The organism is Streptomyces sp. NPDC034043, assembly GCF_055575675.1.
Map to the genome: position 1 here is coordinate 56,499 of NZ_JBVISF010000004.1, position 112,176 is coordinate 168,674.

Consider the following 112,176-nt stretch of genomic DNA (forward strand, 5'->3'; position numbering starts at 1 on the left):
AAGCGGTTCCGTCCGCGTGCCCAGGGCCGTGCCTACCGGATCCGCAAGCGGACCAGCCACATCACCGTGGTCGTCAGCAGCAAGGAAGGTTCCCGGTAATGGGCCAGAAGGTAAACCCGCACGGGTTCCGACTCGGCATCACCACGGACTTCAAGTCGCGTTGGTACGCCGACAAGCTGTACAAGGACTACGTCAAGGAAGACGTCGCCATCCGTCGGATGATGACGTCCGGCATGGAGCGCGCCGGCATCTCGAAGGTTGAGATCGAGCGCACCCGTGACCGCGTGCGTGTGGACATCCACACCGCCCGTCCCGGCATCGTCATCGGCCGCCGTGGCGCCGAGGCCGACCGCATCCGCGGTGACCTCGAGAAGCTCACGGGCAAGCAGGTCCAGCTGAACATCCTCGAGGTCAAGAACCCCGAGCTCGACGCTCAGCTGGTTGCCCAGGCCGTTGCCGAGCAGCTCTCCTCCCGCGTCTCCTTCCGTCGTGCCATGCGCAAGAGCATGCAGGGCACCATGAAGGCCGGCGCCAAGGGCATCAAGATCCAGTGCGGTGGCCGTCTCGGCGGCGCCGAGATGTCCCGCTCCGAGTTCTACCGCGAGGGTCGTGTGCCGCTGCACACGCTGCGCGCGAACGTGGACTACGGCTTCTTCGAGGCCAAGACCACCTTCGGCCGTATCGGCGTGAAGGTCTGGATCTACAAGGGCGACGTCAAGAACATCGCCGAGGTTCGCGCCGAGAACGCTGCGGCCCGTGCGGGTAACCGCCCGGCCCGTGGCGCCGGCGCTGGCGACCGTCCCGCCGGCCGTGGTGGCCGTGGTGGCGAGCGCGGCGGCCGTGGTGGCCGCAAGCCGCAGCAGGCTGCTGGTGCCGAGGCCCCCAAGGCCGACGCTCCCGCCGCCGCTCCGGCCGAGAGCACCGGAACGGAGGCCTGACCGACATGCTGATCCCTCGTAGGGTCAAGCACCGCAAGCAGCACCACCCGAAGCGCAGCGGTATGGCCAAGGGCGGTACTGAGGTCTCGTTCGGCGAGTACGGCATCCAGGCGCTCACCCCCGCCTACGTGACGAACCGCCAGATCGAGGCGGCTCGTATCGCGATGACCCGCCACATCAAGCGTGGCGGCAAGGTCTGGATCAACATCTACCCGGACCGCCCGCTGACGAAGAAGCCTGCCGAGACCCGCATGGGTTCCGGTAAGGGTTCCCCCGAGTGGTGGATCGCGAACGTGCACCCGGGCCGGGTCATGTTCGAGCTGTCCTACCCGAACGAAAAGATTGCGCGTGAGGCTCTGACTCGTGCGGCCCACAAGCTGCCGATGAAGTGCCGGATCGTCAAGCGCGAGGCAGGTGAGTCGTGATGGCGACGGGAACCAAGGCGTCCGAGCTCCGCGAGCTCGGCAACGAGGAGCTCGTTGCCAAGCTGCGCGAGGCCAAGGAGGAGCTGTTCAAGCTCCGTTTCCAGGCGGCCACCGGCCAGCTGGAGAACAACGGCCGGCTCAAGTCCGTCCGTAAGGACATCGCTCGCATCTACACCCTGATGCACGAGCGTGAGCTCGGTATCGAGACGGTGGAGAACGCATGAGCGAGAACAACGTGACTGAGAAGACCGAGCGCGGTTTCCGCAAGACCCGTGAGGGTCTGGTCGTCAGCGACAAGATGGACAAGACCGTCGTCGTCGCCGTCGAGGACCGTGTCAAGCACGCGCTGTACGGCAAGGTCATCCGCCGTACGAACAAGCTCAAGGCGCACGACGAGCAGAACGCTGCCGGCGTCGGCGACCGCGTCCTCATCATGGAGACGCGTCCGCTGTCGGCGACCAAGCGCTGGCGCATCGTCGAGATCCTCGAGAAGGCCAAGTAATTGCTTGAAGGGGTAACCCTTCAGGTTCGTTCCGCCAGGCTCGGCCGGGGCTTCGATGAAGCCCCGGCCGGGAACCGGCAGACAAACAGGAGATAGACGTGATCCAGCAGGAGTCGCGACTGCGTGTCGCCGACAACACTGGTGCCAAGGAGATCCTTTGCATCCGTGTTCTCGGTGGCTCCGGTCGCCGCTACGCGGGCATCGGTGACGTCATCGTCGCCACCGTCAAGGATGCGATCCCCGGTGGCAACGTGAAGAAGGGTGACGTCGTCAAGGCGGTCATCGTTCGCACCGTCAAGGAGCGCCGCCGCCAGGACGGCTCGTACATCCGCTTCGACGAGAACGCCGCCGTCATTCTGAAGAACGACGGCGACCCTCGCGGCACCCGTATCTTCGGCCCCGTCGGCCGTGAGCTGCGCGAGAAGAAGTTCATGAAGATCATCTCGCTCGCGCCGGAGGTGCTGTAAGCATGAAGATCAAGAAGGGCGACCTGGTCCAGGTCATCACCGGTAAGGACAAGGGCAAGCAGGGCAAGGTCATCGCGGCCATGCCCAGCGAGAACCGCGTCCTGGTCGAGGGTGTCAACCGGGTCAAGAAGCACACCAAGGCCGGCCAGAACCAGGCCGGTGGCATCGTGATCACCGAGGCCCCGGTCCACGTCAGCAACGTTCAGCTGGTTGTGGAGAAGGACGGCAAGAAGGTCGTCACCCGCGTCGGTTTCCGCTTCGACGACGAGGGCAACAAGATCCGCGTTGCCAAGCGCACGGGCGAGGACATCTGATGGCTACCACTCCGCGTCTGAAGACGAAGTACCGCGAGGACATCGCGGGCAAGCTGCGTGAGGAGTTCTCCTACGAGAACGTCATGCAGATTCCCGGCCTCGTCAAGATCGTCGTGAACATGGGTGTCGGTGACGCCGCCCGTGACTCGAAGCTGATCGACGGTGCCATCCGCGACCTGACGACGATCACCGGTCAGAAGCCGGCCGTCACGAAGGCCCGCAAGTCCATCGCGCAGTTCAAGCTGCGTGAGGGTCAGCCGATCGGCTGCCACGTCACCCTCCGTGGTGACCGCATGTGGGAGTTCCTGGACCGTACGCTGTCGCTCGCGCTGCCGCGTATCCGTGACTTCCGTGGTCTGTCGCCGAAGCAGTTCGACGGCCGTGGCAACTACACCTTCGGTCTCACGGAGCAGGTCATGTTCCACGAGATCGACCAGGACAAGATCGACCGTACCCGGGGTATGGACATCACCGTGGTCACCACGGCGACCAACGACGACGAGGGCCGCGCCCTCCTTCGTCACCTCGGCTTCCCCTTCAAGGAGGCGTAAGCGAGATGGCGAAGAAGGCTCTCATCGCGAAGGCTGCCCGCAAGCCCAAGTTCGGTGTGCGTGCGTACACCCGCTGCCAGCGCTGCGGTCGCCCCCACTCCGTGTACCGCAAGTTCGGCCTGTGCCGCGTCTGCCTTCGTGAGATGGCTCACCGTGGCGAGCTGCCGGGCGTGACCAAGAGCTCCTGGTAATTCCCTTCCGTCCGTAAGGACTTGGGAAGTTCCAGAGACTCTCGGTAAGCATCTGGTCGGCGGATGCCCGGCCGCGCATGCCTTAGGCTTGTGTGGTTGGGCGTCCGCCGCCCATAACGACTTACTACGCCGTAGGTCCCCGCACCGCACCCGTCCCGCCTCTGAGCGGGGAGAGGGATGGCGCATACAGGAAACCCCGGCGAGAGAGGCCGAAGGCCACTTCATGACCATGACTGACCCGATCGCAGACATGCTCACGCGTCTGCGTAACGCTAACTCGGCGTACCACGACACCGTCGTGATGCCGCACAGCAAGATCAAGTCGCACATCGCGGAGATCCTCAAGCAGGAGGGTTTCATCACCGGCTGGAAGGTCGAGGACGCCGAGGTCGGCAAGAACCTCGTCCTCGAGCTGAAGTTCGGGCCGAACCGTGAGCGCTCCATCGCGGGCATCAAGCGGATCTCGAAGCCCGGTCTGCGCGTGTACGCGAAGTCCACCAACCTGCCGAAGGTCCTGGGCGGCCTGGGCGTGGCGATCATCTCCACGTCGCACGGTCTCCTGACCGGCCAGCAGGCAGGCAAGAAGGGCGTAGGTGGGGAAGTCCTCGCCTACGTCTGGTAGTCGGGAACGGAGGAAAAGCAATGTCGCGAATCGGCAAGCTCCCCATCCAGGTTCCCGCCGGTGTGGACGTCACCATCGATGGCCGCACGGTTGCGGTGAAGGGCCCCAAGGGTCTGCTCACGCACACCGTCGCCGCGCCGATCGAGATCGTCAAGGGTGAGGACGGCGTTCTGAACGTCACCCGTCCGAACGACGAGCGTCAGAACAAGGCCCTGCACGGCCTGTCCCGCACGCTGGTGGCGAACATGATCACCGGTGTGACCCAGGGTTACGTCAAGGCTCTCGAGATCAGCGGTGTCGGTTACCGCGTTGCCGCGAAGGGCTCCGACCTGGAGTTCCAGCTCGGCTACAGCCACCCGATCCTGGTCGAGGCGCCCGCGGGCATCTCGTTCAAGGTCGAGTCGCCGACCAAGTTCTCGGTCGAGGGCATCGACAAGCAGAAGGTCGGCGAGGTCGCCGCCAACATCCGCAAGCTGCGGAAGCCCGACCCGTACAAGGCCAAGGGTGTCAAGTACGCCGGCGAAGTCATCCGCCGCAAGGTCGGAAAGGCTGGTAAGTAGCCATGGCATACGGTGTGAAGATCGCCAAGGGCGACGCGTACAAGCGCGCTGCCAAGGCTCGCCGCCACATCCGCATCCGCAAGAACGTCTCGGGTACGGCGGAGCGTCCGCGCCTCGTCGTGACGCGTTCGAACCGCAACATCGTTGCCCAGGTCATCGACGACCTCAAGGGTCACACCCTTGCGTCGGCGTCGACCCTGGACGCTTCGATCCGCGGTGGCGAAGGCGACAAGAGCGCCCAGGCCCAGGCTGTCGGCGCGCTCGTCGCCGAGCGTGCCAAGGCCGCGGGTGTCGAGACCGTCGTGTTCGACCGCGGTGGCAACCGATACGCCGGGCGCATTGCCGCTCTGGCTGACGCCGCCCGCGAAGCCGGGCTGAAGTTCTAAGCCCCGGTTCCGGGACTCACGGACGTAACAGAGAGAGGTAATCCAATGGCTGGACCCCAGCGCCGCGGTAGCGGTGCCGGTGGCGGCGAGCGGCGGGACCGGAAGGGTCGCGACGGTGGCGCTGCCGCCGAGAAGACCGCTTACGTTGAGCGCGTTGTCGCGATCAACCGCGTCGCCAAGGTTGTCAAGGGTGGTCGCCGCTTCAGCTTCACCGCGCTGGTCGTGGTGGGCGACGGTGACGGCACCGTAGGTGTCGGTTACGGCAAGGCCAAGGAAGTTCCCGCGGCCATCGCCAAGGGCGTCGAGGAAGCCAAGAAGAACTTCTTCAAGGTTCCCCGTATCCAGGGCACCATCCCTCACCCGATCCAGGGCGAGAAGGCTGCGGGCGTCGTCATGCTCAAGCCGGCTTCCCCGGGTACCGGCGTTATCGCCGGTGGTCCGGTGCGTGCCGTGCTGGAGTGCGCGGGCGTCCACGACATCCTGTCGAAGTCGCTCGGCTCTTCGAACGCGATCAACATCGTGCACGCGACCGTGGAGGCCCTGAAGGGCCTGCAGCGTCCCGAGGAGATCGCGGCTCGCCGTGGTCTGCCGCTCGAGGACGTCGCTCCCGCGGCTCTGCTCCGTGCGCGTGCTGGGGCGGGTGTCTGATGGCCCGCCTCAAGATCACGCAGACGAAGTCGTACATCGGCAGCAAGCAGAACCACCGCGACACGCTGCGTTCGCTCGGGCTCAAGCGCCTGAACGACGTCGTCGTCAAGGAGGACCGCCCCGAGTTCCGCGGCATGGTGCACACCGTCCGCCACCTCGTGACGGTAGAGGAGGTTGACTAATGGCTGAGACCAACCCGCTGAAGGCCCACAACCTCCGTCCCGCCCCCGGTGCCAAGACCGCGAAGACCCGTGTCGGTCGTGGTGAGGCGTCGAAGGGTAAGACGGCCGGTCGTGGTACCAAGGGCACGAAGGCCCGCTACCAGGTTCCGCAGCGCTTCGAGGGTGGGCAGATGCCCCTCCACATGCGCCTGCCGAAGCTGAAGGGCTTCAAGAACCCGTTCCGCACCGAGTTCCAGGTCGTCAACCTGGACAAGCTCGGTGCCCTCTACCCCGAGGGTGGAGAGGTCACGGTGGCCGACCTGGTCGCCAAGGGCGCGGTTCGCAAGAACAGCCTCGTCAAGGTCCTGGGCCAGGGCGAGATCTCCGTGGCGCTGACGGTTTCGGTTGACGCCGTCTCCGCCTCCGCCAAGGAGAAGATTGCCGCCGCCGGCGGCTCCGTCACCGAGCTCGTCTAAGACGAACTCTGTGACAAATAGCTAGAAACCCGACCGGGGATGCCTCACATATGGGGCATCCCCGGTCGGTCGTTCCACGGGGGGCGCAGTCGCCGGTAAGGTGGCCTGCACCTTTGCTCGTACGTATTCGTCGATCCCTCAGACCGTCACCTCTGACGCAGTAGCGCGGGGGTCGCAGGAGGCACCGTGCTCACCGCGTTCGCCCGGGCGTTCAAGACGCCCGACCTGCGCAAGAAGCTGCTCTTCACGCTCGGCATCATCGTGCTGTACAGGCTCGGGTCCCACATCCCGGTACCCGGCGTGAGCTACAAGAACGTCCAGATCTGTGTGGACCAGATGGGGAGCAGCAACAGCCTCTTCGGTCTGGTCAACATGTTCAGCGGCGGTGCGCTGCTGCAGATCACGATCTTCGCGCTCGGCATCATGCCCTACATCACGGCGAGCATCATCCTGCAGCTGCTGACCGTGGTCATCCCGAAGCTGGAGAACCTCAAAAAAGAGGGTCAGTCCGGCACGGCGAAGATCACTCAGTACACGCGCTATCTGACGGTCGCACTCGCGATCCTCCAGGGCACCGGCCTGGTCGCCACCGCGCGGACGGGTGCCCTCTTCGGCACCTGCCCGGTGGCTCGTGAGATCGTCCCCAACCACTCGATCTTCACCACGATCGTCATGGTGGTCACCATGACCGCCGGCACCTGTGTCGTCATGTGGCTCGGTGAGCTCATCACCGACCGCGGCATCGGCAACGGCATGTCCATCCTGATGTTCATCTCCATCGCGGCCGGCTTCGTCGGCTCCCTCTGGACGATCAAGCTCCAGGGCAAGATCGCTGATGGCTGGGTGGAGTTCGCCGTCGTCATCCTGGTGGGCCTCGCGATGGTGGCCCTGGTGGTCTTCGTCGAGCAGGCGCAGCGCCGGATCCCGGTCCAGTACGCGAAGCGCATGATCGGCCGCCGTGCCTACGGCGGTACGTCCACCTACATCCCGCTCAAGGTGAACCAGGCCGGTGTCATCCCGGTCATCTTCGCCTCGTCGCTGCTGTACATCCCGGCCCTGATCGTCCAGTTCAGCGGCTCGACGGCCGGCTGGGCCACCTGGATCCAGAAGCACTTCGTCAAGGGCGACCACCCGTACTACATCGCCGTCTACTTCCTCCTGATCGTCTTCTTCGCGTTCTTCTACGTGGCGATCTCGTTCAACCCCGAGGAAGTTGCCGACAACATGAAGAAGTATGGTGGGTTCATCCCGGGCATCCGCGCCGGCCGGCCTACCGCCGAGTACCTGAGCTACGTACTCAACCGGATCACCTGGCCGGGGTCGCTGTACCTGGGTCTGATCGCTCTTGTGCCGACAATGGCGTTGGCCGGCTTCGGAGCGAACCAGAACTTCCCGTTCGGCGGGACGAGCATCCTCATCATCGTGGGTGTGGGTCTGGAAACCGTGAAGCAGATCGAGAGCCAGCTCCAGCAGCGCAACTACGAAGGGTTCCTCCGCTGATGCGAATCGTCCTCGTCGGACCCCCCGGGGCGGGCAAGGGAACGCAGGCCGCGTTCCTCGCCAAGAACCTGTCGATCCCGCACATCTCCACGGGCGACCTGTTCCGCGCCAACATCAGCCAGAACACCGAGCTGGGCCGGCGTGCCAAGGCGTTCATGGACAAGGGCGACCTCGTCCCCGACGAGATCACCGTCGGCATGGCGAAGGACCGTATGCAGCAGCCGGACGCCGCGGGCGGTTTCCTGCTCGACGGCTTCCCGCGGAACGTCTCGCAGGCCGAGGCGCTCGACGCGATGCTCCGCGAGGCCGGCATGAAGCTCGACGCCGTGCTGGACCTGGAGGTCGAGGAGGACGAGGTCGTCAAGCGGATCGCCGGCCGGCGGATCTGCCGCGAGGACTCCGCGCACGTCTTCCACGTGATCTACGCGGCTCCGAAGGCCGAGGGCGTCTGCGACCACTGCGGCGGCGAGCTGTACCAGCGCGCCGACGACTCCGAGGCCACGGTCCGCAACCGGCTGGAGGTCTACCACACGCAGACCGAGCCGATCATCGACTACTACAAGGCCCAGGGCCTGCTGGTGACCATCTCCGCCCTCGGCGAGGTGCACGAGATCACCAAGCGGGCGATGGACGCCCTGAAGAAGTAGTCACTTCCGTTCGTGACCGTCAGTACGGCCGCGGTGTCCCTCGGGCATCGCGGCCGTACTGTTGAGAAGACCCGTTTTTTCGAAGGTGGAAGGTCCCCGTTCATGGTTCAGCTGAAGACCCCCGAGCAGATCGCGAAGATGCGGGAGGCAGGGCTGGTCGTCGCCGCGATCCACGCGGCGACCCGTGAGGCGGCCGTGCCGGGCTCCACGACGCGGGACCTGGACATGGTGGCCCGCAAGGTGATCGCCGACGCCGGGGCCAAGTCGAACTTCCTCGGGTACGGGGGCTTCCCCGCGACCATCTGCACCTCGGTGAACGAGGTCGTCGTCCACGGCATCCCGGACGACAAGACGGTCCTCAAGGACGGCGACATCATCTCCATCGACGCGGGCGCGATCGTGGACGGCTGGCACGGCGACGCGGCCTACACGGCCTTCGTGGGCACCGGTCACGCGCCGGAGCTGGTCGAGCTGTCCCGGGTGACCGAGGAGTCGATGTGGGCCGGCATCGCGGCCATGAAGTCCGGCAACCGCCTGGTGGACATCTCGAAGGCGATCGAGGGCTACATCAAGCGCCAGCCGCGGCCCGCGACCGGTGAGCACAGCCTGGGCAAGTTCGGGATCATCGAGGACTACGGCGGCCACGGCATCGGCTCCGAGATGCACATGGACCCGCACCTGCTGAACTACGTCTCGCGCAAGCGCGGCAAGGGCATCAAGCTCGTCCCGGGCCTGTGCCTGGCGATCGAGCCGATGGTCTCGCTCGGCACGGCCCAGACGGAGGTCCTGGCGGACGACTGGACGGTCATCACCACGGACGGCACCTGGTCCTCGCACTGGGAGCACTCGGTCGCCCTGACGGAGGCCGGGCCGATCGTCCTGACCAGCCCGGACTGCGGCAAGGCGAAGCTGGCGGAGTACGGGGTCACCACGGCCCCCGATCCGCTGGGCTGAGCCGCCCGGCGGCCCCGGCCCCCTCGGGCCGGCCCCGGTTAATGATCTAGACTCATGGGCAAACTTTCCGGATTCGTCTTTCTGGGTGCCCTGACGTAGACTGACTCGTCGGCTCGCGTGCATTTCCATGCCTGTGAGCCGATCAAGGTAGCCGATTCGAAAGGCGAAGCGTGGCCAAGAAGCAAGGTGCCATCGAGATCGAGGGCACCGTGATCGAGTCCCTCCCGAACGCGATGTTCAAGGTGGAACTCCAGAACGGTCACAAAGTCCTCGCGCACATCAGCGGCAAGATGCGTATGCACTACATCCGCATCCTTCCCGATGACCGGGTCGTTGTGGAGCTGTCTCCGTACGACCTGACGCGTGGCCGGATCGTCTACCGATACAAGTAGATCTTGTCCTCACTCCTGCCTGGGCGTCCGTCCCGGTGCGGGTGGTGGCACTGACCCGGAGAACCTCACCAACATGAAGGTCAAGCCGAGCGTCAAGAAGATCTGCGACAAGTGCAAGGTGATCCGCCGCCACGGTCGGGTCATGGTCATCTGCGACAACCTGCGCCACAAGCAGCGCCAGGGCTGACGCACGCCGACCGACCTGCCTTCCGCAGTTCTTCGCGCGACGTAAGAAAACGTACATACGCAGAACCCGCCCAGCCCGGTCCAGGGCCGGCGGTACCTCCGGCGGGGGCCGGGGACCCGGACGTACCACTGCCCAGCAGGGTGGTCGGCGGTCGGGAGTGGTTCTGCGGAAGACCCCCGAACACACAGGAGCCATTGAATGGCACGCGTTTCCGGTGTTGACATCCCGCGCGAAAAGCGTGTGGAGATCGCACTCACCTACGTCTTCGGTATCGGGCGCACCCGGTCCAAGGAGATCCTCGCCTCCACCGGCGTGAACCCGAACACCCGCGTTCGTGACCTGGCCGAAGAGGACCTCGTCAAGATCCGCGAGTACGTGGACGCCAACCTCCGTACCGAGGGTGACCTCCGCCGCGAGATCCAGGGCGACATTCGCCGCAAGATCGAGATCCAGTGCTACCAGGGCATCCGCCACCGTCGTGGCCTGCCGGTGCACGGTCAGCGCACCAGCACGAACGCGCGTACCCGCAAGGGCCCGCGTCGCGCGATCGCCGGTAAGAAGAAGCCGGGCAAGAAGTAGTCCTGTTCAGCGGTCTTGCGCTGTAGGACCGACCACCTCCCGTAGGAGATTTAGATGCCCCCCAAGGGTCGTCAGGGCGCTGCCAAGAAGGTGCGCCGCAAGGAAAAGAAGAACGTCGCTCACGGGCACGCCCACATCAAGAGCACGTTCAACAACACCATCGTTTCGATCACCGACCCCTCGGGCAACGTGATCTCCTGGGCCTCCGCCGGCCACGTCGGCTTCAAGGGCTCGCGCAAGTCCACCCCCTTCGCCGCGCAGATGGCCGCCGAGTCGGCCGCCCGCCGCGCGCAGGAGCACGGCATGCGCAAGGTTGACGTCTTCGTCAAGGGTCCGGGCTCCGGCCGCGAGACCGCGATCCGCTCCCTCCAGGCCACCGGCCTCGAGGTCGGCTCGATCCAGGACGTCACCCCCACCCCGCACAACGGCTGCCGCCCGCCGAAGCGCCGCCGCGTCTGACGCAGCGGACGCACCTGTGCGTTCTTGAGTGTCCGGGCGGTACGGCCCCTTCGGGGGACGTACCGCCCGTACCCTTGCAGTAGCCGTACCTCCGGTACGGCATCCGTCGGGCGTCAAATAGTGGGCGTCCACGAATGAAGGAAAAGACATGCTTATCGCTCAGCGTCCTTCGCTGACCGAAGAGGTCGTCGACGAGTACCGCTCGCGGTTCGTGATCGAGCCGCTGGAGCCGGGCTTCGGTTACACCCTCGGCAACTCCCTGCGCCGTACCCTCCTGTCCTCCATCCCGGGTGCCGCTGTCACCAGCATCCGCGTGGACGGCGTCCTGCACGAGTTCACCACCGTGCCGGGCGTCAAGGAAGACGTCACGGACATCATCCTCAACATCAAGCAGCTGGTCGTCTCCTCGGAGCACGACGAGCCGGTCGTGATGTACCTGCGCAAGCAGGGCCCCGGCCTGGTCACCGCTGCCGACATCGCGCCCCCGGCCGGTGTCGAGGTGCACAACCCGGACCTCGTCCTCGCCACGCTCAACGGCAAGGGCAAGCTGGAGATGGAGCTGACCGTCGAGCGCGGTCGCGGCTACGTCTCCGCCGTCCAGAACAAGCAGCTGGGCCAGGAGATCGGCCGCATCCCGGTCGACTCCATCTACAGCCCGGTCCTCAAGGTCACCTACAAGGTCGAGGCGACCCGAGTCGAGCAGCGCACCGACTTCGACAAGCTGATCGTCGACGTCGAGACCAAGCAGGCCATGCGCCCGCGCGACGCCATGGCGTCCGCCGGCAAGACCCTGGTCGAGCTGTTCGGTCTGGCGCGCGAGCTCAACATCGACGCCGAGGGCATCGACATGGGCCCGTCCCCGACGGACGCCGCTCTGGCCGCCGACCTGGCGCTGCCGATCGAGGAGCTCGAGCTCACGGTCCGCTCGTACAACTGCCTCAAGCGCGAGGGCATCCACTCCGTGGGTGAGCTCGTCGCCCGCTCCGAGGCCGACCTGCTCGACATCCGCAACTTCGGTGCGAAGTCGATCGACGAGGTCAAGGCGAAGCTGGCCGGCATGGGCCTGGCCCTCAAGGACAGCCCGCCCGGATTCGACCCGACCGCCGCCGCCGACGCCTTCGGCGCCGACGACGACGCGGACGCCGGCTTCGTCGAGACCGAGCAGTACTAGAAGAAGCTTGTGGGGGGCGCGAGCCCCCCACACCCCCCTCTCGCGACCGCTTGAGGGAACTGACTCCGGTACCTGACACGGCCGGTGCAGATTTGAAGGAGTAACAATGCCGCGTCCCGCAAAGGGTGCCCGCCTGGGCGGCTCCGCCGCGCACGAGAAGCACCTCCTCGCGAACCTCGCGAAGGCGCTCTTCGAGCACGGCCGCATCACCACCACCGAGGCCAAGGCCCGTCGCCTGCGTCCCTACGCCGAGCGTCTGGTCACCAAGGCCAAGAAGGGCGACATCCACAACCGTCGCCTGGTGCTGCAGACGATCACGGACAAGAGCATCGTGCACACGCTGTTCACCGAGATCGCCCCGCGCTACGAGAACCGCCCCGGTGGTTACACGCGCATCACCAAGATCGGCAACCGTCGTGGCGACAACGCCCCGATGGCCGTGATCGAGCTGGTCGAGGCCCTGACCGTGGCCCAGCAGGCCACCGGTGAGGCCGAGGCCGCCACCAAGCGTGCGGTGAAGGAGGCCGAGGCTGCCGAGGCTCCCGCGGCCGAGGAGACCAAGGAGGCCTGATCCCTCCCGGGATCGAGCCCGCTTGATCGGCTCTGAACGGGCCCGCCCCCTTCCGGGGCGGGCCCGTTCTGCATTTCCGCACGTCTGAGAGGATCTGTCACGTGAGTGACGAGGTGGAGCCCGGGCACGTCCGGGTACGGCTGGACCTGTCGTACGACGGCAAGGACTTCTCCGGCTGGGCGAAGCAGCGCACGCTGCGGACCGTGCAGGGGGAGCTGGAGAGCGCCCTGCAGACCGTGATGCGGCTCAAGGAGCCGGTCGAGCTGACCGTGGCCGGGCGTACCGACGCCGGGGTGCACGCACGCGGGCAGGTGGCCCAGTTCGACCTGGCCGAGGAGGTGTGGGCCGAGCACCACGACAAGCTGCTGCGCCGCCTCGCGGGCCGGCTGCCGCACGACGTACGGGTGTGGAAGGCCGCCGAGGCCCCCGAGGGCTTCAACGCCCGCTTCTCGGCCGTCTGGCGCCGCTACGCCTACCGCGTCGGCGACCACCCGGCCGGTGTGGACCCGCTGCGCCGCGGGCACGTGCTGTGGCACCAGTGGCCGCTGGACGTGGACGCCATGAACGCGGCCGCCGCCGCGCTGGTGGGCGAGCACGACTTCGCCGCGTACTGCAAGAAGCGCGAGGGCGCCACGACCATCCGTACCCTCCAGGAGCTCAGCTGGGAGCGGGCCGAGGACGGGATCGTCACGGCCACCGTCCGGGCGGACGCGTTCTGCCACAACATGGTCCGGTCGCTGGTCGGGGCGCTCCTGCACGTGGGCGACGGTCACCGGCCGGTCGAGTGGCCCGGGCAGGTGCTGGCCGCCGCCGTACGGGATTCCTCGGTGCACGTGGTCAAGCCGCACGGCCTGACCTTGGAGGAGGTCGGCTACCCGGCCGACGAGCTGCTGGCCGCCCGCAGCAAGGAGGCGCGGAACCTGCGCACGCTTCCCGGCAAGGGCTGCTGCTGACCAGCCGTTAATCGGTTTGGGCGGATCGCCGCCGGGCCGGGACAATGCCCGGCATGGGACATCTCGAAGCCAGCCACCTGGAGTACTACCTTCCCGACGGGCGGGTCCTGCTCCCCGACGTCTCCTTCCGCGTGGGGGAGGGGTCGGTGGTGGCCCTGGTGGGGGCGAACGGCGCCGGCAAGACCACCCTGCTGAAGCTGATCTCCGGCGAGCTCCAGCCGCACGGCGGCGGGGTGAGCATCAGCGGCGGCCTGGGGGTGATGTCGCAGTTCGTGGGCTCCGTCCGGGACGAGACGACCGTACGGGACCTGCTGGTCTCGGTGGCGCAGCCGCGGATCCGGGACGCCGCGAAGGCCGTGGACCACGCCGAGCACCTGATCCTGACGGTGGACGACGAGGCCGCGCAGATGGCGTACGCGCAGGCGCTCAGCGACTGGGCCGACGTGCGGGGCTACGAGGCGGAGACGCTGTGGGACGTCTGCACCACGGCCGCGCTGGACATCCCGTTCGACCGGGCCCAGTACCGCGAGGTGCGCACGCTGTCGGGCGGTGAGCAGAAGCGGCTGGTCCTGGAGGCGCTGCTGCGCGGGCCGGACGAGGTGCTGCTGCTCGACGAGCCGGACAACTACCTCGACGTCCCCGGGAAGCGGTGGCTGGAGGAGCAGCTGAAGGCCACCCGCAAGACGGTGCTCTTCGTGTCGCACGACCGGGAGCTGCTGTCGCGGGCCGCCGAGAAGATCATCAGCCTGGAGCCGAGCCCGACGGGTACGGACGTCTGGGTGCACGGCGCGGGTTTCGACACCTACCACCAGGCCCGCAAGGAGCGCTTCGCCCGCTTCGAGGAGCTCAAGCGCCGCTGGGACGAGGAGCACGCCCGGCTGAAGGCCCTGGTGCTGCGGCTGCGCAACCAGGCCGCGAGCAGCCCGGACATGGCCTCGCGGTACCGGGCGATGCAGACCCGCTTCCAGAAGTTCGAGGAGGCCGGTCCGCCGCCGGAGCCGCCGCGCGAGCAGGAGATCCGGATGCGGCTCAAGGGCGGCCGGACGGGGGTGCGCGCGCTGACCGTGGAGAACCTGGAGCTGACCGGCCTGATGAAGCCGTTCTCGCTGGAGGTGTTCTACGGGGAGCGGGTGGCGGTGCTCGGCTCGAACGGCTCCGGGAAGTCGCACTTCCTGCGGCTGCTGGCCGGCGAGGACGTCAAGCACACGGGTACCTGGAAGCTGGGCGCACGGGTGCTTCCCGGCCATTTCGCGCAGACGCACGCCCATCCGGAGCTGTTCGGGCGCACGCTCGTCGACATCCTGTGGACGGAGGCCGCCAAGCCGCTCGGGGCCGCCATGGCCGTCCTGCGCCGCTACGAGCTGGAGCGTCAGGGCGAGCAGAAGTTCGAGAAGCTTTCCGGCGGCCAGCAGGCGCGTTTCCAGATCCTGCTGCTGGAGCTGGCCGGGACCACGGCGCTGCTGCTGGACGAGCCGACGGACAACCTCGACCTGGAGTCGGCGGAGGCCCTGCAGGACGGCCTGGAGTCGTACGAGGGGACCGTGCTGTGCGTGACGCACGACCGGTGGTTCGCCCGGACGTTCGACCGCTATCTGGTCTTCGGTTCCGACGGTGTGGTGCGCGAGACTCAGGAGCCGGTGTGGGACGAACGTAGGGTCGAGCGCAAACGCTGAGGGCGAGGCCCTCTCGGCGGGGCGAGGAGGACTGCTGTGGGGCTGCGGCCTGGCATCTGGCTCATGCGAGGGGACCGGCCGTCCGCGGCGGGCCGGGTGACCGCCTGGCTGCTCGGGCCGGCCCCGCTGCCGTGGCGGGTGGTCTCCGCCGGGATCCTGCTGGTGGTCGCGGTGTCTGCGGGGCTGCACCCGAAGTGGGGCTCGGACAACGCCTTCGTGGTCAAGGCGGCCGACGCGCTGCTGGCGGGGGCCTCGCCCTACGAGGACAAGCGGTTCCTGTACCTGCCGAGCGCCGTGATCATGGCGGTGCCGGAGGCGATGGTGCCGCGCGCGGTGCTGCGGTGGCTGTTGCCGGCCGCGATGACGGGGCTGCTGGCCGCCGGGTGGTGGGCCTCGCTGCGGCTGCTCTCGGTGCCGCTGCGCTCGCGGATGGCGGTGGGCGGCCTCGCGCTGCTGGCGCTGGTCTACAAGCCGTACGCGAACCTCGTGATGCTCGGGAACTGGACGGCGATCTCGGCGGCCGCCCTGCCGCTGGCCCTGCTGCTGGCGCACCGGCGGCGGTGGGCCGCGGCGGGGCTGGCGGTCGGGCTGGCGATCGCCTGCAAGCCGATGCTGGTGCCGCTCGGGCTGCTCTTCGTCCTGGCCCGGCAGTGGCGGGGGCTGGCCGTGGCGGTGCTGGTGCCGCTGGGGATGTCGCTGGCGGGGGCCCTGCTGATGCCGAGCCCGACGCTGTTCTTCACCAAGACCCTGCCCTTCCTGTTCCAGGGGCAGGACTCGTACGCCCTGCCGTGGGACGCCTCGCCGGTCGCGGTGCTGCCGCGGCTGGGGGTGCCCGGGCCGGTGGCGGTGACGCTGGCGGGCGCGGCGGCGCTGGCGGGGCTGTGGGCGGCGCGGACGCGGTGGCGGCGGCCGGACGCGGAGGGCGAGGGGGACGGGCCGAGGCTCGCGGAGACGGCGTGCATGGTGATGCTCGCCGCATTCCTGGTGTCCCGGCCGTCCTTCGACCACTACCTCCTGGTGGTGCTCCCGCTGCTGCTGGCGACGGGTGCGCGGGAGGGCTCCATGCCGCGTTCGCCGTGGTTCTGGCTGGCGCTGACCCCGCAGATGGTCCTGGTGCCGTGGCCCCCGGAGCTGGCCCACAAGAGGCGCGCGTTCAAGGACTGCGCCACCCTGTGCGGGCTCGCGATTCTGCTGGCGCGTCGTGCGCGGCGCTCCAGTCGGGTTACTCTGGAACCCGTAACAACTGCGGGGTCCCCACCCAGGACCGAACCGGAGTGCGCCGCGACGCCAGCAGCATCGGCATCGCGGACCGCGTTTTGACCCGTACGGGTCCTCTTGGGTACTCTGCTGGTTTGTTATGCGTATTGGCTTGCTCATTCTCACGTGAGGGCCTTACGCCGGTCCACCGGGCCGATGACCAGCGGTTCACACGGGTTGCGTCCCTGATGTGAACGAGGGCTGTCGTGATCGTCCGTGGTGACCCTGTCAGGACCCTTCCCGCAGGGCTTGCGCCCTATGGGATGACCCACCACTGAAGAAGCGAAGGCATACGCGTGCGTACGTTCAGCCCCAAGCCCGGCGACATCTCGCGCCAGTGGCTCGTCATTGACGCCCAGGACGTCGTCCTCGGCCGTCTGGCGACCCAGGCCGCTGCCCTCCTCAAGGGCAAGCACAAGCCGACTTACGCCCCCCACATGGACATGGGCGACTTCGTCATCATCATCAACGCCGACAAGGTTCACCTGTCCGGCAACAAGGCCTCGCAGAAGATGGCGTACCGCCACTCCGGTTTCCCGGGCGGTCTGCGTGCGGTGCGTTACGACGACCTCCTGGCGAACAACCCGGAGAAGGCCGTCGAGAAGGCCGTCAAGGGCATGCTCCCCAAGAACACCCTGGGCCGTCAGATGCTCTCGAAGCTGAAGGTCTACTCGGGCGACCAGCACCCGCACGCTGCCCAGCAGCCGGTGCCGTTCGAGATCACCCAGGTCGCGCAGTAGTTCCGGCCACCCCCTAAGACGTAGAGAATTCTGAGGAGCATCGTGGCCGAGACCACCGCCGAGACCCCCGTCGACGAGTTCGAGGGCGTCGAGGAGTACACCACCGAGTCGGACGTCGTCGTCGAGGGCGACTACACCTCCGAGTCCCTTGCCGGTCGCTTCGGTGACCCCCAGCCGGCCGCTGGCCTGGGCCGTCGCAAGAACGCCATCGCCCGCGTCCGGATCGTTCCGGGCACCGGCAAGTGGAAGATCAACGGTCGCACCCTTGAGGACTACTTCCCCAACAAGGTGCACCAGCAGGAAGTCAACGAGCCCTTCAAGCTCCTCGAGCTTGACGGCCGCTACGACGTCATCGCCCGCATCGCGGGTGGCGGCGTCTCCGGTCAGGCCGGCGCCCTGCGCCTCGGTGTGGCCCGCGCGCTGAACGAGGCGGACGTGGACAACAACCGCCCGGCGCTGAAGAAGGCCGGCTTCCTCTCCCGCGACGACCGTGCGGTCGAGCGCAAGAAGGCCGGTCTGAAGAAGGCCCGTAAGGCTCCGCAGTACAGCAAGCGTTAATCTTCGCCTGCTGTTCTGCAACGAAACCGCCCCGGCAGCACTCTCCGTGCTGCCGGGGCGGTTCGTTTACCGCCATAAGCGGCAAATACCTGTCACTAGCGGTCACAAGCGAAGCGTGAACTCGGGAGGACAACAGTGGGACGACTCTTCGGGACGGACGGTGTACGAGGCGTCGCCAACGCGGATCTGACGGCTGAGCTCGCGCTCGGCCTCTCCGTGGCGGCCGCGCACGTACTGGCCGAGGCCGGAACCTTCGAGGGGCACCGGCCCACGGCGGTGGTCGGCCGCGACCCCCGCGCGTCGGGCGAGTTCCTGGAGGCCGCGGTCGTCGCGGGCCTCGCCAGCGCCGGCGTGGACGTCCTGCGCGTCGGTGTGCTGCCCACCCCGGCGGTGGCGTATCTCACCGGTGCGCTGGGCGCCGACCTCGGCGTGATGCTCTCCGCGAGCCACAACGCCATGCCCGACAACGGCATCAAGTTCTTCGCGCGCGGCGGCCACAAGCTCGCCGACGAGCTCGAGGACCGCATCGAGTCCGTGTACGAGGAGCACCGCACGGGCGCGCCCTGGCAGCGCCCCACCGGCTCCGGCGTCGGCCGCGTCTCCGACTACGACGAGGGCTTCGACAAGTACGTCGCCCACCTCATCGCGGTCCTCCCCAACCGCCTCGACGGCCTCAAGGTCGTCCTGGACGAGGCCCACGGCGCGGCCGCGTACGTCTCGCCCGAGGCCTTCACCCGGGCCGGCGCGGAGGTCGTCACGATCGGTGCCGAGCCCGACGGCCTGAACATCAACGACGGCTGCGGCTCCACGCACCTGGACCTGCTGAAGCAGGCCGTGGTCGAGCACGGCGCCGACCTCGGCATCGCGCACGACGGCGACGCGGACCGCTGCCTCGCGGTCGACGGTACGGGCGCCGAGGTCGACGGCGACCAGATCCTCGCGGTGCTGGCGCTGGCCCTGCGCGAGGCCGGCCAGCTGCGCGGGAACACCGTGGTCGGCACCGTCATGTCCAACCTGGGCTTCAAGCTCGCCATGGAGGCCGAGGGCATCCAGGTCGTGCAGACCGGCGTCGGTGACCGGTACGTGCTGGAGTCCATGAAGGAGCACGGCTACGCGCTGGGCGGCGAGCAGTCCGGCCACGTGATCATCCTCGACCACGCGACGACCGGCGACGGCACGCTGACCGGCCTGATGCTGGCCGCGCGCGTCGCGGCCACCGGGCGCACGCTGGCCGACCTGGCCGGGGTCATGCGGCGGCTGCCGCAGATCCTGATCAACGTCCCGGACGTGGACAAGTCCCGGGTCGCCACCTCCGGCGAGCTGGCCGCGGCGGTCGCCGACGCCGAGCGCGAGCTGGGCTCCACCGGCCGGGTGCTGCTGCGCCCCTCCGGGACGGAGCCGCTCGTACGGGTGATGGTGGAGGCAGCCGACATCGAGCAGGCCCGCACGGTCGCCGGGCGCCTCGCCGACGCGGTGAAGTCGGCGCTCGGCTAAGCCCTCGCGCCGCCCCGTGGCGCACCCGGCCGGCGGAGCATCCGCGCGTGCTGGGTGCGCCGCTGCAGTTTCCAGCCGATCAGGGTCAGTGAGCCGGCGACGATGATGCCGAGCAGGTTCAGCAGCAGCTGTTCCGCCGAGCCCCACATCTGGGCGAACTCCCCGTAGCCGAGTGCCACGGCCGCGTTCGCGGCGGCCGGAACCGTGGTCACCGAGATGGCCACCCCCACCAGCGCCCCCGATTTCGCCGACGTCAGCGACAGCATCCCGGCCACACCGGCGAGCACCGCCACGACGAAGGAGAACGGGTCGGGCTGCCAGATGAAGCTGGTGTTGGGCCGCGGCCTGTCGAGTATCCCCGGGTGGAACAGTCCGAGCGCGTTCATGGCCAGGCTGAACAGGGTCGTCGCCACGATCGCGAAGGCGAAGCCGACCAGCAGTGCGACCAGCGAGCGGGCCGCGGCCTTGGGGTCGCGCCGTACCAGGCCCGTGCAGATCCCGGCGAGCGGCCCGAACTCGGGGCCGACGGCCATCGCGCCGACGATCAGGATCGCGTTGTCCAGGACCACACCGCAGGCGGCGATCATCGTGGCGAGGATCAGGAAGGCGCTGTAGGTGATCGTGAGGGTCGATTCCTCATGGGTGGACTCGGAGAGCTGCTCCCAGATCACCGCGTCCGCGCCCTCGCCCGGAGCCTCCTCCTCCGCCTCGTCGGCGCGCCGGGACAGGGAGAGGTCGATGTTCTCGACGGCGATGGACCCGGTCCGGTCGACGCCGAGGGAGCGCATTTCCCGGAGCAGCTCGTCGGCCGACTCGCGCGCCACGTCGCACAGCACCAGGTCGCCCTCGGGATCGCGGGCGGCGCCCTTCAGCACGACCAGATGGGTGGTCCCGACCGTCTGCTCGACCAGTTTCACCACCTGCTCGGTCAGGTGGTGCGGGGTGATCATCCTCAGATGCAGCATGGCCGCACCCTAGTGCTACAGCTTGCGCAGGCTCAGTTTCTGCACCTTGTGGTCGGGGCCCTTGCGCACGACGAGGGTGGCGCGGCCGCGGGTGGGGGCAACGTTCTCCAGCAGGTTGGGCTTGTTGATGGTCCGCCACATCGTCTGCGCGTACTCCAGGGCCTCCTCCTCGGAGACCTGGGTGTACTTGCGGAAGTAGGAGAACGGGTTCTGGAACGCCGTCTCGCGCAGCTTGCGGAACCGGTTGAGGTACCAGCGCTCGATGTCCTCGGGGCGCGCGTCCACGTACACGCTGAAGTCGAAGTAGTCGGCGAGGCCGACGCGGGTGCGGCCGTCCTTGCCGGGCAGGGCGGGCTGCAGGACGTTGAGCCCCTCGACGATGAGGATGTCCGGGCGGCGCACGACGAGCTGCTCGCCCGGCACGATGTCGTAGATCAGGTGCGAGTAGACCGGCGCCCTGACCTCGTCCTTGCCCGCCTTGATGTCGGCGACGAAGCGGGTCAGCGCCCGGCGGTCGTAGGACTCGGGGAAGCCCTTGCGGGAGGTCAGGCCGCGGCGCTGGAGTTCCTTCATCGGGTACAGGAAGCCGTCCGTGGTGACCAGCTCCACGCGGGGGTGCTCGGGCCAGCGGGCCAGGAGCGCCTGGAGCAGGCGCGCCACGGTGGACTTGCCGACGGCGACGGAGCCGGCGACGCCTATGACGAAGGGGGTGCCCTGCTGGGCGCCGTGGCCGTTGCCGGCGTCGCCGAGGAAGGTGTTCAGGGTGCCGCGGAGGTTGCTGGTGGCGCCGACGTACAGGTTGAGCAGGCGGGAGAGCGGCAGGTACACGTCCCGCACCTCGTCGAGGTCGATGACGTCGCCCAGGCCCCGCAGCCGTTCCACCTCCTCCGCGGTCAGCGGCAGCGGCGTCCGCTCGCGCAGGGCGCTCCACTCGGCCCGCGTGAGGTCGACGTACGGAGAGGCGTCCTGGGCCCGGCGGGGACCGGGGCGCTCCGTTGCGCGGTCCGGCGTACAACGCGTCGGCGAGGTGATCACACCGCCATTGTCGGGGCTCGGGGGCGCTCGTGGGTGGTGGGGTCGGTCACGTGGCGGATGGCCGGCGGGGGAACCCCGGGTGACCGGGGTGCGGCGGCGGCGGGGCGGGCTCGCGGCGGTGCGAACACGAGTACGTCTCGATAGGGGGCCCGCCCGGTCTCGTGCGGATCACGATTCCGCCCGTGATCCGAAAACCCGTTCGTGTGATCGATGGCGAGCCGTACATTGTTCGTCGCCGCGGCGCCGACCTGCGCCCTGACGGCTTCTGTTCCATGGGGGAGATCGTTCGTGCGTACCACTGTCGTCCGTCGTGCCGTCCTGACCGCTTCGGCACTGTCCCTCGGCCTGCTGGCCACGGCCTGCGGCTCCGGTGACTCCGGTACGAAGGCCGGTGGCGGGGCGGAACCGCAGCGGTCCGCGTCCGCCCCGGCGGCGGACAAGGGGAAGTCGGCCGCCGAGCTGGCCCCGCTGCTCGTCACCCAGGCCGACCTGCCCGCGTACGCGGTCGAGGCGGACGCGGCCGCGAAGGCGGGGGGCGGGCAGAGCGCCGTCCCCGACAAGGCCGAGTGCAAGCCGCTGGTCCAGCTCCAGTCCTTCGTGCCGCTGGGCAAGCCCGCCGGCACGGCGACCGTCGCCGCCCGGGAGAAGGCGAAGAAGCCGGGCGAGGGCGCGTCGGTGGAGGACAAGCTGGACGCGCTGAAGGACGGCCTGAGCGTGACCCGTACCTCGGTCGGCCTCGCCTCCTACGACGGCAAGGGCGCCGAGGAGGCCTTCGGCACGCTGAAGGCCGCGACCACGGCCTGCGCGGGCGGCTACACGGTCCAGGACGGCGCCGAGTCCACCAGGATCGAGAAGGTCGGGTCCTCCCCGGCGGTCACCGCCGGCGACGAGTCCCTCGCCTACAGCACCGTGATGGACCTGAAGGACGGCGACAAGGCCACGATGCAGTTCGTGGTCGTGCGCAAGGGCAACACCCTGGCCACCTTCTACGCACTGAACCTGACCGGTGAGGCCGCCCAGCCGAAGGCGGTCGTGGAGGCGCAGGCCAAGAAGCTCGGATGAGAGCGGCCCGCGCGCGGCGCGCGGCCGCACTGGGCGCCTCGGCCCTCTCCGGGCTGACGCTGGCCTTACTGGCCACGGGATGCGGGACCGCCCGGCCCGCCATGGTGGTGGAGATCGTGCCGGCGGCGGACGAGTCGCCCTCCGGGGCGGCCGACCACGCCGCGAAGGGCAGGGCGCAGCAGCTGCCGGCCCGGCTGATCGTGGCGCAGGGGGACCTGGCGGACCACAGGGTCAGCCCCGAGGGCGCGGACAGCGCCCTGGTGAGCGTGGACCGGCCCGAGTGCCGGGAGCTGGCGTACGCGGCCACCGGTTTCCTGCCGACCGGGCGGACCGGCTGGGCCCGGGCGTCGGTGGTGGCCGTGCCGGCGCCGCTGCCGCGGGAAGCCACGGAGCGGCAGAAGCGGGCGGCCGCCCAGGACGCGGCCAGCTCGACCGTGACGGTGGTGACCCTCGGTTCGTACGCGGGGAACACCGCCGACGGGCACTTCGGCGAGGTGCGCGCCGCGGGCGAGGCGTGCCGTGCGGGCTACTCCGCGACGGCGAACGGGGAGACCGTCAAGGTGACCCGGGTCGTCCCGCACGCCGCGCACGGCGGTGACGAGGCGGTCGCGTACACGGTGGAGGCCGAGCGGGACGGCGAGCACTACGTCACCGAGCTGATGGTGGTGCGCAAGGGCGGCACGCTCGTGAACCTGGCGGCCGGACGGTCCTCGGGGGCGGCCGAACTCGCGGCTCCGGTGGTCGAGGCGCAGCTGCGCAAGCTCGGCTGAGGGCGGCGGCCGTCGGTCCGTCGAACGGGCGCTTCGAAAACGTCGTCAACCCCGCTCCGGTGGATTCGCCGGGGCGGGGTTTTCGTCCTGTTCGGGTACGGGGCGGACGGGTGGCCACGGCGTACGCTGCCGCCTATGTGCGGAATTGTGGGTTACGTAGGGGCGCAGTCTGCGCTCGATGTGGTCATCGCCGGACTGAAGCGGCTCGAGTACCGCGGCTACGACTCGGCCGGGGTCGCCGTGCTCGCCGACGGGGTGCTCGCCAACGTCAAGAAGGCCGGAAAACTGGTCAACCTGGAGAAGGAACTGGTGAGTCGGCCGCTGCCGGCCGGCTCCACCGGCCTGGGGCACACCCGGTGGGCGACCCACGGCGGGCCCACCGACGTCAACGCCCACCCCCACCTGGACAACTCCGGCCGGGTGGCGGTCGTGCACAACGGCATCATCGAGAACTTCGCCGCGCTGCGCGCCGAACTCGCCGGGCGCGGGCACCGGCTGGAGTCCGAGACGGACACCGAGGTGGTGGCGCACCTGCTGGCCGAGTCCTTCGAGGCGGCCGGCGGTGCCGGCGGTGCCGGCGGCGGCCTCGCGGAGGCGATGCGGAGGGTGTGCCGGCGGCTGGAGGGCGCGTTCACCCTCGTCGCGGTGCACGCCGACGAGCCGGACGTGGTGGTCGGCGCGCGCCGGAACTCCCCTCTGGTGGTGGGCGTTGGAGAGGGTGAGAACTTCCTCGCCTCGGACGTGGCCGCGTTCATCGCCCACACGCGCGCCGCGATCGAGCTGGGGCAGGACCAGGTCGTCGAACTCCGCCGCGACGGGGTCACGGTGACCGGCTTCGACGGTGCGCCCGCGACCGTGCGGGCGTACCACGTGGACTGGGACGCCTCGGCGGCCGAGAAGGGGGGCTACGACTACTTCATGCTCAAGGAGATCGCCGAGCAGCCGAAGGCCGTCGCCGACACCCTCCTGGGCAGGATCGACGCGAGCGGCCTGCTGACCCTGGACGAGGTGCGCATCCCCGCCTCGGTGCTCCGGGAGGTCGACAAGGTCGTCATCGTGGCCTGCGGTACGGCGTACCACGCGGGCATGATCGCGAAGCTGGCCATCGAGCACTGGACCCGCATCCCGTGCGAGACGGAGCTCGCCAGCGAGTTCCGCTACCGCGACCCGATCCTGGACCAGCGGACGCTGGTGATCGCGATCTCGCAGTCCGGCGAGACCATGGACACCCTGATGGCGCTGCGCCACGCGCGCGAGCAGGGCGCCAAGGTGCTGGCCGTCTGCAATACGAACGGCTCGACCATCCCCCGGGAGTCGGACGCCGTGCTGTACACGCACGCCGGTCCGGAGGTGGCCGTCGCCTCCACGAAGGCGTTCCTGACGCAGCTGGTCGCCTGCTACCTCGTCGCGCTCTACCTCGGGCAGGTACGGGGCACGAAGTGGGGCGACGAGATCCGGGCGGTGATCCGGGAGCTGTCGGACATCGCCGCGGCGGTGGACACCGTACTGGAGACCATGGAACCGGTACGGGCCCTGGCGCGCTCCCTCGCCGACAAGAACACCGTGCTCTTCCTGGGCCGGCACGTCGGTTACCCCGTGGCGCTGGAGGGCGCGCTCAAGCTGAAGGAGCTGGCGTACATGCACGCCGAGGGCTTCGCGGCGGGCGAGCTCAAGCACGGGCCGATCGCGCTGATCGAGAAGGACCTGCCGGTCGTGGTCGTCGTGCCGTCGCCGCGCGGGCGCTCGGTCCTGCACGACAAGATCGTCTCGAACATCCAGGAGATCCGGGCGCGCGGGGCGCGGACCATCGTGATCGCGGAGGAGGGTGACGAGGCCGTGGTCCCGTACGCCGACCACCTGATCCGCGTCCCCGCGACCCCGACGCTGCTCCAGCCGCTGGTGGCGGCGGTGCCGCTCCAGGTGTTCGCGTGCGAGCTGGCGACGGCGCGCGGGAACGAGGTGGACCAGCCGCGTAACCTCGCAAAGTCCGTGACGGTGGAGTGAGCGAAGAGTGGGCGGGTTGTTCCTGTGATTGTCGGTGTGGGGATTGACGTTGCCGAGATCGAGCGGTTCGGCGCGGCACTGGAGCGGACGCCGCAGATGGCCCAGCGTCTCTTCCTCGACTCCGAATTGACGCTGCCGAGCGGCGAGCGGCGCGGAATCGCCTCGCTCGCCGCCCGGTTCGCGGCCAAGGAAGCCCTGGCCAAGGCCCTGGGGGCGCCCGCCGGGCTGCTGTGGACCGACGCCGAGGTGTACGTGGAGGACACCGGGCAGCCCCGGCTGCGGGTGTCCGGCACGGTCGAGGCGCGGGCGCGGGCGCTCGGCGTCACGTCCTGGCACATCTCGCTGAGCCACGACGCCGGCATCGCGTCGGCCGTGGTGATCGCCGAGGGCTGACGCGGGCGGTGACCGCCGGGGGTCCGCGCCCGCCGTGCGGCAGGCTGGGGGCATGCGTACTGCTTACAGCGTGGAGACCGTACGGGCCGCCGAGCGCGAGCTGATGGCACGGCTGCCGGAGGGCGCCCTGATGTCCCGGGCGGCGGCCGGACTGGCCGCCGTGTGCGCGGAGTTGCTGGCGCGGCGCCGCGGCCGGGTCTACGGGGCCCGCGTGGTGCTGCTGGCCGGCCCCGGGGACAACGGCGGCGACGCGCTGTACGCGGGCGCCCGGCTGGCCCGTCGCGGCGCCGGGGTGACGGCGGTGCCGATGGACCCGGCGCGGATCCACCCGGGCGGGCTGGCCGCGCTGCGGGCCGCCGGGGGGCGCGTCGCGGAGTCGGTGCCCGCGCGGGCGGACCTCGTACTGGACGGGCTCGTCGGCATCGGCGGCCGGGGCGGGCTGCGGCCGGCGGCGGCCGCGCTGGTGGAGCGGATCCCGGCGGGGGCGCTCGTGGTCGCCGTGGACCTGCCGAGCGGCGTGGACGCCGACACCGGGGAGGTCGCGGGCCCGGCGGTGTCGGCCGACGTGACGGTGACCTTCGGCGCGTACAAGCCGGGGCTGCTGATCGACCCCGGGGCCTCGCGGGCGGGCGCGGTGCGGCTCGTCCCCATCGGGCTGGACCTGCCGGCCCCGGCGCAGCTGGAGGCGCTCCAGCACGCCGACGTGGCCCGGCTGCTCCCGGTGCCGACGGCGTCGAGCGACAAGTACCGGCGGGGCGTGGTCGGGGTCGTCGCCGGGTCGCAGGAGTACCCGGGCGCGGCCGTGCTCGCCGTGGCCGGGGCGCTGCGGGGCGGTGCGGGCGCGGTGCGGTACGTCGGGCCGGCCGCGGACGCCGTGCTGGCGCGCTACCCGGAGGTGCTGGTGGGGCGGGGGCGGGTGCAGGCCTGGGTGGTCGGCCCCGGGCTCGGGTCCGGGCGGGCCGCCGAGGTCGAACGGGCGCTGGCGGACCGGGACGTGCCCGTACTGGTCGACGCGGACGGGCTGCGCGGGCTGGATCCGGCGGTGGTGCGCGCCCGCCGGGCGGCGACCCTGCTGACCCCGCACGCGGGGGAGGCGGCGGCGCTGCTGGGGGTGGCGCGGGACGCGGTGGAGGCGGGGCGGCTGGCCGCCGTGCGGGAGCTGGCCGGGCGGTACGGGGCGACGGTCCTGCTGAAGGGGTCGACGACGCTGGTGGCCTCCGGCGGTGCGGTACGGGCCAACCCGACGGGCACGCCCTGGCTGGCGACCGCCGGCAGCGGGGACGTCCTGTCCGGGCTGGCGGGGTCGCTGCTGGCCGGGGGCCTGGACGGGACGGACGCCGGCTCGGTGGCGGTGTACCTGCACGGCCTCGCGGGCCGGACCGCGGCCGCGGGCGCACCGGTCCCGGCCCACGAACTGGCCGAAGCCCTGCCGACGGCGTGGCGGTCGGTCGGGTCCTGACGCCGGGCCGCACGGTCCGGCCGTGGTGGCGGCCGTGGCGGCGCGTGACGGGCAGAGCGGAGGCTCGGGGAGGGTTCTGAGAGACTGTGGGCGATGAACGAGACACCGATGCGCGTGTACGCCGAGATCGATCTTGACGCAGTACGGGAGAACGTACGCGCCCTGCGCGCGCGGGCACCCCGGGCCGAGCTGATGGCCGTCGTCAAGGCGAACGCCTACGGGCACGGTGCCGTCCAGTGCGCCCGTGCGGCCCAGGAGGCCGGTGCCGCGTGGCTCGGCACCGCCACCCCCGAGGAGGCGCTCGCCCTGCGCGCCGCCGGCATCGAGGGCCGCGTCATGTGCTGGCTCTGGACCCCCGGCGGGCCCTGGCGGGAGGCCGTCGAGGCCGGTATCGACGTGTCCGTCAGCGGGATGTGGGCCCTGGACGAGGTCCGGGCCGCCGCCCGCGCGGCCGGCCGTACAGCCCGCGTCCAGCTCAAGGCCGATACCGGCCTCGGCCGCAACGGCTGCCAGCCCGCCGACTGGGCCGAGCTGGTGGGCGCGGCCGTCGCCGCCCAGGCCGAGGGCACCGTCCGGGTCACCGGCGTCTGGTCCCACTTCGCCTGCGCCGACGAGCCCGGCCACCCCTCCATCGGGCTCCAGCTCGACGCGTTCCGCGACATGCTGGCCTACGCGGAGAAGGAGGGCGTCGACCCCGAGGTCCGGCACATCGCCAACTCGCCCGCGACGCTCACCCTCCCCGAGAGCCACTTCGACCTCGTGCGCACCGGGCTCGCCGTCTACGGCGTGTCCCCGTCGCCCGAGCTCGGCACCCCCGCCCAGCTCGGGCTGCGCCCCGCCATGACCCTCAAGGCCTCCCTCGCGCTGGTCAAGGCCGTCCCCGCCGGGCACGGCGTCAGCTACGGCCACCACTACGTCACCGGGACCGAGACGCACCTCGCGCTCGTTCCCGCCGGCTACGCGGACGGCCTGCCGCGGAGCGCCTCCGGCCGCGGGCCGGTGCTCGTGGGCGGCAAGGTCCGGCGGGCCGCCGGACGGATCGCCATGGACCAGTTCGTCGTGGACCTCGGCGAGGACCTCGCCCGGGCCGGCGACGAGGTCGTCCTCCTCGGGGACGCCGGGCGCGGCGAACCGACCGCCGAGGACTGGGCTCAAGCGGCACACACGATCGCGTATGAGATCGTCACCCGTATCGGAAGCCGGGTTCCCCGGGTGTACCTCGGCGGCTGACACGGCCGTCACGGGCCGAGTGCCGGGTGCGAGTGCTGAGTGAGGACGGCGACGTCGTGAGCGAGAACTGGCGCAGGGCCGGCTGGGCCGGCGCCGCCATCGGTGTGCTGGCGGCCGGTGCCGCGGCCGGTGTCGCGGTCGAACGCATCACCGTGGGGCGCGGCATCCGCATGAAGGCGCGCCTCGCCCTCGACGCCGCCGGCGACTTCGGCTCCCTGCGCGGGACCGAGGGCGCGTGCCGCGCCGAGGACGGCACCGAGCTCTACTACGAGACCGACGAGCTGCCCGAGGACGGTACGAAACGCCGGCTGCGGCCCAAGGACCCGGCGGCCGGCACCACCGTCGTCTTCTGCCACGGCTACTGCCTCTCCCAGGACTCCTGGCACTTCCAGCGCGCCGCCCTGCGCGGGGTCGTCCGTTCCGTCTACTGGGACCAGCGCAGCCACGGCCGCAGCGCCCGGGGCCTGGCCCAGGCCGACGGCGAACCGGTGACCATCGACCAGCTCGGCCGCGACCTGAAGGCCGTCATCGACGCCGCCGCGCCCGAGGGCCCGCTCGTCCTCGTCGGCCACTCCATGGGCGGCATGACCGTCATGGCCCTCGCCGACCAGTTCCCCGAGCTGGTGCGCGACCGCGTCCGCGGGGTGGCCCTGATCGGTACCTCCAGCGGCCGGCTCGACGAGGTGACGTACGGGCTGCCCTCGGTCGGACTGGGCGCGGTGCGCCGCATCCTGCCCGGGGTGCTGAAGGCGCTCGGCTCCCAGGTCGAGCTGGTGGAGAAGGGGCGCCGGGCCACCGCCGACCTCTTCGCCGGCATGATCAAGATGTACTCGTTCGGCTCCCGGGACGTGGACCCCGGTGTGGCGCGCTTCGCCGAGCGGCTGATCGAGGCCACCCCGATCGACGTGGTCGCGGAGTTCTACCCGGCATTCCAGACCCACGACAAGAGCGCCGCCCTCCAGCGGTTCGCGGACATCCCGGTCACCGTCGTCGCCGGGGACCGGGACATGATCACCCCGGCCGGGCACAGCGTGGCCGTCAAGGAGGTGCTGCCGGCCGCCGAGCTGGTGGTGCTGGAGGACACCGGGCACCTGATGATGCTGGAGCGCCCCGACCTCGTGACCGGGCTGCTGACCGGCCTGCTGGCGCGCACCGGAGCCGTCCCCGCAACGGCTAACGTTGGGGGACATGGAAGAAGTACCGCGGGAAGCGCCGCGCAGCCCGGCCGCTGAGGCACTGGCCGAGGCCGCCGCAGAAACCCTGATCACCGTCGACTCGCCCGCCTCCATGCAGGAGCTGGGCCGCAGGATCGCCGGCCTGCTGCGCCCCGGCGACCTGGTCCTGCTGACCGGCGAGCTCGGCGCGGGCAAGACCACCCTGACCCGGGGGCTGGGGGAGGGGCTGGGGGTGCGCGGGGCCGTGACCTCGCCGACCTTCGTGATCGCCCGCGTCCACCCGTCCCTGGGCCAGGGGCCGGCGCTGGTGCACGTGGACGCGTACCGCCTCGGCGGCGGGCTCGACGAGATGGAGGACCTGGACCTGGACGTCTCGCTGCCCGAGTCCGTGGTCGTCGTGGAGTGGGGCGACGGCAAGGTCGAGGAGCTCTCCGACGACCGGCTGCACGTGGTGATCGGGCGGGCGGTCGGCCACGAGGAGGTCCTGGACGACGTGCGCGAGGTCGCGCTGCGCGGCGTCGGCGCGCGGTGGGCCGGCACGGAGCTGGCGACCCTCTCGGAGCGGTAGCCGGCGTCCCGCGCGACTCCGCGGAACCCGGCGGAGCCGGGTGGAACCCGGTGGAACGGGGGCCGGACCGCCCGGCCCGGCCGGGATCCGGCGGACCGCCGGTATCCGCCGACGGCCGTACCGCCGTGGTTCCGGCCTGCGCGGCGGACGACGTACCGACAAGTCGTCGGGAAGATATTGCGTTGGCGTGGGCTCGCGTGATGACATGGTACCCAGCGCTGGTTAGGTCTACCTAAGTACGCGTCCCGGGTCTCAGGAGGCAGCCATGTCGGCAGCAGGAGCAGAGCGAGCGCCCGTCGTGTCCATGCGGGCCCTGCTCGCGGCGGGCGCGGCCGCCACGGCGGTGTCCACGCCGCCCGCGCGCGGCGCGGCGGAACCGGAAGAGGGGCCCGCGCCCGAAGCGGAACGGGAACAGGCCGCCCCCGAGTCGGAAGCGGCCTGATACGCACCTTCGGGTGAATCACGCTGCGTGGGCGCCTCACGCGGCGCGAGGGGCCCCGCACCGGGGAACGCCGTGGGAAGCGCCACGAGCCCCGGGAGAGGGCCGCCGGGGCGGCCGTCAGGCGACGACGACGACCTTCGCGCCGATCGTCGCGAAGGCCCAGACCGCGTCACCGTCAGCCCGTGCCATGCGGATGCCGCCGGTCTTCTTCGTGGTGTCCGGCTCCGGCATCGCACCGTCCACCCGGGCGCTGAAGCCGATCGCGATGCCGTCCGCGCTGGCGAACCGTACGACGTGCTCGATCGGCACCCCGTCCGTGCCGGTCACCGCGCCCGCGCGCGAGCCGACGACGTAACTGCCCGGCGCCGGGTGCACCGTGCTCGGCACCACCGCGAACGTCCTCGGCTCCTTGCCGTCCTCCGTGACCAGCCAGACCCGCTTCTGGGAGACCGAGTACACGACCCGCGGCCCCGTCCCGGAGTCCGCCGGCACCGCCGCGGGCTTGGCCGGGTCCTGCTTCGCGGGGGCCTGTCCCTGCGGCGCGGCAGGGGCCTGCGGGCCCGTGCGGGCGGGGTGCGCGGGCGCGGTCGCGGAGGCCTGGTAGCCCAGGAAGCCGATCGCGGCGAGCGCCGCCGCGGTGAGCCCGGCCACGATTCCCGAGCTGCTGCGTGCCACCTTGCTCCACCTCTCCGCGCCATGGGTCGTCGAACTCCCGGCCGACCCGGGTGTGTCCCCGGTCGAAAGGTAGCAGCCGGCCCCCGCCCCGACCGGCCGCAAGGCCCTGGGGCCGGGGAGTCGTAGGCTGTTCGCGTGCTCTTGCTCGCCGTAGATACCGCCACGCCCGCCGTCACCGTCGCCCTGCACGACGGGGAATCCGTCCTCGCCGAGTCGAACCAGGTCGACGCCCGCCGCCACGGGGAGCTCCTGCTGCCCGCCGTGGACGAGGTCCTCGCCGAAGCCGGGGTGAAGCTCGAAGCCGTCACCGGCGTCGTCGTCGGCGTCGGCCCCGGCCCCTACACCGGGCTCCGCGTCGGCCTCGTCACCGCCTCCACCTTCGCCGCCGTCCTCGGCGTCCCGGTGCACGGCCTCTGCACCCTCGACGGGCTCGCGTACGCCGCCGGGGCCGCCGGGATCGAGGGCCCCTTCACCGTCGCCACCGACGCGCGGCGCAAGGAGGTCTACTGGGCGCGCTACGAGGACCCGCGCACCCGCGTCGGCCAGCCCGCCGTCGACCGCCCGGCCGACATCGCCGACCGCGTCGCCGGCCTCCCGGCCGTCGGCCAGGGCGCCCTGCTGTACCCGGAGGTCTTCACGGACGCCCGCGCCCCCGAGCACCAGTCGGCCGCCGCGCTGGCCGCCCTGGCCGCCGAGCGCCTCGCGGCCGGGGCGGAGTTCCTCCCCCCGACCCCCCTCTACCTGCGCCGCCCCGACGCGCAGGTGCCCAAGAACTACAAGGTGGTCACCCCGCAGTGACCGCCCCGACCGCAGTGCTCCGCGAGATGCGCTGGTGGGACATCGAACCGGTGCTGGAGCTGGAACACGAGCTGTTCCCCGACGACGCCTGGTCGGCCGGGATGTTCTGGTCCGAACTCGCCCACGCGCGCGGCCCGCACGCCACCCGCCGCTACGTCGTCGCCGAGGAACCCGGGACCGGCCGCCTCGTCGGCTACGCCGGACTGGCCGCCGCGGGCGACCTGGGCGACGTACAGACCATCGCCGCGGCCAAGGACCAGTGGGGCACGGGCCTCGGCGCCCGGCTGCTCACCGAGCTGCTGCGCGCCGCGACCGCCTTCGAATGCGCCGAGGTGCTGCTGGAGGTACGGGTGGACAACACCCGTGCCCAGCGGCTCTACGAGCGGTTCGGCTTCGAGCCGATCGGCTTCCGGCGCGGCTACTACCAGCCCGGCAACGTCGACGCGCTCGTGATGCGCCTGACCGACCCGGCACAGACCAGAACCGAAAACCCTGAGAGCAGTGAGAGCAATGGCTGACGAACCGCTCGTCCTCGGCATCGAGACCTCCTGCGACGAGACCGGCGTCGGCGTCGTCCGCGGCACCACCCTGCTGGCCGACGCGATCGCGTCGAGCGTCGACGAGCACGCCCGCTTCGGCGGGGTCGTGCCCGAAGTGGCCTCCCGCGCGCACCTGGAGGCGATGGTCCCCACCATCGAGCGCGCCCTGAAGGAGGCCGGGGTCAGCGCCCGGGACCTCGACGGCATCGCCGTCACGGCCGGCCCGGGCCTCGCGGGGGCGCTGCTGGTGGGCGTCTCGGCGGCGAAGGCGTACGCGTACGCGCTCGGCAAGCCGCTGTACGGCGTCAACCACCTCGCCTCCCACATCTGCGTCGACCAGCTGGAGCACGGGCCGCTGCCCGAGCCGACGATGGCGCTGCTGGTGTCCGGCGGGCACTCCTCGCTGCTGCTGGCCCCCGACATCACCAGCGACGTACGGCCGCTGGGCGCGACCATCGACGACGCCGCGGGCGAGGCCTTCGACAAGATCGCTCGCGTGCTCCAGCTCGGCTTCCCGGGCGGCCCGGTCATCGACCGGCTGGCGAAGGAGGGCGACCCGAAGGCGATCAACTTCCCGCGCGGTCTGACGGGGCCCCGCGACGCGGCGTACGACTTCTCCTTCTCGGGCCTGAAGACAGCGGTGGCCCGCTGGATCGAGGCCAAGCGCAACGCGGGCGAGGAGGTGCCGGTGCGCGACGTGGCGGCGTCCTTCCAGGAGGCCGTGGTGGACGTGCTGACGCGCAAGGCGATCCGCGCCTGCAAGGACGAGGGCGTGGACCACCTGATGATCGGCGGCGGCGTGGCGGCCAACTCCCGGCTGCGCTCGCTCGCGCAGGAGCGCTGCGACGCCGCGGGGATCGTGCTGCGCGTGCCGAGGCCGAAGCTGTGCACCGACAACGGCGCCATGGTGGCTGCGCTGGGCGCGGAGATGGTCAGGCGCAACCGGCCGGCCTCCGACTGGGACCTGTCGGCGGACTCCTCGCTTCCGGTGACGGACCCGCACGTGCCGGGCACGTCCTCCCAGGAGCACGAGCACGAGCACGGGGACGGTCACGGCCATGCCCATGGTCACGGCCACGCGCACGATCACGACCACGTGCACGAGCTCAGCAAGGACAACCTCTACTCATGAGCACCGTCGCCCTGATGTGGGAGGCCCGGGCCGTCGACGGCCGGGGCAACGAGCTCCTGGAGTGGGCCCGGGCGCAGGTCCTGGCCCGGGAGCCGGTGCGCCGCGAAGTGCTGCGCGCCCCGCAGGAACGGGTGCTCGTGATCACCTGGTGGGAGGTCCCCGAGGGCCTGGCGGCGGAGCTCCCCGAGCTGCCCGAGCCGGCCGCGGACCTGATCACCCGGGCGGTGCACCGCTGGCGGTTCGAGTCGGTGGAGACGACCGGTACGGGCTGAGGTGCCCGCCGCGGCGCGCTGCGGCCCTGGTCGGAGCGGCGGTCGAGGAGCTCTGCGGCGAAGCTCGAAGGGCCGCCGCTAGGGTCGTGCGCATGCCTAGCCGTGACCTCCCGCCCCCGCCGCCGCCCGCGCACCTGCGCGAGTGGCTGGACGAGGGCGTCGTACGGGCCGACCGCGCGCGTTTCCTCGCGGACCTGAGCCGGCGCAGTCTCGGACTCGGCCGGCTGCTGTCGCTCTGGGGCGTCGCGGCGGCCTTCGCGCTGGGCTGGACCTTCGCAGGGCTGGCCGTGACGGCCTTCGCGGCGGGCGGCCCGGCCGGCTGCCTCGCCGGGGCCGTCTGCTCCGCGGCCGGGACCGCCGTACTGCTGCGCGCCGGGCTGTGCTGCGCGCGCGGCGCCCGGCGGGAGCGGCAGGTGCGGCAACTGCTGTGCGCGTGGGTCCTGGCGGGCAGGGACCCCGGGGCCGATACCCGCCTGCGGGCCCCGGCGCGGAGCGCGGTGTGGCTGGCGGCCTCCCTGGCGCTGGGCGGGTTCGGCCTCTGGCTGGCCTTCGCGTCGGCGGCCGGGGCGCGGCCGGGCACGGACACGTACGGGGAGGTGGCGTACTTCACGGGCCTCGGCATGATCCTGTGGACCACCGCCCTGCTGGGGCTGGCCAAGGCCGCGGCGTACTCCCGCTGGACCCGCACCCCGGCCCCGGCGGCGGGCGACCGGCCCCGGCTCCGCGTGCCGGAATCCCGCCTCGCGGGGGTGTGAGGGGCCGGTCTAGGGAGCCGGGTGGCCGATCAGCATCGACGGCGCCCCCGCCACCCGCGTCAGGAAGACCGTCGCCGAGTTCGGGCCCTGCGGCTTGACCTTCCTGCGCAGCTCCTCCGGCTCGATCGCGGACCCCCGCTTCTTCACGGTCAGGATCCCGACCTCCCGCTCGCGCAGCAGCGCCTTGAGCTTCTTCAGCCCGAACGGCAGTACGTCGGTGATCTCGTACGCGGTCGCGTACGGCGTCCGGCGCAGCTCGTCGGCGGTGATGTAGGCGATGGTCGGGTCGATGAGCCGCCCGCCCAGCTGCCCGGCCACCTCCGCGACGAGGTGGGCGCGGATCACGGCCCCGTCGGGCTCGTACAGCCAGCGCCCGACCGGCCCCGCCTCCGGGTCCGGCAGCGGTTCGGCGGTCTCCAGCGCGCGCGGCCCCGGCAGCAGGGTGGCCCGTACCGTGCCCGGCGCGGTGCCGAACCACAGGACGGCCTCCTTCACGTCCCCGTGGTCGGAGATCCACTCGGCCTCGGCCTCCGCCGGAACCGCCTCGTGCGGGATGCCGGGCGCGATCTTGATGGCCGCGAACCGGGCCGCGCGGGCCGTCTCCACCGCCCACGACAGCGCCGGCGAGTACGACTCCGGGTCGAAGACGCGGCCGCGCCCGCCCCGCCGCGCGGGGTCGAGGAAGACGGCGTCGTACGAGGACACGTCCACGGCCGTCACATCGGCCTCCCGGACCTCGATCAGGTCCGCCAGCCCCAGCGCGTCGGCGTTGGCCCGCGCGACGGCCACCGTCAGCGGGTCGCGGTCCACGGCCAGCACCCGGATCCCGCGCCGGGCCAGCGCCAGGGCGTCCCCGCCGATCCCGCAGCACAGGTCCGCGACGCTGCGTACGCCCAGCCCGGCGAGCCGCTCGGCGCGGTACGCGGCCACCGGCGCGCGGGTGGCCATCTCCCCGCCGCCGGGGGTGAAGTACATCCGGTAGGCGTCCTCGGCCCCGAACTTCGCCACCGCCCGCTGCCTCAGCCGGGCCTGCCCCAGCGCGGCCGAGACCAGCGCGGCGGGGTGCTCGCGGCGCAGCCGGGTGGCCACGGCCAGCTCCCGGGCGGAGTCGTAATCGCGGAGCGAGGTCAGGAGGGCGCGGCCCTCGGGGGTGAGGAGCGCGGCGAAGTCTTCGGGGGTCACCGGTTCATTGTGGGCCAGCCGGTGGAAGGGGCGGGTCCGGCCGTGGTGTCGTCCGGGGCGCGGCGCCGCCTGGTGCAAGGATCCGCTGCTATGCAGCTTGTACGACAAACGTCACATACTTCGCAGTATGGTCACCGGCTCGCGGGACGCCCGCGCGGCCGGTACGGGGTGGCCCTGGCCGCGCTGCTGGTCGCCGCCCTGGGCACGGGGTGCGGCGCCGCGGAGTCCGGGAAGCCCGCCAAGGCCAAGCCCGGCCAGGGGACGGAAGCGGGCGGCGCGGCCGGTGCGCTCGCCAACCCCGCCGAGAAGCTCAAAGCCGCCCAGCAGGCCCGCATCGCCGCGGCCAAGAAGTGGCGGCTGGCCAAGACGCCGCTCCTGGCCCCGGCCGCACCCAAGGAGAAGCCCGAGATCACCACGCGCGAGGGCTTCGAGGTCGAGGACCAGGACGAACTGCCCCCGGTCTTCACCACCATCCCGACCGAGGACAAGGTCGTCTTCCTGACCGTGGACGACGGGGCCGAGAAGGACCCCGAGTTCATCAGGATGATGAGCGAGCTGAAGATCCCGTACACGGCCTTCCTCAGCGACTACCTCGTGCGCGAGAACTACCCCTACTTCAAGGAGATGCAGGCGGCGGGCGTCACCCTCAACAACCACACCGTCAACCACCGCTACATGCCCGGACTCTCGTACGAGCAGCAGCGCGAGGAGATCTGCGGCCAGCAGGACATCATCCAGAAGCAGTTCGGCAAGCGGCCCTCGCTCTTCCGCCCGCCGTACGGCAACTACAACCAGGACACGCTGCGCGCCGCCAAGTCCTGCGGCATCAAGGCGGTCCCGCTGTGGAACGCCGAGGCGTTCGTGAACCGGATGGAATACCGCGAATGGGACCGCGATCTCCACCCCGGTGACATCATCCTCACGCACTTCCGGGGCCGGGAGGACTGGAAGGGCACGATGCCTGACATGATCCGTCATGTCATGAAGACCGTCACGGACAAGGGATATGCCGTGGCACGCCTGGAGGACTACTTGTGAGGTATGCGCGCCGGTTGGTAGCCGGGACGCTGACGGCCGGCGCGCTCGCGCTGTCCCTGACGGGATGCGGGAACAGCGTGGACCCCATCGAACGGCTGGGCCGCAAAACCGCTCAGGACACCGCTTCCCCCTCGGCGCCCCCGTCCGCGCCGGCCCCCGCGGCGAGCTCCGCACAGGCCGGCACGGCGGGGGACGAGGCGTACCGGAAGTGGGGCCTGAAGGCCCCCGTCCAGTACGCCCCCAAGCCCGCCCAGAAGCCTCAGCTCCCCAAGGCCGCCCCGGGCAAGGCGGCCGTGGTGGACCGAATACCCGTCGCGCCGACGGAGAAGGTCGTCTTCCTGACCTTCGACGACGGCGCGGAGAAGGACCCCGAGTTCCTGAAGATGGCGGCCGACCTGAAGCTGCCGATCAGCATGTTCCTGACGGACAACGTCGCTTCCTCGGACTACGGCCACTTCGAGAAGCTCCGCGACAACGGCTCCGGCAGCACGGTGAACAACCACACCCTGACGCACCCGAACCTGCGCACCCTCCCCTTCGCGGCGCAGAAGAAGGAGATATGCGGGCAGCAGGACCGCCTGGAGAAGCGCTTCGGCAAGCGCCCCCCGCTCTTCCGCCCGCCGTTCGGGAACTACAACGACGACACCCTCAAGGCCGCCGCCGAGTGCGGGGCCCCGACGGTGGTCCTGTGGCGGGCGTCGATGCAGGTCAACGACTTCCAGTACGCGGAGGGCTCCACCCTCAAGCCGGGTGACATCATCCTGGCCCACTTCCGCGGCCCGTCGGAGCTCAAGGGCGCGACGGAGACCCAGATGACGGCGCGGATGCTCCAGCGGATACAGGACCAGGGGTACAGGATCGGGCGCCTGGAGGACTACCTGTAGGACTGCTTGTAGGGCCACCTGTACGGGCCGGGCGGGCTAGCCGGCGCTGCGGTCCGCGAGGGGACGGCGACGCTGCGCGGGATCGGTCAGCGACAGCGGCTGCCAGACGCCGTCCGGGTGGTAGAGGTTGGTGCCCGGCGGCACGATCTCGTCGATCCGGTCCAGCACCCCGTCGTCCAGCACCAGATCGGCCCCCTTGAGCGCGGCCTCCAGCTGCTCGGCCGTACGCGGCCCGATGATCACCGAGGTGACGGCCGGATGCGCGAGCGGGAAGGCGAGGGCCAGCTCCGGCACCGTGCGGCCGATCCCGTCCGCCACCTCCGCGAGCCGCTCGACGGCCTCCAGCTTGGCGACGTTCCCCGGGATCGACAGGTCGAAGCGCGCGGGGTGCAACGCGGCCCGGCCGGTGGTCATGTCGATGGCGCGGCCCAGCCGGTGCCTGCCGCTCAGGAAGCCGGACGCCAGCGGGCTCCAGGTCAGCACGCCCATGCCGTAGCGACGGGCGACGGGCAGGACGTCCCGCTCGACGCCCCGCGCGAGGATCGAGTACGGCGGCTGCTCGGTGCGCGGGCGCGGCAGTGCGCGGCGTTCCGCGACGTGGTGCGCCTCGGTGATCTGCTCGGCGGGGAAGGTGGAGCAGCCGAAGGCCCGGATCTTCCCGGCCCGGACCAGGTCACCGAGGACGGACAGGGTCTCCTCGATGTCGGTCGAGGGGTCGGGACGGTGCACCTGGTAGAGGTCGATCCAGTCGGTGTCGAGGCGCCTCAGGCTGTCCTCCACGGCCCGCGTGATCCAACGGCGCGAGTTGCCGCTGCGGTTGCGGCCCTCACCCATCTGGAAGTGCACCTTGCTGGCGAGCACGACGTCGTCCCGGCGCCCCTTGAGGGCCTTGAGCGCCTTGCCGACGATCGTCTCCGACTCGCCGGCGGAGTACATGTCGGCGGTGTCGACGAAGTTGATGCCCTGGTCGAGGGCGGCGTGGATGATCCGGACGCAGTCGTCGTGATCGGGATTGCCGATCGCACCGAACATCATCGTGCCGAGGCAGTACGCACTCACCTCGATGCCGGTCCCACCCAGGTTTCGGTATCGCATGGTCATACGGGCGGACTGTAGGAGCTGGAGCGCGCTCCAAGTCAAGGGGTGGGGGTGGGGCGGGCTTTCGGGCGGTCTCGGAGACGGTTTGGGGGGTTCCCGGCAGTCCCATCGTCCTTCCGGTTCAGGCCGGCCCGTCAAGGGCGCTCCTTCGTCGCGTCGCTTCGCGATGGCCTTCGGCCACCCTTGACCGACCGACCCGCCCCGGAAAGCCGAAAGACTGCCGGGAACCCCCAAAAGAACGGTCACGGGGCAGGAGAAGGGGAGCGGCTCCCTCAGTGACGAGACGAGGGACCGGGCCACGGCCATGTCCCGCATTCGGGCCCGTGTACTGCCCGGCCAGGCCAGGGGCCCGGCTACCCGCACCACATGACGATCAGGACCCCATCCGGGACCGGCAGGCGCATCAGATCGCTACGCGCTCCTCCCGGCATAGCGTCCGACGACCGTCCTGGGCCGATACCCGCACCACATGTCGACCAGGGCAGCATTCCGGGACGGATGGGCGCATCAGATCGTTACGCGCTCCTCATTTCTCGGCGGCTGATGCCCGTCTCGGGCTGATGGCTGCGCTGGAGGGCGATCACAGAGGGGAACCCTCATGGGCCCGGCTCGGCCGTCAGGATGGTGAGGAGCCCGGGGAAGCGGGCCTCGATGTCCGCTCGACGCAGTTCCGCCATCCGGCTATTGCCCCGGTCGACCTGGCGGACCAGCCCGGCCTCCCGCAGGGTGCGGAAGTGGTGGGTGACCGTCGCCTTGGAAACGGGCAGGGCGAAGGAAGCGCAGGTGCGCGCCGTGCCTTCCGGGGCGGCGGCCAGCTCGCGCACCACCCGGCGGCGCAGCGGGTCGGCGAGCGCGGACAGCACTTTGCCGAGCTCGATTTCCTCGATGGCCGGGTGACCCTCGTCGTCGGGCACGGTGGCGACCTCCTCTCCTTAGGTATGGATTGGATCTTACCTTCGGTGGCTGCTAGCGTCCGACAGGTACGAACTCAGTCGTACCTATCTCTGGGGGAGAACTCTGATGGATCAGCTCGTCACCGTCGTGGGCGTCGCCCGCCCCAAGCCCGAACGCGCCGGAGAACTCATGGACCTGCTGCTCTCCTTCGTCGAGCCCACCCGGCAGGAGCCCGGCTGCCTGGAGTACCACTTCCACGAGGACTGCGAGGAGCCCGGCGTCTTCGTGTTCTACGAGGTGTGGCGCAGCCAGGCCGACCTCGACGCCCACTTGGCGCTGCCGCACCTGCGGGACTTCTGGGAACACCGGATGGACTACCTGGCCACTGACCTGGAACTCCGCTTCGTGAACATGCGCAGCCCCCACGGTCACTAGTCGTGTGGCCCTGATCGGCATGTGGTGCGGGCATCAGCCCCGGACGGCCGTCGGACGCTATGCCGGGAGGAGTGCGTAGCGATCTGACGCGCGGGGGCGGACCGCCGAGGGTCTTTGGGCCCGGATGCCCGGCGGACCGACGCCCGGCCGCCCGTCTCATCGCTGAGGGACCCGTCCCCCCCGGCCCCTCACCCCACCCCCGCCACCACCGGCGTGATCGTCGTCTCCGCCGGGCCGTGGGCGTCCGCTTCGCGTTGGCGTTCCGCGCTGTCGCTGATGCGCAGCAGCAGGGCGATCATGATCCAGTTCGCCAGCAGTGACGAGCCGCCCTTCGCCAGGAAGGGCAGGGCCTTGCCGGTCAGGGGGATCAGGCCCGTCACGCCGCCGGCGACCACGAAGACCTGGAGCGCCAGTGCCGCGGCCAGGCCCACCGCCAGCAGCTTGCCGAACGGATCCCGCGCGGCCAGTGCCATGCGCAGGCCCCGCTGCACGAGCAGGGCGTAGACGAACAGGACGGCCATGACCCCGGCCAGGCCGAGTTCCTCGCCCACCGTCGTAAGGATGAAGTCGCTGCGGCCCGCGAACTTGATCAGCTCCGGGTGGCCCATGCCCAGGCCGGTGCCGGACACGCCGCCGGTGCCGAAGCTGAACAGGGCCTGCGCGGACTGCTCCGAGTTGAGGCCCTGCGGAGGGTTCGGCGAGTAGATCGCCAGGGGGTTCAGCCAGGCGGCGACCCGTGCCTTGACGTGGGGTTCCGTCGAGCCGACCACGAAGGCGCCCACGGCCGCCATGAGCAGGCCGCAGACGATCCAGCTGGTGCGCTCGGTGGCCACGTACAGCATCACCACGAAGACGCCGAAGAAGATCAGCGAGGTGCCGAGGTCGCGCTCGAAGACCAGGACGAGCAGCGACAGGATCCACACCGTGATGATCGGCCCGAGCTGGCGCATCGGGGGCAGGCGCAGGCCCAGGAACTTGCGTCCGGTCAGGGCCAGGGAGTCGCGGTGGACGACCAGGTAGCCCGCGAAGAAGATCGCGATCATGATCTTCACGAACTCGCCCGGCTGGAGCGAGAAGCCGAAGAGGATGATCCACCGCTTCGCGCCGTACGTGTCCGCGCCGAAGAACGCCGGTGCGATCAGCAGGACCAGGGCGATGGCCATGGTGATGTAGATGAACCGCTGGAGCAGCCGGTGGTCGCGCAGCAGCGCCACGGCCAGGATGCAGGCGGCGACCCCGACCACCGTCCACATCAGCTGGTCGGGCGCGTTCGCCACGGAGCCGTACCGCTCGATGTAGCCCTGGTCGAGCCGGTGGATCAGGACCAGGCCGAGCCCGGTCAGCAGCATCGCGAGCGGGAAGACCAGCGGGTCCGCGTACGCCGCGAACCGGCGGATGCCCAGGTGTCCCACCAGGGACAGCAGGGTCAGGCTGATGACGAAGCCGGCGAGGTGCTGCGGCAGCTCGCCGTTCATGGCCAGTCCGGCGCTGACGTGGCCGAAGACGGCGATGCCGATGACCAGGACGAGCAGCAGTGCTTCGGTGCGGCGGCGGGCGCCCGCCGCCGTCAGCGGCCTCAGTCCGCGCACGGGACGCCGCCGCCGCCGAGGGCGCCCCGCTCCGGCCGTGGAGGGGGCGGCGGCGGGGCGGATGACCGGGTGGGGGCGGGGGAAGGAGAAGAGGACGGCGCGGCGTCCGGCGCACCCGGGGTCGTCACAGTGGTCGTCCCGGGGCCGATCTGCTCGGCAATGAGGCGCTTTATCTTCATATCTTCTACGACGCCGATGCCCTCCCCGAGGTTCCTTTCGGAATGACTCATTCCGGATCCTTCGCCGGGACGGACCCTCGCCCGGGCGGGCTGCTGCGGAGGGATTCAGCCAGCTTGCGCGCGTCTTCGGCCGCGGGGGCGCGCCCACCCGAAGCGGCGCATACCGGGCGGAGGCCCCCCGGCGTCCCGGTGTGGGGCCCGGGCGGTCCCGGCGGGGTCGGCGTTCAGCCGAACGGGGGGTTCGGCGGCCGGAATACGTGGAACCGATGGAGCGTGTTGGCACTCCGCTTGACCGAGTGCTAATCGCCGGAATAGTCTCGCACCTGGCACTCGCCCCCGGTGAGTGCCAACACAGCGACAGGCAGGTCCGGCACCCGCGACGACGGATCGACCTGGTCGCCACCTCAGACAGTTAACCCCGGATCTCCGAAGGGGGAGGTCGGATCGTGACGACCGCCAGCTCCAAGGTTGCCATCAAGCCGCTTGAGGACCGCATCGTGGTCCAGCCGCTCGACGCCGAGCAGACCACGGCCTCCGGCCTGGTCATCCCGGACACCGCGAAGGAGAAGCCCCAGGAGGGCGTCGTCCTTGCGGTCGGTCCGGGTCGCTTCGAGGACGGCCAGCGTCTCCCGCTGGACGTCAGCGTCGGCGACATCGTGCTGTACAGCAAGTACGGCGGCACCGAAGTGAAGTACAGCGGCGAGGAATACCTCGTCCTCTCGGCCCGCGACGTCCTCGCGATCGTCGAGAAGTAATTCTCTTCTCCAGTTTTGCTTTGAGCTGCGCCCCTGGTCACCCTGCTGATGCCGGGCGGCGAGGGGCGTAGTTCGTTTCAGGCGGTCGCGGTGAGCGGCCGAGGATCGCAACGAGAGGGCGGAACCGCTCCCATGCCCAAGATTCTGAAGTTTGACGAGGACGCCCGTCGCGCCCTTGAGCGCGGCGTCAACAAGCTTGCCGACACGGTCAAGGTGACGATCGGCCCCAAGGGCCGCAACGTCGTCATCGACAAGAAGTTCGGCGCCCCCACCATCACCAACGACGGTGTCACCATCGCCCGCGAGGTCGAGCTGGACGACCCGTACGAGAACCTGGGCGCGCAGCTCGTGAAGGAGGTGGCGACCAAGACCAACGACATCGCGGGTGACGGCACCACCACCGCCACCGTGCTGGCCCAGGCGCTCGTCCGCGAGGGTCTGCGCAACGTCGCCGCCGGCGCCTCCCCGGCCGCCCTGAAGAAGGGCATCGACGCCGCGGTCAAGGCCGTGTCCGAGGAGCTCCTCGCGACCGCCCGCCCGATCGAGGACAAGTCCGACATCGCCGCCGTGGCCGCGCTCTCCGCGCAGGACGCCCAGGTCGGCGAGCTCATCGCCGAGGCGATGGACAAGGTCGGCAAGGACGGTGTCATCACCGTCGAGGAGTCCAACGCCTTCGGCCTGGAGCTCGAGTTCACCGAGGGCATGGCCTTCGACAAGGGCTACCTGTCCCCGTACATGGTCACCGACCAGGAGCGTATGGAGGCCGTCCTCGACGACCCGTACATCCTGATCAACCAGGGCAAGATCTCCTCCATCCAGGACCTCCTGCCGCTGCTGGAGAAGGTCATCCAGGCGGGTGGCTCCAAGCCGCTGCTGATCATCGCCGAGGACGTCGAGGGCGAGGCCCTCTCCACCCTCGTCGTCAACAAGATCCGCGGCACCTTCAACGCGGTCGCCGTCAAGGCCCCCGGCTTCGGTGACCGTCGCAAGGCGATGCTCCAGGACATGGCCACCCTCACCGGTGCCACCGTCATCGCCGAGGAGGTCGGCCTCAAGCTCGACCAGGCCGGTCTGGACGTCCTCGGTTCCGCGCGCCGCGTGACCATCTCCAAGGACGACACGACCATCGTCGACGGTGGCGGCAACGCCGCTGACGTCGCGGGCCGCGTCAACCAGATCAAGGCCGAGATCGAGTCCACGGACTCCGACTGGGACCGCGAGAAGCTGCAGGAGCGCCTGGCGAAGCTCGCCGGCGGCGTCTGCGTCATCAAGGTCGGCGCCGCCACCGAGGTGGAGCTCAAGGAGAAGAAGCACCGCCTCGAGGACGCCATCTCGGCGACCCGCGCCGCGGTCGAGGAGGGCATCGTCTCCGGCGGTGGCTCCGCGCTCGTCCACGCCGTCAAGGTCCTCGAGGGCAACCTCGGCCTGACCGGCGACGAGGGCACGGGCGTGTCGGTCGTCCGCCGCGCCGCGGTCGAGCCGCTGCGCTGGATCGCCGAGAACGCCGGCCTCGAGGGCTACGTCATCACCTCGAAGGTGGCCGAGCTCGACAAGGGCCAGGGCTTCAACGCCGCCACCGGCGAGTACGGCGACCTGGTCAAGGCCGGCGTCATCGACCCGGTCAAGGTCACCCGCTCCGCCCTGGAGAACGCCGCTTCCATCGCCTCCCTGCTGCTCACGACCGAGACCCTGGTCGTCGAGAAGCCGGCGGAGGAGGAGGCCGAGGCCGGTCACGGCCACGGTCACGGCCACAGCCACTGAGGCTGACGCCGCAGGCACACGAGAGGCCCCCGTCCCGCCGTTCCGTACGGCGGGGCGGGGGCCTTCCCGTTGCCCCGGTTCAGGGCCGGGGGCTCACGAACCCGTCGACTTCATCGGGTCCATCCCCAGCTGGCGCATCATGCCCATGACGTCGTAGTGCCACCAGCCTTCGGCGATCATCCCGTCCTTGCAGCGGAAGGTGGTCTGGCCGGTCGCGCTGACCTTCTTGCCGGTGGGCGCGAGACCCATGAAGTCGCCGGTGTGCGTCGCGTTCCAGGTCCAGAGCGTGGTGACGAGGTCTCCTTCGGCGAGCTGCTGGTCCTTGGTGAAGGTGAACTCGAAGGCGGAGCGCCACATGGCGAGGTCCGCCATCAGGCCGTCGATCCCGGCGGCGTCCGGGTCGGCCTGGAAGATGTCGTGGTCGACGTAGTCGGAGGCGAAGATCTCCTCGGCGACCGACCGGTCGCCCGACACGGCCAACTCGTCGAACATGCGGTCCACGAGCATCTTGTTGAGGTTCTCGTCGCGGACCACGTCCAGGTTGGTGAAGGTCGGCATCCCCTCGCACAGGGCCACCATCTCCTGGAACATCGTGTCCGTCTCCGGGAGCTGGGAGTTCTTCATGGCCTCTTCGTACGAGGGGAATTCGACCACGTCCAGGTAGTGGTTCTCGTCGTCGCGGTCCCTGGCCACGATGCTGTGGGTGACGGTCCGCTTGCCCTGGCTCTGCGAGACGTACCGGTCCAGCAGCTGATTGAGGTCGTCCTGCCGGCTGGTCTTGTAATCGATAATCTGTACGAATGTCATGGCGGTCTCCCGGGCTGGAAGGGACATTTCCAGTTTAGGGAGATTCGTCCCGGTCGGCCGCTCCGCCGGTGACCAGGAGGGCTACTGGGGCCCGTACTTGCGCCCGGTGCGCGAGGACACCCCGCCCAGCAGCCCGCGCGGCGTCAGCTTCACCACGCCCATCAGCGCCTTGTAGCGCGGGTCCGGGATCGACACGGTCCTGCCGCGGGCCAGGTCGGTCAGCGCGGCGGCCACCAGCTTGTCCGCGTCGAGCCACAGCCAGCCCGGGATGTTGTCGGTGCCCATGCCGGCCCGCTGGTGGAACTCGGTCCGCACGAAACCGGGGCACAGGGCCATCAGCCGCACCCCCGACCCGCCGAGGTCCCGCGCCGCGCCCTGGGTGAACTGCACGACCCAGGCCTTGCTGGCGCCGTAGGTGCCGCGCGGTACGAAGGCCGCCACCGAGGCCACGTTGATGACCCCGCCCCGGCCGCGGGAGCGCATCGACTCCGTCGCCGCCGAGGTCAGCCGCAGCACCGCCTCGATGTGCACCTTCAGCATGGTCAGCTCGTCGGCCATCGACACCTCGAGGTAGCGGCCCTTGTTGCCGAAGCCCGCGTTGTTCACGAGCAGGTCCACCGGGTGCTTGCGGTCCCCGAGGCGGTTCTCGACGGACTCGATGCCCTTGTCGGTGGAGAGGTCGGCGGCCAGCACCTCGGCCTCGATGCCGTGCCGGTCGTGCAGTTCGGTGGCCTGTTCGGCCAGCCGCTCGGTGTCGCGGGCCACCAGTACGAGGTTGTGGCCCTGGGAGGCGAGCCGCCGGGCGAAGGCGGCGCCGATGCCCGCCGTGGATCCAGTGATCAGCGCAGTCGTCATGTGCGCAAAATAGCCGCCCGCGCCGGCTTCCGTGCTTCCGCGGGCACGTGCGTGCGATCCGGCGCTCCGCCCGGGCCCCGGTGGGGGCCCGTACGGCTGTGACGGCGGTCTCCTCAAAGGGGCAACTGGGGGATTGGCGTCGGGGTCAAAGGCGGTCTTATGCTCGAAGGGTGATCGAGGCACGCCACCTCCGGATCCTGCGCGCTGTCGCCGGGACCGGTTCCTTCTCCGCAGCCGCCCGCGAGCTCGGCTGCACCCAGCCCGCCGTCTCCCAGCAGATGAAGGCCCTGGAGCAGTCGGCCGGGACCCCGCTGCTGGTGCGCACCGGCCGGGAGATGCGGCTGACCCAGGCGGGCGAGGCCCTGGTGCGGCACGCCGCCGGGATCCTGGCCGGGCTGACCGCCGCCGAGGAGGAGGTCGCGGCCATCGCCGGGCTGCGCGCGGGCCGGGTCCGGCTCGTCTCCTTCCCGAGCGGCAGCTCAACGCTGGTGCCCACCGCGCTCGCCGCGATGCGCGCCGCGCACCCGGGGACGCGCATCTCGCTCGTCGAGGCGGAGCCGCCGAGGTCGGTGGAGATGCTGCGCGAGGGCGACTGCGACGTGGCGCTGGCATTCCGCTACGGCGGGGACGGGCCCGCGGCGGGGAGCGCGGCCGAGTGGGAGGACCTGGTGGTCACCCCGTTGCTGACCGACCGGCTCGTGGGGCTGGTTCCCGAGGGCCACCGGCTGGCGGGTGCCGAACGGGTGGGGATGGCCGAGCTGGCCGGCGAGCCGTGGATCGCGGGCTGCCCGCGCTGCCGCCGCCACCTGGTGGAGGTGTGCGAGGGCGCGGGCTTCACCCCGCGGATCGACTTCGCCACCGACGACTACCCGGCGGTGGTCGGGCTGGTCGGGGCGGGGCTGGGGGTGGCGGTGCTGCCGGAGCTGGCGGTGGAGTCCGTACGGGCGAAGGGCGTGAGCACCCTGGCCGTGGAGCCGGCCGTGGAGCGCGAGGTCGTGGCGCTGACCCTGCCGGACCTGGCGCGCGTACCGGCGGTGGCGGCGACCCTGGGCGAGCTGGTGCGGGCCGCCACGCGCTGACCGTACGGGGGCGTACGGCCGGACGGGTGACGGCCCGGACCTGAGTGGCGGCGACACGCCCGGGCGGGCGCGCGGATCTGAGGGAACGTTCCTTCGGATGTTCTTCCGGATTTCCTTCCGGATGGACGCTGCCGGGTCGGGACGGGCCGGGCCGGCCGTCAGTGCGGCGGGACGGTACCGGTCGTACTGGAGGCGGGGATCAGCCGGTGCCGCGCGCGACCCATCAGTTCCTCGCGTTCGTCCTCGGTCAGCCCTCCCCACACCCCGTAGGGCTCGCGGACGGCGAGTGCGTGCGCGGCGCATTCCGAACGCACCGGGCAGCGCATGCAGACCTCTTTAGCCGAGGCCTCGCGCGCACTCCTGGCCGCGCCCCGCTCGCCCTCCGGGTGGAAGAAGAGGGAGCTGTCGACTCCGCGGCAGGCGGCCAGCAGCTGCCAGTCCCAGAGGTCGGCGTTCGGTCCGGGGAGGCGGGAGAAATCTGCCATTGGTAGTCCTCTTGGTGCCGGGTACTACGCGGATACGGTCCATGTCTCCACACCTACTGTCGTAGTAGATGTAAATATGACTCATTGGGAATCTAGCCTCAGACACATGGCAAACGGAAGGAAAGCCGCCAAATAGGGCATAGCTCCAGATGGAGGACGGTTGGCTCGTGGCTCCGGCGCCGTGATCGCTTCCTCACGTAGAGTGCCGAAGGTGTCCGTCCGACCCGTAACTCTTTCGAGTGACCATCGTTGAGAGAGCGAGTGCGGTTGAAACGAGAGGTTCCCGGACAGGTGTCCGAGGGCATCGATCGCACAGGTGACGATACGTACCAGCCTGGAGGCTCAAGGTGACGCGCATCAGCAGCTGCGGAGGGCGGTCATGACTTCCGTCCTCGTCTGCGACGACTCCCCGCTTGCCCGAGAGGCGCTCCGTCGCGCGGTTGCCACCGTGCCCGGCGTCGAGCGTGTGACGACGGCTGCCAACGGCGAGGAAGTCCTCCGCCGCTGGGGTGCCGACCGCTCCGACCTGATTCTGATGGATGTACGGATGCCCGGGCTGGGCGGTGTCGAGACGGTCCGCCGGCTCCTGTCCGCCGACCCGGGCGCCCGCATCATCATGCTCACGGTCGCCGAGGACCTGGACGGCGTGGCCCTCGCGGTCGCCGCCGGCGCCCGCGGTTACCTGCACAAGGACGCCTCGCGCGCCGAGCTGCGGGCCACGGTCACCCAGGCGCTCGCCGACCCCACGTGGCGACTGGCCCCTCGCCGGCTCCGCTCGGCCGAGATGGGGGCCGCCCCCACCCTGACCGCGCGCGAGATCCAGGTGCTGGAGGGCATGAGCCACGGCCGGTCCAACGCGGAGATCGGGCGCGAGCTCTTCCTCTCCGAGGACACGGTCAAGACGCACGCCCGCAGGCTGTTCAAGAAGCTCGGCGCCTCCGACCGGGCGCACGCCGTGGCACTCGGCTTCCGCTGGGGCCTCGTCCGCTGACCGCCGCAGCGGCGGCCGGCGGACGGCGCGGTCCCGTCCGCCACCGGCGGGCGGGGCGGCAGGCGTCCGCCGGCGCCGCCGTGGCGGAAGTCCCGCCGCCACCCGGTGTTCCGCCGGGGATTGGCGGGGCACAATCCGGGGGACGTGTCGCTTCGGGCGCGATGCCGCATCCTTGATGGTGTGCCGCATTCTTGGAGAGGTCGAGTCCTCCGGGACGACGATTCGGGCCGAGCGGAGGGGAGGGCGCAGATGACGAGTTCCGGCGCACCCGCTCATAACGCTTCGATGCACAACACGGACCGCGATGCCGCGAACGCTCCCGCGTCAAGGCACCATGGATTGATGCGCGACGACGAGGCCCTGGGGTCACCCGCGGCCACAGGCCCCACCGGCGCCGCCAAAGGCGGCAACGCCGGGGCCGTCGGCGCGCTCGTACGACGCGCCGTCGACGGGGACGAGCAGGCCACGCACGACCTGCTGGCCTTCGTGCACCCCCTCGCCCTGCGCTACTGCCGCACCCGGCTGTCGCGGCTCCCGGGTGATGCCCGTCACTTCGTGGAGGACCTCGCGCAGGAGGTCTGCGTCGCCGTGCTGATGGCGCTGCCCCGCTACCGGGACACCGGCCGGCCCTTCGAGGCCTTCGTCTTCGCCATCGCCGCGCACAAGGTCGCCGACCTCCAGCGGGCCGCCATGCGGCACCCGGGGAGCACGGCCGTGCCCTCCGACGAGATGCCCGAGCGGCCGGACGACTCGCTGGGCCCCGAGGAGCGGGCGCTGCTCAGCAGTGACGCCGCCTGGGCCAAGAAGCTCCTCGCGAACCTGCCGGAGAACCAGCGCGAGCTGCTCGTCCTGCGGGTGGCCGTCGGGCTGACCGCCGAGGAGACGGGGCAGATGCTCGGCATGTCCCCGGGTGCGGTCCGCGTCGCCCAGCACCGGGCCCTCAGCAGGCTGCGCGCGCTCGCCGAGCAGTGACCGCCGCGGAGCCGTGCGTTCCCTTTCGTTCCCTTTCTGTCGTAGGAAACGACGAAACTTGCGGTTGACCTTGGTCGTGGAATGAGACGCCCCGGGATCCCGTTAGCATGGACATCCGCGCTGAGCAAGACCATTTGGGAAGGTGTCATGACCGCCGACGGAGTGCCCGACAAATTCGCCACGCTCGGACTGACCTACGACGACGTGCTGCTGCTGCCGGGCGCGTCGGACATGGCCCCCGACCAGATCGACACCTCTTCCCTGATCTCGCGCAACGTCCGGGTGAACGTCCCCCTGCTGTCCGCCGCCATGGACAAGGTCACCGAGTCCCGCATGGCCATCGCGATGGCCCGCCAGGGCGGCGTCGGCGTACTGCACCGCAACCTCTCCATCGCCGACCAGGCCAACCAGGTCGACCTGGTCAAGCGCTCCGAGTCCGGCATGGTCACCGACCCGATCACGGTGCACCCGGACGCGACGCTGCGCGAGGCCGACGAGCTCTGCGCCAAGTTCCGCATCTCCGGCGTCCCGGTCACCGACTCCGCCGGCAAGCTGCTCGGCATCGTCACCAACCGCGACATGGCCTTCGAGTCGGACCGCAGCCGCCAGGTGCGCGAGGTCATGACCCCCATGCCGCTGGTCACGGGCAAGGTGGGCATCTCCGGGGTGGACGCCATGGAGCTGCTGCGCCGTCACAAGATCGAGAAGCTGCCGCTCGTCGACGACGCGGGCATCCTCAAGGGCCTCATCACGGTCAAGGACTTCGTCAAGGCCGAGAAGTACCCGAACGCCGCCAAGGACAAGGACGGCCGGCTGCTCGTCGGTGCGGCCGTCGGCGTCGCCGGCGACGCCTACGAGCGTGCCCAGGCGCTGATCGAGGCCGGCGCCGACTTCATCGTCGTCGACACCGCCCACGGCCACTCCCGCCTGGTCGGCGACATGGTCGCCAAGATCAAGTCGAACTCCTCCGTCGACGTCATCGGCGGCAACGTCGCCACCCGCGACGGCGCCCAGGCGCTGATCGACGCCGGCTGCGACGGCATCAAGGTCGGCGTCGGCCCCGGCTCCATCTGCACCACCCGCGTCGTCGCCGGCATCGGCGTCCCGCAGGTCACCGCCATCTACGAGGCCGCCCTCGCAGCCAAGGCCGCGGGCGTTCCCGTCATCGGCGACGGCGGTCTCCAGTACTCCGGCGACATCGCCAAGGCCCTCGTCGCGGGCGCCGACACGGTCATGCTCGGCTCGCTGCTCGCGGGCTGCGAGGAGTCCCCGGGCGAGCTGCTCTTCATCAACGGCAAGCAGTTCAAGTCGTACCGCGGCATGGGCTCGCTCGGCGCGATGCAGACCCGCGGCGACCGCAAGTCCTTCTCCAAGGACCGCTACTTCCAGGAGGGGGTCGGCGGCGACGACAAGCTGATCCCCGAGGGCATCGAGGGCCAGGTCCCCTACCGCGGCCCGCTCTCCGCGGTCGTCCACCAGCTGGTCGGCGGTCTGCGCCAGTCGATGTTCTACGTCGGCGGCCGCACCGTCCCCGAGCTCCAGGACCGGGGCCGCTTCGTCCGGATCACCTCGGCGGGCCTCAAGGAGAGCCACCCGCACGACATCCAGATGACGGTGGAAGCACCGAACTACAGCCGCAAGGGCTGAGCACGAACACCGCCCGAGGGGGCGGGCCCGGCCGGGCCCGCCCCCTCAGGCGTGCCCCGGTCGTCCGTACAGCGGTCACCGGGACGCGGGCCCCCGCCCTTCGGGGATACTGGACGGGCAGACCCAGAGGAAAGGCCACCACACGTGACTGAGATCGAGATCGGGCGCGGCAAGCGCGGCCGCCGGGCGTACGCCTTCGACGACATCGCCATCGTCCCCAGCCGGCGTACGCGGGACCCGAAGGAGGTCTCGATCGCCTGGCAGATCGACGCGTACCGCTTCGAGCTCCCCTTCCTGGCCGCCCCCATGGACTCCGTGGTCTCCCCGCGGACCGCGATCCGCATCGGCGAGCTCGGCGGCCTCGGCGTGCTGAACCTCGAAGGTCTGTGGACCCGCTACGAGGACCCGCAGCCGCTGCTGGACGAGATCGCGGAGCTGGACGAGGCGAGGGCCACCCGCCGCCTCCAGGAGATCTACTCCGCGCCGATCCAGGCCGACCTGATCGGCCGGCGGATCAAGGAGGTGCGCGACTCGGGCGTCGTCACCGCCGCCGCGCTCTCCCCGCAGCGCACCGCCGAGTTCTCCAAGGCGGTCGTGGACGCGGGCGTGGACATCTTCGTGATCCGCGGCACCACCGTGTCGGCGGAGCACGTCTCCGGCGCCGCCGAGCCGCTGAACCTCAAGCAGTTCATCTACGAGCTGGACGTCCCGGTCATCGTCGGCGGCTGCGCCACCTACACCGCGGCCCTGCACCTGATGCGCACCGGCGCGGCGGGCGTCCTGGTCGGCTTCGGCGGCGGCGCCGCGCACACCACGCGCAACGTGCTCGGCATCCAGGTCCCGATGGCCACCGCCGTCGCCGACGTGGCCGCGGCCCGCCGCGACTACATGGACGAGTCCGGCGGCCGCTACGTCCACGTCATCGCCGACGGCGGCGTGGGCTGGTCCGGCGACATCCCGAAGGCCGTGGCCTGCGGTGCGGACGCCGTGATGATGGGCTCCCCGCTGGCCCGCGCCACCGACGCCCCGGGCAAGGGCAACCACTGGGGCATGGAGGCCGTCCACGAGGACGTGCCGCGCGGCAAGAAGGTCGACCTGGGCACCGTCGGCACCACCGAGGAGATCCTCACCGGCCCGGCGCACAACCCGGACGGCTCGATGAACCTCTTCGGCGCGCTGCGCCGCTCGATGGCCACCACCGGCTACAGCGAGCTCAAGGAGTTCCAGCGGGTCGAGGTCACGGTCGCGGACTCGCAGCACAGCCGCTGACCGCTCTTCGCAAGAAGCCGGAGGGCCGGCACCCCGAGCGGGGTGCCGGCCCTCCGGCGTGGGCGGTGCGGCCGGTCAGTCGTTGACCTTCTTGGCCGAGCCGAAGGCGACGAAGGCGCCGATGCCGAGGAAGACGAGGGTCATGAAGCCCATGCCTTCCTTCCAGACGCTGCTCAGGCCGGTGACGCCGACCTTGTCGAGTACGTCGAGCACGCCGGTGTCGCCGACCTTGGCCATGGCGAGCGCGATGAAGAACATCTGGCCGAGGTAGACGGCGCCGAGCGCCGCCACGGCGGAGACCACGGGCAGGACGGGGCTGCGGCCGCCCGCCTTTCCCGCGGCCAGGCCCACGAGCAGGCCGACACCCGCGGCCGCGAAGCCGAACTCGCGGTCGATGGCGTTCATGATGCCGCCGTACGCGGCCGCCGCGATCAGTGCTGCCACGACGGCGGCCGCGATCCCCAGGCCGACGTTGCCGCCGCGGGCCGGTGCCGGGGCGGGGGTCTCGGGGTAGGGCGAGGGCGCGGGAGGCTGGAAGTTCTGGCTCATCGGGAAATCCCCCCCAGGGATTCGGGCGCACCGCGGCCGTCAGGCGTAAGTGCGGGATAAGTGACGCCGCAGGCTAACAGGGGACGGTCACATTCCACCGGGAGATTCCGGTCGGATGATCGAACCGGAACCGGCCCGTGATCCGGGGAAGGGGCCGGTCAGAGGCGGTGGGCCGCGCCGGCGGGGCTGGCGCCGCGGGTGTCGAGGAGGAGCTGGGCCTTCACCGCCAGGCCCTGCATGTCGTACGTGCGGTGGTGCTGGAGCAGGATCGTCAGGTCGGCGTTCGCGGCGGCCTCGTAGAGCGAGTCGGCGCGCGGTACGGGCTGGTCGCGGACCCGCCAGCCCGCGATGTACGGGTCGTGGTAGCTGATCAGCGCCCCGAGGTCGAGGAGCCGGCTGGCGATCTCGCCGGCCGGGGAGCCCTCCTGGTCGGCGAGGTCGGGCTTGTAGGTGACGCCCAGCAGGAGGACGCGGGCCCCGCGCGCGGACTTGCCGTGTTCGTTCAGCAGGGTGGCGCAGCGCTGGATGACGTACTGCGGCATCCGGTTGTTGATCTCCTGCGCCAGGCCGACCATGCGCAGGGGGTGGCCGGGGGTGCGGGTGGTGTGGGGGAGGTAGTTGGGGTCGAGGGGTACGCCGTGGCCGCCGACGCCGGGGCCGGGACGGAAGGCCTGGAACCCGTACGGCTTGGTCTCGGCGCAGCGGATGACGTCCCACAGGTCGACGCCGAGGTCGTGGCAGAGGACGGCCATCTCGTTCATCAGGGCGATGTTGACGTGCCGGTAGTTGGTCTCCAGGAGCTGCACCGTCTCGGCCTCGCGCAGGCCGCGGGCCCGGACGACCTTCTCGGTGAGGCGGGCGTAGAAGGCGTGCGCGGACTCGGTGCAGGCGGGGGTGAGGCCGCCGATCACCCTGGGGGTGTTGGAGATGGTGTGGGTCCGGTTGCCCGGGTCCAGGCGGCTGGGGGAGTAGGCCAGGTGGAAGTCCCGGCCGGCCCGCAGACCGGAGCCCTCCTCGAGGATGGGCCGCAGGTAGTCCTCGGTGACGCCCGGGTGGGCGGCGGACTCCAGGATCACGGTGGTGTGCGGGCGCAGCCGGGCGGCGAGGGTGCGGCCGGCCTCGCCGACGGCCCCGAGGTCGAGCGCGCGGTCGGCGCCGAGCTGGGTGGGGGCGCAGATGACGGCGGTGCGGACCCGGCCGAGCTCGGCGGGGTTGGTGGTGACCCGGAAGCCGGCCGCCGACATGCGGCGGATCTCGGCGGCGGTGAGGGTGCTGTCCGTGGCGGGGCCGCTGTCGTAGCCGACGGTCTCGATTCCGGCGGCCACGGCCGCCTGGGCGAGGGGGAGGCCGAGGTGGCCGAGTCCGATGACGGCGAGATCTGCGGGCATGGGGGGCCGTCCCTTCCCTTCCCTGGCATGCATGAGGGGGCGGTGCGCGCAAGTCCTGTGGACGACTGGAGCTGGCGCAATGTCAGACTAGGCGTATATATGACAGATATGTCGCATTGTGGGGTGGTGGTCGCCGTTGTGTTGTCCCCAGGCGGTGGCTGATGTGGGTGCGGCCGGTCAGAATCGTGGAGCGGGGGGATGTGAGCGGGATCACCCGCACCGAGCGGGTACGGCCCGCACCAACGGGAGGCAGCCGTGAGGACAGCGACACTGGGACCGGAGCAGCGCTCGGAGGCGCTCGCCCGGATGGCCGAGCGGGAAATGGACGTGCTGGTCGTCGGCGCGGGGGTGGTCGGCGCGGGCACCGCACTGGACGCGGTCACCAGAGGCCTGTCGACGGGGCTGGTGGAGGCCCGGGACTGGGCGTCCGGGACGTCGAGCCGGTCGAGCAAGCTGATCCACGGGGGCCTGCGCTACCTGGAGATGCTCGACTTCGCGCTCGTACGGGAGGCGCTCAAGGAACGCGGGCTGCTGCTGGAGCGGCTCGCCCCGCACCTGGTGAAGCCGGTGCCCTTCCTGTACCCGCTCCAGCACAAGGGCTGGGAGCGGTTCTACGCCGGCTCGGGCGTGGCCCTCTACGACGCGATGTCCGTCTCCAGTGGACACGGGCGCGGGCTGCCCACCCACCGCCACCTCTCGCGCAAACGGGCCCTGCGCATCGCGCCGGCCCTGCGCAAGGACGCCCTGGTGGGCGCCCTCCAGTACTACGACGCCCAGATGGACGACGCGCGCTACGTCGCCACGCTGGTCCGGACGGCCGCAGCGTACGGGGCGCACTGCGCCAACCGGGCGAGGGTGGTCGGCTTCCTGCGGGAGGGTGAGCGGGTCGTCGGGGCGAAGGTGCGCGACGTCGAGAGCGGCGACGAGTACGAGATCCGCGCGAAGCAGATCGTGAACGCGACCGGGGTGTGGACGGACGACACCCAGGCGCTCATCGGGGAGCGCGGGCAGTTCCACGTACGGGCCTCGAAGGGGATCCACCTGGTCGTCCCGAAGGACCGGATCCACTCGAACACCGGGCTGATCCTGCGGACCGAGAAGTCGGTGCTGTTCGTGATCCCGTGGGGCCGGCACTGGATCGTGGGCACCACCGACACGGACTGGGACCTGGACAAGGCGCACCCGGCGGCGTCGAGCGCGGACATCGACTACCTGCTGGAGCACGTGAACTCGGTACTGGCCGTGCCGCTCACGCGGGACGACGTCCAGGGCGTGTACGCGGGCCTGCGGCCGCTGCTGGCCGGGGAGTCGGACGCGACCAGCAAGCTGTCCCGCGAGCACACCGTGGCCCACCCGGTGCCCGGCCTGGTGGTGGTGGCGGGCGGCAAGTACACGACGTACCGGGTCATGGCGAAGGACGCGGTCGACGAGGCGGTGCACGGGCTGGACCAGCGGGTCGCGCAGTGCGTGACGGAGGACGTGCCGCTGGTGGGGGCGGAGGGGTACCGGGCCCTGTGGAACGGCCGCGCCCGCATCGCCGCCCGGACGGGACTCCACGTGGTGCGGGTGGAACACCTGCTGAACCGCTACGGATCGCTGACGGACGAACTGCTCGACCTGATCGCCGCCGACCCAGGGCTGGGGGAGCCGGTGACCGGGGCGGACGACTACCTGCGGGCGGAGATCGTCTACGCCGCCTCGCACGAGGGGGCGCGGCACCTGGACGACGTGCTGACGCGGCGGACCCGGATCTCCATCGAGACCTTCGACCGGGGCACGCGATCGGCGCGCGAATGCGCGGAGTTGATGGCTCCGGTGCTGGGCTGGGACGAGCAGCAGATCGAGAAGGAGGTCGAACACTACGGGAAGCGGGTCCAGGCGGAGCGGGAATCGCAGCGCCAGCCCGACGACCAGACGGCGGACGCGGCACGGCTGGGGGCGCCCGACATCGTTCCGTTCTGACGTCCCGCGCACGAAGCGCGCTGCGCCCCGCCCCGCCTGACGGGCCGGAGCTCCGCGTCCGCACGGACGTCTTTCCGGCCCGGAAGCCGGGGCATCCTGTAGTTGGGCGGCAAAGGGAACCGCCGGACCCGGGGCTCCCGTCGGATGCGGAGTGAGCAACAATGAGGTTTCCGCCGGGGTGCATTACCGTGCCCCCCGGCGGCTGCCGATGCAGCCGGGGCAGGCTGCACGATCGCAGAGGGGACGCATGTCGAAGCCGGAGCACACCGAGTCGTCCGCCGGGGCGCCTACGGCGAAGCTGGATGGCGGGGCCGCGGCTGCTCCGGCGGACAAGCACCCCGAGGAACCCGGGCACACCGAGGACACGGGGCCCGCCGACGACGCCGGTCCCGCGACGGCCGAACCGGCCGCCGTGCCCCGGCCGCGGTCCGGCGCGACCGCGAGCGGGCCCGTGTCCACGGCGGAGTTGGATTCTGACGGCGCGACGGGCGGGGGCGCGGAAGCGGAATCCACACCTGCCGACGCGAAGAGGCCCGAGGACGCGACGCCTGAGGACGCGAAGCCCGGGGACGCGGCGAAGCCTCGGGACACGAAGCCCGACGACGCGAAGAAGCCCGAGGCCGCCGCGCCCGAGGGCGCGAAGAAGCCCCAGGACGCGAAGCCCGGGGACGCGAAGCCTGCGGACGCGAAGAGGCCTGAGGGCCCCGCGCCCGCGGACGCCAAGCCGGAGGACGCGAAGCCCGGGGTAGCGGGCAAGGGTGGTTCCGGCGCCGTGAAGCCGGCGTCGAAACCGCAGGCCGGTGCCGCGAAGACGGAGGACGCCGGGTCCGGTGCCGCGCCCGCCAAGGCGGCCGCGGCCAAGGCCGTTCCCGCGAAGGCCGCGGAGGCGGACGCCGACGAGGGCGACGCCGGCGAGACGGCCGAAGACGCCCGGCGCCAAGGGCGGTTGCTGGCCGGCCGGTACCGGCTGGGCGCCGTACTCGGCAAGGGCGGCATGGGCACCGTGTGGCGCGCCGAGGACGAGGTCCTCGGCCGGACCGTCGCCGTCAAGGAACTGCGCTTCGGCAACGGCGTCGACGAGGACGAGAAGCGCCGCCTCATCACCCGGACCCTCCGCGAGGCCAAGGCCATCGCGCGCATCCGCAGCGAAGGCGCCGTCACCGTCTTCGACGTGGTCGACGAGGACGCCCGGCCCTGGATCGTCATGGAGCTCATCGAGGGCTCCTCGCTCGCAGAGTTCGTCCGCGAGAACGGCCCGCTGACCCCGCGCCGCGCGGCCGAGGTCGGCCTCGCCGTGCTCGACGTGCTCCGCGCCGCGCACCGGCAGGGGATCCTGCACCGCGACGTGAAGCCGTCCAACGTGCTCATCGCCGCCTCCGGCCGCGTCGTGCTCACCGACTTCGGCATCGCGCAGGTGGAGGGCGACCCGTCCATCACCTCCACCGGCATGCTCGTCGGCGCCCCTTCGTACATCTCCCCGGAGCGCGCCCGCGGCAGCAAGCCCGGCCCGCCCGCCGACATGTGGTCGCTCGGCGGCCTGCTGTACGCGGCCGTCGAGGGCGTGCCCCCGTACGACAAGGGCAACGCGCTCGCCACCCTGACCGCCGTGATGACCGAGGCCGTGGACCCGCCGCGGAACGCCGGCCCGCTGACCGAGGTCATCTACGGGCTGCTGGTCAAGGACCCGGCCCGGCGCCTCGGTGACGACCAGGCGAGGGCGATGCTCACCGCCGTGGTCAACGCCCCCGAGCCCGTGGCCGCCCCGCCGGCCCCGCAGCCGGTCCCGCCGGTCGAGGAGACCCGCCCGATCTCCCTCACCAAGGCCGACGCGGCCGCCGAGAAGGCGGCGAAGAAGGAACGCGAACGCCGTGAGCGCGAGCAGCGCGAGCGGACCCGCGCCGCGCTGAAGGCGACCCGCAAGGCCGCCGCCGAGGCGGCCGCGGCTGCCGCGGCCCCGCCGGCCCGGCCCGCGCAGGCCGTGGCCCCGCTCACCGACGTGATGTCGCGCCGCACCATCGTGCTGGCCATCGCCGGGGTGGTCGTGGTCCTCGCGGTGGTCGGCTCGCTCATCGCGTACATGGTCAACGGGGACGACAAGGACGGCCGCACGGACGAGGGCAAGGGCGGCCCCGGCCCGGCCGTGACGGGCAGCGCCTCGCCCGGCGGCTCCGCCGGCAACGCCCCGGCCTCGGCCGGTTCCTCGCCGAGCGCGAACCCGAGCGGCACGCCCGGCACGCCCGCCCCCAGCGGCAGCGCCGACCAGGGCCAGGGCCAGGGACAGGGGCAGGGGCAGAACCAGGGCCAGGGCCAGGGCCAGGGCCAGGGGGCCAGCCCCGGCGGCCCCGCCGCCGGACTCCCGGCCGGTTTCGCCACCGTGACGGACTTGCGGTACCACTTCTCGATGGCGATGCCCGAGGGCTTCCGCCAGACCGACACCGCGGGTGCCGACTCCGGTGCGATATACAGCCGCGACGGCGGCTTCCCCCGGATCCAGGTCGACTACACCAACAGCCCGGGCAACGACGCCCGCCTCGCCTGGGCCAAGCTCGCCCCGGCCGTGGCCGGCAGCAGCAAGGGGTACCGCCAGATCCGCCTGGACACGGTGGACTACCGGGGCTACCCGACCGTCGCCGACTGGGAGTTCGAGCGGGAGCAGCAGGGCGTACGGGTCCGCGTGCTCGACCGCGGCTTCAAGACGGACTCCACGCACGGTTACGCCATCATGATCAGCTGCGCGGCCGACCAGTGGGACGGCCCCGAATGCACGCAGCTGCGCAACACCGCGTTCGAGACCTTCCAGCAGTTGGGCTGACGGGCTCTCCAAGCCCGGGACGCGGGCGGCCCCGGCGACGTATCGTGTTCAACGGGGGCCATGGGGACCGCACTCGGGGGAGGCGATGTGGAGGACTACGCCGGCCGGATCCTGTCCGACCGCTACCGTCTGCCGATTCCGCCGTCCGACGAGTACGAGCCGATGGAGACCCGCGCCTTCGACACGCGCAGCGGGCAGGAAGTCCTCGTACGGCAGGTGCCGCTGCCCGAGGTGGTGGACGCGGAGCTGCTCGACGGAACCAGCGCGCGGGCCGTGGCCGCCGGGGAACCGCCCGCCGTCCGGAGGGCGATCGCCGCGGCGCAGGCGGCCGCCTCCGTGCCCGACCATCCCCGCCTCGACCAGGTCTTCGACGTGTTCGCGGAGGACGGTTCGCTGTGGATAGTGAGCGAACTCGTTCCCGCCAGGCCGCTGGCCGCGCTGATCGCCGACGAACCGCTGAGCCCGTACCGGGCGGCGGAGGTGGCCTCCGACGTGCTGACCGCGCTGCGCGTGCTGCACGCGCACGGCTGGACGCACCGCAACATCACCGCGCGGACCGTGTTGATATGCGAGGACGGACGGGTCGTCCTGACGGGTCTGGCGGCCGGCGCCGCCGAGGACGCCCTGTGCGGGTACGACCCGGTCCCGCCGCCGGACACCGGTGAGCCGGGCGCGGACGCCGATGCCGCCTGGGGCACCCCGCCGCCGTTCCCGGGGCAGGCGCCGCCCGCGCGGCCGGCGCCGCCCCCGGAGCCCGCGCCGCCCGGCACCCGCGACGAGGGGCCCCGGTACGCGCCGCTGGTGGCGCCCGGCTACGACACCGGCCCGCGCTACACGGACCACATCACCCCGGAGCCGGCCGGTTCCGCGCCGCCGCAGCGGGCCAGGCGGGCGGCGCCGCCCGCGCCGCCCGCCCCGCCCGCGCAGGACCGGGCCGCCGCCGAGGCCGCCGCCCGCGCCGGGACCGTCGCCGCGTACCGGGCCGGAACCCGGGCCGCGACCGCCGAAGTGGCGCGGCAGCGCGGCCAGCGCGGCCCCGTGGTCGTGCCGGTGCTGCCGCCGACCGGGGCCAACCTGCCCCAGGAGTACGCGTACCCGTACGGGGGACCCGGCACCGCCGCCGCCACGCCCTGGCACGGGGTGGGCCCGCGCCGCCCGGCCGAGCCGCAGCCCGGGCCGGAACCGCAGCCCGAGCCGTCGCCTGCATCCGCGCCGGAGCCCGCGTCCGCGCCGCCCGCCGAGCCGTACACCGAGGCCCCCGCCGAGCCGGCCCGGCCCGCGCTGCCCGCCCAGCTCGCCCTCCCGCAGGGCTTCCGCCAGGCCGAGGCCCCCGCCCCGCCGGAGCCGCCGCGCCCCCCGGCCCCGCGCCCGCCCCGCGCGCCCGCGCCCGCAGCCGAGGCCGCCGCGGCCCCCGCGCCCCGTCCCCGCCAAGCCGGCGGGGCCTGGGGCGGCCCCCGCACCGGCCTCGACGCCGAGCGGGCCCGCCAGACCCGGATGGCCGTCGTCGGCCCCCTCACCGAGCGCTGGGCTCCCGAGCAGGCCGCCGGCCCCGTCCAGGGCAACTGGCAGCTGGCCGCGCCCATCGGCCCCGCCACCGACCTCTGGGCCCTCGGGGCCCTGCTGTACCGCGCCGTCCAGGGGCACGCCCCGTACCCCGAGGACAGCGTCGCGGAGCTCGTCGAGATGGTCTGCGCCGAGCCGCCCGCCTTCGCCGAGGACTGCGGCCCGCTGCGCCCCGTCGTGGAGTCGCTGCTGCGCCAGGACCCCACCGAGCGGCCCGACTTCGAGGAGCTGCGCGGCTGGCTGCGCTCGCTGGTGCGCTCCGCCCCGGAGCCCGACGGGGACTTCGCCGGACTCCCGATGCCCGAGCCGGACCCCGCCCGGCTGCCCGTCGTACGCCGCCGCGGCGATCTGCACGGCCGCCACCGCAACGCCGCCGCCGCCCGCGGACCCCGCTCCCTCGGCCGGTTCCTGCTGGTCGGCGTCCTGGCCCTGCTCGCGGGCGGGGTGGCGTACGCGATGCTCTTCATGCCGCGCGCGACGGACTCCGGGCAGCAGCCCACCGCCGCCCAGAGCCCGGCGGCGGCCTCCCCGGCGCCGCCGAGCCCCCGCCCGGACCCGGCGTCCGGGCCCGCGCGGCCGTCGGGCGGCACCCCGGGCGGCACCCCGGAGTCCAAGCCCGCCCCGCAGGGCGACGCGCCCGCGCCGGAGGGCTACACCGTCCAGCAGGACCCGGCGCACTTCAGCATCGCCGTGCCCAACGGCTGGGAGCGCCAGTCCCTCAACGAGGCCGGGCAGGTGCGCTACACCCAGGGCCAGTTCACCCTGATCGTCGTACCGGGCCGGGACCGCGTCGAGGGCGGTGGTCCGGATCCGCTGGGCTACCAGAAGGACAAGGAGCCCGAGCTGGCCCCGTACCGCAACTCCACCTGGGCCTCCGGCGGGGACGTCAAGTCCACCAAGGTGGGACAGCAGTTGCGGGTCACGGGCCGCTACACCTGGATCGACGCGGCGGGCCGGTCCCTTTTCGCCCGTAATTTCGTCGTGGCGCTCGGCGGCGCCTATCACGTCGTCATGGTCACGGGTCCGGAGGACAACCAGGACAAGGTCACCGACGTCTTCGAGAAGGCAACGGCGAGTTACAAAGCCGGCGGCTGACGGGCGATCAGTACGGCGATTGCGTCACAGTGCTGCCTTACGGGCCCCGCCCGGTTCCGGCAGCGCCCGCAGGCTCCGTAATCTGGCGTGGAGTGCACAGAGCGGCGGGAATTCGTGGAACAGCAGACAGGCGCGGGTGCGGTGCTCGCTGGCCGGTACCGGCTCGTGGAGCCCATCGGCAGCGGCGGCATGGGGAAGGTGTGGCGCGCGCATGACGAGCTGCTGCACAGAACGGTCGCGGTCAAGGAACTGACGGCGGGGCTGTACGTCGCCCAGGCCGACCGGGAGGTCCTGCACGCCCGTACGCAGAAGGAGGCGCGGGCGGCGGCCCGGATCCAGCATCCGGCGGTCGTCACCGTCCACGACGTGCTGGAGCACGACGACCGGCCGTGGATCGTCATGGAGCACATCGACGGTCCCTCCCTGGCGGAGGCCGCCAAGGCCGCCGGCCGGATCGAGCCCCGCGAGGCGGCCCGGATCGGCCTGCACGTGCTGGGCGCGCTGCGCGCGGCGCACGCGGTCGGCGTGCTGCACCGGGACGTGAAGCCGGGCAACGTGCTGCTGGCCAAGGACGGCCGGGTGCTGCTGACCGACTTCGGGATCGCCGCGATCGAGGGCGACTCCTCGATCACACGTACGGGTGAACTCGTCGGCTCCATCGACTACCTGGCCCCGGAGCGGGTCACCGGCGGCGCCCCCGACCCGTCCTCCGACCTGTGGTCGCTGGGCGCCACCCTCTACACGGCCGTCGAGGCCCGCTCGCCCTTCCGCCGCACCTCGCCGATCTCCAGCCTCCAGGCCGTGGTGAACGACGAGCCGCCCGTGCCGCGCCAGTCCGGCCCCCTGGGCCCGGTCATCACCGCGCTGCTGCGCAAGGACCCCGCCGAGCGCCCCTCGGCCGCGGAGGCCGAGCGGATGCTGCTGGAGGCGATGGAGGGCCGCGAGCCCAAGGCCGCCCAGGCGTACGTGCCCACGCGTGCGGTGAGCGACGAGGAGCGGGCCTCCGCCCGGGCGGAGCTGCCCCCGGCGCCCGAGCCCGCCCCCGCCCCCGCGCCCGCCCAGGGCGCCACCACCGCCCTGCCCGAGCGGCCCGAGGCCCCCGGCGGGCGTCCGCCGGGCCGGCTGCGGCGGGTGGCCGTGGTGGCCCTGGTGGCGGCGCTGCTCGGCGGCGGCGCCGTCTTCGGCCTGCTGAAGTACACCGGCGACGACGGGGACGCGGGCCGGGGCGGCGGCTCGGACAAGGGCACGAGCGCCACCGGCGGGCAGGCCGGCCACAAGGACCCGGCCGGGCCGCCGGCCGGGTGGAACGAGGTCGTGGACCCGCTGGGCTTCACGCTGTTCGTGCCGCAGGGCTGGACGCGCCAGACGGACGGCAACCAGATCGACTACACCGCGGACAACGGCAAGCACTTCATCCGGATCGCGGCGGACCCCACCCCGGACTACAAGGACCCGTACGCGCACGTGCTGGACCTGGAGAAGCAGGTGCAGAAGCGGACGGACTACAAGCGGCAGAAGCTCAACCCGAACACCTTCCGGGACAGCACCGACGCCGTGCTGTGGGACTTCACGTGGACGGAGAAGGGCGTGCACGCCGGGCCGCGCCGGGCCATCGAGCAGATGTACGTCGCCCCGAACGGCACCGAGTACGCGATCTACATGTCGGGCCCCACATCCGACTGGGCGACCACCCGCCAGCAGTTCGACATCGTGCTCAGCGGCTGGGAGCCGTCCTCGAAGGGGAGCTGAGCCGACCGCCCCCCGGCCAACCTGCCAGCGATCACTGGCAGATTTGGCAAAATCCGGTTACCCACGGGTACCCAAAGGTCCGCCTGCGCAATACGCTCACCGCCATGACGGACTCGCAGGCCCCCGCCGCCCCCCTCCGCCCCGCACCGCAGCCCACCAACCCGGTCGCCCCGGCCCCGGCAGGCGCCCGCACCGCCGCCGACGTGGTGACCCCCGACCTGGTCACCCGGCTCACCCGCGGAGTGATCGGCTCCGGCCGTACCGCCAACCACACCCCCTTCACCGGGGCCGTGCTGGCGGACCTGCCCGAGGCCACCCCCGAGGACGTGGCCACCGCCTTCGCGAAGGCCCGCGCCGCCCAGCCCGCCTGGGCCGCGGTCCCCGTGCGCCGGCGGGCCGCCGTACTGCTGCGCTTCCACGACCTGGTCCTCGCCCGCCAGGCCGAGGTCCTCGACCTCATCCAGCTGGAGACCGGCAAGGCCCGCCTGCACGCCCACGAGGAGGTCCAGGCCGTCGCCGTCGCCGCCCGCCACTACGGCCGCAAGGCGCCCTCGTACCTGCGCCCCAAGGGCCACACCGGCGCCATGCCCACCCTCACCAAGGTCACCGAGCTCCGCCAGCCGCGCGGCGTCGTCGGCCAGATCGCCCCCTGGAACTACCCCCTCGAACTGTCCGTCGGCGACGCCCTGCCCGCCTTCGTCTCGGGCAACGCCGTCGTCATGAAGCCCGACACCGAGACCGCGCTCACCGCCCTGTGGGCCCGCGACCTGCTCATCGAGGCCGGACTGCCCGCCGAGGTCTTCCAGGTCGTCCTCGGCGAGGGCCCCGTCGTCGGCCCCGAGGTGGTCCGGCACGCCGACTACGTCTCCTTCACCGGCTCCACCCGAACCGGCCGCGAGGTCGCGCAGGGCGCGGCCGCCCGCCTGGTCGGCGTCTCCCTCGAACTCGGCGGCAAGAACGCCATGCTCGTCCTGCACGACGCCGACGTGGAGAAGGCCGCCGCCGGCGCCGTCCGGGCCTGCTTCTCCTCCGCCGGCCAGCTCTGCATCTCCATAGAACGGCTCTACGTCCACGCCTCCATAGCCGACGCCTTCGTCGAGCGCTTCGCCGCCCGCACCAAGGCGATGCGGCTCGGCAACTCCCTCGCCTACGGCGCCGACATGGGCTCGCTCGTCGGCGAACGCCAGCTGGAGACGGTGCGGCGGCACGTGGACGAGGCCGTCGCCAAGGGCGCCACCCTCGTCGCCGGCGGCGTGGCCCGCCCCGACATCGGACCGCTCTTCTACGAGCCCACCATCCTCGACGGGGTCGAGGCACCCATGTCGGTCTGCGCCGAGGAGACCTTCGGCCCGGTCGTCTCGGTCTACCGCTTCACCGACGAGGACGAGGCCATCGCCCAGGCCAACGCCACCCCCTACGGGCTCAACGCCAGCGTCTGGACCAAGGACGCCCGCCGGGGCCACGCGGTCGCCGCCCGGCTGCGCACCGGCACCGTCAACATCAACGACGGCTACGCCCCCGCCTACGGCAGCGCCCAGGCCCCCATGGGCGGCATGAAGGAATCCGGCCTCGGCCGCCGCCACGGCTCCGAGGGCATCCTCAAGTACACCGAGGCGCAGACCGTCGCCCACCAGCGGCTGCTCCCCATGGCGCCCTCGCTCGGCATGGACGACGAGCAGTACGCCCGCTTCATGACCAGCAGCCTCAAGGTCCTCAAGGCTCTCCGACTGCGCTAAGGGGCACCCGTGCCGTACGACTACGACGTCATCGTCATCGGATCGGGCTTCGGCGGCTCCGTCTCGGCGCTGCGCCTCACCGAGAAGGGCTACCGGGTCGGCGTCCTGGAGGCAGGACGCCGCTTCACCCGCGAAGGGCTGCCCCGCAACAGCTGGGACCTGCGCAACTACCTGTGGGCCCCCGCCCTCGGGCTGTACGGGATCCAGCGCATCCACCTCCTCGGGAACGTGATGGTGCTCGCGGGCGCCGGGGTCGGCGGCGGCTCGCTCAACTACGCCAACACCCTGTACGTGCCGCCCGCCGCCTTCTTCGAGGACCGGCAGTGGGCCTCCATCACCGACTGGCGGACCGAACTCGCCCCGTACTACGAGCAGGCCAAGCGGATGCTCGGCGTACGCCTCAACCCGACGCTCACCCCCTCCGACGTCCACCTGAAGGCCGTCGCGGAGAAGATGGGCGTCGGGGACTCCTTCCACATGGCACCGGTCGGCGTCTTCTTCGGCGACGGCGAGGACGCCGGCGGGCAGCCGAAGGTCCGCCCCGGCCAGGAGGTCGCCGACCCGTACTTCGGCGGCGCCGGACCCGCCCGCAAGGCCTGCACCGAGTGCGGCGAGTGCATGACGGGCTGCCGGCACGGCGCGAAGAACACCCTCAACGAGAACTACCTGTACCTCGCCGAGCGGGCCGGCGCCGTCATCCACCCCATGACCACCGTCACCGCGCTCGCCGAGCACCCCGACGGCGGCTACCGGGTCCGCACCGTCCCCACCGACCGGCGCCGCACCGGCCCCGCCCGGGTGCTGCGCGCCCGGTACGTGGTGGTCGCGGCGGGCACCTACGGCACCCAGACCCTGCTGCACACCATGAAGGACCTCGGCGAGCTGCCCCGGATCTCCGACCGGCTCGGCGACCTGACCCGGACCAACTCCGAGGGCCTGGTCGGGGCCCAGACCGACGACCGCCGCTACGGCAGGCGCCACGGCGGTGCCCGGGCGGACTTCACCCGGGGCGTGGCCATCACCTCGTCCGTGCACCCCGACGCCGACACCCACATCGAGCCCGTCCGCTACGGCAAGGGCTCCAACGCCATGGGGTTCCTGACGATCCTCCAGGTGCCCCACGCCCGGCACCGGGTACGGGCCTGGTTCGCCCGCACCGCCGCGCACCCGGTGCAGCTGCTGCGCTCCCTGTCGAACCGTCGCTGGTCGGAGCGGACCATCATCGGCCTGGTCATGCAGTCCCTGGACAACTCGCTGACCACCTACCGCAGGCCCGGTGGCCCGGGGAAGGGCCTGCTGACCGCCCGCCAGGGCCACGGGGCGCCCAACCCGGTGCAGATCGCGGAGGCCACCCGGGCGGCGACCCTGCTGGCCGAGGAGATCAACGGCTTCCCGGGCAGCAACATCGGCGAGCTGATGGGCACCCCGCTGACCGCGCACTTCCTCGGCGGCTGCCCGATCGGCGCCTCGGCGGAGGAGGGCGTCGTGGACCCGTACCACCGGCTGTACGGGTACCCGGGCATCTCGGTGGTCGACGGTTCGGCGGTCTCCGCCAACCTCGGGGTCAACCCGTCCCTGACCATCACGGCGCAGGCGGAGCGGGCGATGTCGTACTGGCCGAACAAGGGCGAGGCGGACCGGCGGCCCGCGCAGGGGGCGGCGTACGAGCGGCTGGAGGCGGTGGAGCCGATCCGTCCGGCCGTGCCCAAGGAGGCCTTCGGCGCGCTGCGGCTGCCCTTCCTCGCGGTCCCCGAAGTCCCGCCGCGGCAACCGGAACCCGGGCACTGACACCGGGGGACTGACGACGGTGAGTACCGCGCTCCCCCTCCGAGCGCGGTACTCACCGCGGTACATGAGTGGACTGGCGGTCTCCGAAAAAGGTTGTACCGGAATCCTTTGCGGTGGTCTGTGGTGTCGGTCACACCCCCGAGTGCGCAACCGCGACGGCGGTCCGGGGGTCAAGGGGGGCATGAGACAGCGCATCTCCCTGCTGGCCGCGTGCGGCCTGGTGGCCGTGGGGCTGACCACCCCCGCCGCGATGGCCGCCGAAACCGCGGACCCCGTCTTCCGCCTGTCCGGTCCGGCCGCCCTCGCCCTGCGGCCGGGCTCCCCGCAGCCGGTGCCCCTGCACTACGAACTGCTCGACGCCGACACCTTCGGCGGCGCGTCCACCCTCACCTTCGACCTGACCAAGCTCGCCGGCGTCGCGTCCGTGAAGGAGGCGGCGGGGGGCAAGAAGTGCGAGGACAAGGGCACCACCCTCGTCTGCAAGGACACGGGCCCCCACGCCGGCGTGGACCTGGAGGCCGTCCCCGTCAAGGACGCCAAGGACGGCGCCTCGGGCGAGCTCACGGTGACCGGCACGGCCGCCGGGGCCACCATCACCCCCGCCTCGACCACCGTTTCGGTGGGCGGCCCCGACCTGGTCATGCGGAAGCTGGACCTCAAGACGGAGCCGAAGCCGGGCGAGAGCCAGGCCCTGCCCCTGGTCTTCCGCAACGAGGGCACGCAGCCGGCGAAGGGGGTGGTCCTGGAACTGGAGGCCAGCCACGGCCTGGAGTTCCCGGAGCGGTACGACAACTGCACCTACCGCACCACCCGCACCTCGACCACCGCCGTCTGCACCGTCGAGGGGGAGTTCGAGGCCAAGGCCGCCTACGAACTGGCCGGCGACAGCCCGCTGCACCTGAAGGCCGGCCCGCACGCCCTCAACGAGCGGTTCGGCTACGGCATCTACCCGGCGGGCACCCCCAAGCAGGCGACGGACACCGACGCCAAGGGCCCCGTCGCCAACGGCACCACCGCCTCGGGCCGCAAGCTCGTCGCCCGCAAGAAGGCCGCGCCCGCCGCCGTGTCCCCGTACGGTCCCGACCTGAACCCGGCCGACAACAAGCGCGTCCTCACCCTCACCGTGCCCAACCAGGCCGACTTCGCGGCCGAGCCCCTCACCGTCAAGGGCGCCGCCGGCAGCAAGGTCAAGGCCGTCGTCGCCGCACGCAACCACGGTCCCGCCTGGGTCACGGGCACCGGCCCCGCGGCCGTGGTCGACGTGCTCCTCCCCGAGGGCGTCAAGGTCCTCACGGCTCCGGCGGCCTGCCGCGCCGTGCAGCCGGCGCAGTACCGCTGCGCCACCGGGACGTCCGTGCTGGAGAACGAGAAGCTGGCGTTCCCGTTCGAGCTGAAGATCGAGAAGGCCGTCAAGGACGCCAAGGGCGCCATCACCGTCGGCCGCCTCGGCGAGAAGGGCGAGCCCGCGAAGCACGCCTTCGACCCGGTGCTGGCCAACAACCAGGCCCCCTTCACGGCCAACCCGACGGTCACCCCGACGAAGTCGCCGAGCCCCTCCACCTCCGGCAGCCCCTCGGCGAGCACCTCCGCGAGCGCCTCGGCCACCCCGGGTTCCACCACCGGCTCCACCACGGGCGCCGGCGCCTCGGCCGCCGCCGGCCGCAGCGGCGGCCCGCTGGCCTCCACCGGCAGCACGGCGGGCCTGGTCGGCGTCGCGGGCGCCGGGCTGGTCGCGGTCGGCGCCGCGCTGTACCTGTCGTTCCGCCGCCGTGACGGAGGCGGCGCGCACGCGTGACCGCGTAGAAGGCGGCAGGTAGAAGACGGAAAGACGAACGGCCGGCCCGGGGCGTCCCCCGGGCCGGCCGTTCTCATGGGTGACCGGACCGCTGTCCCCTGCCGTCCGGTCACACGAGGGAGCGAGGTCCCACGACGCGCGCCGTCGGGCGTCGCGCCTCATCGCTCCCGTGGAGCCACGCGTGGTGCTGCGTCCCGCGCCTGGCTGGCACGGACAACCTCCCCAACGAAGGCCCCCGGGCCCGGTCACGGCCCGGACGGGTGACGAACGGGCGCCCGCGCGTCAGACGCGGCCCCGGCACAGCTCCAGCAGGGTCATCGCGAGAGCCGTCCCCGGCTTGCCGAGGGCGTCGCTCCAATGGGAGAGCACCTCCATCTCGCGCGAGAGGTGCACCCGCCGCCCGCCCGCCCCGATCCGGGCCTCCTGGATCACGGCCGAGACGGCCATCCGCTCCTGGATCAGCCCGATGATCCGGTCGTCGAGGGCGTCGATGCGCTCGCGGGAGCCGGCGATCAGCTGCTCGGGGGTGGTGGTGATCGTGGTCATGGCGTCATCTCTCCTGTGGTGGGTGGTGGGCGGTGGCCCGGCAGGAGCGGAAACGCGGAGCGCCCCGGTCCTGTCGGACCGGGGCGCTCTGGGAAGTCAGCGGCTCAAGCGAGCATCACACGGACCCATGGCGACCGGACCGGCCGGTGCCATAGGTAAAGAGGAAGCTCAGCTGCTTGCGCACGGTACGGATTATGACCGCGGGCCCCGCTCCCGGCCAACCGGGTTCGGATGGTGAGACGAAGGGGAGGTGTCGCCCCCCGTTAGAATCGACAAAACAAACCCTCTTCCGCCGGAAGGCCGTCCCGTGCCAGAAGCACCCTCCGCCGCCCACGACAGCGCCCCGGACACGGTTCTCGTCGTCGACTTCGGCGCCCAGTACGCCCAGCTCATCGCCCGCCGCGTCCGCGAGGCCCGGGTCTACAGCGAGATCGTGCCCAGCACGATGCCCGTGGCCGAGATGCTCGCCAAGGACCCCAAGGCGATCATCCTCTCCGGCGGACCGTCCTCCGTGTACGAGGAGGGTGCCCCGCGCCTGGACGACGCCCGCGGCCTCTTCGAGGCCGGTGTCCCGGTCTTCGGCATGTGCTACGGCTTCCAGCTGATGGCGACGACCCTCGGCGGCACCGTCGACAACACCGGTGCCCGCGAGTACGGCCGCACCCCGCTGGCCGTCTCCAAGAGCGGCTCCACCCTCTTCGAGGGCACACCGGAGAACCAGTCGGTGTGGATGTCCCACGGCGACGCCTGCTCCGCCGCCCCCGAGGGCTTCACGGTCACCGCGTCGACGAACGTCGTCCCGGTCGCGGCCTTCGAGAACGACGAGAAGCGCCTGTTCGGCGTGCAGTACCACCCCGAGGTCATGCACTCGACGCACGGCCAGCAGGTCCTGGAGCACTTCCTGTACCGGGGCGCGCGCCTGAAGCCGACCTGGACCACCGGCAACATCGTCGAGGAGCAGATCGCGGCCATCCGCGAGCAGGTCGGCGACAAGCGCGCCATCTGCGGCCTGTCCGGCGGCGTGGACTCCGCGGTCGCCGCGGCCCTCGTCCAGAAGGCCATCGGCTCCCAGCTGACCTGCGTCTACGTCGACCACGGCCTGATGCGCAAGGGCGAGACCGAGCAGGTCGAGAAGGACTTCGTCGCGGCCACCGGCGTCCAGCTGAAGGTCGTCGACGCGCAGGAGCGCTTCCTGAACGCGCTGGCCGGCGTCTCCGACCCGGAGACCAAGCGCAAGATCATCGGCCGCGAGTTCATCCGCGTCTTCGAGCAGGCCCAGATGGAGATCCTCCAGGAGGAGGGCCCGGCGGTCGCCTTCCTCGTCCAGGGCACCCTGTACCCGGACGTCGTGGAGTCCGGCGGCGGCACCGGCACCGCCAACATCAAGTCCCACCACAACGTGGGCGGCCTCCCCGACGACATCGAGTTCGAGCTCGTCGAGCCGCTGCGCCAGCTGTTCAAGGACGAGGTCCGGATGGTCGGCCAGGAGCTCGGCCTGCCCGAGGAGATCGTCCAGCGCCAGCCCTTCCCGGGCCCCGGCCTCGGCATCCGCATCGTCGGCGAGGTCACCAAGGAGCGCCTGGACCTGCTGCGCGAGGCCGACGCCATCGCCCGCCAGGAACTCACCGCCGCCGGCCTGGACCGGGAGATCTGGCAGTGCCCGGTCGTCCTGCTCGCCGACGTCCGCAGCGTGGGCGTCCAGGGAGACGGCCGTACCTACGGCCACCCGATCGTGCTGCGCCCCGTCTCCTCCGAGGACGCCATGACCGCGGACTGGACGCGCATGCCGTACGAGGTGCTGGCCCGGATCTCGACCCGCATCACCAACGAGGTGCCGGACGTGAACCGCGTGGTCCTGGACTGCACCAGCAAGCCCCCGGGCACCATCGAGTGGGAGTAGTCCCCACCCGCGGTGCCGACGGAGCCGCCGCCCCCTTCACGGGGCGGCGGCTTCCGCCTTTCCCGGGCCTTCCTCTGGCCACTTCGGGGCCGCGCCGGTAGCTTGCGCGGCCACTGCCGCGCAAGCGCGGCCCCGCGCACGCCGCGACCTGGAGGAGGCACGCATGCCGGACCAGCCCGTACCCGTGCCGGTGGACCGGCTGGCCTTCGAGATGCCGCCCGCGTACGAGGACCCGGCCGAGGAGCGCGCCCACCGCAAGGAGCGGCTCGCCGGGGCACTGCGGCTGCTGGGGCGCCTCGGGTACGAGGACGGCGTCGGCGGACACGTCACCGCGCGGGACCCGGAATTCGAGGACTGCTACTGGGTCAACCCCTTCGGCCGGGCCTTCGCCGGCCTCCGCCCGGACGACCTGCTGCTGGCCGACGGGGACGGGCGGGTGCTGGAGGGCGGCCGGCGGCTCAACGAGCTGGCCTTCGCCGTGCACGCCGCCGTGCACCGGGCCCGGCCCGACGCCGTCGCGGTGGTCCGCACGCAGGGCCCGTACGGCAGGGCGCTGGCCTGCCTCGGCGAGCTGCTGGCCCCGGTCACGCAGGAGGCCTGCGCCTTCTACGAGGACCACGCGCTGCTGGACGAGTACCCGGGGGACGGCGTCGCCGACCCGGCACGGACCGCCCGCGCCCTCGGCCCGTACAAGGCGCTGATCCTGCGCAACCAGGGGCTGCTGACGGTCGGCGGCTCGGTGGACGCGGCCGTCTGGTGGTTCATCGCGGCGGAACGGGCCGCGCAGGTGCAGCTGATCGCGCGGGCCGCCGGCAAACCGGTCCCCGTCGGCCACCGGGCCGCCGTGGCCACCCGGGAGCGGTTCGGCGGCGACCTCGCCGCGTGGGTGAGCTACCAGCCGCTGTGGCAGACCGTCGCGGAGGGTGGCGTCAACATCATGAACCGTTAATCACCTGCTCTGACATCGTGCGCAATCCGGAGCACTGTCGCAGTGGTGCACAATTCGCTGGCATTGCACCGAAGTTCAGAGAGGCGGCACGCACGTGGCTGTCCAAGAGATGTCCCGGAGTACCCATACCGCCGTCTGCGCCTGCGACGACTGCGCACGGGAGGGCCACCGCAGAGCGGTCGCCGCCTTCCTCGAGAAACGGGACGAGTTCGCCGCCGGGCAAGGGGTGCCGGCCGCGGTGGCCCACTCGCTCGGCGCCTCCCGCCAGTGGGTCTCCGACGAGCTGGCCCTGTCCGCCCGCACCGTCGCCGAACGGGGCCGGGAGGCCGGGCACTCCTGGCTGTACCTGTTCTCGCGGCGGGCCGTGCTCGCCCTGTGGATCGCCGCCGGACTGCTGCTGCTGGTCCAGGTCGGCACCGCGCTCGGCGCCGGCTGGTCCACCGCCCGCACCGCGGGGCTGCTGGCCGCGCTGACGCTGGCCGGACTGCTCACCGTCGCCGCCCGCGCCCAGTCGCTGCGGGGCGGACTGCTGGCCCCCGTCGTCGGGGAGGACAACCGCCTCTCCACCTCCAAGGCGGTGCCGAGCGCCTGGCTGGTGCTGACCGCCTTCGCGGCGCTGCTGCCCGCGCTGCGGCTGGCCGCCTCCTCGCCCGGCCCCGAGCGCGAGGCCCTGTACCAGGGGTTCGCGCTGGGGCGGGCGCTGCCGCTGCTGTCGGTGGTCGCGCTGACCTCCGGGGTGGCGGTGCTGGTACGCCGCGTGGTCTCCGTACGGATCATGGGGCAGCGGCTGCAGAAACTGCCGGCGGACCGCCCGCGCGGGGTGGACCTGCTCACGGACGACGACGGCCGCGGCAGCTTCCCGGACGCGCAGTACGTGCTGGTCTCCACCGTGGTGCTGGCCTACGCGGCGGTGTCGCTGGCCCGCTTCCCCGACCGGCTGCCGCAGCTGCCGTGGGCGCTGGCCCTGCTGGTGGCGCTGTCCGCGGCCGTGTACCTCGCGGCGAAGTACGCCGAGGGGAGCCGTCCGCTGGTGCTCTCGGTGGTCCGCAGGCGCGAGCCCGGCGACATCGACGCGGCCGTCCGTCCCGGCGACGACATCGAGATCCGCGGCGTCGGCTTCGTGCCGCCCGGGGCGCAGACGCCGGAGATGCTCGCCCGGCTGGTCGTGCGGATCGGCTCGGTCCACGTGCACGTGCCGCTGGTCCCGGTGGCCGGCGGGTTCACCAACCCCTCCGACGCGGTGCTCACCGTCCCCGTGCCGGCGGAGGTGGAGCCCGGCCGGGTGGACGTACAGGTCGTCACGGCGGCGGGGGTGGAATCCAACCGCTGCGTCATCGACGTGGCCGAGTGAACGGGGTAGACATGGGGGCGTGACCCGAACTGACGCCCCATCCGGGCAGCGGACCACCCCGCTCAAGGAGCTGGCCACCCGCTACGCGCTCCTCCCGCTGCGGATCTTCCTCGGCGTGACCTTCGTATACGCGGGCATCGACAAGCTGACGGCCGGGGGCTTCCTCGCCGAGACCGGCAGCGGCTCGGTCGGCGAGATGATGCGCGGCGTACGCGACACCTCCGCGATCCCCGCCCTGGTCGACCTGGCCCTGAAGGCCCCCGTCGGCTTCGGCGTCGCCATCGCCATCGGGGAACTCCTCGTGGGCCTCGGCGTGCTCGCCGGGGTGCTGACCCGGCTCGCCGCCGCCGGCGGACTGCTGATCTCGCTCAGCCTGTGGCTCACCGTCTCCTGGGCGGTGACCCCGTACTACTACGGCAACGACCTGGCGTACCTGATGGCCTGGACCCCGCTGGTCCTCGCGGGGGCGCCCTACTGGTCGTTCGACTCGATGATCCGGTCGCGCTGATCCCGGCGCACGGCGTACGTGACCATCCCGACCAGGGCGGCCAGTGCCAGCCCGCCCAGCGCGAACGGGACCACCAGCAACCACGGCACGTCCGTCTCACCCGACGCGTCGAGCAGGTGGAGCACGCCCGCGGCGGTCAGGACGAGACCCGCCAGCAGCCGTCCCGGCTGGAACTCATGACGCCGCACGGACAACCTCCACCTGTCCCACGCCCGCGTGCAGGCGCAGCTCGATCGTCCCGCCGGCCTCGGTGCCGGCGGCCGGGGGCAGGGTCGCCCGCCGGGTCTCGCCCTCGCTCCTGATCCGGATGCCTGGGCCGGTTTCCCCGGGCAGCTCGATGTCGCCGAGCCGGATCGAGACGTCCGCGTTCGCGGTGACCTCCCGGGGGAGGACCACCTTCAGCCGGCCCGCCTCGATGGCGGCCCGGACGGCCACCGTGGCACCCCTGGGCACGTCCAGGCGGCTCAGGTCCAGGGTCGCCAGCCCCGTCCCCGCCGCGTAGGCGGGCCGTACGTCCGCCACCGCCGCCGGGCGCCAGGCCACGTCCCGCCAGTCGGTGCCGATCTCGCGCGGCAGGGCGGCCGCGGCCGCGAGCAGGCCGGCGGTCATCAGGCCGAGCAGGACCGTGCCGAAGCCGGTGCGGCCCTTGACGGAGCTGACCGCGAGGCCCAGACCGAAGACGGCGAGCGCGCAGGCGATCCCCACCTGGAGGGCGTGTCCGAGCGTGCTGCCCTCCCACACCGCGGCGGTGCCGGCCCCTCCCGCCAGCAGGGCCAGGAGGAACACCCGGCCGCCGATGCCGCCGCGCGGCGGCGCGGGCGTCCCGGCCCGGGGCCCGTGCGGGGCGGGACCGGGCCGGTCCCCGGCGGGGGCGGTGTCGTCCGGGCCCCACAGGTATCCCGCCGAGCCGACCGGGCCCGTGGTGCCGTCCTTGACCAGCGGATCCCGCCACCAGGAAGGGCTGCCGGGCACCGGCGGCGCCTGCGTCTCGGGCGGTGCCGGACGGTGCGCGGCCGGGGCCTGGGCCTCGGGAGCGGCGGTGTCGCGGTGGCGCCGGGACCAGTAGGAGGCCCCGCCGAGCGCCAGGACGACCAGCACCGAGAAGGCCCCCATCACCCCGTTGTCCAGCATCGACAGGAACAGCGCGCAGCCCACCAGCGCGCTGAACACGGCGGCCAGCGTGGCGCCCTCGACCCGGCCGGTCAGCAGCCGCTTGCCCTCGCTGTCCTCGTCGCCCTCCAGGGGCAGCAGCAGCCACGCGAAGCCGTAGAAGATCAGGCCGACGCCGCCGGTGACGGTGAGCACCCCGAGCACGATCCGGAACACCACCGGGTCCAGGTCGAAGTACCGGCCGAGGCCGCCGCACACGCCCGCGAGGACCTTGTCGCGCTTGCTCCGGCGCAGGGGTGGCCGCTCGGCGGGGGCCGGTGCCCCGGGACCCGCCGGCGGGGCGTCGTGTACGTCGGTCATGCGTCCATGGTGACGGGCGGTGCGGGCCCGCGGCACCGGGCCCTACCCTGGCGCAACCCTGATATCCCCCCTGCCGGAGTGGGGGAATGCCCTGATGCCGGGGCGCGTCCGGGCGTGTGACCCTTGGTGGCATGCCCGTAGCCGCCGCTCCCCGCATCCCGCACGCACCCGACCCGGAGGACGTCCCGCAGCGCAGGCTCTACCGCAGCGCCGACGGCCGGATGCTCGGCGGGGTCGCGCGCGGTCTCGCCGGACACCTCGGGCTGCCCGTGATCTGGGTCAGGCTCGCCTTCCTCGGCATGTTCATGTTCGGCGACGGGCTCGGCGTACTGCTCTACGCGGCGTTCTGGGTCTTCGTACCGCTCGGCCAGGGCGGCAAGACCGGGCACCACTCCTTCTACGAGACCCTCGCCGACGGCACCCGCCGGCTGCGCAAACCCGACAAGGGAGCGGTCTCCGGCCTGATCGCGCTGGCCGTCGGAGCGGGCATCTTCGTCTCCCAGCTGCGCGTCGGCGGCGAGAACGGCCGCTACATCTGGCCCACCCTGCTGGTCGGGGCCGGCGTCGTCCTCGTCTGGCGCCAGGCCGACAACGCCCGCCGCGCCCACTGGAGCGCCGCCGCCGGACGGCAGAAGGGCCTCCTGCAGGCCGCGCGCGCCCTCGCCGGGGTCGTGCTGGTCGGTGTGGGCCTGACCGTGTTCATCGTCGTACGGGGCTCCGCGGCCCAGCTCGGCAACCTCCTCACCGCCGTCCTCGCCGTCCTCGTCGGCATCGCGCTGCTCGCCGGGCCCTGGCTGATCCGCATGACCCAGGACCTCTCCGAGGAGCGCCTGATGCGCATCCGCGCCCAGGAGCGCGCCGAGGTCGCCGCCCACGTCCACGACTCGGTGCTGCACACCCTCACCCTGATCCAGCGCAACGCCGACGACGCGGGCGAGGTGCGCCGCCTCGCCCGCGCCCAGGAGCGGGAGCTGCGCAACTGGCTCTACCGGCCCGAGGGCACCGGCAAGGAAGAGGCGGAGGAGCCGGCCACACTCGCCGAGGCCGTGAAGAAGACCGCCGCCGAGGTCGAGGACCACCACGGCGTTCCGATCGAGGTCGTCGTGGTCGGCGACTGCCCCCTCGACGAGAAGCTCGGGGCACAGATCCAGGCCGCGCGCGAGGCGATGGTCAACGCCGCCAAGTACGGTGGCGACGGCGGCCCCGTACAGGTGTACGCGGAGGTCGAGGGCGGGACGGTGTTCGTGTCCGTACGCGACCGGGGCCCGGGCTTCGACATGGACGCGGTACCGGACGACCGCATGGGCGTACGAGAATCGATCATCGGCCGGATGCAGCGCAACGGGGGGACCGCGGTGCTGCGGTCCGCGCCCGACGGCGGCACGGTAGTCGAGCTGGAGATGGAGAGGGCGGCGAAGACAGCATGACCGAGGACAACGCGACCACCGGCGGCGCGAGCAGGAGGGTCCGCGTGGTGCTCGTCGACGACCACCGGATGTTCCGCACCGGAGTCCAGGCCGAGATCGGCGACACCGACCGGACCGGGGTCGAGGTCGTCGGCGAGGCCGCCGACGTGGACCAGGCCGTCACCGTCATCACCGCCACCCGCCCCGAGGTGGTCCTCCTCGACGTGCACCTGCCCGGCGGCGGCGGGGTCGAGGTGCTGCGGCGCTGCGCCCCGCTGATGGCGGCGGCCGAGAATCCGGTGCGGTTCCTGGCACTGTCCGTGTCGGACGCCGCCGAGGACGTCATCGGCGTCATCCGGGGCGGTGCGCGCGGCTACGTCACCAAGACCATCACCGGTGCCGACCTGGTGGACTCCGTCTTCCGGGTCCAGGAAGGGGACGCGGTGTTCTCGCCCCGACTGGCCGGTTTCGTCCTGGACGCCTTCGCCTCGACGGACGCGCCGCCGGTCGACGAGGACCTGGACCGGCTCACCCAGCGCGAGCGGGAGGTGCTGCGGCTGATCGCGCGCGGGTACGCGTACAAGGAGATCGCCAAGCAGCTCTTCATCTCGGTGAAGACGGTGGAGTCGCACGTCTCGGCGGTGCTCAGGAAGCTCCAGCTCTCCAACCGCCACGAGCTGACCCGCTGGGCGACGGCCCGCCGGCTGGTCTGATCAGCGCCGCTGCCCGGGCCCCGGTGTGATCCACGCCGCAGGCCCGGAGGGCAACCGGAGGGCGCCGCACCCCACTCTTGGGTGGCGTGATGAGCCTGACCGGGATCCCCCTCTTCGCGACGGCGGTCGCCCTGACCCTGACCGCCGTCGTCCTGCCGCTGGCCGTGTGGAGCAAGGTGCGCGGGCCCGCCGCCGTACGCGTCGCCACCCGCGCCGCGATGGTGGTCTTCGCGCAGGTCACCGCGGTCGCCCTGGTCTTCCTCGCACTCAACCGGGAGATGAACTTCTACGTCTCCTGGACCGACCTGATGGGCACCGGCAAATACGTCCAGGCCGCCCCCGACCTGGGCCCGGACGGGCTCGGCGGGAAGAAGGCCGAGCAGGTCAGGCAGGAACCGAAGGTCCGCCAGGAGTTCGTGCCCGTCGAAGGCCTGGGCGGGCGGGTGAAGAAGACCGAGCTCGACGGCAAGGTCTCCGGCGTCAAGGGCGACGTCATGGTGTGGCTGCCGCCGCAGTACGACGACCCCGCCCACAAGGACCGCAAGTTCCCGGTCGTCGAGCTGATCCCGGGCATACCCGGCACGGGCAAGTCCTGGTTCCAGGGGCTCAAGGTGCACGAGGTGCTGGAGCCGCTGATGAAGGAGGGCAAGGTCCAGCCCTTCATCCTCGTCTCCCCGCGTGCCATGCTCCTGGGCAACGGCGACACCGGCTGCGCCAACATCCCGGGCAAGGTCAACGCCGACAGCTGGTTCAGCGTCGACGTCCGCAAGATGGTCACCGACAACTTCCGCGCCTCCGACGACCCCCGCACCTGGGGCGTCGCCGGCTACTCGGCCGGCGCGTACTGCGCCGCCAAGCTCGCCATCCTGCACCCCGACCGCTACGGCGCGGCCGTCTCCCTGTCCGGCTACAACGACCCCGGCCAGGAGCCCAGCTCGCTGGTGGCCAAGGACCCCGAGCTGCGCCGCACCCACAACCTGAAGGAGCTGCTCAAGACCCGGCCCGCGCCGCCGCCGGTCGCGCTGTGGATGTCGGGCGCCGAACACGACGGCTACCTGTCCGGCACCGACCTCAAGGCCCTCGCCCAGAGCCCGACCACCGTGCACGCCGAGAAGATCACCGGCGGGCACAACCTGGAGGCGTGGTCCAAGCAGCTGCCGCAGACCTTCGGGTGGCTCAGCCAGCAGGTCAAGGCGCCGTAGGGCCCGCCGCGGCGCTCCTCCTAGGCGGGGCGGGAGGCGCCGGCCCAGGGCATCGAGGAGACCGGCGCGAGCCTGACCGTGGAGCCCGGGCGCGGGGCGTGGATCATCTGGCCGTTGCCGACGTACATGCCGACGTGCGTCACCCCGGAGTAGAAGAAGACCAGGTCACCGGGGGCCAGCTGATCCCGGGAGACCCGGCGGCCGGCGTTGATCTGGGTGTAGGTCGTGCGGGGCAGGGACACCCCGGCCGCGCGCCACGCCGCCTGGGTCAGGCCCGAGCAGTCGAACGAGCCCGGTCCCGTCGCGCCCCAGACGTACGGCTTGCCGATCGCCCCGTAGGCGAAGGCCACCGCGCGGGCGGCCCGCGTGCTTCCCGCGGCCACCGCCGGCAGCTGTCCCGGGGGCGGCGGGGTGTGGGCGCCGGGGCCGGCGGAGGCGCCCGCGGGCGCGGCGGTGCCCGACTGGGCCTCGTACGCCGCGCGCTCCTCGGCGGTGAGCCGGGCCAGGAGCTGCCGGGCGGAGGCGAGCTTGCCCTCGATGACGGCCTTCTGCTCGGCGAGCTCCCGCTGCCGGGCGCGCAGCTCCGCTAGCCGGCCGGCGGCCTTGCCGCGCAGCTCCCCGACCTCGTCGAGGCCGCGCTTGACGGCGGCCACCTCGGCGGCGGTCCGGTCGCCGGCCCGGGTCAGCAGGCCGGCCCGGTCCAGGTAGTCCTGCGGGTCGGAGGCCATGGCCAGCTGGAGGGCCGGGCCCAGGCCGCCGCTGCGGTACTGGGAGGCGGCGAGCGAGCCGAGCGCGCTGCGGGCGCTGTTCAGCCGGTCCGTCTTGCGGGCGGCCTCCTCGCGCAGGACGGTCAGCGCCCGCTCGGCCTCGTCGGACTTGGCCTTCGCCCCGTTGTAGCGCTCCGTCGCCGCCTCGGCCTCCCCGTAGAGCCGGTCGACCTCCGCCTTGACCTGGGCGGGGGCGGGCTGCGGGTCGGCGTGCGAGGTGCCTTCGAAGGCGGTGGCGGTGGCAGCGCCCGCGAGGGCGAGGGTGACGGCGGTCCGTGCGGTGCCGCCGGAGAACGGGCGCTGCCTGGGCTTTCGATGACTGGCCACGGGGGCCTCACGTCCTTCCACTGATCCCGTAGGTCTTGGGGGAGGACGCTAAGCCGGAGGTAACGGTCGGATGACGGAATGATCGGAACTGGCGCTGTCCGACCGGAACTGGCTCTGTCCGACCGGGACTGGCCTCGGCTGACCGGGACTGGCCTCGGTCGACCGGGACGGGCCTCGGCCGACCGGTCAGTGCCAGAGGACGGCGATGAAGACGTTGGCGACGGTCAGGCCGCCGACCGCCGCGAAGACGCCCTTCGCCACGTGCTCCTCGTCACGCTTGACGTAGACGAGGGCCAGCACCACGAACAGCACCGCCAGCTTCACGCCGATCTTGACGTGGTTGAGCGGGGCGCCGTCGCCCATCTCACGGAAGCCCACCAGCAGCACACCGGTGACGAGCATGGTCAGCGCGCCGTGCAGCATCGCGGGCACGAAGCGCGCCGTGCCGGAGCCCATCGCCTTCATCTGGGTCAGGAAGCCGCCCAGGAGCGAGGCGATGCCGATGATGTGCAGGCCGACGAAGATGTTGGTCAGAACGGTCATGCCGCGAGCGTACGGGGCGCCCGTTCGACCCGATTTCCCGGGGGCGGGACCGGCTGTCGGTCCCGCCCCCTAGACTCGGAAGGCGATGAGCAGCCTCTTTGACGACAGCTTCCTGGCCGACCTCACCCCCTCCGACGAGGTCCCGCCGCCGCCCGAGGAGCACGCCGAGCCGGAGCACGGCGCGGACGACCTCTTCGGGGGCGCCTTCGACGTGCCCATGAGCGGGGACGCGTACTACCGGGACGGCGCCCCGCGCCCCGTCATCGACCCGGCGACGCTCCTGGACGGGCTGAACGAGCAGCAGGCCGCCGCCGTGGTCCACGCGGGATCCCCGCTGCTCATCGTGGCCGGCGCCGGCTCCGGCAAGACCCGGGTGCTCACCCACCGCATCGGCCACCTGCTGTCCGCGCGGAACGTCCACCCCGGACAGATCCTGGCGATCACCTTCACCAACAAGGCCGCCGGCGAGATGAAGGAACGCGTCGAGAGCCTGGTCGGCCCCCGCGCGAACGCCATGTGGGTCTCCACCTTCCACAGCGCGTGCGTCCGCATCCTGCGCCGCGAGTCGAAGCGGCTCGGCTTCACCTCGTCGTTCTCGATCTACGACGCGGCCGACTCGAAGCGCCTGATGGCGCTCGTCTGCCGCGACCTGGACCTGGACCCGAAGAAGTTCCCGCCCAAGTCCTTCAACGCCAAGATCTCGAACCTGAAGAACGAGCTGATCGACGAGGACGCCTTCGCCGCCCAGGCGGCCGACGGGTTCGAGAAGACCCTCGCCCAGGCGTACGCGATGTACCAGGGGCGGCTGCGCGAGGCCAACGCGCTCGACTTCGACGACATCATCATGACGACCGTCCACCTCCTCCAGGCCTTCCCCGACGTCGCCGAGCACTACCGCCGCCGCTTCCGCCACGTCCTGGTCGACGAGTACCAGGACACCAACCACGCCCAGTACACGCTGGTGCGCGAGCTCGTAGGCCCCGGCTACCCGGACCTGGCGCCCGCCGAGCTGTGCGTGGTGGGTGACGCCGACCAGTCGATCTACGCCTTCCGCGGCGCGACCATCCGCAACATCCTCCAGTTCGAGGAGGACTACAAGGACGCGACGACGATCCTGCTGGAGCAGAACTACCGCTCCACCCAGACGATCCTGTCGGCCGCCAACGCGGTCATCGAGCGCAACGAGAACCGCCGCGCCAAGAACCTGTGGACCCAGGCCGGCACCGGCGCCGTGATCACCGGATACGTCGCGGACACCGAGCACGACGAGGCCCAGTTCGTCGCCGACGAGATCGACCGGCTGACGGACGCAGGCGACGCCAAGGCCGGCGACGTCGCGATCTTCTACCGGACGAACGCCCAGTCGCGCGTCTTCGAGGAGATCTTCATCCGCGTCGGGCTCCCGTACAAGGTTGTCGGCGGCGTCCGCTTCTACGAGCGCAAGGAGGTCCGGGACGTCCTGGCCTACCTGCGCGTCCTCGCGAACCCCGAGGACAACGTCCCGCTCCGCCGGATCCTGAACGTGCCCAAGCGCGGGATCGGCGAGCGCGCCGAGGCGATGATCGACGCCCTCGCGCAGCGCGAGAAGATCACCTTCCCGCAGGCGCTGCGGCGCGTCGACGAGGCCTTCGGGATGGCCGCCCGCTCCACCAACGCCGTCAAGCGGTTCAACGTGCTGATGGAGGAGCTGCGTACGATCGTCGACTCCGGCGCCGGGCCCGCCGTGGTGCTGGAGGCGGTGCTGGAGCGCACCGGGTACCTCGCCGAGCTCCAGGCGTCGACCGACCCGCAGGACGAGACCCGGATCGAGAACCTCCAGGAGCTCGCGGCCGTGGCCCTGGAATTCGAGCAGGCCCGCGACGAGTCGACCCCCGGGACCCTGGCCGAGTTCCTGGAGCAGGTCGCGCTCGTCGCCGACTCCGACCAGATCCCGGACGAGGACGTCGACGGCACGGGCGTCATCACGCTGATGACCCTGCACACCGCCAAGGGCCTGGAGTTCCCCGTGGTCTTCCTGACCGGCATGGAGGACGGGGTCTTCCCGCACATGCGCGCGCTCGGCCAGACCAAGGAACTGGAGGAGGAGCGCCGCCTCGCCTACGTCGGCATCACCCGGGCCCGTGAGCGGCTGTACCTGACCCGGTCCAGCATGCGCAGCGCGTGGGGGACCCCCTCGTACAACCCGCCGTCGCGGTTCCTCGAGGAGATCCCCGCCGAGTACCTCCAGTGGAAGCGCACGGGCGCCGCGCAGAAGCCGGCCGGTCCGATGCGCGCTTCCGGGTACGGCTCGTCGTCCGGGAAGGCCACGTTCGGCACCTCGCCCGAGGCGTTCCTGTCCTCGTCGCGCACGAAGTCCGGCCCCTCCGGCTTCGCCACGCGCCGGGCCGCCGACAAGCCGGTCGTCGCGCTGTCCGTCGGGGACCGGGTCACGCACGACCAGTTCGGACTGGGCACGGTCATGGAGGTCCGGGGCGCCGGCGCGGACGCGCAGGCCACCATCGACTTCGGGGACGCCAAGCCCAAGCGGCTGCTGCTGCGCTACGCGCCGGTGCAGAAGCTGTAGGGCCGGGGCCCGGCCGAAGGGCCCGGGGCCCGGCCGACGGGCCGGGCCTTCGGCTCAGCTGGGCTCAGCGGCTCAGCTCGGGTCGAGGCCGTGGCTGCGCAGCCACGCCAGGGGGTCCACCGCGGAGCCGCCACCGGGCCGAACCTCGAAGTGGAGGTGCGGGCCGGTGGAGTTGCCGGAGTTGCCGGAGTAGGCGATGACGTCGCCCGCCTTGACCTTGCCGGACCGGATCTTGGTGCTGCCGAGGTGGCAGTACCAGGTCTCGGTGCCGTCGGGGGAGGTGACTATGGCCATGTTGCCGTAGGCGCTGTTCCACTGGGTGCGCACCGTGCCGTCGGTGGCGGCCATGACCGGGGTGCCGTAGGAGACGGGGAAGTCGATGCCGGTGTGGACCGACATCCACATGCCGCCCGCCTGACCGAAGCTGGCGCTCAGACCGCGCTGGGCGACGGGCACCGAGAACTTGGGGCGGGCCGCTTCCTTGGCCGCGGCCTCCTCGGCCCGCTTCTTCTTCTCTTCTTCCTGGCGCTGCTTGAGGTCGATCCGCTCCTGGGTGCGGCTCGCGCGGTCCGCGAAGTCACCCGCGTCGGCGCTGAGCGCCGCCAGCTGCGTGTCGAGCTTGTTGTTCGCCTCGACCGGCTGCACCGAGTCGGGGGCGGCCATCGTGGTCGTCTCCTCGGCCGGCTTGTCGGTGCCGGTGAGCCCGCCGACGGAGGCGGCGGCCACACCCGCGACGCCCATCACGCAGGCGGAGGGAACGGCGACCGTCAGCAGGGCGGACCGTTTGGCCGGGCTGCGCCGGCGGCTGCCCGCGGCGGCGGCGCTTCCGCTGCCCTTGGCCGCGCTGTTCCGGCCAGCGCCGCCCTTGCCGGTGGCCCTGCGGCCGGCCCGGGACCCGGCGGCGGGCGGGGTGACGGGCATCGCCTGGGTGGGCATGTCGTGCACGACGAGGCCCTCGGGGGCGTCGGCGCCGTCCTCGACGGCGTCTGCGTCTGCGTCGGCAGCGGCCACGGGCTCGAAGACGGAGGTCTCGTCATCGGCGTACGGGTCCGCGTACGGATCGGCGGCGGCGTCCGCGGAGCCGGCCGTTCCGTGGGCCTCCGTGAAGACGGGGACGACGGTGGTGGCCTCGTAACCGGAGACCGCGGCCCCGTCGGCGGCGCCGCCGTTCCATGCGGTGGCGTCGTAGGTGCCGGTGTCCTGCCCGTACCCGGGGTGGGTCCAGTGCCCGGTCTGCCCGGCGCCCGTGGGGTCGTAGCCGAAGGCGGTGGGCTGGTACTCGGCGGTCGCGGTGTTCCAGGCACTCGCGTCGTACTGGCCCGTGGTGTCCTCGTGGCCGGCCTGGGCCGGAACGCTGGAAAGGTAACTCTCCGGAGCGGTCCAGGCGGTGGCGTCGTACGCGCCGGTGTCGGCCGCGGAGTGGTACGCCGCGTAGCTGTCGTGCGTTCCGTAACTGCCCTGAGCGGGGTAGTCGGTGACGTACTGATAGCCCTGGCCCTGCGTTTCATAGGGCGCGTAGGCCTGGTCACCAGCGAAAGTGGTGGTGGAAAGGCCGTCGTACCCCAAATCGGGGTACTGGCCCGACGTCGGGCGGTCGTTCACCAACTTCTCTTTCGCCTCGGCAGTGGGGCCTGGGTGGCCGGGGAACTCAAGGTTCACCGGAGGAGAGCAGTGGCGTGACTGTACCCGGCGGTTACTCGCCTCGACAATCTTCCGAGGGTTTCGTCCTCAGCGGAACCGGGCATTCGGCCGTCTTTCGGTCGTCGAAAGACGGAGCCTTGGCCTTGAGTTCGAAATTCGTTCGACTGGGAGTCGAGTGATGTTGTACGGGCACCAGGGTGTGGCGTGGCGTCAGCCGGCCTGGCTGCGGCCCTCGGGTTCCGTGGCGGGAGGGGCTTCCGGTGGGCGGGGTGTGGTGCCGGCGGCGCGGAGGGGGCCGTCGAGGTCGCGCCGGACCGCGGTGATGACGGCGGGGTGGACCGGGAGGGCGAGGTGTCCGATGCCGGTGACCTGCACGTTCGTCGCGTCCAGGTCCGGGTGCTCGATCCGGGCCGTCCCGGTCGGCACCATCAGGGCGTCGAACTCGCTCCAGTACGCCGTGAACCGGGTCCGGCAGCCGGGCGCGGGCGCCCGCAGCTCGGCCATCACCTCGGAGTCCGGGCGCATCTGGCGGACCAGGGGGTGCGCGTCCATGAAGGGGGCGATCCGGGTGCCGCCGTGCGGGGTGCCCAGGGTGACCAGCGTCCGCACGCGCGCGTCGCCGCCGAGCCGCTGGACGTAGTACCGCGCGACCAGCCCGCCGAGGCTGTGCCCGATGAGGTCCACCCGCTCCTGGCCGCTGCGCTCGCACAGTTCCTCTACGCGCCGGGCGAGGTGGCGGGCGGTCACGCGCAGGTCGCGGCTGAAGGGGGAGTGGTTGTACGTCTCCACGCGCCGCCGGCCGCCCGCGCCGAGGGCGCGGCGCAGCATGACGAAGACCGAGCGGTTGTCGGTGAAGCCGTGCAGGAGCAGCACGGGCGGCGGCTGCCCGGCGGCCCCGGCCGCGGGCGCGGCGGCCGGTCGTTCCTCCCGTATCCCGGTGGGGTAGAGGAGGAGGTGCCCGGCGAGGACCGCCGCCTCGAGGACCGCCGCCCGCAGGGCGGCGCCCGTGCGCGGCACGGGCAGCGGTGCGATCGTCAGCCCCATGGACGGCCTCCCCCTGGACCCTGTGGGTGCGGGGCCGTACTGCCGGCGCGGCCCCGCCACCGTGCCGTGCGGCTGTCGGCGCGGTGGCGGAGCGGCGGGGCGGTGGTGAATCAACGGCGTCCCACGTGTGATTTCCCCCTCCCCGTTGACCGCGAAACGGTGCCGTGCGCAATGCTGTACTTAACGTTCGTTCACTCGGGAGGCAGTGCGATGGGTGTGACCGGTCCGATCCGTGTGGTGGTGGCCAAGCCGGGTCTCGACGGCCACGACCGCGGCGCCAAGGTGATCGCGCGGGCGCTGCGCGACGCCGGTATGGAAGTCATCTACACCGGCCTCCACCAGACCCCCGAGCAGATCGTGGACACCGCGATCCAGGAGGACGCGGACGCCATCGGCCTCTCCATCCTCTCCGGGGCGCACAACACGCTCTTCGCGCGCGTCATCGAACTCCTCAAGGAGCGCGACGCCGAGGACATCAAGGTCTTCGGCGGCGGCATCATCCCGGAGGACGACATCGCCCCGCTCAAGGCCAAGGGCGTCGCCGAGATCTTCACCCCCGGCGCCACCACCACCTCCATCGTGGACTGGGTCAACGCCCACGTCCGCCAGGCCTGACGCCCCTTCCGGCCGGCCCCGCCGCCCGAGGTCAGGCGGCCGGGGCCAGTTCGGCGAGCATGCAGGCCCGCATGCGGAGGGTGGCCACCAGGCGCTGGAAGGCCTCGGCCCAGTAGGCGGCCGCTCCCGGTGAGCCCTCCGGCGGGTGCTGCGCGGTGGCCGTCATGGCCTCCAGGCGGTCCGCCTCCGCGGGATCCAGGCAGCGCTCCGCCAGGCCCATCACCCCGCTGAAGCTCCACGGGTAACTGCCCGCCTCGCGCGCCGCGTCCAGGGCGTCCACCACCGCCCGGCCCAGCGTCCCCGCCCAGGGGACCAGGCAGACGCCGAGCAGCTGGAAGGCCTCCGGCAGCCCGTGGGCGCGTATGAACTCCGCGACCCACTCGGCCCGCTCCGCCTCGGTCAGCGTCTCCAGCAGCTTCGCCCGCTCCGCCAGCGACGCCGTGCCCGGGCCCGCCGCGGGCGGCGCGGACGGCGACCCGAGCAGCGCCTTCGACCACTGCGGGTCGCGCTGGCGCACCGCCGCCCGGCACCAGGCCGCGTGGATCTCCTCCGCCCAGCCCTCCGCCACCGGCAGAGCGACGATCTCCGCCGGACCGAGCCCGCCGAAGCGGTCCCGCCAGCAGGACAGCGGGGCCGACTCCACCAGCTGGCCCAGCCACCACGCCCGCTCCCCGCGCCCGGCCGGGGGCTGTTTCACCACCCCGTCGCGCAGCATCCCCGCGTCGCACTCCGCCGGCGGTACCACCCCCTCCGGGCCGACGCAGGCCAGCGCCCGCTCCGCCATCCGCCCGGCCAGGGCCGAGCCGGGCAGCGCGGACAGCAGTTCGGCGGCGGTCGCCCGGACATTGCGGCTGCGGTCACCCAGCGCCGCCTCCAGGAAGGGCTCGTCCTCCCCGGACAGCCCGGACCGCAGGGAGTCGAGGAACATCAGCCGGTCCTCGGCGCGCTCCGTGGCCCAGGTCGTGGCCAGCAGCCGGGGCGCGGCCGCCGGATCGTGGGCCCGGACGGCGCCGAGCAGGGCGACCCGCTCGGCGAACAGCCCCTCCTCCCAGAGCCGGGTCACCGCCTCTGCGTCCGCCGGGTCGGGCAGTTCCCCGGCACCCCCGGGCGCCCCGCGCAGGGCGAACCGCCACTCGGGATTCAGCCGGGCCAGCCACAGCCCCCGCGCCCCGGCCAGGGCCAGCGCCTGCGGGCGCAGGTCGGTCCGGGCGCGGGCCGCGTCCAGCAGGGCCGGCAGCTGGGCCGACGGCGCCCGGTATCCGTGCCGGGCGGCGGCGGACAGCCACTGCGGGAGCAGTTCCGTCAGATCCGGGGCGGCCCCGCGCCGCCCGCCGCCACTGCCCGCCGCGGTCCGGCCCGCCAGCAGCTGCGCGAGCCGCCGCCGGGCGGCCTCCGGGGGTGCCGGGCGCGGATCGTCCGCCGCGGCCGGGGGCCGCCGGGCCGCCTCGGCGGGCCGCAGCCCGGCGCGGCGGCGCAGCGTCTGCACGGCCGCCGCGTCGAGCAGCGCCCGCGGTGAGCCGCCGCGCCGCTCGGTACCCAGCAGCGCGGCGGTGACCAGTTCCTCCCAGTCCCGGTACCCCTCGTCACCCTTGCCCATCGGACCCCTCCCTCGTCACTCGTGCCCCCGTCCCGCTCACCGGCCGCGGCCGCCGCTCGTGTGCCGCCCGTCCGCCAGTCGCCGGCGTCCGCCGCCGGTCTCTCGTCGCCGGTGTCTCGTCGTCGGTCGTCGGTCGTCGGTCGTCGGTCGTGCCGGCCGGTGGCCCGGTCCCGCCCCTCCTCGGGACCGGGCCACCGGTACCCGGCACGACCCTGTTCAGCTGGCGTGGTTGTCGTTCATCGCAAGCCCCCCGGCTTCTCGTCCGTTTCACGCGCCGACGCCCCCGCGACGGCCCGTCCCTCCCCGTGGCACCCCCTCAGACGGCATACGGGCCCCCAGGCCCCCTGCGATTTCGTTTGGTTCCGGCTCCGGCTCCGGCTCAGGTCAGCGGCACCGGCTCGGACGAGCCGGGCTGCCAGGCCGTCAGCGGGCTGAAGCCGCGGTGGCCGCACTCCCCGAAGACCGTGACGGGTCCGCCGCCCGAGAGGGCGGCCAGCTGCCACAGCCCGGACCGCGAGCGGCCTCGCGCGAGTGCCACCGGCAGTGCGGACGTCCCCTGCGCGTCCGCCACCTGCCAGGCGGCCTCGCCCCCTTCTCCCGGTATCGGGATCACGGGGCCGAGGACCACCGGCCACGACTCCAGCCACGGGTCCTCCCGCAGCGCGGCTCCGTAGGCCTCGAGGGCCTCGCCGGTGCTCACCCCGGGCGGAGTACGGGCGGCCGGCACCGCGGCCGCGGTACCGTCCCCCAGCTCCGCCCGCAGCCCCGCCGACCCGGGCCGGAAGCGGGCTTCCGCCTCCAGCACCAGTCCGACGGGCAGTGCCAGCCCCGGCGGCCGGCCGGGCGGACCGAAGTCCAGGACCAGCGCCGGGCGCCCGCTGTCCAGCCCGCGCAGCCATATCCGGCGGGTGGTGAGCCGGCCGTCCGGGGACACCGAGTCGTACTGGGCCAGTACGAGCCAGCGGTCCCGGACGGTCTCACCCTCCGCCGGAGACGGCAGCCCCACCCGGCTCCGGACGGTCGCGGCCAGCGGCTCCGGCAGCCCGGACACCCCCAGCCAGGCCCTGTCCAGCAGGTGCAGCAGCGCGAACTCCTCAAGCATCCGGGCGGGCCAGCCGGGGCCGCAACCGGGTATTGCCCCCAACTCCCTGACCCGCGCCGCCAGTCCGGGTGCCTGGGCGTCGACCATCCGGGCCGCGGTCTCTTCCCAGGGGGCGTAGCCGGCCTGCTGCTGTCCGGCGATCCCGCCGCGCAGCAGGTCCCCCAGCCGCTGTTCCAGCTCGGCGACGCCCGCGCCGATCCGCTCGGCCCGGCGCTCCGCCCGCTTGCGGGCCGCCTCCGGGTCCACCGGACCGGCGGCCGGACGCGCCGCCTTCGCCGCCCGCCCGGCGAGCCATTCCCCCGCCCAGTCCGGGGCCTCGGCCGGATCGCCGAACCCCTCCGCCGACCAGAGCAAGAGCAGCCCCAGCGCGTGCTTGCAGGGGAACTTCCGGCTCGGACAGGAGCACGTGTACGCCGGCCCCGTCAGGTCGACGACCGTCCGGTACGGCGTGCTGCCGCTGCCCTTGCACAACCCCCACACCGCACCGGAAGCGGAACCTCCGGTCTGTGACCACGGACCCGCCCCTCCCAGCCTGCCCCCCGCCTTGCGCGACGCCTCGTCAGGAGCCAGAGCCAGTACCTGTTCCGCCGTCCAGCGGACCCCCTGCTCAGTCATGGGAACAACCGTAGAGACCCCCACTGACAATCGCTCTGACCTGCAACGACGCCCGGAACAAAGGGCGTTGTCAGTGGCATGGTGCACGGTGGATCCAGCAGTCGGGAGCGGCTGCCGAGCATTGGAGGGGGACCATGACCACGCCCGGGAACGGCACCGGTACCGAAGCGCTGCGACCGCACGCCGAAGACGCCTTCGCGCACGAACTGAAAGCCCTCGCGGCCCACGACGACCGGCCCCGCCCGGCCCGCTGGAAGCTCTCCCCGTGGGCCGTGGCCACCTACCTCCAGGGCGGCACGCTCGCCGACGGCACGGTCATCACGCCCAAGTACGTGGGCCCGCGCCGGATCGTCGAGGTCGCCGTCACCACGCTCGCCACCGACCGCGCCCTGCTGCTGCTCGGCGTCCCCGGAACCGCCAAGACCTGGGTGTCCGAGCACCTCGCCGCCGCCGTCAGCGGGGACTCCACCCTCCTCGTCCAGGGCACCGCCGGCACCCCCGAGGAAGCCATCCGCTACGGCTGGAACTACGCCCGCCTCCTCGCCCACGGCCCCAGCCGCGAAGCCCTCGTCCCCAGCCCCGTCATGCGGGCCATGGCCGAGGGCATGACCGCCCGCGTCGAGGAGCTCACCCGCATCCCGGCCGACGTGCAGGACACCCTCATCACCGTCCTGTCCGAGAAGACGCTCCCGATACCGGAGCTCGGCGAGGAGGTCCAGGCCGTACGCGGCTTCAACCTCATCGCCACCGCCAACGACCGCGACCGCGGGGTCAACGAGCTCTCCAGCGCGCTGCGCCGCCGCTTCAACACCGTGGTCCTGCCGCTGCCCGCCACCGCCGACGCCGAGGTCGACATCGTCGCCCGCCGCGTCGACCAGATGGGCCGCGCCCTGGACCTGCCCGCCGCCCCCGAGGGGCTGGAGGAGATCCGCCGGGTCGTCACCGTCTTCCGGGAGCTGCGCGAGGGCGTCACCGACGACGGCCGCACCAAGGTGAAGTCGCCCAGCGGCACCCTGTCCACCGCCGAGGCCATCTCCGTGGTCACCGGCGGACTGGCCCTGGCCGCGCACTTCGGGGACGGCGTCCTGCGTCCCTCCGACGTCGCCGCCGGGATCCTCGGCGCCGTCGTCCGCGATCCGGCCGCCGACCGCGTCGTATGGCAGGAGTACCTCGAGGCGGTCGTCCGCGAGCGGGACGGCTGGAAGGACTTCTACCGGGCCTGCCGGGAGGTGACGGCATGAGCCCCGGGGCCGGGGGACCGCTGCTGCTGGGGGTCCGCCACCACGGGCCCGGATCGGCCCGGGCGGTGCGGGCCGCGCTGGACCGCGCGCGGCCGCGGGCCGTGCTGATCGAGGGGCCGCCCGAGGGGGACGCGCTGCTCGCGCTGGCGGCCGAGCCCGGAATGCGCCCGCCCGTCGCCCTCCTCGCGCACGCGGCGGACGACCCCGCCAGGGCCGCGTTCTGGCCGCTTGCGGCCTTCTCCCCGGAGTGGGTCGCCATCCGCTGGGCACAGGCCCAGGACGTGCCGGTGCGCTTCATCGACCTGCCGGCCGCCCACGCGCTGGCCGCACCCGCCGAAGAGGAGGAGCCGGACGCCGGCGGCCCCGGCGCCCTGCGGGTGGATCCGCTCGCCGTGCTCGCGGAGACCGCCGGCTACGAGGACCCCGAGGACTGGTGGGAGGACGTGGTCGAGCACCGGGGCACGGGCGGCGTGCGGGATGCGCTGGCCGCCTTCGAGGCCCTGGGGGAGGCGATGGCCGCCCTGCGCGAGACCTACGGGGACGGCGGCCGCCCCGGCGACCTGGTCCGCGAGGCGTACATGCGGCAGCGGATGCGGGCGGCCCGCAGGGAGTTCGGCGACGACCACGCCGTGGTGTGCGGCGCCTGGCACGTCCCGGCGCTGCGGGCGAGGACCACGGTGGCGGCGGACAGGGCGCTGCTCGCTGGGCTGCCCAAGGTGAAGGTTGAGACCACCTGGGTGCCCTGGACCCACCGCAGGCTCGCCCGGGCCGGCGGGTACGGGGCGGGCATCACCTCGCCCGGCTGGTACGCGCACCTGTTCGCGGCCCCGGACCGGCCCGTCGAGCGCTGGCTGACCAAGGTCGCCGGGCTGCTGCGGGAGGAGGACCGGCAGGTCTCCCCGGCCCACGTGATCGAGGCGGTCCGGCTGGCCGGGACGCTGGCCGCCCTGCGGGGCCGCCCGCTGCCCGGGCTCGCGGAGACCCTGGAAGCGGTCCGGGCCGTGATGTGCGACGGCTCCGGGATACCGCTCGCGCTGGTCGAGGACCGGCTGGTGATCGGGGACGTGCTCGGCGAGGTCCCGGACGAGGCGCCCGTCGTACCGCTCCAGCGGGACCTCACCCGCCGGCAGCGCTCGCTGCGGCTCAAGGCCGAGGCGCGGCGGCGGGACCTGGAGCTGGACCTGCGCAAGGACTCCGACGCGGCCAAGTCCCTGCTGCTGCACCGGCTGCGGCTGCTCGGGATCGACTGGGGCGTACCGACCGCCTCCCGGAGCGGGACCGGCACCTTCCGGGAGACCTGGCGGCTGTGCTGGGAGCCCGAGCTGTCGGTGCGGGTCGCCGAGGCCGGCATCTGGGGCACCACCGTCCTGGGGGCGGCCACCGCGAAGGCGGAGGCCGACGCGGCGGCCGCCGGGGAGCTGGGAGAGGTCACGGCGCTGGCCGAGCGCTGCCTGCTGGCCGGGCTGTCGAAGGCGCTGCCCGCCGTGCTGCGGGCGCTCGCCGACCGGGCCGCGCTGGACACGGACGTGGCCGGGCTCGCCAGGGCGCTGCCCGCACTGGCCCGTTCGCTGCGGTACGGGGACGTGCGGGGCACGGACGCGGCGGCGCTCGGCACGGTCGCGGCCGGGCTGGCGGAGCGGATCTGCGTGGCCCTGCCGCCGGCCTGCGCGGCCGGGCTCGACGCCGACGGTGCGGCGGAGCTGCGGGGCCACGTCGACGGGGTGCACGGGGCGGTCGCCCTGCTGGCCGACACGGACCCGGGGCTGCGGGAGCGCTGGTCGGCGGTCCTGCGGACGCTGGCCGGGCGGGAGAACGTGCCCGGGGGGATACGCGGGCGGGCTGCGCGGCTGCTGCTGGACGACGGTCGGCTCCCGGCGGGGGAGACGGCGCGGCTGATGGGGCTCGCCCTGTCCCCGGCGGCCTCCCCGGCCGACGCGGCGGGCTGGATCGAGGGCTTCGCCGGGGGCCCCGGCGGCGGGACGCTGCTGGTCCACGACGAGCGGCTGCTGGGCCTGATCGACGCCTGGCTGGTGTCGGTGCCGGAGGGCGCCTTCATCGACGTACTGCCACTGCTGCGGCGCACGTTCGGGGCGTACGAGGCCGGGGTGAAGCGGACCCTCGGCGAGCTGGCCCGGCGCGCCCCGGGCGCCCGGGCGGCGTCCGCCGCCGGAGCCGCCCCGGCGGGCTTCGCCCCGGAGCTGGACCCGGCCCGCGCGGACGCGGTCGTGGATCTGGCCCGGCTGCTCCTGGGGGTGGCCTAGGCACTCTTGCCCCGGCCGGGCGGTCGGGGTGGCTGCCGCTGCCGCTGCCGGGCGGGGTGCGGGGGCGGTGTGGGGTGGGTCGGGGCCGGTGCCGGGGTGGGGTGTCGTCCGGGGCGGGCTTCGATGTTCGGCGCCCGTTCGGGATCCGGTTGGCGGGCGGTGGCGGGCACCGAACTCATTTCGTTTCAGCCCCGGACGACACCCCACCCCGTCCCCGCCCCCTCACGTCGCTGTCCGACTGACCCACGTTCGGCCGCAGGCGAACGATCCGGGTGGAGCCCGGGGAACGGTGGAAGGGCGGGTGGGGGACGGCACCGCGCAGCGGCAGATCCGGGCGCGGGGCGAGGGGGCGTGGGCCCATGGAGGAACGAGTCGAGGGGATGGACGGATGACGGAGACGGGTGGTCTGGAAACCGCCGGAGGCGAGCGGCTGCGGCGGTGGCGGCTGGTGCTGGGAGGCGAGGGCGACGGGACGGGCCGTGCGCTGAGCGGGCGGGACGCGGCGATGGACGGGGCGCTCGCGGCGCTCTACGGCGGCGGCGGGGGCGCCGGGGGCCGGGCGCAGGGGGAGCGGTCCGCCGGTCTCGGGGCGTCCGCCCCGCGCGTGGCGCGCTGGCTCGGGGACATCCGTACGTACTTCCCCAGCCCGGTGGTCCAGGTCATGCAGCGGGACGCCATCGAGCGGCTCGGCCTGTCCGCGCTCCTGCTGGAGCCGGAGATGCTGGAGGCGGTCGAACCGGACGTCCACCTGGTCGGCACCCTGCTGTCGCTGCACAAGGCCATGCCCGACACCACCAGGGAGACGGCGCGGGCCGTGGTCCGCAAGGTGGTCGAGCAACTGGAGAAGCGGCTCGCGGCCCGCACGCGGGCCACGCTGACGGGCGCGCTGGACCGTTCGGCGCGGATCAGCCGCCCCCGCCACCACGACATCGACTGGGACCGGACCATCCGGGCCAACCTGAAGAACTACCTCCCGGAGCACCGGACCGTCGTCCCCGAGCGGCTCGTCGGCTACGGCCGGGCCTCCCGGTCGGTGAAGAAGGAGGTGGTCCTGTGCATCGACCAGTCGGGCTCGATGGCCGCCTCGGTCGTCCACGCCTCCGTCTTCGGGGCGGTCCTCGCCTCCATGCGCTCCATCGCCACCCGGCTCGTCGTCTTCGACACGGCGGTGGTCGACCTGACCGACCGGCTCGACGACCCGGTCGACGTCCTGTTCGGCACCCAGCTGGGCGGCGGCACCGACATCAACCGTGCCCTCGCCTATTGCCAGTCCAAGATCACTCGACCGGCGGACACGGTCGTCGTCCTGATCAGCGACCTCTACGAGGGCGGCATCCGGAACGAGATGCTCAAGCGGGTGGCCGCGATGAAGGGGGCCGGCGTGGAGTTCGTGGCCCTGCTGGCCCTGTCCGACGAGGGTGCTCCCGCCTACGACCGCGAGCACGCGGCGGCCCTGGCCGCGCTGGGTGCGCCCGCCTTCGCCTGCACCCCCGACCTGTTCCCGGAGGTGATGGCCGCCGCCCTGGAGAAGCGTCCCCTGCCTGTGCCCTGACGGGTCCGCCGGAGCACGCCGGACCGCTGCTGCACATCGGCAGATCACACGAAGGCGCAGCTCAACTGTGAGGCGATCTGTGACAGGTATCACCGCTCAGGTGTGATCTGCGATTTAGGGACCCACGTCCCACGGGGATAACCTGCGAGACGGACATGCCGCGTCCACGGTCACCGTGTGCGCCTTCCTAGTGACAGCGCCGTCACGTTGCCCTCCGCGGCACGCCCACGCAGATAGCAGACAAACCGCGAATCACTGCGAATCTTTAAGACAAGGGACGGACGCGCGTGGACCTGTTCGAGTACCAGGCGAGGGACCTCTTCGCCAAGCACGGTGTACCGGTGCTGGCCGGTGAAGTCATCGACACGCCTGAGGCGGCTCGCGAGGCCACCGAGAAGCTGGGCGGCAAGTCGGTCGTCAAGGCCCAGGTTAAGGTCGGCGGCCGCGGCAAGGCCGGTGGCGTGAAGCTCGCCGCCACCCCGGACGAGGCCGTCGCCCGCGCGACGGACATCCTCGGCATGGACATCAAGGGCCACACGGTCCACAAGGTGATGATCGCCGAGACCGCGCCGGAGATCCTCGAGGAGTACTACGTCTCGTACCTCCTCGACCGCACCAACCGCACCTTCCTGGCCATGGCCTCGGTCGCGGGCGGCATGGACATCGAGCAGGTCGCCGAGGAGACCCCGGAGAAGCTCGCCAAGGTCCCGGTGAACGCCAACGAGGGCGTGACCATCGAGAAGGCCCGCGAGATCGTCGCCCTGGCGAAGTTCCCGGCCGAGGTCGCCGAGCAGGTCGCCGAGGTCCTCGTGACCCTGTGGCAGACCTTCATCGCCGAGGACGCGCTCCTCGTCGAGGTCAACCCGCTCGCGAAGGTCGCCTCCGGTGACGTCATCGCGCTCGACGGCAAGGTCTCGCTCGACGAGAACGCCGAGTTCCGCCAGCCGGGCCACGAGGAGTTCGTGGACCACGCCGCCGCGAACCCGCTCGAGGCCGCCGCCAAGGAGAAGGGCCTCAACTACGTCAAGCTCGACGGCGAGGTCGGCATCATCGGCAACGGCGCGGGTCTCGTCATGAGCACCCTGGACGTCGTCGCGTACGCCGGTGAGAACCACGGTGGCGTCAAGCCCGCCAACTTCCTCGACATCGGCGGTGGCGCCTCCGCCGCCGTCATGGCCAACGGCCTCGAGATCATCCTCGGCGACCCGGACGTCAAGTCCGTGTTCGTCAACGTCTTCGGTGGCATCACCGCGTGTGACGAGGTCGCCAACGGCATCGTCCAGGCGCTGCAGCTGCTCGAGGACCGGGGCGAGGCGGTCACCAAGCCGCTGGTCGTCCGCCTCGACGGCAACAACGCCGAGCTGGGTCGCAAGATCCTTTCGGACGCCAACCACCCGCTGGTGCAGCGCGTGGACACCATGGACGGCGCGGCCGACAAGGCCGCCGAGCTCGCGGCTGCGAAGTAAGGGCAGAGGTCACAGACTCACATGGCTATCTTCCTCAACAAGGACAGCAAGGTCATCGTCCAGGGCATGACCGGTGCCACGGGCATGAAGCACACCAAGCTGATGCTGGCTGACGGCACCAACATCGTCGGCGGCGTGAACCCGCGCAAGGCCGGCACGACCGTCGACTTCGACGGCACCGAGGTCCCGGTCTTCGGCTCCGTCGCCGAGGCGATGGAGAAGACGGGCGCCAACGTCTCCGTCCTCTTCGTCCCGCCGGCCTTCGCCAAGGCCGCGGTCGTCGAGGCCATCGACGCCGAGATCCCGCTGGCCGTCGTGATCACCGAGGGCATCGCGGTGCACGACTCCGCCGCCTTCTGGGCGTACGCGACCGCCAAGGGCAACAAGACCCGCATCATCGGTCCGAACTGCCCGGGTCTCATCACCCCCGGCCAGTCCAACGCCGGCATCATCCCGGGCGACATCACCAAGCCCGGCAAGATCGGTCTCGTGTCCAAGTCCGGCACGCTGACCTACCAGATGATGTACGAGCTGCGCGACATCGGCTTCACCTCCGCCGTCGGCATCGGTGGCGACCCGGTCATCGGCACCACGCACATCGACGCCCTGGAGGCCTTCGAGGCCGACCCGGAGACCGAGCTCATCGTCATGATCGGCGAGATCGGCGGCGACGCCGAGGAGCGTGCGGCGGACTTCATCGCGAAGAACGTCACCAAGCCGGTCGTCGGCTACGTCGCGGGCTTCACCGCCCCCGAGGGCAAGACCATGGGCCACGCCGGCGCCATCGTCTCCGGCTCCTCCGGCACCGCGCAGGCCAAGAAGGAGGCCCTCGAGGCCGCCGGCGTCAAGGTCGGCAAGACGCCGACCGAGACCGCCAAGCTGGCGCGCGAGATCCTGAACGCCGCCCAGTAGGCAGCAGCTGTACGGACGTACGGGCGTGGCCCGCACCCCCTGGGGTGCGGGCCACGCCCGTTCCTCATTCGGGCTGCGGGGCGAGCCGTTGGGGTCCGGCGGCCGGGTCGGCCCGCAGCTTGTCCTGGAGGAACCGGCCGGTCTCCGTGAGCCGCGGGGGGCCGCTGAGCGGCGGCACCCCCGAGACGCTCGCGCCGGGGGCGATCGGCGGCTCGTAGTGGTCCGGGGCGGTGACGGTGGTGTATCCCGTCGACGCGGCGATCACGGCGGTCAGGACGAGCGCGGCCCGCGCCAGCCGCCGGGCCCGGTGCTCGCTGACGGTCCGGACGGTGGCCGCCGGGCGCGGCTCCAGGGACACGGCGGGCCGCACCGCGCCGAGCCGCTCGCGCAGCAGGGCCGACCGCTGCTCGGGCGTCAGACCGGCCAGCCCGGGGATCCGGCGGACGAGTTCGGCGTGCGCGCGCAGCAGGCGGTGCCCGGCGGCCGGGGTGCTGGCCTCGGTCTCCGCGGCGGTGTCGGGCAGGTCGAGGCCGACGCCGTCGTAGAGCAGCACGGTCCGGCGGTGTACGGGCGGCAGGGCGAGGAGGGCGTCCAGCAGGATCCGGTCGGCGGGGTCGGCCGGGAGCCGGTCGGGGTGGCGGTGGGCCCGGCGGAACCGGTGCCAGGGGGAGAGGGCGTATTCGTACGCGGCCGAGCGGACCCACCCCACCGGGTCGGGGTCGGTGGCCACCTCGGGCCAGCGCCCCCAGGCCTGCCGGAACGCCACCTCGACGGAGTGCAGGGCGAGGGCGCGGCGGCCGGTGAGCAGGTAGGCCTGGCGGACGAGCGCGGCGGCGGCGTGGTCGTAGAGGGCGTCGAAGGCCTCGACGGGATCTTCCGGGGGTTTCGGCCGGGGGCCGTAGGGCCGGGTCGCGGGAGTGGCAGCCGCCGGGGCGGCGGGGGCCGGCTCTTCGCGCGCGGCGGCCGGCGGGGCGGCCGGGAGCCCCTGCGGGGTGCCGGGTTCCGCTCCGGTGTGGGCGGGGCCGCCCTGGTGAAACGGTTCCTCGGGGGCGGGTGTCACCGCGGCCGGGGCGGTGGGGCCCGCGGAGGCGGGGGCGATCTCGGTAGCGGTGGGTGCCGGGGCGGGGGCAGCCGGGAGGGCCGGTTCCGCCGGGACCGGACGGGCCGGGTGCGCCTCCTGGGCCGGGTATGGCTCCTGCGGCGTGTGGGTCGCCTGGGCTGTTTGGGCCGTGTGGGTTGCCCAGGCCTCCCCGGGCGCCTGAGCTGCCTGGGTTGCCTGAGTCGGCTGGGCTCCCTGGCCCGCCTGAGCCTCCCGGGCCTCCCGGGCTGCCTGAGTCGTCTGAGCCGACTGGGCCTCCCGGGCCTCCCGGGCCTCCCGGGCCGACTGGGGCGTCCTGGCCGGCGGCTGTGCGGCGCGTTTCGCGACGTTCCGGGGCCGCCGGGTGGGCGGGCCCGCCGCCACCGGCCGTACCGGGGCGGCCCCGGTGGCGGCGAGCCGGTCCAGGAGCGCCGCGTACGCCTCGCGCGTGCGCCCGCGAGGCTCGGTGCGGCCGCACTCCCAGGAGCGGACGGTGGCCGCGGTGACACCGGCCCGGGCCGCGACCTCCTCGTACGTCAGCCCGCCCGACTCTCGCAGCCACCGGCGCTCCTTGGGGGACGGGAGGCCCAGCTCCGAGCCGGAGGACGTTTCGACGTCTTGTGTCATGCCACTCTCCCCGCGACACGGCTGCTCTGGGCGAAAAAGTACATAAACGTATATTGAGCGACACAACGGTCAATCGGTTGTTACCCGGACATAGCGCGTGTCGAGGGCACCATGGCGGGGTGACCCAAGTGACCGAACGCGGGACCCCGTTGCCGACGGCCCCGCGGGCCGCCACCGCGCGGCGACGCTCACCGGCGGCCGCCGCCTGCGTGCTGGGCGGTGCCGTGGCCGCCGGACTGGGGCTCGGCTTCCTCGCCGTGCTCGTGATCGTGCTGTGGATCAGCTCCCCCTACCCCGACAGCGGCCCCGGCGGCGCACTGCACCTCGCCGCCGGCCTGTGGCTGATGGCCCACGGCACGGAACTCGTCCGCTACGAAACCCTCTCCGGCGTCCCGGCGCCCGTCGGGCTAGTCCCGCTGCTGCTCGTGGCGCTGCCCGTGCTGCTCATGCGGCGCGCGGCCCGGCTCGGCAGCGCCTCGGGGGACGCCGCCGGGGCGGAGGGGGACGAGGTGCTGCCGGCCAGTGCCGTGTTCTCCGCCGTCACCTGCGGCTACCTGACCGTCGGTGCGCTCGCCACGGTGTACGCGGCCGGCGGGCCGATGCCGGCGGACCCGCTCAGCGCCGCCTGGCACGTGCCGCTGGTGGCCGTGCTCGCCGCCGCCGGCGGGGTGTGGGCGGCCAAGGGCAAACCGCTGGGGCCCTTGCCGCAGTGGGTTCCGGGGAGCGTACGCCGGGCCGTCGCGCGCCCCCGGTACGCGCTGGCGCTGCGCTCCGGCGGGGCGGGGGTACTCGTCCTGCTGGGCGGCGGGGCCCTGCTCGTCGGGGCCTCCCTGATGTGGCACGGGACGGAGGCGCGGAGTTCCTTCCTGGCGCTGACCGGGGTGTGGTCGGGGCGGTTCGCGGTGCTGCTGCTCGCGCTGGCGCTGCTGCCGAACGCGATGGTGTGGGGCGCGGCGTACGGGCTCGGGCCCGGGTTCGCGCTCGGCGCGGGGTCGGTGGCGACCCCGTTCGGGCTGGAGGGAGCGCCCTCGCTGCCGAGGTTCCCGCTGCTGGCCGCGCTGCCGTCGCCGGGGCCCGGGACGCCCGTCACCTGGGCGGCGCTGGCGGTGCCGGTGGCGGCGGGGCTGGCGGTGGGGTGGTTCGCGGTGCGGCGGGCGCGGGAGGTCTCGTACGGGGAGACCGCGCTGACGGCGGCACTGGGCTCGGTGGTGTGCGGCCTGGCGACGGCCGGCCTGGCGGCGGCTTCGGCGGGGCCGCTGGGGTCGCGGGCGCTTGCGGGCGTGGGGCCGGTGTGGTGGGCGGCGGGGAGCGCGGCGGCGGGGTGGACGCTGGTGCTGTCCGTGCCGTTGGCGGTGGGGGTGCAGGCGTGGCGGACGCGGCCGGTGCGTTGTGCGGAGGGTGGGGGGACGGGCGGGGACGCGTGGCACGACTCGGGGGTGCGGGAGCTTCGGTGGGAGGCGTTGCGGAGGGCGGCGGAGCCGTTGGTGGCGCCGGTGGCTCCGCCGGCGGCGCCGGTGGCGCCGGCGGCTCCGGTGGATCCGGTGGCTCCGGCGGTGGCCGCACCCGTGCCGGCTCCTGCGGAACCGTTGCTGCCGACGGCGGTGGTGGGGGCGCGGGTGCTGGCGCGGCGGCGTCCCGGGGGCTGAGCCCGGGCGGGGCCGGGGGTGCCGCTTCGCGGAGCGGTCCCCTACCCGCCCTTCGCCCGTTCCCCGGGGCGCCGCCCCGGACCCCGCGCCTCAAACGCCGACGGGGCTGGGTTGGGGCGGGGCGGGTCGTTTGGCTGGGGGCCGTGTGCCAGGGGCTCTGCCCCCGGACCCCCGCGCCTCAAACGCCGGCGGGGCTGGAGGGTGCCCGACCGTCGGGGGCTGGGCCTGCCGACGGGGCTGGGTTGGGGTGGGGCGGGTCGCTTGGCTGGGGGCCGTGTGCCAAGGGCTCTGCCCCCGGACCCCCGCGCCTCAAACGCCGGCGGGGCTGGAGTTGCCCCAGCGTCGGCGGGGGCCGCTGAGCTGCCGGCTGGGGCTGGGGCTGGGGCTGGGGGTGCTGAGCTGCCGGCTGGGGCTGGGCGCCAGGCGCCCGGGTGGGGCTGGAGATGCCTCACGCGCCTTCGAGGTGCCTCGCGGCGCCCGGCGGGCTGGAGGTGCCCCAACGCCGGCGGGGCCGGAGTTGCCCAAGCACCGGCGGGCGGGCGCCGCTCAGCCGGGCTGGGGCTGGAGGTGTCCCGAGCGGCGGCGAGGGCGCTTCGGGGTCAGCGTTGGACCTTGAGGATCTTGCCGATGGCGTTGTCCGGGAGGAGGGTGTTGCATTCCAGTTCCGCCGTGCGGGTCAAGGCGTCGTCGCGGCAGACGTAGAAGTCCTTGTACGCCAGCTGCAGCCCGTACGAGCTGGCCGCCAGCAGCAGCGCCAGCGACGCCGTGACCAGGCCGCTCACCGCCGCCGCGCGCTGCGGGCGGGCGGCCGGGCCCAGTGCGGCCAGGCCGCCGGGGTCCGCTTCGGTCGCGGGGCGGCCGCGGAGGGCGCTGATGCCCCAGTACATGGCCAGCGCGCCCAGCAGCAGGCCGACCGACGGGATCCCGAAGATCCCGAAGAAGAACCCCCACATGCCCGACAGCAGCGCGTACCGCGCGCGCCGCTGGACCGGGTCGGTCGGGTCCCACCGGGCCGGGCCCTCGGGGGCGGGGTCCGTGGGGCCGCCGCCCGGACCGCCGCCGCCGTCCTGCGGCCGCTGCGGCTGCCGGGGCTGCCACGGCTGGTCGGGCCGGCCCTCCGGGGGCGCCGCGAAGGGGTTGTCTTCGGTCGAGGGGTCGGGCTGACGGCGGTCCGGCATCGAGTGCGTAACTTCCCCTGTGTCGTGGACGGCGCGCGCCCCGCGTGCGGTGGGCGCGTACCGCGTCGTTCGCGGCTTGTACGCCAGACGCTACCGCCCGCCCGTCCCCCCGTCCCTCGGGGGCGGTCCGGTGTGCCGGTATCGTTGCAGGCGGTCGGTGGCTTCGTATGGTCCCCCGTATATCGGTACCCCGAAGTTTCGTATGACCACACAAGACGAACGACGCAAATCCTGTGAGAAAGGGCCTCCCATGGCCGCCTCCCGCCTGGTCGTGCTGGTTTCCGGCTCCGGCACCAACCTCCAGGCCCTGCTCGACGCCATCGACGCCCACCCCGGCGGAGCCGAGGGGTTCGGGGCCGAGGTCGTCGCCGTAGGGGCCGACCGCGAGGACATCGCGGGCCTCGAACGGGCGGAGAAGGCGGGGATCCCCACCTTCGTGTGTCCGGTGAAGGCCTACGGGAGCCGTGAGGAGTGGGACGCCGCCCTCACCGCGGCGACCGACGCCCACGCGCCGGACCTCGTCGTCTCCGCCGGGTTCATGAAGATCGTCGGGAAGAGCTTCATCGACCGCTTCGGCGGACGGTTCATCAACACCCACCCCGCCCTCCTCCCGGCCTTCCCCGGCGCGCACGGGGTGCGCGACGCCCTCGCGTACGGCGCGAAGGTCACCGGCTGCACGGTCCACTTCGTGGACAGCGGCGTGGACACCGGTCCGATCATCGCCCAGGGTGTCGTCGAGATCCGGGACGGGGAGGACGAAGCCGCGCTCCATGAGCGCATCAAGGAAGTCGAGCGCCAGCTGCTCGTCGACGTCGTGGGGCGCCTGGCCCGGCACGGCTACCGCATTGAGGGACGAAAGGTAACAATCCAGTGACCGCCAACGAAACGACGACGACTCAGCGGCCGATCCGCCGCGCGCTCGTGAGTGTCTACGACAAGACGGGACTGGAAGAGCTGGCCCGCGGCCTCCACGAGGCGGGCGTCGCGCTCGTCTCCACGGGCTCCACGGCGTCGCGGATCGCCGCGGCCGGGGTGCCCGTCACCAAGGTCGAGGAGCTCACCGGCTTCCCCGAGTGCCTCGACGGCCGCGTCAAGACCCTCCACCCCCGCGTGCACGCCGGGATCCTCGCCGACCTGCGCCTGGAGGACCACCGGAACCAGCTCGCCGAGCTGGGCGTGGAGCCCTTCGACCTGGTGATCGTCAACCTGTACCCGTTCCGGGAGACCGTCGCCTCCGGCGCCACCCCCGACGAGTGCGTCGAGCAGATCGACATTGGCGGCCCCTCGATGGTCCGCGCCGCCGCCAAGAACCACCCCTCGGTCGCGGTCGTCACCAGCCCCGCCCGCTACGCCGACGTCCTCGCGGCCGCCCAGGGCGGCGGCTTCGACCTGACCGCCCGCAAGCGGCTCGCGGCCGAGGCCTTCCAGCACACCGCGGCCTACGACGTGGCCGTCGCCTCCTGGTTCACCAACGCCTACGCCCCGGAGGGCGGGGAGGGCGACCTGCCCGAGTTCCTGGCCGGCGCCTGGGAGCGCAAGGCGACCCTGCGCTACGGCGAGAACCCGCACCAGGCCGCCGCGCTCTACACGGACGGCCGGCCGGGCGGGCTCGCCAACGCCGAGCAGCTGCACGGCAAGGAGATGTCCTTCAACAACTACGTGGACACCGAGGCCGCCCGCCGGGCCGCCTACGACCACGAAGAGCCCTGCGTCGCGATCATCAAGCACGCCAACCCGTGCGGCATCGCCGTGGGCCAGGACGTGGCCGCCGCGCACCGCAAGGCGCACGCCTGCGACCCGCTGTCGGCCTTCGGCGGCGTCATCGCCGTCAACCGCCCGGTGACCGTCGAGCTCGCCGAGCAGGTCGCGGAGATCTTCACCGAGGTCATCGCCGCCCCCGGCTACGAGGACGGCGCGCTGGAGGTCCTGGCCAAGAAGAAGAACATCCGCGTCCTGAAGGTGGACGGCACCCCGCACCAGCCGGGCGACCTCAAGCCGATCTCGGGCGGCACGCTGCTCCAGCAGTCGGACGTCTTCCAGGCCGAGGGCGACGACCCGGCCAACTGGACCCTCGCCACCGGCGACGCGCTGTCCGCGGACGAGCTGGCCGAGCTCGCCTTCGCGTGGAAGGCCTGCCGCGCCGTCAAGTCCAACGCGATCCTGCTCGCCAAGGACGGCGCCTCGGTCGGCGTCGGCATGGGCCAGGTCAACCGCGTCGACTCGGCGAAGCTCGCCGTCGAGCGGGCGGGCGCGGAGCGCGCGCAGGGTTCGTACGCGGCCTCGGACGCGTTCTTCCCCTTCCCGGACGGGCTGGAGATCCTGACCGCGGCCGGCATCAAGGCCGTGGTGCAGCCGGGCGGTTCGGTCCGCGACGAGCAGGTCGTCGAGGCGGCGAAGAAGGCGGGCGTGACGATGTACTTCACCGGCACCCGCCACTTCTTCCACTGAGGCGCGGACAGGCGCGGACAGGCACGGACACGGCGAAGGCCGCCACCCGCACCAGCGGGTGGCGGCCTTCGCCGTGTGAGCACGTGTGAGCGGTGACAGCGGTGCTGCGGTTACTTCGTCTTGACGACGATGGTGCCGGCCGCGCGGTCGTGCCAGCCCTGGAGCTTGCCCGAGTTGTCGAAGAACGGGGACAGGTAGACCAGGACCTGGCCGATGCCGCAGAGGAAGCTGCCGACCATCGGGATGATCCAGCGGATGAAGCCGCCGCCGAGGCCGGGGGCCTGGCCGGTGTTCTCCTTGACGACCTTCAGGCTCAGGGCCATCTTGCCGAGCGTCGCGCCGACGAAGGAGATCATCAGCCACTCGTAGAGCAGGGTGGCGATACCGATGAGGGCGAGGGTGCCGAACAGAGCGGCGATCATGCCGCCGGCCGCCTCCGCCTGGTCGTTGACGCACTGCTGGTACGCGGCCGACGCGTAGTCCGTACCGCAGTCCTCGACCGACTCCGCGAGGCCCAGCGCCCCGGCGAGACCGATGGCCATGAGGATCCAGACGAGGACCGAGATGGCCAGGCCGTCGATCAGGCGGGCGCCGAAGCGGCGGCCCATCGTCGCGACCTGGACGGTGCCGAGGCCCGCCACGTTGATGTAGCCGTTGTTGGCCTGGAGGGTGCCCGGCGCCTGCGGCGGGACACCGTACGGCTGCTGGCCCTGCTGCGGGTAGCCGTAACCGGGCTGGCCCTGCGGCGGGACGCCCTGCGGGGCCTGCTGCGGGTAGCCGTAGCCGGGCTGGCCCTGCGGCGGCTGCTGCTGCCCGTAAGGGTTGTTCGGGTCGCCGAAGCTCATCTGGGTCTTTCCTCCGTGAAGTGCGGGGACGCACGGCACACCTGGAGGACACTTGCTTCTGCGGTACGCCCCCCCGGCACTGCCCGCGGCACTCTTTCCGATCGTCTTGCTGCCCGTCATCGTGGTGGGCCCGCACCGGGCTTGTCCAGTTGGTTGCCGGAGCGGGTCAGACTTGTTGTGCAAGTGCAATCAAGAGCGCGATCCGGCCGCCTCCCGATTGGAAGCCGGGCCGCCCCATCCGGGAGGATGCCCCCATGACCGCCCAGATTCTCGATGGCAAGGCCACCGCGGCCGCGATCAAATCCGAACTGAAGGCCCGCGTGGAGCAGCTGAAGGCCCGGGGCGTCACCCCCGGCCTGGGCACCCTCCTGGTCGGCGACGACCCGGGCAGCCGCTGGTACGTCAACGGCAAGCACAAGGACTGCGCCGAGGTCGGCATCGCCTCCATCCAGCGCGAACTGCCCGCGACGGCCTCCCAGGAGGACATCGAGGCGGTCGTGCGGGAGCTGAACGCCGACCCGGCCTGCACGGGCTACATCGTCCAACTGCCGCTCCCCAAGGGAATCGACACCAACCGCGTCCTGGAACTGATGGATCCGGCGAAGGACGCCGACGGCCTGCACCCGACGTCGCTGGGCCGGCTGGTGCTGGGCGTACAGGGCCCGCTGCCCTGTACTCCGTACGGGATCGTCGAGCTGCTGCGTCACCACGGCGTCGAGATCAACGGCGCGCACGTCGTCGTGCTCGGCCGGGGCATCACCGTCGGCCGCTCCATCGGGCTGCTGCTCACCCGCAAGTCCGAGAACGCCACCGTGACGCTGTGCCACACCGGTACGCGCGACCTCGCGGGGCTGCTGCGCCAGGCGGACATCATCGTCGCGGCGGCGGGCGTCCCGCACCTGGTGAAGCCCGAGGACGTGAAGCCGGGCGCGGCCGTGCTCGACGTCGGCGTGAGCCGCGACGAGAGCGGGAAGATCGTCGGGGACGTCCACCCGGGCGTCGCCGAGGTGGCGGGCTGGATCTCCCCGAACCCGGGCGGTGTCGGCCCGATGACCCGGGCGCAGCTGCTGGTGAACGTCGTCGAGGCGGCGGAGCGGACCACCAGTGCGGGCTGAGCACGAGGTGAGCGGTACGGGAGGGGCCTCCGCCCCGGAGCCCCGCCCGGAGGACGGCGGCGCGGAGGGCGGCCCGGAGCCCCGCCCGGAGGACGGTGCGAAGGGCGGCGCGGAGCGCGGTCCCGCCGCGGCCCCCGCGCGGTCCCGGCGCTTCCCCACCGTCACCCAGGACACGGCCCGCCCCGAGGGCGGCGGCCGCGCCATCCCCGGAGCGGTGTCCGCGCCCGCCCGCCAGTGGCCGATGCTCAGCGTCCTCGCCGCCACCGCGGTGGGGCTGCTGACCACGGCGGTGGGACAGCCGCGGATCGGCTGCCTGGTGATCGGCGTCGCGCTGATCGCCGCGGCGGTGATGCGGCGCGTCCTGCCCTCGGTGGGCATGCTCGCGGTGCGCTCCCGGTTCACCGACATGATCACGTACGGGGTGCTGGGCGTGGCCATCACCCTGCTCGCGCTGGTCATGGAGCCGAAACCCTGGCTGGAGTTCCCGTTCCTGGAGAGCGCGGTCCGCTTCACGGTCCGCTAGGTCCTGTCGTCAAAGTAGCGCCGGTCAGGTCCGCGGCGTCCGGTGCCGTGCATCGCAAGGCGGAGGGGCGCCCGCGTACTGGACGTACTCGGGCGCCCCGACAACGCGGCGAGGTGCGGTGCCGGGGGCCGCGGGCCAGGCGGGACTTTGACGACAGGGGCTAGGTGCTGCCGGGGTCCGGCGGGCGTCCCGTCGGACCCCGTCGGCTCCGCCACCGCTGTCGGCCGCCCGGGTCGGGTACGTCGGGTACGTCGAAGGGCGCCGGACGGGCGAGATCTTCCCCGTGGAGCAACGGCGGGGAGCAAGGGCATACGCCCGTCCGGACCTTCGAAACCTCCCGATCCGGGGCCCGTGTGCCGCGGACCACAGGGACCGGGGGGTTGGGGGCCCCGCGGGTCGGATAGCCTGACCGCGGATGTCTCTTCACGTCAAGATTCACAGGACAGGGAAGCGGCGTCCTTCCCCCTACAGGGGGTCCAGCACATGGGGCGGGGACGCCCCACCGCCAGCTGTCTAACGGAGAAGGCCATGACCCGCACTCCCGTGAATGTCACTGTCACCGGCGCCGCCGGCCAGATCGGCTACGCGCTGCTCTTCCGCATCGCGTCCGGCCACCTGCTCGGCGCGGACGTGCCGGTCAAGCTCCGCCTCCTGGAGATCCCCCAGGGCATGAAGGCCGCCGAGGGCACCGCCATGGAGCTCGACGACTGCGCCTTCCCGCTGCTCAAGGGCATCGACATCTTCGACGACCCGAACCAGGGCTTCGACGGCGCCAACGTCGCGCTGCTCGTCGGCGCCCGCCCGCGCACCAAGGGCATGGAGCGCGGTGACCTGCTCGCCGCCAACGGCGGCATCTTCAAGCCGCAGGGCGCCGCGATCAACGCGCACGCCGCGGACGACATCAAGGTCCTGGTCGTGGGCAACCCGGCCAACACCAACGCGCTCATCGCGCAGGCCGCCGCTCCGGACGTACCGGCCGAGCGCTTCACCGCGATGACCCGCCTGGACCACAACCGCGCGATCACGCAGCTGGCCCAGAAGACCGGCGCCGACGTCACCGACATCAAGCGCCTGACGATCTGGGGCAACCACTCGGCCACCCAGTACCCGGACATCTTCCACGCGGAGATCGCCGGCAAGAACGCCGCCGAGGTCGTGGCCGACGAGGCGTGGCTCGCCGACACCTTCATCCCGACCGTCGCCAAGCGCGGCGCCGCGATCATCGATGCCCGTGGCGCCTCCTCGGCCGCCTCGGCCGCCAACGCCGCCATCGACCACGTGCACACCTGGGTCAACGGCACCGCCGCGGGCGACTGGACGTCGATGGGCATCCCGTCGGACGGCTCCTACGGCGTCCCGCAGGGCCTCATCTCCTCCTTCCCGGTCACCTGCGCCGACGGCAAGTACGAGATCGTCCAGGGCCTGGACATCAACGAGTTCTCCCGTGCGCGCATCGACGCGTCGGTGGCGGAGCTCGTCGAGGAGCGCGACGCGGTGCGCGAGCTCGGCCTGATCTGATCGCCCTGACGGCGCTCGCCCCTCGGGTTCACCCGATCGTGTGATCGTCGCGAACGCCCTGCGCCCCGGCCAAACCAGGCCGGGGCGCTTTGGCGTGAAAGCGCCTGTCTATCCATGTAGGTGGTAAATAAGGTCGCCCGGTGACCGACCACCTGATTCCTCCTCAGTCCGGCGGCGATCTCCCGGCGGAGGCTCACGGCGGCCGCCCACCCGTTCACCCCTCCCTCAGCGAAGCCGGCCGCCTCCTGTGCGCGGGGACCTACCTCGACGCCGCCTACCGGGACCGGGTGATCGATGAACTGTTCGTCCACGAGGAACGCATCGCCGCCCCCTCCTACGGCTTCGACGCCACCCGCGTACTCGCCCACGCGCTCCGCGCCCGCCGCGTCGAACTGGCCTGGGCCGGCGGGGTCATCGGCGCCTGGTTCGTGGGCTCCCTGCTGACCAGCGGGGCGCTGAGCCTGCTGCTCTTCCCCTTCCTCCTGCTGAGCTTCGCCAACTGGCTGCGCGACCGCCGCCACGGCCTCGTGCGCTTCCTGTCCGTGCTGGTCAGGGTGTACGGCTGGGTGATGCTGCTGCTGGCCCTCGTCGCGTACTGGCCGGCCGTGGCCGGCGACCGGGAGAGCGGGGACCCCTCCCGGTTCTTCTTCTTCATCGGCGACAGCGGCGACATCGGCGACAGCGGCGACAGCGGCTACGACGGCTCCGGCGGGTTCGGCGGTTCGAGCGGCCTCGGGGACTCCGGCGACTCGTCCTTCCTCATCCTGTGGCTGACCCCCCTCGCGTTCGCGGCCGTCGTCACCCTGGTCGGCCTCCAGCGCGGGCACGGCGCCCGCATCGTCACCCGGGACCTGGAGCCGCGCCGCTACGCCGACCCGTCCGCCGATCCCGTCACGGAGAGCCCCCGCTTCGCCCGCGTCCGCGACCGGATCCGGGCCGAACAGCACTCCCCGTTGGTCATGTACAACATCAACGCCCCCTTCACCGGGGCCGGGGACGCCTTCCGCCCCTGGCAGCTGTCCGTCGAGCTGCGCCCCCGCGAGGACCTCGGCCCCGACCGGAAGCCGCAGCCCGTCACCAACGCCCACATCGTGGAGCGCATCGTCCCGCTGCTGCACGCCCTGCGCATGCCCTCCCCGCACGGTTCGCGGGAGGCCCAGGCGGCGGTACTGGACCGGCTCCGCGAGCTGGTCGTCGACGAGTGCGTCTTCCTCCCGGCGGTCGGCCTCCCGCACCGGGACGCGGCGCCGCTGTCCCCGCAGCGGTTCGCCGAACACCGGCTCGGCGCCATGGAGGAGGGCGGGGAGCGGCGCAGGCACTTCCTGCGCATCCGGGTCGGCGGCTGGGACGAGAACCTCGTCGTCACCGTCTTCGTACGGGTCCACACCCAGGGCCGCATGCTGATGCTGGAAGTGGCCCCGCACGTCCTGCTGCCGGTCCGCACCCGTTTCCAGAACGCCGACGCGGCCGCCCAGCGCCTGCTGAACAACAGCTGGTTCGGCAAGGCGGTCGGGGCGCTCGCCGCGACCCCCGGCTCGTTCGTCGCCTCCGTCACCACCCTGGCAGGCGGCGCCGCCAGCTGGTGGCGGATCGTCACCGGCGGCCACGGGGGCGCCCGCCCCGAAGGGCCGGAGGTTTCCGTACGGGAACTCGCAGCCATGGACGACGGCTCGCTCTTCCACCTCATGGACCTCGCCCGCTACCTGAAAACCATTCAGGACCGCGTCGTGGGCGGGGTTACCGTCGCCCTGCACGAAGCGGGCTGGCACACCGAGGAGTTCGCGCAGCGCGCGGTCCACATCGCCGAGGGCGGCATCTACATCCAGTCGATGAACAACAGCGCCGCCAGCTTCGGCGGCAGCCATAACACCAACACCATCGGTACGAGCGGCAAGGGGAGCAGCGGTGGCAAGTAACGGGGAGGGGCGCGCGGTCCGGATCGGCGACGTCCACGGCAGCGCCTTCAGCATCGGCGGCAGCGACAACACCAACACCGTCCACCACCACAGCGGTACGCAGGACCGCGCGCCCGGCGCCGCGGAGCTGCTGGAGGCCGTACGCGAACTGCGCGCCGCCCTCGTACGGCTGCCCCGCAGCCCCGAACGCGCGCGGCTCGACGCCGAACTCGACGAGGCGGCCGGAGAGCTGGAGGAGGCCGAGGAGATCCGGCCCGGGCTGCCCGCGCGGCTGCGCGGGGCACTGGAGCGGTGGGCCCCGCTGGTGGAGACGCTGGGCGCGGCCACCGCGCTGGGCGGGCTGCTGGCCTCGCTGGGAGGCTGACCGGTGTCCTCGTCCGACGGCGCCCGGTGGGATCCGCAGTCGCAGCGGTGGGAGTGGGGCCCCGCCCCGGACTCCGGCCGGGCCGCCGGCGCGGCTCCGGATTCCGGCCCGGCTTCCGCTCCCGGCCCGGCTCCGGATCCCGCTCCCGGTCCCGCCCCCGCTCCGCCACGCCCCGTACCGCCGGACACGCCGACCCCGCTGCCCGCGTTGCCGCCGATGCCTCCGCCCACCGCGCCGGGGTACCACGAGCCGTGGCCCCCGGTGCCGGCCGCGCCCGTGCCCCCGCCGCCCCCGCCCCCGCCGGGCGGCGCGCAGCAGTGGCGTACCCCGGTGCTGGTCGGGCTGGCGGCGGCGGTCGTGGGCGGCGCCGCGGTGGCGGCGTGGATGGCGCTCGGCGACCAGGACGGCCCCGAGGCCTCGGCGCGGCCGCCGGCCTCCCTGTCGTCGCCGCCGACGGCCACCGGGTCCGGGCCCGGGAGTGAGCCCGCGAGCCCGTCTCCGGCCACGAGCGGACCCCCGGCCACCGCCCCCTCCCCGGGCGGCAGCGCCGGCTACACCGTGGTGCGCGACGAGAACGGCTTCTCGGTGGCCGTCCCCACCGGCTGGGAACCCAGCACGGACGAGACGGGCAGCGGGTCCTTCTACCGCCGGCCCGGCGACCGCAGCGCCCTGCTCCAGATCTTCCGGGTCACGGAGAGCGGTGCCATCGGCTCCTGCGAACTGCTGCGCACCTCCTCCGACCAGCTGCGCGACGCGACGTCCGGCTACCGGCAGGTGTCCGTCGAACCGACGGCCGGGGCAGGCTGCGAACTGGTCTACGAGTACGACAGCGTGGAGTCGAACGGCCGCCGCCGGGGCGTGGAGCGGATCGTCACCGCCCCCGACGGCCGGCGGTGGGCCCTGCTGGCGGCCGGCCCGGCCGCCGACAGCGCGACGACGCGCGCACACCTGACGGCGGCCCTGGAGTCCTTCCGGACCGACTGACCGGACCTTCCCGGCGGGAGGGCCGGTCAGGCCTTCTTCGCCGCCGGGGTGTAGTGCCCCGGGGTCATGCGGGTGGTGACGCCGATCCGGTTCCAGACGTTGATCGTCGCGATGACGGCGATCAACTGGGCCAGCTCGGCCTCCGCGAAGTGCTTCTCCGCCCGCGCGTACACCTCGTCCGGTACGAAGCCGTCCGTCAGGACGGTGACGGCCTCGGTCAGTTCGATCGCGGCCAGCTCCTTCTCGGTGTAGAAGTGCCGCGACTCCTCCCAGGCGCCGAGCAGCAGGACGCGCTCGATGCTCTCTCCGGCGGCGAGCGCGTCCTTGGCGTGCATGTCCAGGCAGAAGGCACAGTGGTTGATCTGCGAGGCGCGGATCTTGACGAGTTCGACGAGGCTCGGGTCGAGGCCCTTCTTCGCCGCGATCTCCAGGCCGATGACGGCCTTGTAGACCTCGGGGGCGGCCTTGGCGAACTGCATCCGGGGGGCGTGCTCGGCGGCGAGCTCGGGGCTGCGGTCGTGGTTGCTTTCCTGGTTGCTCATGGCTCCACCGTACGAAGGAGGCGGCCCGCCTATATGGTCCATGTTCATGACGGGATCATGGGCCACTTTCGGTGCCGACCTGCACCTGGACCTC

The 112,176-nt window shown here is 72.3% G+C and carries 110 protein-coding genes (2 of these 110 running past the window's edge); 85 read left to right on the plus strand and 25 right to left on the minus strand.

Annotation, left to right across the window (positions count from 1 at the left end):
• The 30 genes from rplV to glmM all read left to right on the plus strand — a co-directional run.
• A protein-coding gene (rplV, locus tag ACZ51S_RS11470) for a 50S ribosomal protein L22 (RefSeq protein WP_007265904.1) crosses the window boundary here: on the plus strand, nt 1–99 show its final stretch. The gene continues 249 nt to the left of window position 1, outside the view; the window shows 99 of its 348 coding nt (coding positions 250–348); the start codon falls outside the window, past its left edge; it ends in the stop codon at nt 97–99.
• A complete protein-coding gene (rpsC, locus tag ACZ51S_RS11475; RefSeq protein ID WP_007265905.1) occupies nt 99–938 on the plus strand; it encodes a 30S ribosomal protein S3 in 840 nt (279 codons plus the stop codon). The genes rplV and rpsC overlap by 1 nt, the downstream gene beginning before the upstream one ends.
• 5 nt (nt 939–943) lie before the next feature.
• Nucleotides 944–1,363, plus strand: coding sequence for a 50S ribosomal protein L16 (rplP, locus tag ACZ51S_RS11480; RefSeq protein WP_007265906.1), 420 nt, complete (start codon nt 944–946; stop codon nt 1,361–1,363).
• Nucleotides 1,363–1,587, plus strand: coding sequence for a 50S ribosomal protein L29 (rpmC, locus tag ACZ51S_RS11485; protein WP_007265907.1), 225 nt, complete (start codon nt 1,363–1,365; stop codon nt 1,585–1,587). Before rplP ends, rpmC begins: the two co-directional genes overlap by 1 nt.
• A complete protein-coding gene (gene rpsQ / locus ACZ51S_RS11490) occupies nt 1,584–1,865 on the plus strand; it encodes a 30S ribosomal protein S17 (RefSeq protein WP_007265908.1) in 282 nt (93 codons plus the stop codon). The genes rpmC and rpsQ overlap by 4 nt, the downstream gene beginning before the upstream one ends.
• A gap of 98 nt (nt 1,866–1,963) precedes the next feature.
• Nucleotides 1,964–2,332: a 50S ribosomal protein L14 gene (gene rplN / locus ACZ51S_RS11495; RefSeq protein ID WP_003956455.1), complete on the plus strand. Its 369-nt coding sequence runs from the start codon at nt 1,964–1,966 to the stop codon at nt 2,330–2,332.
• Between the two features lie 2 nt (nt 2,333–2,334).
• Nucleotides 2,335–2,646 (plus strand): 50S ribosomal protein L24, encoded by a 312-nt coding sequence (gene rplX, locus ACZ51S_RS11500; RefSeq protein ID WP_388934833.1) that lies wholly within the window; start codon nt 2,335–2,337, stop codon nt 2,644–2,646.
• Nucleotides 2,646–3,197: a 50S ribosomal protein L5 gene (rplE, locus tag ACZ51S_RS11505; RefSeq protein WP_030298216.1), complete on the plus strand. Its 552-nt coding sequence runs from the start codon at nt 2,646–2,648 to the stop codon at nt 3,195–3,197. The genes rplX and rplE overlap by 1 nt, the downstream gene beginning before the upstream one ends.
• A 5-nt stretch (nt 3,198–3,202) precedes the next feature.
• Entirely contained in the window at nt 3,203–3,388 is a 186-nt protein-coding gene (locus ACZ51S_RS11510; protein ID WP_003956452.1) for a type Z 30S ribosomal protein S14, read from the plus strand.
• 223 nt (nt 3,389–3,611) lie between these two features.
• The gene (rpsH, locus tag ACZ51S_RS11515) at nt 3,612–4,010 is read left to right on the plus strand and encodes a 30S ribosomal protein S8 (RefSeq protein WP_007265911.1); all 399 of its coding nucleotides are present in this window, start codon (nt 3,612–3,614) and stop codon (nt 4,008–4,010) included.
• A gap of 20 nt (nt 4,011–4,030) precedes the next feature.
• A complete protein-coding gene (rplF, locus tag ACZ51S_RS11520; protein ID WP_388934829.1) occupies nt 4,031–4,570 on the plus strand; it encodes a 50S ribosomal protein L6 in 540 nt (179 codons plus the stop codon).
• Nucleotides 4,571–4,572: 2 nt separating this feature from the next.
• Nucleotides 4,573–4,956 carry a 50S ribosomal protein L18 gene (gene rplR, locus ACZ51S_RS11525; RefSeq protein WP_356851287.1) on the plus strand — a complete coding sequence of 128 codons (384 nt, stop codon included), beginning with the start codon at nt 4,573–4,575 and terminating at the stop codon, nt 4,954–4,956.
• A 45-nt stretch (nt 4,957–5,001) separates the two neighbouring features.
• Nucleotides 5,002–5,604: a 30S ribosomal protein S5 gene (gene rpsE / locus ACZ51S_RS11530; RefSeq protein WP_467889137.1), complete on the plus strand. Its 603-nt coding sequence runs from the start codon at nt 5,002–5,004 to the stop codon at nt 5,602–5,604.
• Nucleotides 5,604–5,786, plus strand: a complete 183-nt coding sequence (gene rpmD / locus ACZ51S_RS11535; protein WP_005313525.1) for a 50S ribosomal protein L30 — start codon at nt 5,604–5,606, stop codon at nt 5,784–5,786. The genes rpsE and rpmD overlap by 1 nt, the downstream gene beginning before the upstream one ends.
• Entirely contained in the window at nt 5,786–6,241 is a 456-nt protein-coding gene (gene rplO, locus ACZ51S_RS11540) for a 50S ribosomal protein L15 (protein ID WP_427708471.1), read from the plus strand. The genes rpmD and rplO overlap by 1 nt, the downstream gene beginning before the upstream one ends.
• A 186-nt stretch (nt 6,242–6,427) precedes the next feature.
• Entirely contained in the window at nt 6,428–7,741 is a 1,314-nt protein-coding gene (gene secY, locus ACZ51S_RS11545) for a preprotein translocase subunit SecY (protein WP_388934825.1), read from the plus strand.
• Nucleotides 7,741–8,388, plus strand: a complete 648-nt coding sequence (locus tag ACZ51S_RS11550) for an adenylate kinase (protein ID WP_388934822.1) — start codon at nt 7,741–7,743, stop codon at nt 8,386–8,388. The genes secY and ACZ51S_RS11550 overlap by 1 nt, the downstream gene beginning before the upstream one ends.
• Before the next feature lie 102 nt (nt 8,389–8,490).
• A complete protein-coding gene (map, locus tag ACZ51S_RS11555) occupies nt 8,491–9,342 on the plus strand; it encodes a type I methionyl aminopeptidase (RefSeq protein ID WP_388934819.1) in 852 nt (283 codons plus the stop codon).
• A gap of 170 nt (nt 9,343–9,512) precedes the next feature.
• A complete protein-coding gene (infA, locus tag ACZ51S_RS11560; RefSeq protein ID WP_003956442.1) occupies nt 9,513–9,734 on the plus strand; it encodes a translation initiation factor IF-1 in 222 nt (73 codons plus the stop codon).
• 73 nt (nt 9,735–9,807) lie between these two features.
• The gene (rpmJ, locus tag ACZ51S_RS11565; RefSeq protein ID WP_003956441.1) at nt 9,808–9,921 is read left to right on the plus strand and encodes a 50S ribosomal protein L36; all 114 of its coding nucleotides are present in this window, start codon (nt 9,808–9,810) and stop codon (nt 9,919–9,921) included.
• A gap of 198 nt (nt 9,922–10,119) precedes the next feature.
• A complete protein-coding gene (gene rpsM / locus ACZ51S_RS11570) occupies nt 10,120–10,500 on the plus strand; it encodes a 30S ribosomal protein S13 (RefSeq protein ID WP_007265919.1) in 381 nt (126 codons plus the stop codon).
• A gap of 54 nt (nt 10,501–10,554) precedes the next feature.
• Nucleotides 10,555–10,959 carry a 30S ribosomal protein S11 gene (rpsK, locus tag ACZ51S_RS11575; RefSeq protein ID WP_003956432.1) on the plus strand — a complete coding sequence of 135 codons (405 nt, stop codon included), beginning with the start codon at nt 10,555–10,557 and terminating at the stop codon, nt 10,957–10,959.
• A gap of 148 nt (nt 10,960–11,107) precedes the next feature.
• Nucleotides 11,108–12,130, plus strand: a complete 1,023-nt coding sequence (locus ACZ51S_RS11580) for a DNA-directed RNA polymerase subunit alpha (protein WP_007265920.1) — start codon at nt 11,108–11,110, stop codon at nt 12,128–12,130.
• Between the two features lie 106 nt (nt 12,131–12,236).
• The gene (gene rplQ / locus ACZ51S_RS11585) at nt 12,237–12,701 is read left to right on the plus strand and encodes a 50S ribosomal protein L17 (protein WP_215023458.1); all 465 of its coding nucleotides are present in this window, start codon (nt 12,237–12,239) and stop codon (nt 12,699–12,701) included.
• 101 nt (nt 12,702–12,802) lie between these two features.
• Complete coding sequence (gene truA, locus ACZ51S_RS11590; protein ID WP_388934815.1) at nt 12,803–13,654, plus strand: tRNA pseudouridine(38-40) synthase TruA; 852 nt, start codon at nt 12,803–12,805, stop codon at nt 13,652–13,654.
• 44 nt (nt 13,655–13,698) lie between these two features.
• Nucleotides 13,699–15,327 carry an ABC-F family ATP-binding cassette domain-containing protein gene (locus ACZ51S_RS11595; RefSeq protein WP_468804328.1) on the plus strand — a complete coding sequence of 543 codons (1,629 nt, stop codon included), beginning with the start codon at nt 13,699–13,701 and terminating at the stop codon, nt 15,325–15,327.
• A gap of 36 nt (nt 15,328–15,363) precedes the next feature.
• Nucleotides 15,364–16,647 carry a glycosyltransferase family 87 protein gene (locus tag ACZ51S_RS11600; protein WP_468960612.1) on the plus strand — a complete coding sequence of 428 codons (1,284 nt, stop codon included), beginning with the start codon at nt 15,364–15,366 and terminating at the stop codon, nt 16,645–16,647.
• Between the two features lie 233 nt (nt 16,648–16,880).
• Nucleotides 16,881–17,324 (plus strand): 50S ribosomal protein L13, encoded by a 444-nt coding sequence (gene rplM, locus ACZ51S_RS11605; protein WP_388934808.1) that lies wholly within the window; start codon nt 16,881–16,883, stop codon nt 17,322–17,324.
• A 42-nt stretch (nt 17,325–17,366) separates the two neighbouring features.
• The gene (gene rpsI, locus ACZ51S_RS11610) at nt 17,367–17,882 is read left to right on the plus strand and encodes a 30S ribosomal protein S9 (RefSeq protein WP_361913690.1); all 516 of its coding nucleotides are present in this window, start codon (nt 17,367–17,369) and stop codon (nt 17,880–17,882) included.
• A gap of 135 nt (nt 17,883–18,017) precedes the next feature.
• Nucleotides 18,018–19,376 (plus strand): phosphoglucosamine mutase, encoded by a 1,359-nt coding sequence (glmM, locus tag ACZ51S_RS11615; RefSeq protein WP_468804323.1) that lies wholly within the window; start codon nt 18,018–18,020, stop codon nt 19,374–19,376.
• On the opposite strand, the gene ACZ51S_RS11620 is transcribed toward glmM, so the two are convergent.
• Nucleotides 19,373–20,341, minus strand: a complete 969-nt coding sequence (locus ACZ51S_RS11620) for a DUF389 domain-containing protein (RefSeq protein ID WP_468477285.1) — start codon at nt 20,339–20,341, stop codon at nt 19,373–19,375. The genes glmM and ACZ51S_RS11620 overlap by 4 nt on opposite strands.
• A gap of 15 nt (nt 20,342–20,356) precedes the next feature.
• Entirely contained in the window at nt 20,357–21,376 is a 1,020-nt protein-coding gene (coaA, locus tag ACZ51S_RS11625; protein ID WP_467895249.1) for a type I pantothenate kinase, read from the minus strand.
• 288 nt (nt 21,377–21,664) lie between these two features.
• Between coaA and ACZ51S_RS11630 the strand changes: the two genes are divergently transcribed.
• The 9 genes from ACZ51S_RS11630 to ACZ51S_RS11670 all read left to right on the plus strand — a co-directional run bounded on the left by ACZ51S_RS11630 (nt 21,665) and on the right by ACZ51S_RS11670 (nt 30,479).
• Entirely contained in the window at nt 21,665–22,438 is a 774-nt protein-coding gene (locus ACZ51S_RS11630) for a hypothetical protein (protein WP_468804319.1), read from the plus strand.
• Nucleotides 22,435–23,208: a hypothetical protein gene (locus tag ACZ51S_RS11635; protein ID WP_468804317.1), complete on the plus strand. Its 774-nt coding sequence runs from the start codon at nt 22,435–22,437 to the stop codon at nt 23,206–23,208. Before ACZ51S_RS11630 ends, ACZ51S_RS11635 begins: the two co-directional genes overlap by 4 nt.
• Nucleotides 23,209–23,343: 135 nt before the next feature.
• On the plus strand, nt 23,344–25,212 hold the full coding sequence (gene glmS / locus ACZ51S_RS11640; protein WP_468477288.1) for a glutamine--fructose-6-phosphate transaminase (isomerizing): 1,869 nt from the start codon (nt 23,344–23,346) through the stop codon (nt 25,210–25,212).
• Nucleotides 25,213–25,236: 24 nt separating this feature from the next.
• Nucleotides 25,237–25,605, plus strand: a complete 369-nt coding sequence (locus tag ACZ51S_RS11645; protein ID WP_468477289.1) for a holo-ACP synthase — start codon at nt 25,237–25,239, stop codon at nt 25,603–25,605.
• 52 nt (nt 25,606–25,657) lie between these two features.
• Complete coding sequence (locus ACZ51S_RS11650) at nt 25,658–27,064, plus strand: NAD(P)H-hydrate dehydratase (protein WP_468960615.1); 1,407 nt, start codon at nt 25,658–25,660, stop codon at nt 27,062–27,064.
• Nucleotides 27,065–27,157: 93 nt separating this feature from the next.
• Nucleotides 27,158–28,294, plus strand: coding sequence for an alanine racemase (alr, locus tag ACZ51S_RS11655; protein ID WP_388934783.1), 1,137 nt, complete (start codon nt 27,158–27,160; stop codon nt 28,292–28,294).
• Between the two features lie 32 nt (nt 28,295–28,326).
• On the plus strand, nt 28,327–29,526 hold the full coding sequence (locus ACZ51S_RS11660; RefSeq protein ID WP_468477330.1) for an alpha/beta fold hydrolase: 1,200 nt from the start codon (nt 28,327–28,329) through the stop codon (nt 29,524–29,526).
• The gene (gene tsaE / locus ACZ51S_RS11665; RefSeq protein ID WP_468804312.1) at nt 29,483–30,037 is read left to right on the plus strand and encodes a tRNA (adenosine(37)-N6)-threonylcarbamoyltransferase complex ATPase subunit type 1 TsaE; all 555 of its coding nucleotides are present in this window, start codon (nt 29,483–29,485) and stop codon (nt 30,035–30,037) included. Before ACZ51S_RS11660 ends, tsaE begins: the two co-directional genes overlap by 44 nt.
• Before the next feature lie 265 nt (nt 30,038–30,302).
• Nucleotides 30,303–30,479 carry a hypothetical protein gene (locus ACZ51S_RS11670; RefSeq protein WP_468477291.1) on the plus strand — a complete coding sequence of 59 codons (177 nt, stop codon included), beginning with the start codon at nt 30,303–30,305 and terminating at the stop codon, nt 30,477–30,479.
• A 117-nt stretch (nt 30,480–30,596) separates the two neighbouring features.
• Here the strand turns inward: ACZ51S_RS11670 and ACZ51S_RS11675 are convergent, their stop codons facing one another.
• A complete protein-coding gene (locus tag ACZ51S_RS11675; protein ID WP_468804310.1) occupies nt 30,597–31,154 on the minus strand; it encodes a hypothetical protein in 558 nt (185 codons plus the stop codon).
• A gap of 135 nt (nt 31,155–31,289) precedes the next feature.
• Between ACZ51S_RS11675 and tsaB the strand changes: the two genes are divergently transcribed.
• From tsaB to ACZ51S_RS11700, 5 genes are all read left to right on the plus strand, one after another.
• The gene (gene tsaB, locus ACZ51S_RS11680) at nt 31,290–31,952 is read left to right on the plus strand and encodes a tRNA (adenosine(37)-N6)-threonylcarbamoyltransferase complex dimerization subunit type 1 TsaB (RefSeq protein ID WP_468477293.1); all 663 of its coding nucleotides are present in this window, start codon (nt 31,290–31,292) and stop codon (nt 31,950–31,952) included.
• A complete protein-coding gene (rimI, locus tag ACZ51S_RS11685) occupies nt 31,949–32,470 on the plus strand; it encodes a ribosomal protein S18-alanine N-acetyltransferase (RefSeq protein ID WP_388934767.1) in 522 nt (173 codons plus the stop codon). Before tsaB ends, rimI begins: the two co-directional genes overlap by 4 nt.
• Entirely contained in the window at nt 32,463–33,623 is a 1,161-nt protein-coding gene (gene tsaD / locus ACZ51S_RS11690) for a tRNA (adenosine(37)-N6)-threonylcarbamoyltransferase complex transferase subunit TsaD (protein WP_468477294.1), read from the plus strand. Before rimI ends, tsaD begins: the two co-directional genes overlap by 8 nt.
• Nucleotides 33,620–33,895, plus strand: a complete 276-nt coding sequence (locus tag ACZ51S_RS11695; protein ID WP_388934762.1) for a hypothetical protein — start codon at nt 33,620–33,622, stop codon at nt 33,893–33,895. The genes tsaD and ACZ51S_RS11695 overlap by 4 nt, the downstream gene beginning before the upstream one ends.
• Nucleotides 33,896–33,987: 92 nt before the next feature.
• Entirely contained in the window at nt 33,988–34,650 is a 663-nt protein-coding gene (locus ACZ51S_RS11700; protein WP_468884719.1) for a hypothetical protein, read from the plus strand.
• Between the two features lie 9 nt (nt 34,651–34,659).
• Here the strand turns inward: ACZ51S_RS11700 and ACZ51S_RS11705 are convergent, their stop codons facing one another.
• On the minus strand, nt 34,660–35,832 hold the full coding sequence (locus ACZ51S_RS11705; protein ID WP_468477296.1) for a class I SAM-dependent methyltransferase: 1,173 nt from the start codon (nt 35,830–35,832) through the stop codon (nt 34,660–34,662).
• A gap of 90 nt (nt 35,833–35,922) precedes the next feature.
• Between ACZ51S_RS11705 and ACZ51S_RS11710 the strand changes: the two genes are divergently transcribed.
• Together ACZ51S_RS11710 and ACZ51S_RS11715 are read left to right on the plus strand one after the other, a co-directional pair.
• A complete protein-coding gene (locus ACZ51S_RS11710) occupies nt 35,923–36,870 on the plus strand; it encodes a polysaccharide deacetylase family protein (RefSeq protein WP_468804303.1) in 948 nt (315 codons plus the stop codon).
• 14 nt (nt 36,871–36,884) lie between these two features.
• The gene (locus tag ACZ51S_RS11715; protein WP_468804301.1) at nt 36,885–37,754 is read left to right on the plus strand and encodes a polysaccharide deacetylase family protein; all 870 of its coding nucleotides are present in this window, start codon (nt 36,885–36,887) and stop codon (nt 37,752–37,754) included.
• A 36-nt stretch (nt 37,755–37,790) separates the two neighbouring features.
• On the opposite strand, the gene ACZ51S_RS11720 is transcribed toward ACZ51S_RS11715, so the two are convergent.
• Nucleotides 37,791–38,849: an aldo/keto reductase gene (locus tag ACZ51S_RS11720; RefSeq protein ID WP_468477331.1), complete on the minus strand. Its 1,059-nt coding sequence runs from the start codon at nt 38,847–38,849 to the stop codon at nt 37,791–37,793.
• A gap of 599 nt (nt 38,850–39,448) precedes the next feature.
• The gene (locus tag ACZ51S_RS11725) at nt 39,449–39,766 is read right to left on the minus strand and encodes an ArsR/SmtB family transcription factor (RefSeq protein WP_468804299.1); all 318 of its coding nucleotides are present in this window, start codon (nt 39,764–39,766) and stop codon (nt 39,449–39,451) included.
• A 106-nt stretch (nt 39,767–39,872) separates the two neighbouring features.
• On the opposite strand from ACZ51S_RS11725, the gene ACZ51S_RS11730 reads away from it, so the two are divergent.
• Entirely contained in the window at nt 39,873–40,181 is a 309-nt protein-coding gene (locus ACZ51S_RS11730; RefSeq protein ID WP_388934747.1) for a putative quinol monooxygenase, read from the plus strand.
• A gap of 188 nt (nt 40,182–40,369) precedes the next feature.
• On the opposite strand, the gene ACZ51S_RS11735 is transcribed toward ACZ51S_RS11730, so the two are convergent.
• Nucleotides 40,370–41,770, minus strand: coding sequence for an FtsW/RodA/SpoVE family cell cycle protein (locus ACZ51S_RS11735; RefSeq protein ID WP_468477301.1), 1,401 nt, complete (start codon nt 41,768–41,770; stop codon nt 40,370–40,372).
• A 625-nt stretch (nt 41,771–42,395) separates the two neighbouring features.
• Between ACZ51S_RS11735 and groES the strand changes: the two genes are divergently transcribed.
• A complete protein-coding gene (groES, locus tag ACZ51S_RS11740) occupies nt 42,396–42,704 on the plus strand; it encodes a co-chaperone GroES (RefSeq protein WP_030230757.1) in 309 nt (102 codons plus the stop codon).
• Nucleotides 42,705–42,836: 132 nt separating this feature from the next.
• Nucleotides 42,837–44,465 carry a chaperonin GroEL gene (gene groL, locus ACZ51S_RS11745; protein ID WP_388934742.1) on the plus strand — a complete coding sequence of 543 codons (1,629 nt, stop codon included), beginning with the start codon at nt 42,837–42,839 and terminating at the stop codon, nt 44,463–44,465.
• A 93-nt stretch (nt 44,466–44,558) separates the two neighbouring features.
• Here the strand turns inward: groL and ACZ51S_RS11750 are convergent, their stop codons facing one another.
• Together ACZ51S_RS11750 and ACZ51S_RS11755 are read right to left on the minus strand one after the other, a co-directional pair.
• On the minus strand, nt 44,559–45,272 hold the full coding sequence (locus ACZ51S_RS11750) for an ester cyclase (RefSeq protein WP_468477302.1): 714 nt from the start codon (nt 45,270–45,272) through the stop codon (nt 44,559–44,561).
• Nucleotides 45,273–45,353: 81 nt separating this feature from the next.
• On the minus strand, nt 45,354–46,127 hold the full coding sequence (locus ACZ51S_RS11755; RefSeq protein ID WP_468174848.1) for an SDR family NAD(P)-dependent oxidoreductase: 774 nt from the start codon (nt 46,125–46,127) through the stop codon (nt 45,354–45,356).
• Between the two features lie 170 nt (nt 46,128–46,297).
• Between ACZ51S_RS11755 and ACZ51S_RS11760 the strand changes: the two genes are divergently transcribed.
• Nucleotides 46,298–47,206, plus strand: coding sequence for a LysR family transcriptional regulator (locus tag ACZ51S_RS11760; RefSeq protein ID WP_468960621.1), 909 nt, complete (start codon nt 46,298–46,300; stop codon nt 47,204–47,206).
• 158 nt (nt 47,207–47,364) lie between these two features.
• Here the strand turns inward: ACZ51S_RS11760 and ACZ51S_RS11765 are convergent, their stop codons facing one another.
• On the minus strand, nt 47,365–47,691 hold the full coding sequence (locus tag ACZ51S_RS11765) for a WhiB family transcriptional regulator (protein WP_388934733.1): 327 nt from the start codon (nt 47,689–47,691) through the stop codon (nt 47,365–47,367).
• 379 nt (nt 47,692–48,070) lie between these two features.
• Here ACZ51S_RS11765 and ACZ51S_RS11770 point away from each other — a divergent pair, with 379 nt between their 5' ends.
• From ACZ51S_RS11770 to ACZ51S_RS11785, 4 genes are all read left to right on the plus strand, one after another.
• On the plus strand, nt 48,071–48,682 hold the full coding sequence (locus tag ACZ51S_RS11770; protein WP_003948568.1) for a response regulator transcription factor: 612 nt from the start codon (nt 48,071–48,073) through the stop codon (nt 48,680–48,682).
• A 342-nt stretch (nt 48,683–49,024) separates the two neighbouring features.
• Complete coding sequence (locus ACZ51S_RS11775) at nt 49,025–49,654, plus strand: sigma-70 family RNA polymerase sigma factor (protein ID WP_388934731.1); 630 nt, start codon at nt 49,025–49,027, stop codon at nt 49,652–49,654.
• A gap of 147 nt (nt 49,655–49,801) precedes the next feature.
• Nucleotides 49,802–51,301, plus strand: a complete 1,500-nt coding sequence (gene guaB / locus ACZ51S_RS11780; RefSeq protein WP_388934728.1) for an IMP dehydrogenase — start codon at nt 49,802–49,804, stop codon at nt 51,299–51,301.
• Between the two features lie 144 nt (nt 51,302–51,445).
• Complete coding sequence (locus ACZ51S_RS11785) at nt 51,446–52,570, plus strand: GuaB3 family IMP dehydrogenase-related protein (RefSeq protein ID WP_388934725.1); 1,125 nt, start codon at nt 51,446–51,448, stop codon at nt 52,568–52,570.
• A gap of 75 nt (nt 52,571–52,645) precedes the next feature.
• Here the strand turns inward: ACZ51S_RS11785 and ACZ51S_RS11790 are convergent, their stop codons facing one another.
• Together ACZ51S_RS11790 and ACZ51S_RS11795 are read right to left on the minus strand one after the other, a co-directional pair.
• Complete coding sequence (locus ACZ51S_RS11790; RefSeq protein ID WP_468960623.1) at nt 52,646–53,119, minus strand: hypothetical protein; 474 nt, start codon at nt 53,117–53,119, stop codon at nt 52,646–52,648.
• A gap of 158 nt (nt 53,120–53,277) precedes the next feature.
• Nucleotides 53,278–54,507: a nucleotide sugar dehydrogenase gene (locus ACZ51S_RS11795; RefSeq protein WP_468477305.1), complete on the minus strand. Its 1,230-nt coding sequence runs from the start codon at nt 54,505–54,507 to the stop codon at nt 53,278–53,280.
• 255 nt (nt 54,508–54,762) lie between these two features.
• On the opposite strand from ACZ51S_RS11795, the gene ACZ51S_RS11800 reads away from it, so the two are divergent.
• The 7 genes from ACZ51S_RS11800 (at nt 54,763) to ACZ51S_RS11830 (ending at nt 69,007) form a co-directional block, all read left to right on the plus strand.
• Nucleotides 54,763–56,469 carry a glycerol-3-phosphate dehydrogenase/oxidase gene (locus ACZ51S_RS11800; RefSeq protein WP_468477306.1) on the plus strand — a complete coding sequence of 569 codons (1,707 nt, stop codon included), beginning with the start codon at nt 54,763–54,765 and terminating at the stop codon, nt 56,467–56,469.
• 247 nt (nt 56,470–56,716) lie between these two features.
• On the plus strand, nt 56,717–59,281 hold the full coding sequence (locus ACZ51S_RS11805) for a serine/threonine-protein kinase (RefSeq protein WP_468960626.1): 2,565 nt from the start codon (nt 56,717–56,719) through the stop codon (nt 59,279–59,281).
• A gap of 60 nt (nt 59,282–59,341) precedes the next feature.
• A complete protein-coding gene (locus ACZ51S_RS11810) occupies nt 59,342–61,939 on the plus strand; it encodes a protein kinase (RefSeq protein ID WP_468960628.1) in 2,598 nt (865 codons plus the stop codon).
• A 114-nt stretch (nt 61,940–62,053) separates the two neighbouring features.
• On the plus strand, nt 62,054–63,688 hold the full coding sequence (locus ACZ51S_RS11815; protein WP_468477309.1) for a serine/threonine-protein kinase: 1,635 nt from the start codon (nt 62,054–62,056) through the stop codon (nt 63,686–63,688).
• A gap of 104 nt (nt 63,689–63,792) precedes the next feature.
• Nucleotides 63,793–65,424, plus strand: a complete 1,632-nt coding sequence (locus tag ACZ51S_RS11820; protein WP_468803796.1) for a succinic semialdehyde dehydrogenase — start codon at nt 63,793–63,795, stop codon at nt 65,422–65,424.
• Between the two features lie 9 nt (nt 65,425–65,433).
• Nucleotides 65,434–67,212: a GMC oxidoreductase gene (locus tag ACZ51S_RS11825; RefSeq protein ID WP_468477311.1), complete on the plus strand. Its 1,779-nt coding sequence runs from the start codon at nt 65,434–65,436 to the stop codon at nt 67,210–67,212.
• Between the two features lie 181 nt (nt 67,213–67,393).
• Nucleotides 67,394–69,007: a hypothetical protein gene (locus tag ACZ51S_RS11830; RefSeq protein ID WP_468960630.1), complete on the plus strand. Its 1,614-nt coding sequence runs from the start codon at nt 67,394–67,396 to the stop codon at nt 69,005–69,007.
• 282 nt (nt 69,008–69,289) lie between these two features.
• Here the strand turns inward: ACZ51S_RS11830 and ACZ51S_RS11835 are convergent, their stop codons facing one another.
• Nucleotides 69,290–69,553: a chorismate mutase gene (locus ACZ51S_RS11835; protein ID WP_125595846.1), complete on the minus strand. Its 264-nt coding sequence runs from the start codon at nt 69,551–69,553 to the stop codon at nt 69,290–69,292.
• A 307-nt stretch (nt 69,554–69,860) separates the two neighbouring features.
• Between ACZ51S_RS11835 and guaA the strand changes: the two genes are divergently transcribed.
• The 4 genes from guaA to ACZ51S_RS11855 all read left to right on the plus strand — a co-directional run bounded on the left by guaA (nt 69,861) and on the right by ACZ51S_RS11855 (nt 74,261).
• On the plus strand, nt 69,861–71,453 hold the full coding sequence (gene guaA, locus ACZ51S_RS11840) for a glutamine-hydrolyzing GMP synthase (protein ID WP_468477313.1): 1,593 nt from the start codon (nt 69,861–69,863) through the stop codon (nt 71,451–71,453).
• A 163-nt stretch (nt 71,454–71,616) separates the two neighbouring features.
• Nucleotides 71,617–72,402: a class II aldolase/adducin family protein gene (locus ACZ51S_RS11845; RefSeq protein ID WP_468477314.1), complete on the plus strand. Its 786-nt coding sequence runs from the start codon at nt 71,617–71,619 to the stop codon at nt 72,400–72,402.
• Nucleotides 72,403–72,496: 94 nt separating this feature from the next.
• Complete coding sequence (locus ACZ51S_RS11850; protein ID WP_468477315.1) at nt 72,497–73,753, plus strand: hypothetical protein; 1,257 nt, start codon at nt 72,497–72,499, stop codon at nt 73,751–73,753.
• A gap of 19 nt (nt 73,754–73,772) precedes the next feature.
• Nucleotides 73,773–74,261: a DoxX family protein gene (locus tag ACZ51S_RS11855; protein WP_468477316.1), complete on the plus strand. Its 489-nt coding sequence runs from the start codon at nt 73,773–73,775 to the stop codon at nt 74,259–74,261.
• On the opposite strand, the gene ACZ51S_RS11860 is transcribed toward ACZ51S_RS11855, so the two are convergent.
• Nucleotides 74,225–74,449: a hypothetical protein gene (locus tag ACZ51S_RS11860; RefSeq protein ID WP_388934685.1), complete on the minus strand. Its 225-nt coding sequence runs from the start codon at nt 74,447–74,449 to the stop codon at nt 74,225–74,227. The genes ACZ51S_RS11855 and ACZ51S_RS11860 overlap by 37 nt on opposite strands.
• On the minus strand, nt 74,436–75,731 hold the full coding sequence (locus tag ACZ51S_RS11865; protein ID WP_468803800.1) for a PspC domain-containing protein: 1,296 nt from the start codon (nt 75,729–75,731) through the stop codon (nt 74,436–74,438). The genes ACZ51S_RS11860 and ACZ51S_RS11865 overlap by 14 nt, the downstream gene beginning before the upstream one ends.
• Before the next feature lie 131 nt (nt 75,732–75,862).
• Between ACZ51S_RS11865 and ACZ51S_RS11870 the strand changes: the two genes are divergently transcribed.
• From ACZ51S_RS11870 to ACZ51S_RS11880, 3 genes are all read left to right on the plus strand, one after another.
• A complete protein-coding gene (locus ACZ51S_RS11870) occupies nt 75,863–77,158 on the plus strand; it encodes a PspC domain-containing protein (RefSeq protein WP_468477318.1) in 1,296 nt (431 codons plus the stop codon).
• Entirely contained in the window at nt 77,155–77,850 is a 696-nt protein-coding gene (locus ACZ51S_RS11875; protein WP_468477319.1) for a LuxR C-terminal-related transcriptional regulator, read from the plus strand. Before ACZ51S_RS11870 ends, ACZ51S_RS11875 begins: the two co-directional genes overlap by 4 nt.
• An 89-nt stretch (nt 77,851–77,939) precedes the next feature.
• The gene (locus tag ACZ51S_RS11880; protein WP_468884687.1) at nt 77,940–79,052 is read left to right on the plus strand and encodes an alpha/beta hydrolase; all 1,113 of its coding nucleotides are present in this window, start codon (nt 77,940–77,942) and stop codon (nt 79,050–79,052) included.
• A 20-nt stretch (nt 79,053–79,072) separates the two neighbouring features.
• Here the strand turns inward: ACZ51S_RS11880 and ACZ51S_RS11885 are convergent, their stop codons facing one another.
• Together ACZ51S_RS11885 and ACZ51S_RS11890 are read right to left on the minus strand one after the other, a co-directional pair.
• Complete coding sequence (locus tag ACZ51S_RS11885; protein ID WP_468477321.1) at nt 79,073–80,146, minus strand: C40 family peptidase; 1,074 nt, start codon at nt 80,144–80,146, stop codon at nt 79,073–79,075.
• A 186-nt stretch (nt 80,147–80,332) separates the two neighbouring features.
• Nucleotides 80,333–80,689 carry a hypothetical protein gene (locus ACZ51S_RS11890; RefSeq protein ID WP_468477322.1) on the minus strand — a complete coding sequence of 119 codons (357 nt, stop codon included), beginning with the start codon at nt 80,687–80,689 and terminating at the stop codon, nt 80,333–80,335.
• An 85-nt stretch (nt 80,690–80,774) separates the two neighbouring features.
• Between ACZ51S_RS11890 and pcrA the strand changes: the two genes are divergently transcribed.
• A complete protein-coding gene (pcrA, locus tag ACZ51S_RS11895; protein WP_468477323.1) occupies nt 80,775–83,252 on the plus strand; it encodes a DNA helicase PcrA in 2,478 nt (825 codons plus the stop codon).
• Nucleotides 83,253–83,324: 72 nt separating this feature from the next.
• On the opposite strand, the gene ACZ51S_RS11900 is transcribed toward pcrA, so the two are convergent.
• Together ACZ51S_RS11900 and ACZ51S_RS11905 are read right to left on the minus strand one after the other, a co-directional pair.
• Complete coding sequence (locus tag ACZ51S_RS11900) at nt 83,325–84,854, minus strand: M23 family metallopeptidase (RefSeq protein WP_468960635.1); 1,530 nt, start codon at nt 84,852–84,854, stop codon at nt 83,325–83,327.
• Between the two features lie 249 nt (nt 84,855–85,103).
• Complete coding sequence (locus ACZ51S_RS11905) at nt 85,104–85,937, minus strand: esterase/lipase family protein (RefSeq protein WP_468960637.1); 834 nt, start codon at nt 85,935–85,937, stop codon at nt 85,104–85,106.
• Nucleotides 85,938–86,147: 210 nt separating this feature from the next.
• Between ACZ51S_RS11905 and ACZ51S_RS11910 the strand changes: the two genes are divergently transcribed.
• Nucleotides 86,148–86,552: a cobalamin B12-binding domain-containing protein gene (locus ACZ51S_RS11910; protein ID WP_388934659.1), complete on the plus strand. Its 405-nt coding sequence runs from the start codon at nt 86,148–86,150 to the stop codon at nt 86,550–86,552.
• 31 nt (nt 86,553–86,583) lie between these two features.
• Here the strand turns inward: ACZ51S_RS11910 and ACZ51S_RS11915 are convergent, their stop codons facing one another.
• Both ACZ51S_RS11915 and ACZ51S_RS11920 read right to left on the minus strand, forming a co-directional pair.
• Nucleotides 86,584–88,149 (minus strand): DUF5691 domain-containing protein, encoded by a 1,566-nt coding sequence (locus ACZ51S_RS11915; protein ID WP_468960639.1) that lies wholly within the window; start codon nt 88,147–88,149, stop codon nt 86,584–86,586.
• Between the two features lie 379 nt (nt 88,150–88,528).
• Nucleotides 88,529–89,866: an SWIM zinc finger family protein gene (locus ACZ51S_RS11920; protein ID WP_468477327.1), complete on the minus strand. Its 1,338-nt coding sequence runs from the start codon at nt 89,864–89,866 to the stop codon at nt 88,529–88,531.
• A gap of 134 nt (nt 89,867–90,000) precedes the next feature.
• Between ACZ51S_RS11920 and ACZ51S_RS11925 the strand changes: the two genes are divergently transcribed.
• The 5 genes from ACZ51S_RS11925 to sucD all read left to right on the plus strand — a co-directional run bounded on the left by ACZ51S_RS11925 (nt 90,001) and on the right by sucD (nt 97,298).
• Complete coding sequence (locus ACZ51S_RS11925) at nt 90,001–91,107, plus strand: ATP-binding protein (RefSeq protein WP_468477328.1); 1,107 nt, start codon at nt 90,001–90,003, stop codon at nt 91,105–91,107.
• Nucleotides 91,104–93,368 carry a DUF5682 family protein gene (locus tag ACZ51S_RS11930; RefSeq protein WP_468960641.1) on the plus strand — a complete coding sequence of 755 codons (2,265 nt, stop codon included), beginning with the start codon at nt 91,104–91,106 and terminating at the stop codon, nt 93,366–93,368. The genes ACZ51S_RS11925 and ACZ51S_RS11930 overlap by 4 nt, the downstream gene beginning before the upstream one ends.
• A gap of 388 nt (nt 93,369–93,756) precedes the next feature.
• Complete coding sequence (locus tag ACZ51S_RS11935) at nt 93,757–94,920, plus strand: VWA domain-containing protein (protein WP_468480197.1); 1,164 nt, start codon at nt 93,757–93,759, stop codon at nt 94,918–94,920.
• A 287-nt stretch (nt 94,921–95,207) separates the two neighbouring features.
• Complete coding sequence (gene sucC / locus ACZ51S_RS11940; RefSeq protein ID WP_388934641.1) at nt 95,208–96,386, plus strand: ADP-forming succinate--CoA ligase subunit beta; 1,179 nt, start codon at nt 95,208–95,210, stop codon at nt 96,384–96,386.
• A gap of 21 nt (nt 96,387–96,407) precedes the next feature.
• Nucleotides 96,408–97,298: a succinate--CoA ligase subunit alpha gene (gene sucD / locus ACZ51S_RS11945; protein WP_030710487.1), complete on the plus strand. Its 891-nt coding sequence runs from the start codon at nt 96,408–96,410 to the stop codon at nt 97,296–97,298.
• A gap of 64 nt (nt 97,299–97,362) precedes the next feature.
• On the opposite strand, the gene ACZ51S_RS11950 is transcribed toward sucD, so the two are convergent.
• Nucleotides 97,363–99,003 carry a helix-turn-helix domain-containing protein gene (locus ACZ51S_RS11950; RefSeq protein ID WP_468960643.1) on the minus strand — a complete coding sequence of 547 codons (1,641 nt, stop codon included), beginning with the start codon at nt 99,001–99,003 and terminating at the stop codon, nt 97,363–97,365.
• Between the two features lie 119 nt (nt 99,004–99,122).
• On the opposite strand from ACZ51S_RS11950, the gene ACZ51S_RS11955 reads away from it, so the two are divergent.
• Nucleotides 99,123–100,649, plus strand: coding sequence for a cell division protein PerM (locus tag ACZ51S_RS11955; RefSeq protein ID WP_468960645.1), 1,527 nt, complete (start codon nt 99,123–99,125; stop codon nt 100,647–100,649).
• 599 nt (nt 100,650–101,248) lie between these two features.
• Here ACZ51S_RS11955 and ACZ51S_RS11960 read toward each other — a convergent pair.
• The gene (locus ACZ51S_RS11960) at nt 101,249–101,827 is read right to left on the minus strand and encodes a hypothetical protein (RefSeq protein ID WP_468475429.1); all 579 of its coding nucleotides are present in this window, start codon (nt 101,825–101,827) and stop codon (nt 101,249–101,251) included.
• Nucleotides 101,828–102,077: 250 nt separating this feature from the next.
• On the opposite strand from ACZ51S_RS11960, the gene purN reads away from it, so the two are divergent.
• Together purN and purH are read left to right on the plus strand one after the other, a co-directional pair.
• Nucleotides 102,078–102,701 (plus strand): phosphoribosylglycinamide formyltransferase, encoded by a 624-nt coding sequence (gene purN / locus ACZ51S_RS11965; RefSeq protein ID WP_468475430.1) that lies wholly within the window; start codon nt 102,078–102,080, stop codon nt 102,699–102,701.
• The gene (gene purH, locus ACZ51S_RS11970; protein ID WP_468960647.1) at nt 102,698–104,275 is read left to right on the plus strand and encodes a bifunctional phosphoribosylaminoimidazolecarboxamide formyltransferase/IMP cyclohydrolase; all 1,578 of its coding nucleotides are present in this window, start codon (nt 102,698–102,700) and stop codon (nt 104,273–104,275) included. The genes purN and purH overlap by 4 nt, the downstream gene beginning before the upstream one ends.
• A 110-nt stretch (nt 104,276–104,385) precedes the next feature.
• Here the strand turns inward: purH and ACZ51S_RS11975 are convergent, their stop codons facing one another.
• Nucleotides 104,386–105,120, minus strand: a complete 735-nt coding sequence (locus tag ACZ51S_RS11975; protein WP_468475432.1) for an RDD family protein — start codon at nt 105,118–105,120, stop codon at nt 104,386–104,388.
• A gap of 254 nt (nt 105,121–105,374) precedes the next feature.
• Between ACZ51S_RS11975 and ACZ51S_RS11980 the strand changes: the two genes are divergently transcribed.
• From ACZ51S_RS11980 to ACZ51S_RS12005, 6 genes are all read left to right on the plus strand, one after another.
• A complete protein-coding gene (locus ACZ51S_RS11980; protein WP_468803808.1) occupies nt 105,375–106,235 on the plus strand; it encodes a bifunctional methylenetetrahydrofolate dehydrogenase/methenyltetrahydrofolate cyclohydrolase in 861 nt (286 codons plus the stop codon).
• A 7-nt stretch (nt 106,236–106,242) separates the two neighbouring features.
• Nucleotides 106,243–106,758, plus strand: coding sequence for a DUF3017 domain-containing protein (locus ACZ51S_RS11985; RefSeq protein ID WP_468803809.1), 516 nt, complete (start codon nt 106,243–106,245; stop codon nt 106,756–106,758).
• Between the two features lie 528 nt (nt 106,759–107,286).
• A complete protein-coding gene (locus ACZ51S_RS11990) occupies nt 107,287–108,276 on the plus strand; it encodes a malate dehydrogenase (protein ID WP_468803810.1) in 990 nt (329 codons plus the stop codon).
• Nucleotides 108,277–108,416: 140 nt separating this feature from the next.
• Nucleotides 108,417–110,192 (plus strand): hypothetical protein, encoded by a 1,776-nt coding sequence (locus ACZ51S_RS11995; RefSeq protein WP_468960649.1) that lies wholly within the window; start codon nt 108,417–108,419, stop codon nt 110,190–110,192.
• A complete protein-coding gene (locus ACZ51S_RS12000) occupies nt 110,182–110,556 on the plus strand; it encodes a hypothetical protein (protein ID WP_468475437.1) in 375 nt (124 codons plus the stop codon). The genes ACZ51S_RS11995 and ACZ51S_RS12000 overlap by 11 nt, the downstream gene beginning before the upstream one ends.
• 216 nt (nt 110,557–110,772) lie before the next feature.
• Nucleotides 110,773–111,540: a hypothetical protein gene (locus tag ACZ51S_RS12005; RefSeq protein WP_468884654.1), complete on the plus strand. Its 768-nt coding sequence runs from the start codon at nt 110,773–110,775 to the stop codon at nt 111,538–111,540.
• A gap of 26 nt (nt 111,541–111,566) precedes the next feature.
• On the opposite strand, the gene ACZ51S_RS12010 is transcribed toward ACZ51S_RS12005, so the two are convergent.
• Nucleotides 111,567–112,082: a carboxymuconolactone decarboxylase family protein gene (locus tag ACZ51S_RS12010; protein WP_468803813.1), complete on the minus strand. Its 516-nt coding sequence runs from the start codon at nt 112,080–112,082 to the stop codon at nt 111,567–111,569.
• 46 nt (nt 112,083–112,128) lie between these two features.
• Between ACZ51S_RS12010 and pdxR the strand changes: the two genes are divergently transcribed.
• Nucleotides 112,129–112,176: the start of a MocR-like pyridoxine biosynthesis transcription factor PdxR gene (gene pdxR, locus ACZ51S_RS12015; protein ID WP_468475440.1), read on the plus strand. It continues 1,374 nt past the right edge of the window; only the first 48 of its 1,422 coding nucleotides appear in the window; the start codon lies at nt 112,129–112,131; its stop codon lies off the right edge, out of view.

What these genes read in the sequence shown, in the direction of transcription:
- rpsC (WP_007265905.1), top strand. Translation starts at nt 99, where the DNA reads ATGGGCCAGAAGGTAAACCCGCACGGGTTCCGACTCGGCATCACCACG.
- rplP (WP_007265906.1), top strand. Translation starts at nt 944, where the DNA reads ATGCTGATCCCTCGTAGGGTCAAGCACCGCAAGCAGCACCACCCGAAG.
- rpmC (WP_007265907.1), top strand. Translation starts at nt 1,363, where the DNA reads ATGGCGACGGGAACCAAGGCGTCCGAGCTCCGCGAGCTCGGCAACGAG.
- rpsQ (WP_007265908.1), top strand. Translation starts at nt 1,584, where the DNA reads ATGAGCGAGAACAACGTGACTGAGAAGACCGAGCGCGGTTTCCGCAAG.
- rplX (WP_388934833.1), top strand. Translation starts at nt 2,335, where the DNA reads ATGAAGATCAAGAAGGGCGACCTGGTCCAGGTCATCACCGGTAAGGAC.
- rplE (WP_030298216.1), top strand. Translation starts at nt 2,646, where the DNA reads ATGGCTACCACTCCGCGTCTGAAGACGAAGTACCGCGAGGACATCGCG.
- ACZ51S_RS11510 (WP_003956452.1), top strand. Translation starts at nt 3,203, where the DNA reads ATGGCGAAGAAGGCTCTCATCGCGAAGGCTGCCCGCAAGCCCAAGTTC.
- rpsH (WP_007265911.1), top strand. Translation starts at nt 3,612, where the DNA reads ATGACCATGACTGACCCGATCGCAGACATGCTCACGCGTCTGCGTAAC.
- rplF (WP_388934829.1), top strand. Translation starts at nt 4,031, where the DNA reads ATGTCGCGAATCGGCAAGCTCCCCATCCAGGTTCCCGCCGGTGTGGAC.
- rplR (WP_356851287.1), top strand. Translation starts at nt 4,573, where the DNA reads ATGGCATACGGTGTGAAGATCGCCAAGGGCGACGCGTACAAGCGCGCT.
- rpsE (WP_467889137.1), top strand. Translation starts at nt 5,002, where the DNA reads ATGGCTGGACCCCAGCGCCGCGGTAGCGGTGCCGGTGGCGGCGAGCGG.
- rpmD (WP_005313525.1), top strand. Translation starts at nt 5,604, where the DNA reads ATGGCCCGCCTCAAGATCACGCAGACGAAGTCGTACATCGGCAGCAAG.
- rplO (WP_427708471.1), top strand. Translation starts at nt 5,786, where the DNA reads ATGGCTGAGACCAACCCGCTGAAGGCCCACAACCTCCGTCCCGCCCCC.
- ACZ51S_RS11550 (WP_388934822.1), top strand. Translation starts at nt 7,741, where the DNA reads ATGCGAATCGTCCTCGTCGGACCCCCCGGGGCGGGCAAGGGAACGCAG.
- map (WP_388934819.1), top strand. Translation starts at nt 8,491, where the DNA reads ATGGTTCAGCTGAAGACCCCCGAGCAGATCGCGAAGATGCGGGAGGCA.
- rpmJ (WP_003956441.1), top strand. Translation starts at nt 9,808, where the DNA reads ATGAAGGTCAAGCCGAGCGTCAAGAAGATCTGCGACAAGTGCAAGGTG.
- rpsM (WP_007265919.1), top strand. Translation starts at nt 10,120, where the DNA reads ATGGCACGCGTTTCCGGTGTTGACATCCCGCGCGAAAAGCGTGTGGAG.
- rpsK (WP_003956432.1), top strand. Translation starts at nt 10,555, where the DNA reads ATGCCCCCCAAGGGTCGTCAGGGCGCTGCCAAGAAGGTGCGCCGCAAG.
- ACZ51S_RS11580 (WP_007265920.1), top strand. Translation starts at nt 11,108, where the DNA reads ATGCTTATCGCTCAGCGTCCTTCGCTGACCGAAGAGGTCGTCGACGAG.
- rplQ (WP_215023458.1), top strand. Translation starts at nt 12,237, where the DNA reads ATGCCGCGTCCCGCAAAGGGTGCCCGCCTGGGCGGCTCCGCCGCGCAC.
- ACZ51S_RS11595 (WP_468804328.1), top strand. Translation starts at nt 13,699, where the DNA reads ATGCCCGGCATGGGACATCTCGAAGCCAGCCACCTGGAGTACTACCTT.
- ACZ51S_RS11620 (WP_468477285.1), bottom strand. Translation starts at nt 20,341, where the DNA reads ATGCTGCATCTGAGGATGATCACCCCGCACCACCTGACCGAGCAGGTG.
- ACZ51S_RS11635 (WP_468804317.1), top strand. Translation starts at nt 22,435, where the DNA reads ATGAGAGCGGCCCGCGCGCGGCGCGCGGCCGCACTGGGCGCCTCGGCC.
- glmS (WP_468477288.1), top strand. Translation starts at nt 23,344, where the DNA reads ATGTGCGGAATTGTGGGTTACGTAGGGGCGCAGTCTGCGCTCGATGTG.
- ACZ51S_RS11650 (WP_468960615.1), top strand. Translation starts at nt 25,658, where the DNA reads ATGCGTACTGCTTACAGCGTGGAGACCGTACGGGCCGCCGAGCGCGAG.
- alr (WP_388934783.1), top strand. Translation starts at nt 27,158, where the DNA reads ATGAACGAGACACCGATGCGCGTGTACGCCGAGATCGATCTTGACGCA.
- tsaE (WP_468804312.1), top strand. Translation starts at nt 29,483, where the DNA reads ATGGAAGAAGTACCGCGGGAAGCGCCGCGCAGCCCGGCCGCTGAGGCA.
- ACZ51S_RS11670 (WP_468477291.1), top strand. Translation starts at nt 30,303, where the DNA reads ATGTCGGCAGCAGGAGCAGAGCGAGCGCCCGTCGTGTCCATGCGGGCC.
- tsaD (WP_468477294.1), top strand. Translation starts at nt 32,463, where the DNA reads ATGGCTGACGAACCGCTCGTCCTCGGCATCGAGACCTCCTGCGACGAG.
- ACZ51S_RS11695 (WP_388934762.1), top strand. Translation starts at nt 33,620, where the DNA reads ATGAGCACCGTCGCCCTGATGTGGGAGGCCCGGGCCGTCGACGGCCGG.
- ACZ51S_RS11700 (WP_468884719.1), top strand. Translation starts at nt 33,988, where the DNA reads ATGCCTAGCCGTGACCTCCCGCCCCCGCCGCCGCCCGCGCACCTGCGC.
- ACZ51S_RS11710 (WP_468804303.1), top strand. Translation starts at nt 35,923, where the DNA reads ATGCAGCTTGTACGACAAACGTCACATACTTCGCAGTATGGTCACCGG.
- ACZ51S_RS11720 (WP_468477331.1), bottom strand. Translation starts at nt 38,849, where the DNA reads ATGCGATACCGAAACCTGGGTGGGACCGGCATCGAGGTGAGTGCGTAC.
- ACZ51S_RS11730 (WP_388934747.1), top strand. Translation starts at nt 39,873, where the DNA reads ATGGATCAGCTCGTCACCGTCGTGGGCGTCGCCCGCCCCAAGCCCGAA.
- groL (WP_388934742.1), top strand. Translation starts at nt 42,837, where the DNA reads ATGCCCAAGATTCTGAAGTTTGACGAGGACGCCCGTCGCGCCCTTGAG.
- ACZ51S_RS11750 (WP_468477302.1), bottom strand. Translation starts at nt 45,272, where the DNA reads ATGACATTCGTACAGATTATCGATTACAAGACCAGCCGGCAGGACGAC.
- ACZ51S_RS11755 (WP_468174848.1), bottom strand. Translation starts at nt 46,127, where the DNA reads ATGACGACTGCGCTGATCACTGGATCCACGGCGGGCATCGGCGCCGCC.
- ACZ51S_RS11765 (WP_388934733.1), bottom strand. Translation starts at nt 47,691, where the DNA reads ATGGCAGATTTCTCCCGCCTCCCCGGACCGAACGCCGACCTCTGGGAC.
- ACZ51S_RS11770 (WP_003948568.1), top strand. Translation starts at nt 48,071, where the DNA reads ATGACTTCCGTCCTCGTCTGCGACGACTCCCCGCTTGCCCGAGAGGCG.
- ACZ51S_RS11775 (WP_388934731.1), top strand. Translation starts at nt 49,025, where the DNA reads ATGCGCGACGACGAGGCCCTGGGGTCACCCGCGGCCACAGGCCCCACC.
- guaB (WP_388934728.1), top strand. Translation starts at nt 49,802, where the DNA reads ATGACCGCCGACGGAGTGCCCGACAAATTCGCCACGCTCGGACTGACC.
- ACZ51S_RS11790 (WP_468960623.1), bottom strand. Translation starts at nt 53,119, where the DNA reads ATGAGCCAGAACTTCCAGCCTCCCGCGCCCTCGCCCTACCCCGAGACC.
- ACZ51S_RS11795 (WP_468477305.1), bottom strand. Translation starts at nt 54,507, where the DNA reads ATGCCCGCAGATCTCGCCGTCATCGGACTCGGCCACCTCGGCCTCCCC.
- ACZ51S_RS11805 (WP_468960626.1), top strand. Translation starts at nt 56,717, where the DNA reads ATGTCGAAGCCGGAGCACACCGAGTCGTCCGCCGGGGCGCCTACGGCG.
- ACZ51S_RS11810 (WP_468960628.1), top strand. Translation starts at nt 59,342, where the DNA reads ATGGGGACCGCACTCGGGGGAGGCGATGTGGAGGACTACGCCGGCCGG.
- ACZ51S_RS11820 (WP_468803796.1), top strand. Translation starts at nt 63,793, where the DNA reads ATGACGGACTCGCAGGCCCCCGCCGCCCCCCTCCGCCCCGCACCGCAG.
- ACZ51S_RS11830 (WP_468960630.1), top strand. Translation starts at nt 67,394, where the DNA reads ATGAGACAGCGCATCTCCCTGCTGGCCGCGTGCGGCCTGGTGGCCGTG.
- ACZ51S_RS11835 (WP_125595846.1), bottom strand. Translation starts at nt 69,553, where the DNA reads ATGACCACGATCACCACCACCCCCGAGCAGCTGATCGCCGGCTCCCGC.
- ACZ51S_RS11845 (WP_468477314.1), top strand. Translation starts at nt 71,617, where the DNA reads ATGCCGGACCAGCCCGTACCCGTGCCGGTGGACCGGCTGGCCTTCGAG.
- ACZ51S_RS11865 (WP_468803800.1), bottom strand. Translation starts at nt 75,731, where the DNA reads ATGACCGACGTACACGACGCCCCGCCGGCGGGTCCCGGGGCACCGGCC.
- ACZ51S_RS11870 (WP_468477318.1), top strand. Translation starts at nt 75,863, where the DNA reads ATGCCCGTAGCCGCCGCTCCCCGCATCCCGCACGCACCCGACCCGGAG.
- ACZ51S_RS11875 (WP_468477319.1), top strand. Translation starts at nt 77,155, where the DNA reads ATGACCGAGGACAACGCGACCACCGGCGGCGCGAGCAGGAGGGTCCGC.
- ACZ51S_RS11880 (WP_468884687.1), top strand. Translation starts at nt 77,940, where the DNA reads ATGAGCCTGACCGGGATCCCCCTCTTCGCGACGGCGGTCGCCCTGACC.
- ACZ51S_RS11890 (WP_468477322.1), bottom strand. Translation starts at nt 80,689, where the DNA reads ATGACCGTTCTGACCAACATCTTCGTCGGCCTGCACATCATCGGCATC.
- pcrA (WP_468477323.1), top strand. Translation starts at nt 80,775, where the DNA reads ATGAGCAGCCTCTTTGACGACAGCTTCCTGGCCGACCTCACCCCCTCC.
- ACZ51S_RS11905 (WP_468960637.1), bottom strand. Translation starts at nt 85,937, where the DNA reads ATGGGGCTGACGATCGCACCGCTGCCCGTGCCGCGCACGGGCGCCGCC.
- ACZ51S_RS11910 (WP_388934659.1), top strand. Translation starts at nt 86,148, where the DNA reads ATGGGTGTGACCGGTCCGATCCGTGTGGTGGTGGCCAAGCCGGGTCTC.
- ACZ51S_RS11915 (WP_468960639.1), bottom strand. Translation starts at nt 88,149, where the DNA reads ATGGGCAAGGGTGACGAGGGGTACCGGGACTGGGAGGAACTGGTCACC.
- ACZ51S_RS11920 (WP_468477327.1), bottom strand. Translation starts at nt 89,866, where the DNA reads ATGACTGAGCAGGGGGTCCGCTGGACGGCGGAACAGGTACTGGCTCTG.
- ACZ51S_RS11925 (WP_468477328.1), top strand. Translation starts at nt 90,001, where the DNA reads ATGACCACGCCCGGGAACGGCACCGGTACCGAAGCGCTGCGACCGCAC.
- ACZ51S_RS11930 (WP_468960641.1), top strand. Translation starts at nt 91,104, where the DNA reads ATGAGCCCCGGGGCCGGGGGACCGCTGCTGCTGGGGGTCCGCCACCAC.
- ACZ51S_RS11935 (WP_468480197.1), top strand. Translation starts at nt 93,757, where the DNA reads ATGACGGAGACGGGTGGTCTGGAAACCGCCGGAGGCGAGCGGCTGCGG.
- sucD (WP_030710487.1), top strand. Translation starts at nt 96,408, where the DNA reads ATGGCTATCTTCCTCAACAAGGACAGCAAGGTCATCGTCCAGGGCATG.
- ACZ51S_RS11950 (WP_468960643.1), bottom strand. Translation starts at nt 99,003, where the DNA reads ATGACACAAGACGTCGAAACGTCCTCCGGCTCGGAGCTGGGCCTCCCG.
- ACZ51S_RS11960 (WP_468475429.1), bottom strand. Translation starts at nt 101,827, where the DNA reads ATGCCGGACCGCCGTCAGCCCGACCCCTCGACCGAAGACAACCCCTTC.
- purN (WP_468475430.1), top strand. Translation starts at nt 102,078, where the DNA reads ATGGCCGCCTCCCGCCTGGTCGTGCTGGTTTCCGGCTCCGGCACCAAC.
- ACZ51S_RS11975 (WP_468475432.1), bottom strand. Translation starts at nt 105,120, where the DNA reads ATGAGCTTCGGCGACCCGAACAACCCTTACGGGCAGCAGCAGCCGCCG.
- ACZ51S_RS11980 (WP_468803808.1), top strand. Translation starts at nt 105,375, where the DNA reads ATGACCGCCCAGATTCTCGATGGCAAGGCCACCGCGGCCGCGATCAAA.
- ACZ51S_RS11990 (WP_468803810.1), top strand. Translation starts at nt 107,287, where the DNA reads ATGACCCGCACTCCCGTGAATGTCACTGTCACCGGCGCCGCCGGCCAG.
- ACZ51S_RS12005 (WP_468884654.1), top strand. Translation starts at nt 110,773, where the DNA reads ATGCCTCCGCCCACCGCGCCGGGGTACCACGAGCCGTGGCCCCCGGTG.
- ACZ51S_RS12010 (WP_468803813.1), bottom strand. Translation starts at nt 112,082, where the DNA reads ATGAGCAACCAGGAAAGCAACCACGACCGCAGCCCCGAGCTCGCCGCC.